The sequence below is a fragment of the Flavobacterium potami genome (genome assembly GCF_020026915.1).
Classification (GTDB): domain Bacteria; phylum Bacteroidota; class Bacteroidia; order Flavobacteriales; family Flavobacteriaceae; genus Flavobacterium; species Flavobacterium potami.
The window spans coordinates 1-115,343 of the sequence record NZ_JAINUY010000003.1 but is presented as its reverse complement, the minus strand read 5'-3'; the positions used below and the strand labels follow the sequence as shown (position 1 = coordinate 115,343).

Sequence of the window (115,343 nt, the reverse complement as noted above, 5' to 3'; positions counted from 1 at the left end):
CCATGACAAAATTCATTATCAACACTAATACAAGTCCATCCAGGAAATCCGTAAGTCAGATACGGGGCAGATTTAGCGCCTAAATCATTCAAAATTTGTCCACCGTAATCATCTAATTCTTTGGTAGAAATTCCCGGTTTGGCAAATTTTCTCATTTCTTTTAAAGTGAATGCTACGGCTTCACTCGCCTTTTTCATTCCGATTAATTCTGCTTCTGTTGTAATTGACATGGTATTTTCTTTAAAATGAAGTGTGCTAAAATACCACTTTTCTTTAAATAAGAACGTTATATAAAAGCTAAAACCCTCGAAAATCATAAGATTTAGGAGGGTTTCTAAGTTTTTAGCGTTTATTTTACCACGGACTTTCTTCGCTTTCGTCTTCAATGTCGTTGCTGTAAAATTTTCCGGTTGGCCCGTCTTCATCTAATAAAGTGTGTTTAATAATAAAACTTGCAGCACTTTCTACGCTTCCTGGTCCGTTGTGGTGATTAAAATCGGTTGCTGTATAACCAGGATCAATTGAATTTACTTTGAACGGTAAATCTTTCAGCTCTTTGGCTAAAGTTACTGTAAAAGCATTTAAAGCTGCTTTTGATGAAATATAAGAAACCGCATTTATTCCATAATATTTCCAACTCGGATCGCTGTGTAATGTCAGCGAACCTAAACCAGATGTAATATTGCCGATTCTCGGACTGTCTGATTTTTTCAATAAATCAAGAAAAGCCTGTGTCACTCTGATTACGCCAAAAAAGTTGGTATCAAAAACATGCTGAATATTTGGTACAGAAGTAGAAGAAGGATCTTGTGGAATATCTCCTAAAATTCCGGCATTATTAATTAAAATATCTAATTTTCCCTGCTCTTTTTCGATACTATTTTTGGCTGCTAAAACACTTTCGTCATTCGTAACATCAATTTGAATCGCTTTGATGTTTTGAAATCCTTTTTCATTTAATTCTTTCACCACTTCTTCGCCTTTTGCAAGATCGCGGCTTCCTAAATAAACAAATAATCCTTTTTCTGAAAGTTGTTTTGTTGTTTCTAAACCAATGCTTCTATTTGCGCCTGTAATTAATACTGTTTTCATTTTTTATCTTTTTAAATTATTGAAGCAAATTTCCGTCGTTAAAAAACAAAAACATTTGTCATATGGCAAAAAGCGATTTTTAACGGATGTTTTTTCTAATTCTGCTCAAAGAAGATTGCGTTATCCCTAAGTAAGAAGCCAAATAAGAAAGTGGCACACGATTAATTACGTTTGGAAACATTTCCATAAAAGACAAATAACGAGTTGTAGCATCTTCTGAAACCAGCGGACTTCTTCTGGCCACTTTCTGAATCAGTGCTTTTGAGATAATTTTGTGTACAATTGTATCCCAACCGATAATAGTATCTAATAATTCCTGCCAATCTTTTTTAGAGAAAACAATCATTTTACAATCGGTAACAGCCTGCACGTAAGCCGACGAGCAGATGTTATTGTCAAAACTGTCCAAATCGACAACGAGATTATTCTCATCTATAAAATATTTGGTAATTTCTTCGCCTTTATTGTTGTAATAACAAACTCGCAGAATCCCTTCTAAAATAAAACCAACTTCTACAGAAACTTTTCCGGCTTCAGAGAAATAATCTTCTTTATTAATTTCTCTTTCCTGAGCTTTCGATAAAATCAAATCAATCTGTTGCTGATTTAAATTGCCAAATTGCAATATGTAATTTACTAATTCTTTCATGCACGAAAGTTAAGTATAAGTTTTTATTGAGAATTTGTCATATGGCAAAAAAGTAAAACTTTGATATCTTAGCTGTCGGAAAAACAAATCCTAACAATGAAACTAACTTTTAAACTTCTCCTTTTGCTTTTCATCAATCTCGGATTTGCTCAGGAATATCGAGAAGCCTCTATAATTTTTAAAGACGGCAGTTCTATTAAAGGGTATGGCGGAATTAAAAACAATACTATTTATTTTAAAGTGCAACCAGAAGACAAAGCTGATAAATGGAGTTATGATTTTGCAAAAGGTTTAACTTTTGGAGGTTACGGATTTTCTGAAAAATACGAATACATTGAATTTGAGCACTCAAAACCTAAGTTACTTGAAGTGGTAGAAGAAGGTAATGTAAATTTGTATCGACACGCAAAAGAGTATTATTTAGGTCGAGATCCAAATTTATCTGTAGCTAAATTACCTTCGGATGAAGATAAAGTTTGGGAAATGACGGAAGCGTTTTATGTAAAACGTAAAAGCGAGCCGTATGCTACAGATATTGAATTTAGCTTTAATTTAAGAGCCAAAAAATACTTTGGAGATTGCAAAAAAGTCGTAGAAAAAATTAATAACAAAAAATTCACCAAAAAGAATATCAAAGACATGGTTTTCTTTTACAATGAATATTGCGGGTCAGAAGACGAATAATTAATTTTTAAACTAAGAAAAATTACATTCCCGGCCAATAAAGGAAGTTGAATTTATGTCCGTCCGGATCAGAAAAACCGAAAGTATAACCCGCTTCAAAATTTTCAGGTTCAGAAAAGATCGTCCCGCCAATTTCTTTTACTTTATTATACCAAAAATCTACTTCTTCTCTACTCTTTGCTGATAAAGAAAAGATAATCTCGCTTTCATTTTTAGCATTTGCCAATTTTCCTTTTACGGCAATTTCTAATCTTTTTGCAATAAAAAAGTTAATGATGAAATTGCTGTCAGAGAATGCAAAACTTACCAATTCTTCTGTTTCTTTTCCATTTTGTTTGAAACCTAGAGCAGAATAAAATGCGATCGTTTTCTGTAAATCATTAGAAACTAAGTTTCCCCATATCATTTGAGTTTTCATACTTTTCATTTTTAATTGATTGAATTCTAAGTTAATGATTATTTAAAGATTAAATTGATTTGTGTACTATTAAAATAGCGTTTTTTCTTATATTAGCTTGTTTCAATGGCAAAAATTTAGTTTTAAATAATATGAAAATCCTCAAACCTTTTACCTTTCTATTTTCCCTATTGCTGGCAAGTTGCGTTGGAAATATGAATCCCACAGGCGGAAATTCTACACCCAATTATCCTTATTTTATTACAACAGAACCTTTAGTGGTTAAGAAAATTTCGGTTCCTGTAGGAACAAAATTAACTTACGAAGAGCATTTTTTTGTAGAAGGAAAACAAAATCATACAATGCGTGAAGCAAAACTGACGACAATAGATTTTCCGCCAGGTAAAGAACTAATTTGGGGCGGCGTACCTGTAAGTTCGATTAATAAATTCTTTAACTCTGAAATGCGTGGTTATTCTGTTTTAGCAGATTTCAGCAAGCTGCGTGAGGATAAAAAAACTAAATTTTCAGAATTATGGCAAAGTTGCAGTAGTGACATAGGAATTACTATCAAAAATGAGGATGACTGGTCATTCAATAAAGAAAATATTGCAGATGTAGAAAGCTGTAGTGTTTTGTACCAGCGTTATTTTAAAGATGATACACAACAGCAGTCATTTCTAAACGAAATGTATGCAGAACTACAAAAAATTAATTCCAAATAAAATATAATACCCAATATGATTTTAGCTTTTGATACTTATTACTTTGATAATAAGGCAAAAACCGTTTGTCTCGAATTTGAAAAATGGAATGAAGACAAAGATTTCAAAATTTACACTGAAATAATTGATAATGTAGCTGAGTATATTCCGGGAGAGTTTTACAAAAGAGAATTACCTTGTATTTTAAGTTTACTGAAACAAATAGATTTGTCTGCTGTAGAAGCAATTTTAGTTGATGGTTTTGTGTATTTAGATGATGAAAAAAAGTATGGTTTAGGCGGTTATTTGTATGAAAAATTGAATAAAGAAATTCCGATTATTGGTGTTGCCAAAACAAACTTTGCTTCTATAGAAAAAAATAAGAAAGCTTTGTTTAGAGGGGATAGCAAGAAACCGTTATACATTACCTCTATCGGAATTGATTTGGACGAAGCTTTTAATAAAGTTGAAAAAATGGCTGGAGAATTTAGATTCCCAACGTTATTAAAAGAATTGGATCGACTGAGTAAAGAAAATTGATATTAAAAAATAGCCTCTAATTTTTTAGAGGCTATTTTTTAATTAACTGTAACATCAAGAAACCGATGATACTCCTTAATTTTCTTTTTTAATCTTTCGGCCAGATATTCGTTACCGTCTTTCAATTCGCTATAAATGACTTCAGCTTCTTCAATATATTTGAGCTTTTTTTCGTCATCCCAATAATACGGAGGTTCATATAGATTACAAATTCTATCGGCCATTTTAACAGCCCATATTTCTATTGGTTGTTGTTTAATTCTTTTTAAGCTGTCAACCATTTTTTCAAAAGAATCTTTAATTTCATCGTTTTTGGTTAAAGACAGAACACCTTTTGCTACTTGATTTCCGAATAAATCACTTGCTTTTTCAAAATCAAATGTAGTATCTTCAATTGTATCGTGAAGCATGGCGCATTTTACAGCCAAATCCGAATCCATGTTTTCAGTTAAGCGTACAGCATTTAAGACTTCAAAAACAACACTTCCGATATGATTGATGTACTCTACCCTTTCACCTTCATTTCCGCCACCATATTTTTGTCCGTCATGAAGTTTTGAAACCAATTGCCAAATATTCTGAATTTCGTCTATTGACCAGTCTTTCTGTTGTCCCATATTAAATTTGATTTGATGTAATTTATGGCTTTTTTGGAAGATTTGCAACAATTAAGAAAACGTCTTTAATAATTTAAAAACTTTTTTTGATTTATTTTTTAGCAGCTTCTTTTTCAGCTTTAATTTTCTTAGTATAATCACTGTACATCTGGCGCCAGTTACGACCATTATTGTTTAAATATTGTTCTGCCTGCGTTTTATAGATTTCAAAAATAGCTGAAATCTCCTTCATACTTTTATAATCTACAGCCTGTTCACGCGCTTTTTCAAGTAATTTTTGAATTGCTGCAGTTTCAGCATCGGTCATTTGAGGAACTATGGCTTGATAACCTTTCATGGTAAAAGCTACCTTTCCGATGGTATATTTATCTAAAACTAAAGCGACTTGTTCTTCAGTTAAATCTTTTCGTAATCCGTTCATTAAATCTTCGTGGACATTTGAAGGCATTGCTGAATCGGCTATAATTTGTCTATGAAGTTCTGAAAGAGGTTTTCCGTCAAGCGGATTTATTCCTGCGGGAACTGTCGACGCTGGGTGACTATTGTGCCATTCTTTTACTGCTGTTAGATGCATCGCTACAATTTGAATCAATCTATTTTCTTTTGGGCCGTCATTTAGAGCTAAAGAACTTATCCACTCTTTTGCTTTTGCGGTTTCGTCTGGTTCTGTTTTAGTGGTTTGAGCAGTTAATGTTACTGTAGTAATGAAAAACACCATTGACAAAAATGCTTTTATATTTTTCTTTTTCATAGATTTAGTATGTTTTTTTTATCTAAAAATACAAAAGAGAATCTAGTTTTTAATACATTAAGTGTAAAAATAACAATTATAAGAAATTAAACCATTAATATAAAAGCTTAATAAGGAATATATGGAAATTAGACTTATTGTTTTGCGAACAAAAGAACAGAAACGTTTAGCTGATTTTTATGCTCTGTTTGGACTTACATTTGACTATCACAAACATGGTAACTCACCGATGCATTATTCCTCAAAAATTGGGAGTTTGATTTTAGAAATTTATCCTTTGTCAAAGGATCAAATTGAAGCAGATAAAAATTTGAGATTAGGTTTTGCAATCGATCATTTTGAAGAAACATTAAACTTACTAAACAACAAAGATATAACGTTTTCAGAACCAACAGAAACAGAATTCGGATTCTTGACTATCGTTTCAGATCCAGACGGAAGAAAAATTGAACTTTATAAAAAAAACTTTTAATAATAGAACGATAATAAATTGTAGTAAAAAGATTTCATATATTCGCTTTGCCTAGAAATAAATTAATGCTTAAATAATCCTGAATATGAAGCCAAACATTGTTTTCTCTATACTTTTTATCACTTTTTCTAATTTCTTATTTGGACAAAACAGTTTCTCGGACAATCCTTTAGATGCGGTTTTTGAAACTAAGGATTCAGAAAATTTCTGGATAGCTTTTGATAAAATGGACAAATCAAAGCAAAACCCATTTATAGAATATATGCAAAATGGTTCGCCAGGTATTAAAGGCTTTACTGAAAATAGAATAATCAATGCAGATTCTCTTTTTTCTGTAGTAAAGAAACGAAAGGAAGACTATAAACCCTCCAGAAATGTGTTGGACAATCTTCCTTCAAAAGAAAAACGGGTAAGAGTTATTTATAGTACATTAAAATATTGGTATCCAAAAGCAAAATTTCCTCCAATTTATTTTGTTTATGGAAGATTTAATTCAGGCGGAACTTCTGCTCCTGAAGGAATAATAATTGGGACTGAAAAGCTTCAAAATTTGGATGGAATTTCTGCTTTAATTGCTCACGAACTGATACATTATCAGCAAAAGATAACTGGAAAAGATATGCTCTTGAAATGGTGTTTGATGGAAGGCAGCGCTGATTTTATTGCCGAACTTATTTCGGGAGAATCAATTAACCAGTTTTCGTACCAATATGGAACAAAAAACCAAGATGAATTATGTGAGGAATTCGTATTAAGGTTAAAAAGTATGGATTATCAAGATTGGTTGTATGGAACTTCAAAAAAAGACGATAGACCCAATGATTTGGGATATTGGATCGGATATAAAATAACTGAATCTTATTTCAATAAACAGAAAGACAAACAAAAAGCAATTGACGAAATATTGAATATAAATGACCCTTTGCAGTTTCTAAAACAAAGCGGGTTTTTAGATGTTTATGTTGAAAAATATCAAAAATCTAGAAAAGAAAGTTTTAATGTATTTTTTAATCCATAAACCTTTAGCGACAAACTCAGATAATAATTTTTTAGAATCTAAATAAAAAAAACTCCTTAAGAAATAAGGAGTTTTTATGGTCTATAAAACTGATTGTTTTTTTCGATTTTTTATTAATTTGTTTACTATCATAAAAATACCTAGAACTACTAAGAAAGGAATTAAATATGATTTTGGTTTGTCATTTCCATTTGTTACAGAAAAAACGCGATTCCATCTAATTTTATTAATTCCAGTGGCATCTTTTTCCCAACTAAACCAGATAAATACAGGTTTTCCGATTACGTGATCAAAAGGAACAAATCCCCAAAATCTAGCGTCTAGAGAATTTTGGCGATTATCTCCCATCATCCAATAATAATCTTGTTTAAAAGTATAGGTATCGGTCGGTTTTCCGTTTATTATAATTTGCTTGCCTTCAATTTTTAAACTATTGTGTTCGTATTCTTCAATAATTCGTTTGTAAAAAGGTAATGTTTCCATATTTAACTTTACGGTTTTTCCTTTCTTTGGAATATAAATCGGTCCATAATTATCGAAATTCCAACCTAATGATTTAATATGAGGAAAAACATTTCCGTCTTCGCCTTTTGGTGTCAGTTGTTTTTTAACACTCTTTACAACAGGGTTTCTTGCTATTAATTTAGCTTCTTCATCTGTTAGAGTTAAAAAATATTCTCCGTTATTGGTTAACGCAAAATAGCCATTGTCGTATTTTAATCCTTCTCTTGCTCCGTAAGTATGCTTGAGTTCATCTTGGCTTATAGCCTGACCTTTTGTGTCTATTAAAAAATTATACTGAGCTTTTGCACTTTTTGGCAAGACTGATAATTTTCCGTTTATAAAAATATCTCCTTGGCGAATTTCTAACGTATCTCCTGCAATTCCAACACAACGTTTAACTAGATTCGTTTTCTTATCAATCGGTTTATAATAGTTTCGATCTGGATTAAAATTATCCATATTTCGCAAAGTATCTGCAGGTTGATTAAAAACCACAATTTCATTACGTTTGATGTCTTCTAACGCAGGGAATCTAAAATAGGGCAATTGAAATTTGTTCCATAATGAAGTTTCTTTTTTAGTAAAATCATCATTAAACAAATAAGATTTTGTACCCAAAAAAGGAATAGAATCGTGTACCATAGGCAATGCAATTGATGTCATAGGGACTCTGGCTCCAAAATTAATTTTACTTACAAACAAAAAATCGCCTGTGTATAATGTTTTTTCCAATGAAGAAGATGGAATTGTAAATGGCTGAATAATATAGGTATGAACCAAGGTAGCAACAATAATTGCAAATACAAGAGATCCAATCGTATCTTCTGTTTTAGATTTTGGTTGTAAATCTCTATTTTCAATATAGGAAATATCTTTTGAAGCGTAATTTAAATATGCAATATACAACCCAAATGTTAGTAAAACCAGTACGGTATCTTTTGTAGAGTTTTTTCCGAAACTTCTAATAAATTCAATCCAAATTACGGGAATCATTAAAAGATTGATTATCGGAATAAAAAGCAATAAAACCCACCAACGAGGGCGTTTTATAATTTTCATTAAAATTACCAAGTTGTAAATTGGTATAAATGCTTCAATTGGTTTTCTACCTGCTTTTAGATAAAGTTTCCAAGTAGATAATCCGTGAATAAGTAACATTATTAAAATAAAAAACAACCATTCTGAGATATTCATAATTATAGTTTTATTAAATTTTAGATAACTATAAGTAGTGGTTTCTTAAAAAAGTTACATAATATAAAATAGAGAAGTTTTGATAATATTTAATATCATCTCACTGGTATATTTCTTCAATCTGATAATGAGATAAATAAAAAAACTCCAAAATCATAAGACTTTGGAGTTTTTAAAATTCTGTGGGCGATGAGGGGTTCGAACCCCCGACCCCCTCGGTGTAAACGAGGTGCTCTGAACCAGCTGAGCTAATCGCCCTATTTAAATAGGTTGCTATCATTTCTGATTGCGAGTGCAAATATACAGCTAGATTTTAGAATTACAAGCGTTTTATTGAAAAAAGTAAAAAATATTTTCAATAAAATATTTAGAAATCTATTTTTCAGCAAATTAAAGAATTAGGTTTTCTTAATTTTAGTTAAAAGTTAAATTCTCAAAAGGTATTTCACTATATTCTTTTTGTAATAATTTGCTATAATCATACCTTTGCGTACCTTAATTGTATACTCAAATGGCAAGATTTCAAGAAAATGATTTACCGAAAGCTAAATTAAACTCTAATTCCCTTCAAAAAGCACTCCGAATTTTTAAATACGCCAAAAATCATAAATGGAAATTCTTCCTAGGTTTGATTTTCTTATTTTTAACAAGCGCCACTGCCCTAGCCTTTCCTAAATTAATGGGAATGCTCGTAGATTGTGTTACCAATAAAGATCTTTCTAGAGCAAATGAAATTGCATTAGGATTAATGGGGATTTTGGTGCTTCAGGCAGTTTTCTCTTTTTTCAGAATTTCATTGTTTGTAAACTTTACAGAAAACTCGCTTTCAAATATTCGTTTTGCATTGTACGAAAACCTGATTAAATTACCAATGTCATTTTATTCTCAAAAACGAGTTGGTGAATTAAATAGTAGAATCAGCGCTGATATTTCACAATTGCAAGATACTTTTAGTACAACAATTGCTGAATTTTTACGTCAGTTCATATTAATTATTGGTGGATTCATCATTTTAGGAAGTATCAGTCCAAAATTGACTTTCATGATGTTGGCAATTGTACCTGTTGTAGCAATTGCTGCTGTAATTTTTGGAAGATTTATTCGTAAATACGGAAAAAAGACACAAGATAAAGTCGCCGAAAGTCAGGTTATCGTTGAAGAAACGTTACAAGGAATAAGCAATGTAAAAGCATTTGCAAATGAATGGTATGAAATTCAGCGTTACAAAAACAAAATAAAAGAGATTGTAAAAATCGCTATCAAAGGCGGTCAATACAGAGGTTATTTTGCATCGTTTATCATCTTATGTCTTTTTGGTTGTGTTGTTGCTGTAGTTTGGTACGGAATCACATTGACGATCAAAGGAGAAGTTGAAGGTGTTGGTGATTTAATTTCATTCGTATTATACACCACTTTCATCGGAGCTTCTTTTGGTGGAATTGCAGAAATGTATGCTCAAATTCAAAAAGCAGTTGGAGCAACTGAACGTGTTTTTGAATTACTGGAAGAAACACCTGAAGAAATAATTGCAAATCCAAAAACGTCTCCGATCGAAAAAATAAAAGGAAATGTGGCATTCAAAAATGTTGCATTTAGTTATCCTTCAAGAAAAGAGGTTCAGGTTTTAAAAGACGTTAATTTCAATGCAGAATTTGGACAAAAAATTGCCATTGTTGGTCCAAGTGGTGCCGGAAAATCTACTATTTCGTCTTTATTATTGCGTTTTTATGATATCACTTCGGGAGAAATTCTGGTTGACGGAAAAAACATTCATGATTATGATTTAGAAGATCTTCGCGGAAACATGAGTATTGTACCACAAGACGTTATTTTGTTTGGAGGAACAATCAGAGAGAATATCGCTTACGGAAAACCAAATGCTTCAGAAGAAGAAATTATTGCAGCAGCCAAACAAGCCAACGCATTTAATTTTGTAGATGGTTTCCCTGAAAAATTTGAAACTTTAGTTGGGGAACGCGGTGTTAAATTGTCTGGTGGACAACGTCAACGTATTGCAATTGCCAGAGCATTGCTTAAAAATCCAAGTATTCTGATTTTAGACGAAGCTACATCATCTTTAGATAGCGAAAGCGAAAAACTAGTTCAAGAAGCATTAGAAGTTTTAATGGAAGGAAGAACAAGCATTATAATTGCTCATAGACTTTCAACGATAAGAAATGCAGATAAAATCTTAGTTTTGGACAACGGTAAAATTTCAGAACAAGGAACACATCAAGAATTAATAAACTTAGAAAACGGAATCTATAAAAACTTAAGCAATTTGCAGTTTAGTAACTCTTAGTTAAATCAATAAAAAAACTCCAATCGAAAGATTGGAGTTTTTTTTAATATTCTGTAAACTGAGACTGAGACTGAGACTGAAAACTACTCTTTCCCTTTTCTACGTTTACGCTCAGCTTTAATCATAGATAATTCGCGACTTGTTTGTCCAGCAACCGAAGTGTTTTCTTCAGCACGACGAATTAAATATGGCATAACATCTTTTACAGGTCCAAAAGGCAAGTATTTAGCGTCATTATAACCGTTTTCAGCCAGGTTGTAACTAATATTGTCACTCATTCCATATAATTGCCCAAACCAAATTCTTGGATCATTTTTAGCAATTCCTTTCTGAGCCATCATTTCCATTAATTTATAAGAACTCAATTCGTTGTGAGTTCCTGCAAAAATGGCCATTTTATCTAAATGCTCTAACATATATTGTACAGCATTATCATAATTGATGTCTGTAGCTTCTTTAGAAACACAGATTGGAGAAACATAACCCTTTTCTTCCGCTCTTTTATTTTCTTTTTCCATGTAAGCGCCACGAACCAATTTCATTCCAATATAGAAACCTTCCGTTTTAGCCACTTCATGAAGTTTTTTCAAATAATCCAGACGATCCCAACGATACATTTGTAAAGTATTAAATACAATAGCTTTTTCTTTGTTGTATTTACGCATCATATCGGTAACCAAATCATCAGCAGCGTCTTGCATCCAGCTTTCTTCACCATCAATCAACAAAGCAACATCTTTTTTATGCGCTTCACCACAAACTTTATCAAAACGAGCTACTACTCTATCCCATTCTGCTTGCTCTTTAGAATTAAGAGTTTGTTTTTCTCCTAATTTCTCATACAATTCAAAACGTCCCAAACCTGTTGGTTTAAAAACTGCAAACGGAATTGCCAAACGTTCTTTAGCAAAATCGATAGTTCTTAACGTCATTTCCAATGCAGCATCAAATTGCTCCTCTTCCTCTTTCCCTTCAACAGAATAATCCAAAACAGACGAAACGCCTTTTGTAAACATTTTGTCCACTACAGTAAGGCAATCATTTTCGTTTACACCACCACAGAAATGGTCAAAAACAGTTGCACGAATTAATCCTTCTACTGGTAAATGAGCTTTAATTGCAAAATTAGTTACAGCAGTTCCAATTCTTACCAATGGTTCACTGTCAATCATTTTGAAAAGAAAATAAGCTCGATCAAGTTCTGTATCACTTTTTAGTGAAAATGCTACTTGAGTGTTATCGAATATTTTTTCCATTAAGTTTAATTTTTATGCAAATATAGAGAGTGTTTTGAATATAATTCACTAAAACACATGGTATTTTTAGATATCTCTATTAGAAATATTGAAAATTTCAAATTAAGAAGTAAATGTTTACCCTTTCGGGCATTTTCAAACACAAACCATCTTTTTAAACAAATTAGAACTAATGTTTGAATATTATTAAGTCAAAAATGCCTTATTTTGTGCTTTCAATTAACTAAAGTATTATGCAATCAATTCAAGCCAATAACTACCTCGTACATTTCAACCAAAATGCTTACGAAGCTTTAAATAAACATTTAAAAGAAAATAAATATTCTAATATTTTTATAATAGTTGATGATCAGACTAATGAGTTTTGTTTGCCTAAATTTATTCCACATTTAGAAACAGATCTAGCCATCGAAATTATCGAGTTTGAAGCTGGAGAAGCAAATAAAAACATCGAAACTTGTATCGAAATCTGGAACATCCTTACAGAACTTGGAGCAGATAGAAAAACATTAGTTATTAATGTTGGTGGTGGCGTTGTTACCGATTTAGGTGGTTTTGTTGCTTCTACTTTTAAAAGAGGAGTAGATTTCATCAATGTTCCTACTACTTTATTATCTATGGTTGACGCTTCTGTTGGTGGAAAAACTGGAGTTGATTTAGGAAATCTTAAAAATCAGATTGGTGTAATCAATGTGCCTCAAATGGTATTAATTGACACAGAATATCTAGAAACTTTACCACAAACAGAAATGCGTTCCGGTTTAGCCGAAATGCTAAAACACGGTTTGATTTACGATGCGCCGTATTGGAGACAATTTTCAGATTTGAAATCGATTGTTTTTGACGAATTAGATCAATTGATTTATCGTTCTGTTGAAATTAAAAATGAAATCGTGATTCAGGATCCGACTGAAAAAAACATTCGTAAAGCCTTAAATTTTGGACATACTTTAGGACATGCCATAGAAGGATATTTCTTAGAAAGTGAAGAAAAAACAACTTTGTTACACGGAGAAGCTATTGCAGTTGGAATGATTTTAGAAAGTTATATTTCATTAAAGAAAAATTTAATTTCTGAAGAAGAATACAGAGAAATCAAAGCCATTATAAAAGGTATTTATGACGACGTTGTTTTTGAAGAAAATGATATCGATCCGATCTTAGAATTACTTATTCATGACAAAAAAAATGAATATGGTTTAATTCAATTTGCATTAATTGAAGGAATCGGGAAGATAAAAATTAACCAATCCGTTGAAAATAAATTAATTCTAGATGCGTTTCAAGATTATAAATCTTAAACTTTTTTTAATCGAAAGCGTTGCATTTGGTATATTTTATTTTTTACATTTGCCCCATGAAAACAAACAAGCAGCAAAGACAATTTAGCTCTTATCGAAACCGTCTCAACAGTTCTTTATTAAGAATGTTGAACCGTTTTTACAATAGTAAAAGTCCACTTTGTTTTGATGTTTTCCAATGTTCAAAAGCTGAGCATGAAAAATTGCCGATTATATTCGCCAATATTAGAGTTTGAATTTAAGATTTAGTACCTTAATATCTAAATTAAAATAAAATTACAATCTCTAAAAAATTGACAAATATAATGAATACAAAATATTCGGATCTAATAAACCAGACATACTACTTTCCACAAGAGGAATTTAAACTAAACAAAGACAACCTATTGTTTCACAACATCGATTTGATGAAATTGGTTGAGCAATATGGTACACCATTGAAGTTTACTTACCTTCCTCAGATTTCTGAAAACATCAATAAAGCAAAAGCTTGGTTCAGAAAATCGATGGAAAAAAACAAATACGACGCAAAGTATTACTATTGTTATTGCACAAAAAGTTCTCATTTTGAATATATTATGAATGAAGCTTTTAAGAATAACATTCACATCGAGACATCATCTGCTTTTGATGTTAATATTGTTGAGAATTTACTTGAAAACGGAAAAATCAACAAAAGTACTTATGTAATTTGTAACGGATTCAAAAGAGATGAATACATTTCTAACATCGCAAGATTAATTAATAACGGACATAAAAATACTATTCCGATTATTGACAACTACGAAGAGTTAGATTTACTTCAGGCAGAAATAAAAGGAAAATTCAAAATCGGAATTCGTATTGCTGCTGAGGAAGAACCTAAATTTGAGTTTTATACTTCAAGGTTAGGTATCGGTTACAAAAACATCGTTTCTTTCTATAAAAAACAAATTCAGGAGAATGATAAATTAGAGCTCAAAATGCTTCACTTTTTCATTAATACCGGAATCAATGATACATCATATTACTGGAATGAGCTTGTAAAATGTATTAAAGTATACATTGCACTTAAAAAAGAATGCCCTACCCTAGATGGTTTGAACATTGGTGGAGGTTTCCCTATTAAGAATTCATTAGCTTTTGAATATGATTACCAATATATGATTGATGAAATTATCAATCAGATTAAAATTGCCTGTGATGAAGCTGAAGTTGATGTTCCAAATATTTTTACGGAATTCGGATCATTTACTGTAGGTGAAAGCGGTGGTGCAATCTATCAGATTTTGTATCAAAAACAACAAAATGACAGAGAAAAATGGAATATGATTGATTCATCTTTCATTACCACATTACCAGATACTTGGGCTATAAACAAACGTTTTATTATGCTTGCGGTTAACCGTTGGAATGATACTTACGAGCGGGTTCTGTTAGGAGGTCTTACTTGTGATAGTGACGATTATTACAATTCAGAGCAAAACATGAACGCCATTTATTTGCCTAAGTATAATAAAGAGAAACCACTTTATATTGGTTTCTTTAATACTGGCGCTTATCAGGAAACAATTGGAGGATACGGAGGTTTACACCACTGTCTAATCCCACAACCAAAACATATTCTAATTGACAGAGACGAAAACGGAATTCTGGCTACTGAGGTATTCTCTGAGCAGCAGACTTCAGACGACGTTTTAAAGATATTAGGATACAAAAAAAAGTTGTAAAAAAAAGGGCAGATTAAGTAATGGATATCTTTAGAAAATTCTTAATTTGCATTAACATCCAAAAAGGTTAAACTTTTTAATTCAAAAAAAAAAAAAAACAAAAACAAAAGAAATGAAAGGACCAATCAGTCAGTTTATTGAAAAACATTATTTGCATTTTAACTCTGCTTCATTAGTAGATGCTGCAAAGGCATACGAGCAGCAATTAGCTGATGGTGCAAAGATGCTAGTGAGTATGGCTGGCGCAATGAGTACAGCTGAAATTGGTAAAATTTTTGCCGAAGTAATCAGACAAGACAAAGTACATATTATTTCATGTACAGGTGCAAATTTAGAAGAGGATATCATGAATTTAGTTGCTCATTCTCACTACGAAAGAGTACCAAATTACCGTGATTTAACTCCAGAAGACGAATGGGCTTTATTAGAAAGAGGATTAAACCGTGTTACAGACACTTGTATTCCTGAACATGAAGCTTTCCGTCGTTTACAAAAACACATTTACAAAATCTGGAAAGATGCAGATGATAAAGGAGAACGTTATTTTCCGCATGAATTCATGTATAAAATGTTATTATCTGGTGTTTTAGAAGAATATTACGAAATTGACTTAAAAGATAGCTGGATGTATGCAGCTGCAGAGAAAAACTTACCGATTATCGTACCAGGATGGGAAGATAGTACAATGGGTAATATCTTTGCTTCATACGTAATTAAAGGTGAACTGAAAGCGTCTACTATGAAATCTGGAATTGAATACATGACTTTCTTAGCAGATTGGTATTCAAAAAACAGTTCTAACGGTATTGGATTCTTCCAAATCGGTGGTGGTATTGCAGGTGACTTCCCTATCTGTGTTGTACCTATGTTGTATCAAGATATGGAAATGCACGATGTTCCATTTTGGAGCTATTTCTGTCAGATTTCAGATTCTACAACTAGTTACGGTTCTTATTCTGGAGCAGTTCCAAATGAAAAGATCACTTGGGGTAAATTAGACATTAAAACCCCTAAATTTATTATTGAGTCGGATGCTACAATTGTTGCTCCGTTAATTTTTGCATATTTATTAGATTTATAAAATAATTTATGAAAAGAGTTATAGTAGACTACGCTAAACTTACCAATGAAATTTTGAACCTTTTGGTTGAAAAATTTCCTGATGGTTACGACGATTCAGATGTAATTCGTTTTAGAAATGCTAAAAACGAATTGGTTGAAGCCGTTGAAGTTCGTACTGAAGATACAATTTACTTGGTAAAAATTAGTACTAAACTTGCTGACAGAATTGAAAACTACGATGAAGATGATGATTTGGATGTTGATGTAGATGCAATTACACCAGTAAAAGGAATGGATCTTGATGATGATATCAGCGACGACGATGACGATGATGACAATCAAGATAAGCCAGATTCTGACGGTGGAGATGGAGATGACGACGATGACGACGACGACGATGACAAAGCAGACACTGATTATGATGAAGACGAAGAAGATGAAGATTAATTCATTTTCTTTAAAATAAATAAAAGGAACTCAACTCGGGTTCCTTTTTTTATTGTTATTAAAATTCTTATTACTATTAAATTTTTATATTTATAAGATTATTCTTATTTTTAAATCCATGATATAAAAATTATAAGCCCATGACTTCAGAAATTTTACACGCTACCTTAAAAGAAAATTTTGGTTTTGAAAAATTCAGACCCAATCAAGAAACCATTATTAATACTATTTTATCTGGACAAGATACATTAGCTATTATGCCCACTGGTGGCGGAAAATCTATATGTTTTCAGCTTCCTGCTTTAATACTCTCAGGAATTACAATTGTAATATCACCATTGATTGCTTTAATGAAAGATCAAGTTGACAGTTTAAAAACAAATGGAATTTCTGCCTGTTTTATAAATAGTTCTCAATCGTCACAAGAACAGCAATACTATATTGATAATTTAAAATCGAATACTTTTAAGTTAGTTTATATTGCACCAGAAAGTCTTTCATATCTGGATATGGCTTTTAATGAGCTAAAAATTAGTCTGATAGCAATTGATGAGGCGCATTGTATTTCTTCATGGGGCCATGATTTTAGACCGGCATATACAAATTTGGGTTATTTAAAAAGCCGCTTCCCTTCTACTCCTGTTTTGGCTTTGACTGCAACTGCAGATAAGGCTACTCGCACAGATATTGTTAAACAATTAAATTTAAATAATCCTAAAACGTTTATCGCCTCTTTTGATCGTAAAAATTTAAGTTTAGAAGTTCGTCCGGCATTAGATCGTGTTACACAAATTATTGATTTTATTGAAGATAAGCCAAATGAATCCGGAATTATTTACTGCTTGAGTCGTAAAACAACTGAAGAGCTAGCCGAAAAATTAAAGAAAAAAGGTATTTCCGCAAAAGCTTACCATGCGGGTTTAGACAATGAAACTCGTGCCAAAACGCAAGATCAATTTATAAATGATGATTGTCAGGTAGTTTGTGCTACTATTGCTTTTGGAATGGGGATTGATAAATCGAATGTTCGCTGGGTAATCCATTATAATTTACCTAAAAATATTGAAGGTTATTATCAAGAAATTGGACGTGCAGGAAGAGATGGTTTGCCAGCCGAAACTTTATTGTTTGAAAGTTACGCAGATGTAATTCAACTTCAGAAATTTGCTTCCGACGGATTGAATGCTGACATTCAATTGGCAAAATTAGATCGAATGAAACAGTATGCAGATGCTGTAAGTTGTCGCAGAAAAATTCTCCTTTCTTATTTTGGAGAGCTCGTTACCGAAAATTGCGGAAATTGCGATATTTGCAAAAATCCTCCAACTTTTTTCGATGGGACGATTCTCGCGCAAAAAGCATTATCTGCTATTACCCGTTTAAAGGAATCTGAACCCTTGGCCGTAATTGTCGATTTTTTGAGAGGCTCGAGAAATTCCTATATTTATGAAAAAAATTACCAAGAACTAAAAACGTACGGAACTGGTCATGATATTTCTTGGTACGATTGGAATCAATATCTTATTCAATTGATTAATTTAGGATATTGCGAAATTGCTTTTCATCAGCACAATAAAATTCTGCTTACTCCTTTTGCTAAAAAAGTTTTGTTTGAAGGAGAAAAAGTAAAACTAACGACGGTCGTTAAGAAAGTAGTTGACAAAAATGAAATCAAACAAGAGAAAGCTAAAGTGGCTAAAAATTCTCTTTTTGAAACACTTCGAAAATTGCGTTACGAAATTGCTCAGGAAGAAGAAGTTCCAGCATATGTAATTTTTAGTGATGCTTCATTAAGACAAATGGAAGTTTTACGACCTATGAATGATGAAGATTTTCTTGCCGTTGAAGGAGTTGGTAAAGCAAAACTCGAAAAATATGGAAATGAATTCATCAATGCTATAATTGAATTTCACAGAAATAAATCAGTAGTTAAAAAAGAGAAAAAAGAAAATACATATAAGAAGACTTTAGAATTATTTGAAAGCGGAATTTCTGTAGAAGAAATTGCAGAAAGACGTAATCTAGGACAAACTACGATTATTTCTCATTTAGCTAAATTATATGTAGATGGACATAATATCGATCTAAGTCAGTTTGTTTCTGAAGAGGAAATTTTAAAAATAGAAAAAGCTCAAATTGAATTAGAAAAACCAGAAGCATTGAGACCTTACTTTGAATATTTTGAAGAGAAAATGTCTTATGATAAGATTCGATTTAGTTTGGCATTTTTGGAGAGGAAAAATCAAAAATCATAAAACGATAGATAATTATAACTAACAAGACTGGGTTTCGACTTCGCTCAGCCAGACAATAACCTCTATTGACTAGTTTGTCAGGCTGAGCGAAGTCGAAGCCTCAGTTTCTAAAAGAAAAAAAGCTGCACTTTTAAAGTACAGCTTTTTTTATATAATTTTTTACAAATATCTTTCTTCAAAAACTTTTTGATGATGCTTTGCATGTCCAATTATTACAAAACCTAAAGCACGAACCGAAATTTCATTATTTGAAGCTGTTCCAATTCTTTTAAGTTGTTCTTCAGATAAACTTTTGTAAAACAATAAATTTGAATGTCTTACAGCTGAAAATTCAGTTAACAAATCTTGAATACTTCTAGCATTTGCATTCGTGTTAGCTGCATAATCACTTTCTTCAAAACTTGGCAAAGGAGTCTTGTCATTTCTAGAAAAACGCAGAGCACGATACGCAAAAATACGTTCTGTATCAATTACATGCTGAATGATTTCTTTGATAGTCCACTTCCCTTCTGCATAACGATAATCAAATTTATCCATTGGAATATTTTGAACAAATCGAATAAATTCGTGAAGTGAAATTTCCAATTCTTCAATCAGAATTCCGTCACCAGCCACTTTAATGTAAGTGCCAAAATGACCAGAATATTCATTATCTAATAATTCTGCTGCTTTCATTTTTGTATTTTTAAGCTGAATTTCTACTTGCGTTAGTATTTCCAAAAAGAGATCTAGTTACAATTTTTTCGTAAACCTTAATCAATTCCTCGTTTGGAGATTCGTCTTTGTTTAATTCATTAATTCTCAATAAAGCATATTGTTGAATTGTCAGCAACGGTAATACAATACGTTCTCTGATCTGAATTGAAGCAATACCATCAGGATAGTTTTCCATCAATGTTTTGTGATCTGCAATTTTCAATAACAAACGTTTTGTTTCTGAAAATTCATCGTAGATAATTTGCCAGAATTCACCAAACTCAGGATCATTCTTCATGTAAGCTGTCAAAGGCAAGAAAGATTTTGCTAATGACATCATACTATTCTCAAGCAATGTCTTAAAAAACAATGAATTATGATACAAGTCACTAACTTTATCCCATTGTCCAGATTCTTCAAAATGTCTCAATGCAGAACCTACTCCAAAGAAACCAGGAACATTCTGTTTTAACTGACTCCATGAACCAACGAACGGAATTGCTCTTAAATCGGCAAAATCTAAAGATTCAGATTTGCTTCTTTTTGAAGGACGACTACCAATGTTAGTTTTTGAGTAATATTTCAACGTACTCATTTTTTCCAAATATGGAATAAACTTTGGATGATTTTTAAAACTTAAATATTTCTCATAACCCAAATTCGCTAAATCTGTTAAGATTTGAGTTTCGTCTGCAGTTAATTCATTTTTTTCTTTACTGAATACTTGATTTGTAACACCAGCACTCAATAAGTTCTCAATATTATAACGACAAGAATCTAAAGTTCCAAAATTAGAACTAATAGTCTGTCCTTGAACGGTAATCTGAATTTCGTTATTTTCAATTTTTGGACCTAACGAAGCATAGAATTTATGTGTTTTTCCACCACCACGAGCTGGAGGTCCACCACGTCCGTCAAAGAAAATAGCTTTAATTCCGTATTTTCTCGAAATTTCAGTTAAAGAAATTTTAGCCTGATAAATACTCCAGTTTGCCATTAAATAACCACCATCTTTAGTTCCGTCAGAGAAACCAAGCATGATCGTTTGTTTATTTCCTCTTTCTTTTAGGTGTTTAGAATATTCTGGATTTGTGTACAATTGCTCCATAATAGAATGAGCATTTTGCAAATCATCAACAGATTCAAAAAGTGGAATAATATCAACAGAAGGATTTTCCCAATTATTCAAACGAATCATTGCAAAAGTTTCCATAACATTTAAAGCACTTTCGTTATTACTAATAATATAACGGTTTGCACCTTCTTCTCCATTATTTGCCTGAATCGTCTTAATAGCCTGAACAGATTCTAAAGTAGATTGTGTAATTTCATTTTCGAAATCAGCCGGATTTAAATCCCCTTTTACTTTAGATAAAACATTAATTTTTTCATCTTCTGTTAACTCATAGTAGTTTTTAGGGAAAATATCTGAACCAGAATTCAGGTAATAATCTACAACATCTTTAAAAACGATATTATGAATCTTGCTATTCTGACGAATATCTAAAGTCGCAAAATGAAATCCAAATAAATTAATTTTTACAAGAAAAGCCTCCAACTCATCTAAGTATAGAGATTGGTGTTTTTCAATAATTATAGTTCGGATTTTATTTAATTGCTCCAATAATTCCTCTAAAGTGATGAAAATTTCGCCTTTAGAATAGAATACAGAACGATAAAGTTTATTTTCAAGATCGGCTACTAAAGTATCTACACCTGAGAAAGTTAACTTGCGTTTAAGATTTCTCATTTCGATGTAATAACACTTCAAGATAGAAGTACGTAAACGATCTGCAACTTTTAGCGTAATTTCTGTAGTAACGAACGGATTTCCGTCACGATCACCTCCTGGCCAAAAACCAAGTTTTATTAACTGGTTCTGAATAGGACTTCCTTCTAAAATATTTTTTTGTAGATAATGTACAATTTCACCAGCAGTAGCGTAAAACACATTTTCCAGATACCAAATTAAACTTACCGCCTCATCGTAAGGATTCGGTTTTTCATTTTGAATAAATGGTGTTTTACCCAACTGAGCCAATAATTGCTTAATCTGCAAAAGATCATTCTGACGAATAGCTTCTGTCAAATCATTTATAATTCCTAATACAGGTCCAGGATAAAATTGAGTTGGATGCGCGGTTAAAACCGTACGAACATTGAAATCTTCAAGAAATTGAATTAATTCGTCGTCTTTTTCTTTAGCGTCCGATTTCTCTTTAATGTCACGCAAAGACCCGCGACCCTCCATATTATTTACTTCTGGAAAAGCTGCATCCTCAATGGCATCAAATAATACAATTTGACGTTCTATATATTGAATAAATCGAAACATTAAATCGATTTTTTCAGTTTCTGAAGCATTATTCAGAAATTTATTTGAAAAGAAATCTACGATCTCTTTTGGTGTTTCTTGTTTTTTAAATCCCGTTTCGCAAGTTTCTGTAAATAAAGGCAGTAGTACTCCCGTATTATCTATAGAATCAAAAGGTAATGTTATAAAAACACTATTATAAATGTGGTATTTTGAGAGAACGTCTTGATTAAAACGTTCAATTTTTGGCAACGTATACATAATCGTGTTATAGTTGGTTGGTTAATTAGTCATAAAAAAACCCCAAGAATAAACTTGAGGTATATTTTAATATAGCATTCAAGAAAAGTTATTACATATTTTTGAAAATAGTATGCATCAAACGTTTCTTATCGTTTATACTTTCTTCTAATGAAATCATTGTTTCTGTTCTGTAAACACCTTCAATATCGTCAATCATAAAGATAACTTCTTTCGCGTGTTTAGTGTCTTTTGCTCTAATTTTGCAAAAGATATTGAATTTCCCTGTAGTTACAGAAGCTACAGTTACGAATGGAATTTGATTAATTCTCTCTAATACAAATTTAGTTTGAGATGTATTATTAAGGAATACCCCAACATAAGCAATAAATGAATAACCTAATTTATCGTAATCTAAGGCTAATGAAGACCCCATGATAATACCGGCATCCTCCATCTTTTTTACTCTAACGTGTACTGTACCAGCAGATATCAATAGTTTTTTTGCAATGTCAGTAAACGGAACTCTCGTATTGTCTATTAACATATCTAAAATCTGGTGATCTACTTCATCTAAACGAAATTTACTCATAATTGTTTAATTAATATTACTAATTGCTATTACAAAGTATAAAATTATATATAAAAAACAACAAATTCACAAAAAAATTAACTTTTTATTAATCCGTTAACAAATTTAACATTTTTATTTAAATAAAAATTTGCTTTTTGACCCACTTTTGGAAAATTTGAGAAATCGTCTGAATATTCCTGCCCTTTTGCATCGTATTCATAATGTCCAAAATATTTTTCCAATTCGCCTACTTCAACTATGTAAGCATTAAAATGAATCTTATTTTCGATTAATTCTTCTTTGTATTGTGCGACAAAATTCGTAATAATTTCGATACCATCATAATTTATTTTGACATTTTTATACATAAAATCATAAAAAACCACATTATTTTGTGAAATATTCAAATATTCACCAAATCTATTATCAACTAAATCGTTTTCGGAAATCAATTTGAAGCTCAAAATTAACGAGAAAAATATGAATTTACGCGTAATTTCCCTCTCGTAGTCGTCTGGAAAGTGCCCTGCCTCAAATAAAATAGTCGGAACGCCTAAAAATTGAAAAGTGTCTCCTATACAATTAATATTGAAGGAATCATCAAAGCGTCCTACCTGTCCTGGAATATATTTTTGAAGTTCTTCAGTAATGCCGGCAATGATATTGATCGCTTTTAGTCTATTATCATTTACTTCTCTTTCTTCATTATATGAAGGAGCTAAGAAAGAAACTGTAGCTGGTTTTCCTGTTGTTCCAGCGCCGAAAATAGTGCGTTGATCATGGAGATTAAAGCAATAATCGGGTTTAAAAGTTTCGAAAACTTCTCTTAGAACGTTACTTTCTGGTTGTGTCAAATCTTGAGAATCACGATTTAAGTCTATTTCATTCGCGTTTGCACGAGTATAAAGTCTTGCTCCGTCAGGATTTAAAATTGGAATACTGTAAAAAGTAAAAGTTTCTAGCAGCTTTTTTGACAATTCAGTCTCGTCATTTAGTAAGTTAATGAAGTCGAAAAGTGCTTTTGTAGTAGTGCTTTCGTTACCGTGCATTTGTGACCAAAGATAGACACGAGTTTTTCCTGTTCCAATTTGGTAACTATATATAGGTTCTCCTAACACCGATTTCCCGATAATCTGAACTTGATTGTTAGTGTTTAATTTATCTAAAAGTGGTTTGATGTGATCTAATGTCAGGTATCTTCCAGATATGGATTGCTCTTTGTATTGGTTAAAAAGTTGTTCTAAATTCATTGTGTTTTGATTAGTTTACAAAAGTAAACATCTTTATTTTTACAATTGTAAATTATTGAAAAAGATAATAATTTAGAAATGTAAACAAGGATGTTGATTTTTTAAACAAAGTTGGAAGATATAGAACTAATTGATTATATTACTTCATATAAAATATTTCAAAATATTTAATTTCAACTATTTATGTTTTATAATTTAATCTAAAACTTTAAGTATGTTGAATTAAAAATCGATGTTTAACTTTCTAAAATTGTTATACTTAACCTTTTTGTTTACATTTGTAAATATATTATTTTAAACAATAATTTACAATGGTAAACATAGATGAATTTGTAAAAAGACTTGAGATAATAATGGATTATTATAGTTTGAGTACCTCCGCATTTGCTGATAAAATTGGTGTACAGCGTTCCAGCATGTCTCATCTTTTGTCAGGAAGAAACAAACCTAGTTTGGATTTTGTAATGAAAATTTTAGAAGTTTTTCCAGATGTAGATCTATACTGGATTTTATTTGGAACAGGAAATTTCCCAAAAAATAATGAGACTATTACTTCTGAAACTATAAAGCCCATCTCTCCTATTTTATCCGATAAAAATTTCGAAGAGGATTTATTTTCAACAATTGAAATTAAAGAAGAAAAAAAAGTAGAACCAAAAATTATAACAGAAGCAAAAAACTCCAATTTTAATTTTGAAAATGAAGAAATTGAGAAAATCGTGATTTTTTATAAAAATGGCACATTTAAGGCCTATTCTTCGTAATTGAAAAATTAGCGCGTATTTGATACTTTGTCCAGAAAATTTTCATCTACGCGATTCTCACGCGTTTGGATAAATTCTCAGAAATTATAGTTTTACCCCATTTTCAGGAATCTTACCAACAACTCCTTTATAATGCTGTTTTATAATTTCAAAGTCCGCTTCGTAATTTCCTGTCGGAAAAAATGGTTTTCCAAAATTAACTTCTTTTTTGCCCCAATCAAAAGTTACGGGAACTATTGGTACTTTCGCTTTAAGCGCAATAAAATAAAATCCAGTTTTTATTTCTTTTACATTTTTTCTTGTTCCTTCTGGAGCAACAGCCAAACGGAAGATTTCTTTTCTATCAAAAATAGCAGCAATAGAATCGACTTTATTCAATCCGCCTGAACGATCTAATGGTTCACCGCCAACATTTCTAAAATAATAACCAAATGGGAATTTAAATAATTCTTTCTTTCCTACCCAATTCATTTCTAACCCAGAAATACCTCTAGTGAAAAGTCCTATATGAAAATCATGATTACTGGTATGAGGCATAACCATAAGAATGCATTTCTTTACTTCAGCATTTTCTATCCCTACTATTTTCCAGCCCATTAGCTTGAAAAATATGAATTTGTACAATAGTTTTTTCATTAATCATTCAAAATTTGGTGCAAAATAAAAGATTTAATGCTAAATTTGAGTAAAAGCATAAAAAATGATCCAAAAACTTTTCAGTTATATTATTCCAATAAAAATATTCAAAAAGAAATCTTCAAGAAGTAAAACCATTGAAGTGACGTGGGCAAATGGCGAATTAGTATTGGATTCTGAAAATACCAATTATTCATACGGAAGTTTGCAACGCATCTTAAGGTACGGACTTCGAAATATTGGGTATGATAAAATTTTAAAAATGAATCATATTCTATTACTAGGAGTTGCTGGAGGAAGTGTGGTAAAAACGTTGGTTGATGAAATTGAATACAAAGAAAAAATTACTGGAGTTGAGATCGATCCAGATATGATTGTGGTTGCCAACCAGTATTTTAATCTAAACAAAATCAAACAATTGGAACTTATAATTGATGATGCATTTGAATTTGTTTTAAAAACTAAAGAAAAATACAATCTTATTATTATAGATGTTTTTGAGGATACCAACATGCCAAATTTTTTATTTGAAAAGTTCTTTTTGGATAGAATTTGTACGCTTTTAAACAAAGGTGGTTTTATTCTTTTCAATACCATGATTTTGGATGAAGCTCATAATGTTCGCAATAGAAAATATATTTCTGAAGTAAATACGGAAATGTTTACTGCAAAAATGCTGCCTCGCATCGAAATACACAATGAATTAATAATTATAAATAAAGTTGCCTAATTTTTTATGAAACCCCTTACCTCCATATTAAATTCTTTACCACCTACTAAAGTTATCGACGCAGAAATTAACCTTTCTGAATATACACGTGTCAATTTATCGGCTTCCAATAAAGAATTAGTTGATGCAAAATTGGAAACTTCAAAAGATTTTGAAGAGTATATTTTTAATTATTTAAAAGAAAAGAATGCTAAAGTCGCTTTTGGCGGATATATCGAAGGACGTTTTCTATATCAAAGAAGTTCTATTTTTCTGAGCGAATTTGCACCGGAACGTAATATTCATATTGGTTTAGATTTATGGACAGACGCTGGTACTCATGTACTTGCAGCACTAGATGGAAAAGTGCATAGCTTTAAAAACAATGAAGGTCTGGGAGATTACGGGCCAACTATCATATTGGAACATGACATAGAAAACGAGAAATTTTATACTTTATATGGACATTTATCGTTAGAAAGTATAGAAAATTTAAATGTTGGAGACAATTTTAAGAAAGGTGAAAAAATTGCCACTTTAGGAGAAGCCTCAGTAAATGGAGATTACGCACCCCATGTCCATTTTCAAATCATCCACAATATTCAAGATTATTGGGGAGACTATCCTGGCGTGTGCAACACAAAAGATTTGAACTTTTATATCGAAAATTGTCCTGACCCAAACTTATTATTAAAAATTACTTAAATAGTTATGAAGAAAGCAGGATTGATTATATGTTTGTTATTATTATTAATTGGATGTAAATCTAAAAACGTTGTTAGTAGAGATACAGAAGATTTAAAAATTAAAAAGATTTCCGAAACGGAAGTGAATACAAATCAGCAGCGAAAGGCTTATGATTTAGGAAAGAGAGTTTTAGAAACTTGCAATACGTCAAAATTTAAACCTTTTAATGAGACTGAAGTAACTAAATCGGTAATGGAAAACACTACAGAAGAGCGTTTAACCAAAACTTGTCAAAGATTTAGACAATATTACGGAAGTTTTATAGATTTAAAATTGGATGGCGTTTACAAAACCAAACAAGTGGTCATTTACCGTTACCACGCATTATACACTAAAAAAGTAGCCAATAAGGAATTGCGTGTTTTTGTAAATGAGGAGAATCTTGTTTCAGCTATTAAATCAATGGATTGGGACGAAAAATTCGATGCCAAATTAGCCGATCAATAAATATATAAACCATGAATTTTAAATTACCACTTTTTCTTTTATTGTTTGTTTCAAATTTTACCATAGCACAGCAAAGCATTAGCGTAAAAGGCTCTGCTCCTTTTCCGGCAACTCAAGAATATACCTTTATATGTGAGAAATATGCTTTTACTGGTGAAATAAAAGTTCAAATAGCTAAAACAGATAAAGGTGGTATTTTAAAATTAACCGTTGCAACTGCAAATGACAAAGCCAGAATCGCAGGCGGAGTTTATGTAGATTTGGCAAATGCAGATGTTATTGCTTGTACAGATAAAAATGTAAAAGAATCTACTGACGGAAAAACCACCTCTTACTATTACTTTACTCCGGCAGAATGGATTAAATTAAAAAAGAATGATATTTATGCCGTACGATTTATTATTGTTGGAGGTCCCGATAATTTTGGAAATCAAACTGGGCATTTTACGGCTCACAATAAAATGAATTATTTTTCTACCGCTTACGATAAAACTAAAAAATCATTTGATACCGCTAAAGAAATTAGTGTTTTGTAATCTTTTTATTCTAATTAATCTTATATTTATCGGAAATATATTTTTATGAATGCAAACGAAGCTTTAATTGCAAAATTCTATACCGCCTTTGCGAATGCTGATGCCAAGACCATGGTTGAATGTTATCATCCTAAAATTCATTTTATTGATCCCGCTTTCGGTTTGCTAAAAGAAGATCAGGTGGCCAAAATGTGGGAAATGCTTCTCTTGAAAAGCAAAGGAAACATAAAAATTGAATTTTCAAATGTAAAAGCTGACGATTCTACTGGTTCTGCTAATTGGGTTGCTACCTATAATTTCAGTAAAACAAACAGAAAAGTGGTGAATCGAATTGCGGCGGAATTTGTTTTTCAAGACGGATTAATAATCAAACATACTGACAATTTTGACATCTGGAAATGGTCAAAACAAGCGTTTGGAATTACAGGCTATTTGTTGGGCTGGACCGGATTTTTTCAAAAGAAAGTGCAAAGTCAAGCTTTATCATCGTTACAGAAATTTCAACAAATCAAATAAAAACCTTAAATTGAAAATTGTTACAGCACTAAAATATAATATGTTTTCAATTTAATATCTGCCTTTTACCTGATTATAATTATTTGTTACTTATTGTTTTTTACTAAAAGTGTTAATTTGAATACTGATGAAAGAAATCGTACACAAAAAATTAAATCAATTACAGGCAACAGCAATCTGCGGAAACGACATTAGCTCTTCCTGCCTCTACGTATCAGCTTTAACTATTTTATACGCCGGACAATACGCCTGGATTTCATTACTGATTGTGGGTGTTGTTTTATTTTTATTTAGAAAAATTTATGGAGAAGTTGTTGGCGCAATTCCTTTAAATGGAGGTGCTTACAATGTTTTATTGAATACTTCCACTAAACGTTTGGCTTCTTTGGCCGCTACTTTGACTGTTTTGTCTTATATGGCAACGGCTGTTATTTCTGCATCTGAAGGAATGCATTATCTACATGGAATTTTTGAAGGTTTAAATGTTACAATTGCTACTGTTGTTGTCCTGGTTTTGTTTACTGGATTAGCAATTCTTGGAATTGGAGAATCTGCATTTGTTGCCGTAGTCATTTTTTTAACTCATATTGGAACGTTGACTTTGTTGGTTCTTGCTTCAATTTGGTTCGTTTTAAATCATGGTTTAGACACTTTCCATGTCAATTGGGATACTCCTATTGCTTCTGGAGATTTTAAAACTGCTCTTTTTCTTGGTTTTTCGGCTGCTATGCTTGGTATTTCGGGTTTTGAAAGTTCTGCCAATTTTGTGGAAGAACAAGAAAGTGGCGTTTTCCCAAAAACTTTACGAAACATGTGGGGAATAGTAAGTTTCTTCAATCCTGTTATTGCCATACTGTTGGTCAGTGTAATTCCGTTAACTCAGGTTGGAGAAAACAAGGAATCACTTTTAGCCCATTTAGGACAAACAACTGGAGGTTCTTGGTTAGCTTGGCTCATTTCGATTGATGCTGTTATGGTACTTTGTGGAGCTGTTTTGACTTCATTTGTTGGTGTCTCTGGACTTTTAAACCGAATGACATTGGATAGAATTTTACCTAATTATTTTTTAAAACAAAATAAAAGAGGTTCACATTACAGAATCATTTTAAGTTTTCTAATCCTTTGTATTTCTGTGCTTTTTGCTACAAAAGGACATTTAGAATCTTTAGCAGGAGTCTACACTTTTTCTTTTCTCGCAGTAATGGCATTATTCGGAATTGGAAATTTATTATTAAAATATAAGAGAAAAAAACTTCCAAGACCGGAACGTGCTCGCGGAATTGCCGTTGTTGCAGCGGTTTCTTTTGTAATTGCTGCTTTTATTGGAAATATGCGATTGAACGTTAATTCATTTTATACCTTTCTGCAATATATGGTTCCAGCTTTAATTTTCATCGGAATCATGCTAAATCGTGTTATTCTAATTCGTTTATTAATTGAAGTATTAGAATATTTCTATCAGCCATTGCGCAAAATAGTAATTTTGAGTAATCGTTATCTCCAGAATTTAAGTTCTGAAATCAATTCACAGGAATTTGTATTTTTTACAAAAGGAGATGATATCACCATATTGAATAAAGTTTTACAATATGTAGAAGATAATGAAACAACCAAAAAACTAAAAATCGTTCACGTTAAAAAAGATACCGTTGACAATGAAGCACTCAAAAAAGATCTTGAGGTTTTAGATCGTGCATACGACGGACTTGATATTGAGTTTATAGAAATAGACGGTGTCTTTGGACCAGAAATCATCGATGAACTCTCCGAAAAATGGAAAATTCCTAAAAACTTTATGTTCATAGGTTCTCCTGGAAACAGATTTTCTTATAGAGTTTCAGATCTTGGCGGCGTACGTTTAATAATGTAAATATTTAGAAGCAGAAAATTCATTTTTTTAAGACGAGTTGTCCCGCTATCCACTCCAATCTTTTGTGTCTCGTTAAAGAAACGAGACACAAAAGGATTTCCGCTCCTATCGGGGCTAGTTTAGAGCTTTAATTTTTCAAAAGAAACATAAAAAATAACCCAACAGCTTAAAAAAACTGTCCGGTTTATTATTTTCAATATCTTCTTTAGCAAGATTCAATTTTTTAAGATTTAAACCAGCTTTCAACCAATTCATCTTCAAAAGAGGTAGCATTTTTATGAATAAACTCATTTCTAGATTTATCATAAGAATAATCCAAAGCCCAAGTTTCGTGATTTGCTGCTAATTCTTTTATACTCTTACAAACAAAAGCTATTTCTTCATCTGTCGTTGTTGGGTGAATCGACATTCTGATCCATCCTGGTTTTTTTATTAAATCACCAATTGTAATTTCATTGACCAACTTATTAGAAGTTTCCTGATCAACGTGCAGTAAATAATGTCCGTACGTTCCTGCACAACTGCATCCTCCTCTAGTCTGGATTCCAAAACGATCATTTAAAATCTTTACTCCTAAATTAAAATGAAGATCGTCAATAAAAAATGAAATTACACCAAGACGATCTTTATGTTGGCCAGCTAGTATTTTAATATTTGAAACAGGTTCCAATTCGCTAAAAACATAATCAACAATTTCATGTTCACGCTGCATAATGTTTTCGATACCCATTTCTTCTTTCAGTTCAATTGCCAAAGCCGTTTTTATAACCTGAAGAAAACCAGGAGTTCCACCATCTTCGCGATCTTCTATATTATCGATATATTTATGTTCACCCCAAGGATTTGTCCAGCTTACCGTTCCTCCACCCGGACAATCAGGAATCATGTTATTGTATAATTTCTTATTGAAAATTAGAACCCCTGAAGTTCCTGGGCCGCCCAGAAATTTATGAGGAGACATAAAAACAGCATCCAGATAAGATTCTGGATCTGCCGGATGCATATCAACTTCGACATATGGTCCAGAGCAAGCAAAATCTACAAAACAAACGCCATTATGCTGATGCATCACTTTTGCAGCTTCATGATAAGGAGTTCTTAATCCTGTAACATTTGAACATGCTGTAATAGAAGCAATTTTGATAGTTCTATCTTTATACTTTTCTAGTAATATCTCAAGATTTTCAACATTGAAAAGCCCTTTTTCGCAAGATGGAATAATTTCAACATCTGCAATAGTTTCTAACCAAGAAGTCTGATTAGAATGATGTTCCATGTGCGAAATGAAAACGATCGGTTTTTTCTCAGCTGGAACATTTGTAAAGGATTTTAAATTTTCAGGCACTTTCAATCCTAAAATACGCTGAAATTTATTGATGACTCCAGTCATTCCAGTTCCATCTGTAATCAGGACATCATCGCTGTTTGCATTGGCATGACGTTTAATAATATGTCTTGCATGATGATACGCCTTTGTCATGGCAGTTCCTGACACGGTCGTTTCAGTATGTGTATTGGCAACGAAAGGTCCGAATTGATTTAAAAGTTTTTCTTCAATCGGACGATATAATCTTCCACTGGCAGTCCAATCTGTATAAATAATTGATTTTCTGCCATAAGGTGACGTAAATTCCTGGTTTATTCCGACAATATTCTGTCTGAATTCCTGAAAGTAAGTTTCAAGAGTGATGGTATTATTTTTGCTATCCATTAGTTGTGCCTTGTGTTTGACTGCAAATATATCGTTTTTTTATAAAATTGCGAATTTATCAATAACAAACTTCAAACACTACATTACTGTTTAATATCTTTAGCTAAAAGATATATTTATTAATAAATTATCACAATATCCTATCGAATTAATAGGCATTAACTAAAAGAAAGTATTATCTATGGGAAATTTATCAGTAGCTACCTTTGGGGGCGGATGTTTTTGGTGTATAGAAGCTGTAATTCAGCGTTTAAAAGGTGTAGAGTCAATAAAATCCGGATATTCAGACGGATTTATAAAAAATCCTGCATATCGTGAAGTTTGTACTGGGAGAACCGGACATGCAGAAGTTATTCAGGTCACTTTTAATCCTGACATAATTTCATATCATGACTTAATTTTCATATTCATGACAAGTCATGATCCAACAACTTTAAACCGTCAGGGCGGTGACAGCGGAACGCAATATCGTTCTATTGTTTTGTATCATGATAATCAACAAAAAGAAATAGCTGAAAAAGTTTTTGAAGAAGTGCAACCAGCTTATGTAGATCCAATTGTAACACAATTAAAACCTTTTGAAGTATTTTACGAAGCTGAAGATTATCATCAAAATTATTACAATGAAAATCAGGAAGCTGGATATTGTCAAGTTGTAATTGATCCTAAAATTCAAAAACTTAAAAAAATGTATGCTGATAGATTAATCGGCTAATATTTTAAGCCACAGATTTTACAGATTTAAATGATTTTTTAATCTTTATTAAAGACGGGAATCTGTGGCAAAACAACACAATAAAATGAAAAACTTAAAAATAAATAATCGATTTACGGCAGAATTACCGACCGATCCTGAATTAACGAATGAAGTTCGTCAGGTAAAAAACACGCTGTTTTCTTTTGTAAATCCAACAAAACCATCCAATCCAAAATTGGTTCATGCTTCTGAAGAAGTCGCTGAATTGGTCGGAATTTCTAAAGACGAAATTCGGTCTGAAGAATTTCTGAATACCTTTTCAGGAAAAGAAATCTATCCTGAAACACAACCTTTTGCTATGTGTTATGCCGGACATCAATTTGGAAACTGGGCTGGACAGTTAGGAGATGGCCGTGCAATCAATTTGACTGAAGTCGAAAATAATAATCAGTTTTATACACTACAATTAAAAGGCGCAGGAAAAACACCTTACTCTAGAACGGCAGACGGTTTAGCTGTTTTGCGTTCTTCAATCAGAGAATATTTATGTGCAGAAGCAATGCATTATTTGGGAGTTCCAACTACAAGGTCACTTTCCTTAATTCTTTCTGGAGACCAAGTTTTGAGAGATGTTTTGTATAATGGAAATCCTGCTTATGAAAAAGGCGCTATTGTTGCTAGAGTCGCTCCTTCCTTTATTCGTTTTGGAAGTTTTGAAATGCTTACAGCCAGAAATGAACTTAAAAATCTGAAGCAATTCGTAGAGTTTACCATCAAACATTATTTTCCTGAAATTACAGGAGAACCAAAAGAACAATATATTCAGTTTTTTCAAAAAGTGGCAGACACGACTCGTGAAATGATAGTACATTGGCAACGTGTAGGATTTGTACACGGTGTAATGAATACTGATAATATGTCAATTCACGGAATCACGATTGATTATGGTCCGTACGGATGGCTGGAAAATTATGATCCTAATTGGACACCTAATACTACAGACAGTCAAAATAGAAGATATCGTTTCGGAAATCAGCCTTCAGTTGCACAATGGAATTTGTTTCAATTAGCCAATGCACTTTATCCATTAGTAAACGAAGCGGCACCGTTGGAAAAGATTCTCGACTCTTTCATGAATAACTTTGAAAAAGATTATAAAGCAATGTTTTTAAGTAAATTAGGTTTATTTACTTCAAGTGAAACTGATGATAAAATAATTAAAGGTTTAGAAGAAATTTTACAATTATCAGAAACGGACATGACGATATTTTTTAGAAATTTAAGTCAAGTCAAAAAAGAGGATTCTGTTGAAGAAGCTTTTAGAAAGATTGAATTCGCTTTTTATCTTCCAGAAGAAATAAAAGAGCAAATTTTGGATGCTTGGCAAAAATGGCTTTCAGTTTACTTGAAGAGATTGAATTCGGAAATACTTTCAGATGAAGAAAGAGTAATTAAAATGAATGCTATTAATCCGAAATATGTATTGAGAAACTATATGGCACAATTGGCAATTGATGCTGCTGATAAAGAAGATTATTTTCTAGTTGATGAATTCTTTCAGCTTCTGAAAAATCCATATGATGAACAGCCAGAATCTGAAAAATGGTTTGCAAAACGTCCAGATTGGGCAAGAACGAATGTCGGATGCTCAATGCTGTCTTGTAGTTCTTAAACTAATTAAAGGTTCTCGACTCCGCTCGAACTGACATCCTTTTGTCACATTGAGCGAAGTCGAAATGCTTTTTAGATTTATTTCGAGCAAATATAATCTACAATCAAATTAGCATGAATTCTTGAGTTTTCTATAAACCATTTGTGTGTCTGCATTCCACCACAAACTACACCAGCAAGAAATAAACCTTCTATGTTCGTTTCCATGGTCTCTGGATTATAAACTGGAATTTTTAATTCATCATCAGAAAGCTGGATTCCCATTTTCTCTAGAAAATTCAAATCAGGTTTATAACCTGTTAAAGCTAGAACAAAATCATTTTCTATTGTAACCTTTCCGTTTGGAGTTTCAATTTCAACTTCATTTTCACGAATTTCAGTTATATTAGATTCAAAATAAGCTTTAATACTTCCTTCAGCAATACGATTTTCTACATCAGGTTTTACCCAATATTTCACACGATTATTGATTTCGTTTTTACGAATAACCATTGTAACGTCAGCGCCTTTTCTCCAACATTCCAAAGCTGCATCTACAGAAGAATTATTGGCTCCAACAACCAAAACTTTTCTAAAAGCATATTCATGTGCTTCTTTATAATAATGCCTTACTTTCGGTAAACTTTCGCCTAAAACATTCATTTGTATCGGAATATCGTAGAAACCAGTTGCAATGACAACATTTGTAGCTTCATAATTGCGTTTATCAGTTCCAATTTTAAAAATTCCGTTATTCTTATCAACATTAAGAACTTTCTCGAATAAATTAATATTGAATTTAAAATAGCGATGAATGTTTCTATAATATTCTAAAGCTTCCTGACGCCCAGGTTTTGGAGCAAGACAATTAAACGGAATTTCGCCAATTTCTAATCTTTCTGCAGTCGAAAAAAAGGTCATGTACAACGGATAGTTAAAAATACTGTTGACAATGGCACCTTTTTCTATAATTAAGTAATTTAATTTTTTCTTTTCAGCTTCTATTGCACAGGCAAGTCCAATTGGTCCGCCCCCTACTATAACAAGGTCGTATATTGATTCTGTCATTTTATTTTTGCCAGTCTTTAAAGGGATTTTTACTCAAATAGGCATTATAATATCTTTCATCATTAGTCACTTCTTCACCAAGCCATTCTGGTTTTTCAAAAGCTTCATCTTCAGCGTTTAATTCAATTTCCGCCATTATTAAGCCTTCATTTTCTCCATAAAATTCATCTACTTCATAAACATGAACTCCTGATTTTATTTCGTAACGTGTTTTTTCGATCTTTCCTTTCTCACAAAGCTTTAAAAGTTCCTGTGCTTCATCCAACGGAATTTCATTTTCCCATTCAAAACGAGACATGCCACCACTATGACTTATCCCTTTTATGGTTATAAAACCTTTATGACCTTTTATCCTAACCCTCACTGTACGCTCAGGAACAGAACTCAAATAACCTTGAGCAATCTTATTTTGAGCAAAAGCCTGATTTTTGAATTCGTCAGATTTGACCAGAAATTTTCTTTCTATTTCAACCATTTTTTAATATGCATTATTTTTTATGCAAGTTACTCAATTTAATCAAGAGGTTAAAAAATAACAAATTCAAAAATATGTTAATTCACTTTTTAAAACACAAACAACAAGCAATAAAATAACTGATTATTAATATGTTACGTATTAATTTTTTAGTTAAATTTGAAAGAATCTAAACTCATCATCTATGTCTAAAAAAGTAAGTTATCTATTAGGCATTGCGATAACCATTATTTTAGGTACTTTTTTATATCTAAAATTTTGCTGCAACTGCTATGAAAAAACAACAACGGATGATGCTCCTAAAATAGTTTCCCCAGCTGTTCAAGAGCCAAATTTTGTTCCGTTTGTATTAAATGGTTCGGGAATTGAATATCAGACTCATGATAATCTCAAGTTCCTTAAAAACAGTGCAATACTAATAATGCCTGTAAGTGATTCTGTAACGACAGGTGTCGAAAAATTAAAAGCTTTCTTAACTACAAATCCCAAACAGAAAGTTACGATTACGGGTTACGCCACATCAGACGAAACGAATTCTACAACCTTTGAAAATCTTGGTTTAGCGAGAGCAAATGATGTCAAGAATTATTTTGTTTCAAAAGGAATGTCTGAAAATCAATTCAATACAATCGGAAAAATTATTGACACATGGAAAATGAGTGGCGACACACTTCTTGGTCCTGCAGATTATACTTTCGAAACAATTGACTCTTCTTCAGCTACAAATGACGAATGGACCGCATTGAAAGAAAAAATTAATGCAGACCCTTTAATTCTTCATTTTAATACCAATAAATCACGTCAAACTTTAAGTGATGCTGAGAAACAAAAAGTATCCAATATTGCTAAATATTTAGAGAACGTCAAAGATGCTGTTGTAGTCGCTGTTGGTCATTCTGACAATGTTGGAAATCGCGATTCTAATATTATTCTAGGCCAAAAAAGAGCTGATTTTTCTAAAGATTACCTTTCAAAAAACGGAATCGACGCAGCTAGAATTGAAACATCATCTAAAGGTCCTGACGAGCCAGTAGGTGATAATGCAACGGAAGAAGGAAAAGCAACAAATCGAAGAACAGTCATTACAATTAAATAATTAAAACATACGATCATGAATATACCTTGTATCTTAATACCTGCTCTAGTAGGCCTTATTTGTGGAATTTTAGGTTATTTACTAGGAAAAATGAACTCTAAAAATGATGATTCACTTGCATTGTCCTTACAAGCTGACTTGGATGCCTGCAAAGCAAACACTAGAAATTTGAATGCTAGAATTTCTACGCTTGAAGCTGATTTGGCAGCAAAAACAAATATAGCTCCACAATCATTTACAGCCAGTGCTCCAACGCTAATTCCTTTTGACAGCGATTTGGCAGCAACTGTTTTAGGAAAAAAAATAAAAGAAAATGATTTGAAAATTGTGGAAGGAATTGGTCCAAAAATCGAAGCTTTATTTAATAATGCTGGCATAAAAACATGGTACGAACTTTCCGAAGCATCTACAGAAAAACTGCAATCGATTTTGGATTCTGGAGGAGAAAATTATGCTATTCATAATCCTAGTACATGGGCAAGACAAGCTTTACTGGCTTATCAGGGAAAATGGCAGGAGTTAAAAGATTGGCAAAATAGTCTTTTAGGAGGAAAAGAGTAACTAAATAAAGGTTCAAAGTAGCAAAGGGACAAAGGAACAGAGGTTTAAATCCTCAAAGAAATCCTTTGTCCCTTTGTAACTCTGTCCCTTTGTAACTTTATTACAAAAAATCTTCTTGCCATTTTTTAGTTTTATCATACCAAAGCTGACCGTTTTCAACTTTTAGTGGACAATCTATATTATTCGTATAAAGCGCTCCTGTTCCTAGTCCTTGAGGCATTCTAGAATTCAAGGTAAATGTCCATTGTGCAATAGCATTTAGTCCAATATTACTTTCTAATGCCGATGTAATCCACCAGCCAATATTGTATTTATCTGCTAAATCAATCCACTCTTTCGTTCCTTTAAAACCTCCGATAAAACTTGGTTTTAAAATAATGTATTGTGGCTTTATTTCTTGTAATAATTTTTCTTTTTCTTGGAATGAAAATACACCGATCAACTCTTCATCTAAAGCAATGGGAAATGGAGTCTCTTTACAAAGTTGAGCCATTTTCAAAATATTACCTTTTTTAATTGGCTGTTCAATGCTATGAAGCTGAAATTGATTCAATTGATGTAATTTACCTAAAGCTTCTTCTAAAGAAAAAGCACCATTTGCATCTACCCTAATTTCAATCTGCTTGGCAGAAAAATGACTCCTAATAAACTGCAATAATTCCAATTCTTTTTGAAAATCAATTGCTCCAATTTTAAGTTTTATGCAATTGAATCCGGTTGCTAATTTTTCTTCAATTTGCTCTTTCATAAAAGAAGCTTCCCCCATCCAAACCAAACCATTTATCGGAATCGAACTTGATTCTTTAGTAAAATCGGATGGAAATAAAACAAATTGATTTTCACTTTTTAAAGATAAAAAAGCCATTTCTACTCCAAATTGAATAGACGGGAACTCTAATAAGGCATTCCAAAGTGCCGTTTCTCCTAAATGGATATTATCGCAAGTCCATTTTAGTTTTTCTTCGTAATCAGGACGATCATCAGCACTTAAACTTCTTAAAATACCACACTCTCCAATTCCTTTCTTACCATTTTCTTCTAAGATTATAAACCAAGTTTCTTTTTCGGTCATTACTCCTCTTGAAGTTCCAGAAGGTCTTTTAAATTCGAGTAAATATTTATGATATGAAGCTTTCAATTGGGTTTAGTTATAAAGTTTTAATATTCTTTCAAAATCTTTAGACGGAAGACCAGCTTTTTCAAAAACTGCAAAATCTAATTTTGTCTTAGCTATCCAACTTAAACTATCTGTCACGTTTTGAGTCTGATATTTTTTGTAAATCGCTTTGGCTGCACTATAATCATCACTGACCAAATAGGTATGTGCCAAATTTAATTTAATCAATAGTTCAGTATCATCCAGTTTTTCTCCTTCCAATAATACTTTTAAGGCTTTTGCATATTGTTTTGTCAAAATATAACAATAGCCAAGTGAGTTGTAATCTAAGGCCGTTGCTTTTCCCTCGTTTACGATTGTATTTAATTTTGGAATGGCCTCGTTATATTTTTGAGTTTTAATTAATGAAGCGGCTTGCGTTCTTAAATCATTGAAGACATTTTTAGAAATATCAGCATCTTTATAACATGCATTTCCAAAATCTTTGTAGATCTTTGTCTTTTCTACGGCAAGTAATTTCTGAAACTCATCGTAGCGATATTGTTTCATAATCTTATTTAAAATACAAACACAAAAATCATCAGAATTAGCCATTTTCTGAGCCATTGTTGATGTTTTACATAAACTTATAATTTCATTTTTATTGTCCTGATTCCAGCCACGACTTAATTTTGTGTCTACCCAAGGCACAACTTCTAAAACTACTTTTTGGCTCAAAATCCAGTTTTTGCTTTCAAAACCAAACCAAATTGTGCTGATATTTTCTTTTAAACATGAAGATCTATTAACAGATAATCGCTTGGCATCTTTACTAACTGGTTCTGCCTGAGAGTAGCAAGCTTTATCAATTTTACCATCAGCAATATATTTTTTGGCATTTTCATTTGATGTAAAAATCGAATAAGTACATTGATCGTCACCTGAAATTTTAGACATTAAAAAAACTGCTCCGGCAGATCCCTGACTTACTCCTGTTGGATCCGGAATTGCTTTTAACAAAGAAACAAGGCTATTTGCCATTTCCTGATTTTTGTCTAGAAGTGTGATTCGGTAAACGATTTCTGTAGTTCCAACGGGTAGATCTTCTGTTGGAATTGCAATTCTATCTCTTGCTGGAACCATAATTTCTTTGGTTGTAGCACGCTCCTTGTCCCAATAACCGTCTTTTTGAGCGAAAGCACTAAAAGAAAAGGTAATTAAAAAAGATAGAAATATTTTTTTGAAAGTTATTTTTTGTGATGATGCTTTAGTTGCCACAGATTTCACAGATTAAAATGATTTTTAATTTTTAAAACTCAGATATTCCAATAACATAGATTGTGCCAATAACTTTCTTGTGAAACTGAGTGCCCTAGCCCCGATAGAAGCGATATCCTTTTGTGGTCTAGTTTCTTTAACTAGAACACAAAAGATATAGCGGATAGCGGGATTAGCTCCTTATTATAATTCGATTGATTCGCCGATTGCTAAAAGCATCAAATCTTTTCCTTTGTCGAAAAATTTACGAATAGCTTCTTCATGATTGATTTCGATATAACCGAAAGTGTCAAAATGATATCCTAAAATTTTATCACATTCTACAAAATCTGAAGCAATAATAGCATCTTCAACGTCCATGGTAAAATTATTTCCAATTGGAAGAATTACTAAATCCAGCTCTGTACGAAGCGGAATTAATTTCATATCATAAGTCAGTGCGGTATCTCCAGCGATGTAAATATTTTTGTGTTCGCCTTCTATCACAAATCCTCCAGGATTTCCTCCGTAAGATCCGTCAGGAAAACTGCTTGAATGAATTGCGTTTACATATTTTACTTTACCAAAATCGAATTTCCAGCTTCCTCCGTGATTCATCGGGTGAGAATTGAATCCTTTTTTTGCATAATAACTTGCGATCTCAGCGTTTGAAACAATAACCGCATTTGTATTTTTTGCAATGGCTTCAACGTCTAAAACATGATCACCATGTGCATGTGTTAGTAAAATATAATCGGCTTTTAATGTAGTAATATCAATTGCCGCAGCTTGTGGATTTCCTGTAATAAACGGATCCACAATTATATGTTTTCCTCCTACTTCAATTCCTAATGAAGCATGTCCGTAAAATGTAATTTTCATTTTGTTACCTTTTTAAGTTTAACGTTGTTTTATCTTCCTCCTAAAAAGAGGTTTACAATAATGTCTGAAATCAAGGAAATCATACAAACTGTAAGTAATATTGAAAGTAAAAAAGTGCTAAGTGCCAATTTTTTCAATTCTGGATCTAATAATTTAGGATCTTGATTTTGATAAACCGTAATTAAATGCTTTGTTAAAGGAATATAAGCCAATAAGAATAAATACTGATCAAAATTGTAATCACTCAAAATAGCAAAAACAACTACCAAAACCATTGCCGTAATGATTAGGAAAAAATGATAATTTTTAGCTTTTTGTGCTCCAATTTGAACCACAATTGTATTTTTTCCAGACTTTTTATCCGATTCCTGATCGCGCATATTATTCAAGTTTAAGACACCAACACTCAATAATCCGATAGATATTGCTGGAAGAATTAAAAGTGGATCTACTTCTTTTGCATACAAAAAGTTTACACCTAATGTGCTCACCAATCCGAAGAAAATGAAAACGAAGAGATCTCCAAAACCTCTATAGCCGTAAGCTGAATTTCCAACTGTGTAGCGAATTGCAGATGCAATAGCTGCAATGCCTAACAAAAGAAAAAAGACGGAATATCCAAAATTTTCTTGTCCGAAAGCAAGATAAATTAAGATAATCGCAGACAACAAAGTTAATAATGATGTAATAATAATGGCTTTTTTCATCGCTTGAGGCGTAATAACACCACTCTGAATAGCACGTTGTGGTCCTACTCTATCAGCATTATCTGTACCTTTTACACCATCTCCATAATCATTGGCAAAGTTTGATAAAACCTGAAGACCTAAAGTTGTCAAAAGTGCAAAGCCAAAAACTTTCCAGCTAAAAACTTCTGTCGGTGTATTAATAGTTTCTGTTGGATTTGATAAAGCATAAATACTTCCAACAATAATTCCAGAAACTGATAAAGGTAATGTGCGCAGTCTAGCGGCTTCAATCCAATGTTTCATTCTTTAAAATTTAGTTTTTTTTGTTTCATGTTTCAAGTTTCAGGTTGTCAACTTGGAACCTGAAACTTGAAACTTTATAACTTTTTAATTTATGGTAACCATTTGTTTTCACCGAAATTTGGCTTTCTTTTTTCCAAGAAAGCATTTCTTCCTTCTTTAGCCTCTTCCGTCATGTAAGCCAAACGAGTTGCTTCTCCTGCAAAAACCTGTTGACCGACCATACCGTCGTCTGTTAAGTTCATAGCAAATTTTAGCATTTTTATAGAAGTTGGTGATTTCTGAAGAATTTCCTGTGCCCATTCGTAAGCAGTTGCTTCCAATTCATCATGAGGAATTACAGCATTGACCATTCCCATTTCGAAGGCTTCTTGAGCAGAATAATTTCTACCTAAAAAGAAAATTTCACGAGCTTTTTTCTGCCCTACCATTTTAGCCAAATATGCAGATCCGTAACCGCCATCAAAACTTGTTACATCTGCATCTGTTTGTTTAAAAATAGCGTGTTCTTTACTGGCAAGTGTCATATCGCAAACCACATGCAAACTATGTCCGCCACCTACAGCCCATCCTGGAACTACTGCAATAACTACTTTAGGCATAAAGCGAATTAAACGCTGTACTTCTAGAATATTTAAACGATGCTGACCATCTTCACCAACGTATCCTTGGTGTCCACGTGCATTTTGGTCTCCGCCGCTGCAGAAAGAATAAACTCCATCTTTTGTTGAAGGTCCTTCTGCAGAAAGTAAAACAACTCCTATCGAAGTATCTTCTTGGGCATCATAAAAAGCTTGGTATAATTCTGAAGTAGTTTTAGGACGGAATGCATTTCTAACATTTGGTCTGTTAAAGGCTATTCTCGCTACTCCGTTGCATTTCTTATAAGTTATATCTTCAAATTCTCTGGCTGTAATCCAATCCATTTTGATTTTTCTGTTTTAATAATTATAGTGTAAAAATAACGCATTTTTACTATTTTACCTACTCAAATCGCTTCAAGTCTTTGCTAAATTAAGCTCGAATGTTAACAATTGGTATTTCCTTACAAAAAATAACATTTTTTAACATTAGTTTAGAAAAATAATAATTAATTTTACACCCTAGAAATCAATGAGATACATTTTATTTTAATGATTTCGGATTGATTTTCTTTCACTGATTTATTAACCTAAAAAATGATTTTTTTGAGAAAATTTAAAAAATTTGTCGCTCAATTTTTTAGGGTTTTAAGTAACAAACCTCAAATTAAAGAGCAAATGATTTATGTGTTTGTCGAAACTTCAAAAAGAAAAAAGTAACACCTACGGTTAAAAGTTAGAATTGTATCTATAATTAGTATATGAATGATAACGAAAAAGAGGAAAAACTACTAATTCACACTTTCTAAAAGTTATTTTATCAACCAATGGATTAAGCCGTGAAATTTTATTTTTGCTTTTAAGATAGGTGCATGATTGTTTAAAAGACATACCCATCAATAGAATAATTTCAAAAATACGTAAAGCTATTGTTCTGAGATGGATTCGAATTATTTTATTTCTGTTTTTTTTTAATTACAATTTTTTTTAAAACTAGAATAAAAAGCGAAAGGCTGCTCGTAATGGGCAGCCTTTTGTGTTATACTAATTTTCAAATCTCAAATTCCAAATTCCAAACTTCTATTGGAATTTGGAATTTAAACATTGCAATATCAGATCTTTATTCTTTTACAAGATAAATTCCATCCTCCTTAATTTCAATGAGTTTTTCTTTGTATAAAGATCCAATCGCTTTTTTGAACGACTTTTTACTCATTTTCAAAACTGTTTTGATGTCTTCGGGATGCGAATTATCATTTAAACGAAGAAAACCTCTACTTGCTCTTAGTTCACTAAGGATTTTTTCTGCATTTGGCTCAATACTTTCAAATCCTTGTGCTTGAATTGCAACATCGATTTTATTATCTGGGCGAATGTTTTTGATAAAACCACGCATTCTGTCACCAGTTCTTATGGAGTCATCATACACTTCGTCTTTGTATAAAAGTCCTTTGTGCTTCTCATTTATAATCACATTGATTCCCATATCGGTAATATGAGAAACTATTAAATCGACTTCTTCTCCTTTTTCTACCGTCAACTGATCGTTACTCAAAAACTGATTGGTTTTGCTAGAAGCTACCAAACGATTGGTTTGCTTATCCATGTACAAATAAACCAAATAGCGTTTTCCTTTTTCCATCGGACGCGCTTGTTCTTTAAACGGAACAAGAATATCTTTTTCCATTCCCCAATCCATAAAAGCACCTACATTATTGATATAATTTACTCTCAGAAGCGCAAATTCATTCAATAAAATATAAGGAACTAAAGTCGTTGCAACAGGTCGTTGTTCGTGATCCAAGTAAACGAAAACGATCAGTTCTTCTCCAATTTCAAACACTTTTGGTACATATTTGTTCGGAAGTAAAACATCATGAATTCCTTCAGGATCATTTTCAGGATTTCCTAAAAACAAACCAACTTTGGTATCACGTAATATAGTTAAGGTATTGTATTTTCCTATTTCTAACATATTCATAAAATTCTAAGATGCAAATGTACGAAGTTTGAAAATGGGAAACCGAAAAATGTTTTGTATAAAAAAAGAAGCTTTAGCAACTAATTGATTTATGCTTTTTATTTAAATTTGAGAATCTATAATTAATTCCAAATCAATGAAGAAAACATTTTTTTATTCCTCTTTTGTCTTTTTATTTTTTACCCAAATCTCTTTTTCCCAAGTTACTGAAGATCCGGAAATTAAAAAAATGATCAGCGAAATTAAAACAGAAAACCTTGAAGCTACAGTTCATAAATTAGTTTCTTTTGGCACACGACATACCTTGAGCGATACCAAAAGTAAAACAAAAGGTATTGGTGCAGCACAACAATGGGTTAAATCAGAATTCGACAAATTTGCGCTAGAATCAAATGGAAGATTAACTGCAAAAATTGATTATTTTACTGCAAAAGCTGATGGAAAAAGAATTCCAGTCGACAGCCAGTTAGGAAACGTTATGGCAACCTTACAAGGCACAGACCCTGCTGATAATCGTGTTATCGTCATAAGCGGACATCTCGACTCCAGAGTTACTGATGTTATGAATGTAAAATCTAATGCTCCAGGTGCAAATGACGACGGTTCTGGTGTTGCGGCTGTGATTGAATTAGCAAGAGTTATGAGTAAAAGATCTTTTTCTGCCACCATAATATTTGTTGCTGTAGTTGGTGAAGAACAAGGTTTAATTGGTGCGAGACATCTTGCAGAGACCGCAAAACAATCGAATTGGAATCTTATAGCGATGCTGAACAATGATATGATTGGAAATAGCTTATCTAGCGATACTAATTTGAGAGATAATACTCAAGTTAGAATTTTTAGCGAGACCATTCCTTTTCTCGAAACAGAAGAAGAGGCAAAAATGAGAAAAGCGACAAGCAGAGAAAATGATAGTCCATCCAGATTATTAGCCAGATATATTAAAACCGTTACAGAACAATACGTCGATCAATTAAAAATAAAATTAGTATATCGAAATGATCGCTTTTTGAGAGGTGGAGATCATACTCCATTTAGTCAGAATGGATTTGCGGCGGTTCGTTATTGCGAGATGAATGAAAATTTTGATCACCAGCATCAGGATTTAAGAACAGAAAATAATATCAAATATGGAGATTTAGCAGAGTTTATGGACTTTGAGTATTTGAGAAAAAACACCTGTTCAAATCTTGCTACATTGGCAAATTTAGCTTCCTCTCCGAAATCTCCCGAAAATGTAGGGATTGAAGTAAAAAAACTATCCAATTCTTCTACATTAATCTGGTCTGCACCAGAAGGAAAAGCTCAATATGGATATCAGGTTTTAATGAGAGAAACATCGTCTTCTCATTGGGAAAAAACATTTTTCGTGAAAGAGACGCAAATTGAAATTCCTTATTCAAAAGATAATTATTTCTTTGCTGTACAAACTGTAGATGCTTTAGGACATGCAAGTTTACCTGTTTTCCCAGTTCCAATTCGATAAAATTAAGAATGCATAAATAACAAAAGCGCCTTTTTTACGAGGCGCTTTTTATTTATTAAATTATTTATAAATACTTTCTTTTTTGAAATGCACTGTCAATAAATAATATACTACTGCTCTATACTTGTGCTTATTCGATTTACCATATTTTTCCATAACTACATCAATTCCGGCAGTTAATTCTGGACCATCTTTTAAACCTAATTTTTTAATTAAATAATTGTTTTTTACTGTATCTAATTCAGATTGTTGTGAAGATGCAACTGTAGATGCGTCATCATTGTAAATTGCAGGCCCGCAAGCAATAGTAATTTTCTTCAGTAAATCGGCGTCTGCAATAATCCCGCATTTTTCCTTCAAATCTTTAGTGTACTTCTCAATTAATTCTTCTCTCTTACTCATAACATAAAATTAAGTGGTTTTTATTGAACCAAAAATAGAGCAAAGGAAGTAGTAAAACAATTATTTTAACACAATTTTTCTTTCAAATCAATAAAGACTTTTAAAGTATTGTTTTAGTATTAAATCATTCTCCAATGTTGGTGTAAAAATCTCTAAAATTGACGGCACGTCATCAGATTGATATAGTGATTTCAATCCGTTCTCCAGAGAAATAGCATCATTTGAAGTGAAATAATTCATCTTATACATCTTAGCTAAATGCTCGGCAGTTAAGTTGTGCGAGGTTTCAAAGTAAGTGTTAAAAACTGGTTTTTCTTCATGTCCTGGAAGAATCCTAAAAATTCCTCCTCCTCCATTATTCACCAAAATAATTTTGAAGTTTTTAGGAATATAAGAATTCCACAAAGCATTACTATCATACAAAAAACCAATATCACCAGTTACGAACACCGTTTGTTTTTCATTTGCGACAGCTGCTCCAATTGCTGTTGAAGTACTTCCGTCTATACCGCTCGTACCACGATTGCAGAAAACTTCGATAGACTCATCTATATCAATTAATTGAGCATAACGAATTGCTGAACTATTACTAATTTGAAAAATGCTATTTTTTGGAAGAGATTCTATTACTTTTTCAAATACTTTGAAATCAGAAAATCCTATTTTATTTAAGTAGTTTTCTTTTTTAATTAACCTTTCTTTGTAAACTGCGTCAATATTTTGGAAGTATTTACTTTTTACAAAAGTAGTTTTTGAAAGCAAATCAGTAAAGAAATCATTTGGCTGCATTTCAAAATGTTTTGTCAATGCACCAAATGTATCATAGGCACGTAAAGTATCGATATGCCAATGATGTTTAGGTTTGTATTTTCTCAAAAATCCTTTAATTCTTTTTGAAACTACCATCCCTCCAAAAGTGACTAAAACTTCAGGGTTAAATTCTTTAAAATCAGAATCATCAAATGGTGTTATTAAAGTATCTATTGAATTAATAAAATTGGGATGATGTAAATTAGAAGTCGTTTCTGTTAAAACTACAACTGAAGGATCTGAAGCTAAATTTTCAATAATTTGTTTATCAATAGCATTTGCTTCATTAACTCCAACTAAAATTAGTTTTCGCTTTGTAGTGTTCCAAATTGAAACAATTTCTTCTATGTTTTCAATTGATTTTACAGCAACTTCTTCTTCCTGATTTGTAATTTTAGACTTTACAGAAAGTTCTTCCGTCGTTTCGTACAATGGTTCCTCAAAAGGAGCATTGATGTGAACCGGACCTTTTAATCGGATCGAAGTTTCAATTGCCAAATTGATTTTTAAATCATTTTCTTCTGAAGCTTCTTCCGTCAGATTAGCATTGAAAACAGAATGATTTGCAAAAACATTTTCCTGACGAATCGTTTGTCCATCGCCAATGTCAATCTTACTCTGCGGACGATCGGCAGAAATAACGATTAAGGGAATCTGGCTGTAAAATGCCTCTGCTAAAGCTGGATAATAGTTCAACAAAGCTGATCCTGAAGTACAAACGACAGCTGTTGGCTGTTTGGTTTGCTGTGCAATTCCTAAAGCAAAAAAAGCGGCACAGCGCTCGTCTGCAATACTGTAACATTTAAAATTTGGATTTTGTGCAAATCCGATAGTTAAAGGTGCATTTCTTGATCCTGGAGAAATAATTATATTGACAATGCCTTTGGCCGATAAAATCTCGATAATGCTTTGAGCAAGCGCTATTTTGGGGTAAATCATTCTGGTCGTGTATTACTTTTTTTAGAGAAAATCGGCAATCTGATTTCTCTTCTTGTTGCTTACAAAGTTACAAACTTCGCAGTTCATTTAAATTATAATTAGGAATATATTAAGGCTGTTTCCCGAAAAAGGAAATATATTTGTAAAATCGAATAATTATTAAAAGCCAATCTTAACATGCGTTTCTTATTTATACTTTTTTTATCTGTTGCTTTTCAAACTGTAATTTCTCAAAATCAATTTGTTCCTGTTGATGTTCCGTACAAGACAGCTTTAGAAATGGCCAAAAAAGAAGGAAAACCTCTTTTTGTAATGTTGTACGCAGATTGGTGTCCGCATTGTAATTTGATGAAGAGTGAAGTTTTGAGTGATCAGACTGTAAAAGATTTTTTAAGTAAAAATTTTGTCTGTACTTATAAAAATATTGAAAAAGAAGAAGGAATCGCTTTAAAAGCTAAATTCAATACAAAATCACTTCCGACTTTTTTATTTTTAGATGTAAACGAAAATTTAATTTATGCTTTGAAAGGAGAAATGAAAAAGGCAGAATTTTTAAGTGAATTGAATTATTCTTTAAATCCAAAGATGCAGTTACCGTTTTTAGAGAAAGAGTTTATGTCAGACCCTAGTAATTCTGATAAATTTTTCACTTATTTGAATACTTTAAAAAAAGGGAAAGATAGAACAGAACTATCTCCAGCAACGCATACTTATCTAAATACACAATCTGACAAACAATTGGTTAGTGAATTAAACTGGAGAGTTATTGCAAATGGTGTAACTGATATTAAATCAAGAGAATTTCAATTTGTTTTAAATCATCAAAAAGAGTTTGCTGCTGTTGCTTCTCAAAATCGAATAGATCGTAAAATTGAAAGTATAGTAAATGAATTACTTCGTCCGTTGGTTGATAATTTGGATACTATCAATTATTATAAACAAAGAGAAGTTGCAAAATCTATACACCTTCAAAAAACGGATTCTTTAGTTTTTAAATATGATTTGACGCTGGCAGAAAGAACAGAAAAATGGGATTTTTATAAAAAGGTAACTTTAGAAGACACTCAAAAGCTAGTTTGGAATGACGCCAGTTTTCTAAAAGAAATCGGAAATACATATTTTAAGCATATTAATGACACCGAAAGCTTGAAAAAAGCCATTTTTTGGGTCAATCATTCTTTAGAACTTAACAATTCTTATGATGGAAATTTGCTTGAAGCCAAGCTATACAACAAAATAAAAGACAAAAAGAAAGCTTTAGAATATGCCAAAAATGCCAAAGCAATAGCAAAAGAAATGGATTGGGATTCTAAAGAAACCGATCTTTTATTAAAAGAACTAAACAAAAAATAATTACAAGAATTACCAATGAGCATTATTTTAAGACTAGCAACAAAAGGCGATTTACAAAAAATATTAGAGATTGTAAATCACTCCATTCTACATACCACTGCTAATTATAGCTATGAAATACAGACTTTAGAAGTACAACAAAAATGGTTTGAGGATAAAACGGCTAAAAATCTCCCAGTTATTGTAGCCGATCTAGATGGTGAGGTAGTTGGTTTTGGAAGTTACGGACAGTTTCGCGAAAAAATAGGTTACCAATATACTATTGAACATTCTGTATATGTAGTTGACAATATTATTGGAAAAGGAATTGGCTCTAAGCTTTTGACTGAATTAATTCGTCTAGCAAAGGAACAAGGATACCATGTTATGATTGGTGCCATAGATGCCGACAATGCTGGAAGTATTGCCTTTCATGAAAAATTCGGGTTTGTAGCTACAGGAACAATACGTGAAGTCGGTTATAAATTTGATCATTGGCTGGATTTGGTTTTCATGCAGCTGATTTTGGTTTAACCGCAAAGAACGCAAGGATTTACGCAAAGTTCGCAAAGTTTTTTTTCAAAGCTTTGCGAACTTTATGTTTTCAATAAGTTTAGCGTATAAAATCGTTGCGTTTTATACTTTAAAAATAAAATCACAAAAAAGTAAGTACTAATTTCAACAAACCTTTGTCCCTTTGTCCCTTTGTCCCTTTGTAAGCACTGAACAAAAAAAATCCACAAACTTGAAATTTTCAGATTTGTGGATTTTTCGGGTTTAGATAGTAAGATTAACTTTTTATCCAGTTGATTACTTCAGGATCAGTTGGTAACGTTTTTGGTTTAATAACCTTTACTAATTCTCCTTTTTCATTAATTAGGTATTTTTGAAAATTCCATTCTACTTCAGAATCTTGTAAACCATTTTTTGATTTTTCGGTAAGGAATTTATAAACTTCACACATATCACTTCCTTTAACAGAAACTTTGTTCATCATCGGGAAAGTTACGCCGTAATTTTGTTGGCAGAATGTTTCGATTTCTTTAGCTGTTCCAGGTTCCTGAGAAGCAAAATTGTTTGCCGGGAAACCAACAATTACGAAACCTTTGTCTTTATACTCTTTGTAGATTGCTTCCAAATCTTTGTATTGAGGTGTTAATCCACATTTTGAAGCGGTATTGACAATCATTATTTTTTTTCCTTTTAAAGATGCAAAGTCAAAAGTATCTCCTGATAAATCTTCTACTTTAAACTGGTAAATGTTTTGTTTTGCCATAATTTCTTTTTTAGGTTTATGGCTCGTTTGAGCCTGAACTTGCGAGGCAATCATAAATAATGCACTGCAAACTAAAATTGCTATATTTTTCATCTGATAATTTTTTATAAAATTAGCTAAAATCCATTTCATTAAAACTATTTTGTTGTCTTAATTTTTGCCAATCAAAAGTTAAATAAAAAATGAAGCCTAACGTTAATCAGACGTTAGGCTTCCCCCCATACAAACAAATCAAACCATGAATTAATTATTATGCAATCTTTATATATTTTTACCTTTAAAAAGTTGATGCCCCGGTTATGATGAAAATCTCTTTAACCCCTATTATGTCAAACTTGCTTCAAAATATTTTCAAATGGCTTGTATCTCTCTAATCTAAACTCTTTGTAATCGTTGTGACATATTAAAAAAATCTTCGGATTGGAAGTCCGAGTGCATCAACTATTAAAAATTACTAATTTACTTTATCAAAATCTTAAGAACAGCTGCTACTATTATTGTTTATACATCGTGATAAACAATAGAACAAAAGCAAGTAAAACGAATATTTTTAAAAAATTCATGTTGCGTTATTTTTATACAATTACTTTATTACGGCAGATTTTAAACTGCTTGACTTGACAACATCTTTTAAAAAATCATTTTTAGTAAAAATGCTCAAAGCTAAAACTGTCGTTAATCCAACTATTAATATTTTGATTATTTTACTATCCATAACTTATCTTTTCTAATTAGAATAAAAAAACACTTTTATTAATCAGCTTTTTTCTAAGATCATTCTCACGCTTATAAAATCATTTACGTAATTGGATTGTTTTTGGTTTTAAAAAAATGTAAAAAAAATCATCTTTTTTTCAAAACTCCTTATTTCTCTAGGGTTTGGACTACAAAAAAAAATAAAAAAAATCCAAAAAAAATAATTTACCTTTATAACAAGTAACCAAAAACGTCTAACTTTTAATGTTTAAACTTAAAAATCCAAATCTATGAGTCAAGAAGAATTGTTAGTTTTAATCTACAAAAAAGACGAAAAAGCTTTTACACATTTATATGATATGTATTCTAAAAGTTTATTTTCCGTCATTCATGTCTTAATCAAAAATCGCGAAGAAGCAGAAGATGTCTTACAAGATGTCTTTGTAAAAATCTGGAAAAACATCGATTCTTATAACGAAAGTAAAGGACGATTTTACACGTGGATCCTTAATATTGCTCGAAATACTTCGATTGATAAACTCCGTTCAAAAAATTTTAATAACAGCCAAAAAAACCTTTCCTCAGATAATTTCGTAAATCTGTTAGATGAGAGCAATAAATTATCCCACAAGCTTGATGCAATTGGAATTCAGGATTTCGTAAAAAAACTAAAACCAAAATGTATTGAGATCATTAATTTATTATTCTTTAAAGGATATACCCAGCAAGAAGCTTCAGAAGAATTGGCAGTGCCACTGGGAACTATCAAAACACAAAACAGAAACTGTATTAACGATTTACGTAATTATTTAAAAATATAATGGAAGCACAAGAATATATAGAATCAGGAATTCTAGAGTTGTACGTTTATGGCTTATTAAGCGAGAAAGAAAACCTAGAGATAGCTGAATTGGCAAAAAAGACACCTGAAGTTGATCAGGAAATTATTTCGATAGAAAAAGCCGTAATTGCTTTATCATCTAGCTTCTCACCTTTCCACTCTGTGGAGAATTTTGAGAAGATTAAAGCTCGTTTGGAACTTAAACACGGCAAGGTAGTCGATATGAAACCTGCTTCAAACTGGTCTCAATATGTGGGTTGGGCCGCGGCAGTTTTATTATTGCTTGGTTTAGGATATCAAACTATGGAACTGACAAAAACAAAAGAAGCGATTTCTACTGTTGGAAATGAAAAAAATAAAATCCAAAGAGATTATGCTTATTTAGGTCAGGAAAATAAAGAAATCAAGAAAAGCTTAAATATCGTTAGAGACATCAAAAATACAGGTGTTACTCTTGGAGGTCAGGCTGTTTCTCCAAAATCTTTCGCAAAAGTATATTGGAATCAGGAAACAAAAACGACTTATATTGATGCTGCAGGTTTACCAACTCCACCAAAAGGAATGGTTTATCAGGTTTGGTCTTTAAAACTAAGTCCAGTACTTACGCCAACAAGTATTGGTTTATTGGATAATTTTGAAGGAAATACTCAAAAAATCTTTGCTGTAAGTCAAACAGATTCAGCAGAAGCTTTCGGAATCACTTTGGAACCAGCCGGTGGAAGTCTAACACCAACAATGGAACAACTTTATACTTTAGGAAAAGTTTAAACTTAACTCTTTCATAAAAACGAAAAACGCATATTAAATTTAATATGCGTTTTTTTATTATTTTTATTTTGAAAGAATTGATACTAAAAACCTTTAAACCAATTGTTTTATGGAAATAATATGCAAAAATTGTCATCAGGTTTTTAAAGGGCATTATTGTAATAATTGCGGGCAATCTGCCGAAACACATAAAATAAATATTCATTTTTTATGGCATGATATTCAGCATGGTTTATTGCATTTTGATAAAGGAATTACGTATTCTCTAAAACAATTATTTACAAGACCAGGAAATTCTGTACGTGAATTTATAGAAGGAAAACGTGTCAGACATTTTAAACCTCTTTCTTTGGTTGTGGTTTTAGCAACACTTTATGGTGTATTATATCATTATTATCATATCGATACATTTGCAAATACAAAAAATACTTCATTCGACTATACCGATTTTAATGAATGGATGGCTACGCATTTCTCTTGGATAATCGTTGCTTCAATTCCTATTTATACCATCGGAACTTATATTGTATTTAGAAAGCAGGGCTATAATTACTTTGAGTTTTTTGTCTTAAACACATTTAAAGCATCGCAGCGTCTTTTTGTACAAATATTGACATTTCCAATACTGCTTTATTTAAATGGAACGCCTCATATTCAAAAATTTTTGAACGCAACGTATTTCATTGGACTGATATTAATTTTCTGGACTAATATTCAATTTTTCAATAAGTTATCCAAAACAAAAGCTTTCTTTTTAAGTATCTTAAGCCATCTTATATTTTTAATCTGTTTTTTACTAATTACAGTCATAGTACTTGCTGTTTTAGGCAAATTACCTGAGTAAGGACAAAGTAAATTACGCAAAAAAGGTTCAACGTTACGCTGAACCTTTTTATATGAATTAATAATTACCCTGAATTATTATTTTTTAACTTTTTTAGTTTTATAGTATTTTCTATACTTCGGATAAGTAATCGCTCCAATTAAGGAAATCGTAATTAGGCAGTAATAAATCCAATTTAAAGAATGTGCTTCTCCACTTGCATACGAGTGTAAACCAACTAAATGGAAGTTTACTCCGTAGTATGTAAATAGAATAGAAACAAAAGCATACATCGTCATCAAGTTAAAGAACCATTTTCCTCTCAAAGCTGGAACAAAACGAGCATGAATTACAAACGCATAAACCATAATAGAAATTAAAGCCCAAGTTTCTTTTGGATCCCATCCCCAATAACGTCCCCAGCTTTCGTTTGCCCACTGTCCTCCAAGGAAGTTACCAATAGTAAGCATGATCAAACCAATTGTAACAGCCATTTCGTTGATATAACTTATTTCCTTGATATGTAAATCCATTTTGACTTTGTTTTTATCATTCGTAAAGAAGATTAAAACTAAAGCGACAAAACCTAAAATCATTCCTAAGGCTGTTGGTCCATAACTTCCTACAATTACTGCAACGTGAATCATTAACCAATAAGAATTAAGAACCGGCTGTAGATTTGCAATTTCCGGATCAATCCAGTTCAAGTATGCAGCCATCAAAATCATTGCGGTAACAAATGCAGATGAAGCAACTGTTAATTTTGATTTTCTATCAAAAGCCAATCCAAAGAACATGGTTGACCAAGCAACATATATAATAGATTCGTAAGCATTACTCCAAGGTGCATGACCAGAAATATACCAGCGAGCTATCAATGCTAGTGTGTGAAGAGCAAACAACAATCCTACAAAAACATGGAATCCATTTATAACATAACGAAGCCATTTTTTCTCAAAAAAGATATTGATTATAGTAAACATCAACATGAAAATTGAAACTGTAATATACCAATAAGGCAATACCTTGAAAACATCGTATTTATTATAGGCAATTTCAGCATCAATTTTCTGTTCGCTTGGCCTTACTTTAGCTCCAAACTTCTTTTGAAAACCATTAATACTTTCGACTAAATTGTCAGCAGTATCGAAGTTTTTCGCAATAGAACCATTATTTAAAGCACTAAAGTATAAAGGAAGGATTTGTTTCACATAAGTAGAGTCCATTCCTTTAAAACCTGCATCTTCACGCTCTAGATACGAAACCCATTTATGATTTGGATCGTTTGGAATTGGAAATATTTTTAAAATACTACCACTTAAAGCAGACTCCATTAAGTTTACTTTTTTATCTGTATCTATAAAATCTTTTTCAAAACTATTAGGATTACCAGCTTTGTAGGCTGCATCTAAATAAGGAGACAATTTATAATTTCCCTGCTCATCAAAGAACTTAACAAATGGAGCATACTTATCTTTAGAATCAATTCCGATAATTTTACGAATACTATCGTTTTTCGTATTAATGTAAATCAATGGAACTTGAATCCAAACCTGAGCATATTGCGTCATAGACAAGAAAACCTGATCAGAATTCATTCCGTTATACGTATCACTGTGACTTACTTTACGAAGTAATTCAGAAGAAAACGTATTAATTGGCTTCATTCTTCCTCCTGCATCTTGAATAATCAAACGACCGAATTTTGCAGCATGAGATTCTGGAGCTTTGTAAATAGTCAACAAAGAATCTAATTGTTTTTTACTTGGTGGAGCAGTAACATGATTGGCATGATCATTTGGATCTGCAGAATGTGCATGGTCGTGTTCGTGATCATGAGAGTGAACGTGAGGTGTCTGCTGAGCAAAACCATTCAAACTAACCAATAAAATTAAAATAGTAATTAGTTTTTCCTTCTTCTTCTGGATCGCTTCCAATTTCTTTTTCAAATCTCCAAAACGAGAATGTTTAGTAAACATAATTGCCATTAAACCGATATATAAAAGGAAATATCCTAAATAAGTAATGTTGGTTCCCCAGAAATCGTGGTTTACAGAAAGTACTGTCCCTTTTTCATCTGGATCGAATGAAGACTGGAAAAAACGATATCCTTTATGATCCAAAACGTGATTCATGTAAATATCTGCATTGAAAGTTTCTGTAGAATCCTGAACGGTAACTTTACTTTCAAAAGCAGAATAACTTTTTTCTGTTCCAGGATATTTCGTTGCAATAAAATCATTTAATTTTATTTTAAACGGCAGAACGTAAGCTTTACTTCCATAGAATAAAGAATATTCAATGTTTCCAATTTTAACCGTTTTTGCTTCGCCAACTTGACCTTTAGAGCCCATAAGCATTACTTCCTTCTCCTGCCCTTCTGCTTTTACTTTAACCACTAAAGCATCTGAATGAGTTTTTGCTTTAAAATCATTATTAGACTCATAATCCACTTTTCCTTTCATTGCAGGATCTGGGAACACGATTCTAATATCTCCAATACTGTATAAAGAACGCATCATTAACGGCTGAACATCATCTTTAGTAACTTTCCCTTTAAGCTGATCAGCCATTCGCATAAATTCACCTTCAAAAGGAGTTTGAATAGTGTACTTTTCGCCTTTTGTGTTAATGTTAATCGCTCCATCGGTTGGTTTATTCAAAGCAAATAAAACATTGTGAATGTTCTGAACTTCACCCTCTTTTAAGTAATGTTCTTCACGACCGCCAGCACCGGCTTCAACTAGTTTTAAATATAAAGTTCCGTTTGGATCTGGTTTAACCACTTCCTTTGCTCCCATAATATAATTGGCGTACGTAACTTCAAAAGGAGTTTCGTCAAATTTACCCGAAACAGTAAAATCATTATTGGTAACAGGAGAAAGCAACAGGCTTTTTTCGAAAACCCTTCTTTTCATTTCCCCTTTATATTCACCATCAACAAAAATGGTCAGAAAAGTTTTATCTGAATATACTTGATTTTCTGCTGCGCCTTCGCGAATTGGCATCATTCCCTCATAACTGATATATCTTGTAATAAAAGCTCCTAAAAGGATAAAAACAAAGGCAAGGTGTAATAAAAGTGTTGCCCATTTTTCTTTTTTATGCAATTGGTATTTTTTGATATTTCCAAAGAAATTGATCATAAAGATGGCCATAATTGCTTCAAACCACCAAGTATTGTAAATTAAAATTCTGGCTGTATCGGTATTGTATTTACTTTCGATAAAAGTTCCAACACCCATTGCAATTGCGAATGTTAAAAAAAGAACGGCCATTAATCGTGTAGAAAACAAAAAAGAGAATATTTTTTTATCCATTTCTTAGGAATTACATTGTATAAAAGTGCGACAAAAGTACTCAAAAATGTTGATTAGCAGTCTCAGCCTTTTGTTAATAAAAACCAAAAATAAGGACTATTTTTCAAACAATTTGATAATTCAGAAAGTTTAAACCTACAAAATAAACTCCTTTTTAATAAACCATAAGTTTTGGTAAAAATGTGTTATATCTGAAACAAAAAGCTTAAACAATAAAAACATCAAAAAACGTTAATCATTAGTTTTGTGTGTTCTTAACATTAAAAAAATAATACTAATTTTGCTTTTATGATTCAGATAAACATAATCGGTTCGGGCAACGTTGCGCAGCATCTAATAAAGGCTTTTTCTGCCAGTAAAATTGTTGAAATTAAACAAGTCTTTTCAAGAAAGAAAGAAACTATACTTCATCTGATTGATTCTGAAAAAATTATCACAGATTTTGAAGCATTAGAACCTGCTGATTTACACATTATTTCAGTTTCAGACAATGCAATTACAGAAGTATCAAACGAGCTTCCTTTCAACAATCAGCTTGTGGTTCATACTTCTGGAACATCTTCAATAGAACTTTTAAATCCTAAAAATCGTCGTGGTGTTTTTTACCCGCTTCAGACCTTTTCTAAGAATAAAGAATTAGACTATTCTGTTATTCCTTTTTGTTTGGAAGCAGAAAACACAGCTGATTTTAAACTATTGGAAACCATTGCGAAAAGTGTTTCAAGCGCTGTTTATTCTATAAGTTCTGAACAAAGAAAAGCACTACATGTGGCTGCTGTTTTTGTTAGCAATTTTACGAATCATTTATACCAAATGGGACACGAAATTTGCGAAGAAAACCAAGTTCCTTTTGCTGTTTTAAAACCATTAATTCAGGAAACCGCAGATAAAATCAACGCACTTGATCCTATTGATGCACAAACAGGTCCAGCAATTCGCCACGATTCCACTACGACCGAGGCACACGAGGCTTTTTTACAAGACGAAAACAAAAAAAATATCTATAAAATTCTAACACAATCTATACAGCATAATGGCAAAAAGTTATAAAGAAATAATGAATGACATCTCAACATTTGTTTTTGATGTAGACGGCGTACTTACAGACAGTTCTGTTTTTGTAACCAATGAAGGCGAAATGTTGAGAACAATGAATATTCGTGATGGTTACGCCATGAAAGCAGCCATTGAAAGCGGATATAATGTATGCATTATTTCTGGCGGAAGCAATGAAGGTGTTCGTATTCGTCTTAATAATTTAGGAGTTAAAGATGTTTTTTTGGGAACTCCTGACAAAGTAAAGACTCTAAATGAATACGTAGAAAAAAACAATATTAAACATGAAAACATATTGTATATGGGAGATGATATTCCGGATTTTCATGTTATGAAATTGGTTGGACTTCCTACCTGTCCGCAAGACGCAAGTCCTGAAATTAAAAATATCTGCCGTTATATTTCGCACGTTAAAGGCGGACGCGGTGCCGTAAGAGATGTAATCGAACAAGTAATGAAAGTGCAAGGAAAATGGATGGAATATTTTAACGGACAACATGATTGAGTTTTCAGTCACAGTCGCAGTTTTCAGCTAGAATAACTTAGTACCTTAGAATCTTAGCCACTCAGAACCTTTTAAAAAATGAAATTCCTCAAACTCATTCGTTATCAAAACCTTTTGATGCTTGCTTGTATGCAGCTTCTTTTTCGCTATGCTTTTTTAAAACAGCAACAAATTCCTCTCGCATTGTCTGATTGGCAATACGGATTATTGGTATTAAGTACCGTCTTACTAGCAGCAGCAGGTTATGTTATTAACAATATTTATGATGTTGGAACCGACAGCATTAATAAACCAAATGATGTTGTTGTTGGAAAAGGAATATCTGAAAATGCAGCATTTAATATTTATATTGGCTTGAATGTATCGGGAGTAGCTATTGGTTTTCTTTTGTCTAATATAATTGAGCGACCAACATTTGCTTCGTTATTTATTCTGATTGCTTCATTATTGTATTTTTATGCTACAAGCTTGAAACAAATTATGATTCTAGGAAATCTTGTGGTTGCATTGCTTCTTGCTGCAAGTGTTTTAATTATTGGAGTTTTTGATTTATTTCCAACTACAAATGCAGAAAATCAGGCTCAAATGGCGAGTTTGTTTTCTATTCTTACCGACTATGCTTTGTTTGCTTTCATGATAAATTTTATTCGTGAAATAGTCAAAGATATCGAAGATGTAAACGGCGATTACAATATGGGAATGAATACACTTCCTGTTGCTATTGGAATTAACAGAGCTGCAAAAATAGCTTTAGGCTTTGCCATAATTGCCTTTATTCTATCTGCACTTTATAGCAATACTTATTTCATGCAAAATAAGCTTTACATTACAATATTTTACGTTTTTGTTACTGTTCTAGCGCCTCTATTATATTTTATTGTGAAAATATTCAGTGCAAAAACTCAAAAAGATTTTCATCATTTGAGCACTATTCTAAAACTAATTTTATTCTTCGGAATTTTTTCGATTTTGGTTATTGCCTTAAATATCAAATACAATGCTTAAAGAAAAATTAAAAAAATATAAAATCATCCTGGCTTCTGGTTCTCCTCGCAGACAACAGTTTTTTAAGGATTTGGATCTTGATTTTGAAATTCGTTTGAAAGATGTTGAGGAAATTTACCCGCCTGAATTAAAAGCAGCTGAAATTACAGATTATTTGGCTGAATTAAAGGCGAAAGCTTTTGAAGGAGAATTAAAAGAAAATGAAATTTTAGTTACCAGCGATACCATTGTATGGCATCAGAACAAAGCTTTAGGAAAACCTAAAAATGCGGAAGATGCTTTTGACATGATCAAATCAATGTCGAATGCGACACATGAAGTTATTACTTCAGTTTGTTTTAAAACCGCTGACTCTTCTACCCTATTGCACGATATTACCAAAGTAACTTTTAATGATTTATCAGACGAAGCTATCTTATATTATATCGAAAACTATAAACCGTACGATAAAGCGGGTGCTTATGGAATTCAGGAATGGTTTGGTTTTATGGCAGTTGCAAAAGTAGAAGGCTCTTACACCAATGTTATGGGACTTCCGACAGCCAAAGTTTATGATTTTTTGACTACATTAGTGTAAAAATTTATTTATGTTTTCTTTTAAAGAGTATAGCCGCGAAATAATAGCAACCATAATTCTTATTATAGTTCTGATTGTTTTGCGTATGATAATCGCGAAATTAGTGAAGCAATTTGCTTCAACAAGTCAATTATTCGAGCACCGAACCAATTTGGTTATAAAGTATATCAATATTCTAATGAATATTCTTGTAACCACAACTTTAATTGTAATTTGGGGTGTTCAGACAGAAGATATTTTTGTTACTGTATCTTCTATTGCAACAGTTATCGGCGTTGCCATGTTTGCGCAATGGTCTATTTTGAGCAATATTACCGCGGGCATGGTTTTATTTTTTTCTTTTCCTTTTAGAATTGGTGATACCATCAAAATTCATGATAAAGATTTTCCTATTGAAGCTGAAATTGAAGACATCAATACTTTTCACGTAAGTTTAAAAACTAAAGAGGGAGAAAAAATAGTTTTCCCTAATAATTTGTTACTTCAAAAAGGAATTTCTATTATTCCGGCGAAATATGAAGAAAGGGAGTTTTTTGATTAAAAATCGAATGGGAATTTTATAACGAGCGTTAAAAAAGCTAGAACAGAAAAAGATAAATAAAGTGTAATATTTGTTTTATAAATCTAGCTAAACCTCATAATAAAATGACTCGTCCCGTAACTTTACCTTTTTACGCAAAACTTTCGTTTATTCTTGTTACTTTAATTTGTTTTGCATTTATTTTTTGTACTGGAAAAGATATTCTGACACCAGTTTTAATGGCATTTTTGTTTGCCGTTTTACTATTACCCATTTTTACCTTTTTAAATACAAGATTAAAGGTACCAAGACATTTGTCTGGAATTATATGTCTTGTAATTTTCCTGTCGTTTATAATCGGAATCCTTATTTTTATTTCCTATCAGGTTACCTATATGGCAAACGATTTTGATACGATAAAGAAAAATGCAAATTCTTTTATTATCGAAATTCATAAGTTTATAAAAGAAAATTTTCAAGTAAGTATTGGTGACCAGAAAAAATATCTGGATTCGATGACAAAAGATTCCGTAAAAACCGGTCAGGCAAAACTAGGCTCTTTTATTGTTTCTATAAGCGATGTGCTTTTAGACAGTATGATTATTATAGTATATACTTTCTTGTTTTTAATCTATAAAGAACATTTTAAACTGTTTTTAGCCAAACTAATCAAAAAAGAAAATCATCCTGTTTTAATGGATATACTTTCACAAGTCAAAGTTTCAATAAACAATTACATTGTGAGTTTAATTATTGAAATGATTGTTGTTTCTGTTCTCACAGGCTTAGGATTGTGGATTATTGGTATAAAATATTTTATACTTTTAGGGTTAATTACCGGAATTTTAAATCTGATTCCTTACATCGGAATTACAATTGCTGGAATTATTACCGTTTTAGCTTCTTTAACTGGATCTGCAGAAATGTCAATCATTTTAGGGATTTTGATTGTAAATATTATTGTTCAATTTATAGATAATAATTTACTCGTACCTTTAATCATCAATTCTAAAGTAGAAATTAATGCATTTGTTTCTATTATGGGAATTATTGTTGGAGGTGCTGCAGCTGGAATTTCCGGAATGTTTTTGGCTATTCCGCTTTTGGCTATTCTAAAAATTATTTTTGACCGAATAGAATCTCTCGCTCCTTGGGGTTATTTGATGGGAAATCATGTTCCTCGAAAATTTAGATGGAGAGCCAAAAAAGTTTCAGCAGAAAATTAAACGTAATTTTCAGAACCTCCTATTTATTCCTTATATTCATAAATAATAAAATTATACGCAGAAAAACTACCGAATGTATCTAGACAAAAAAATATTGTTTTTTATTTTATTGTGCTTTTGTTTGCAAGGCGGATATGCTCAGGTAGATCAAACAAAAAAGGATTCAAAAAAAGAAAAAGATACGACTGAGATCTATAATCGAATTCGTAATTATTCTAAAAAAAACAAGTTTACGCAAACCATGCACAAATTGTTTTTTAAATCTAAAAAACCTAAGAAAAAACAAGAATTGTTGGTTCCTTTAGATTCAACAAATTATGAAGGAAAAATTATCCGTCACATCAATATTATAACATTAGATCCTTTTGGGCATTCTGTAGCAGACACGACTCAGATGCCAAAAAACTGGGGAGAACGAATGGGAAACCGTCTTCATTTAAAAACAAAAAAAATTGCGATTTACAATTTATTGCTTTTTAAAAGAAATACGCCATACAACACCTATAAAGTACTCGAATCGGAACGTTTGATTCGTGCTCAGCGTTATGTAACGGCGGTTCGTATTTCAAATCAAAGTGTTGGAGCTGCTTCTGATTCTGTTGATGTTACTATTCGTGTTTTAGATTCCTGGAGTACAATTCCGAGATTTTCCATTTCAAGTAATCGTGTTTCTGTTGGTTTTAAAGAAAAAGACTTTTTTGGTTCTGGACAACAATTGGAATATCGTTTTACCAATCGCTTTGATGATGGCCGAAATGCAAATGAAGCCACGTATACAATTCCAAATATTAAAAATACATACATTAGTACAATCCTTCATTACAACATGGATTTGGATAATAATTATCTAAAAAGTGTGGATATTGAGAGAGATTTTTATTCTCCCTTAACAAAATGGGCTGGTGGATTTTATTTTGACGAAAGTTATAGAAGAGACACACTACAAGCTCCAGATCTCACATTTGCCTATCAGCCCAAAAAATATACTTCGCAGGATGTTTGGGCTGGATACGCTTTTAAAGTTTTTGAAGATAGACACAAAGCGATCACCAATCTTATTACAACTGTCCGATTTCTAAATGTCAATTACAGCGAATCACCGACAGAACTTTATGATCCAGACAACTTTTATTCTGATGAAAAACTGATATTAAGCGGTATTGGGTTAAATACACGAAAGTTTGTCAAGGACAGTTACATCTTTAGAAACGGACAAACGGAAGATGTGCCCACAGGTAGAATTTACGGAATTACAATGGGTTATCAATACAAAAATACTTATTGGAGACCCTACATTGGCGCCCAATATTCGTTCGGAAATTATTATCGGTTGGGTTTTCTTAGTATGAATTTCGAAGCCGGTACTTTCTTCCAACAATCCAAGACCTATCAAACTTCATTTCTCTTCGAATCCAATTACTTTACGAAGTTATACAGTATTGGAAATTGGAAGCTGAGACAATTCGTAAATCCGAAAGTTGTAATAGGGATAAATAGAGATAATATTATTGGAGATCAGCTAAATATAAATGAACAAAATGGATTGGCAGGTTTTAATAGTTATCTATACGGAACCAGTAAAGCTATTTTATCGCTTCAAACTCAAACTTATTCGCCACATTCTTTACTAGGTTTTCGTCTGAATCCGTTTTTTAATTATTCGATTGCTGTTTTGGGCAGTCCAGAAGTTTCAATGGCAAAAAGCAAACCTTATTCAAAAATTACTTTGGGTTTACTGATTAGTAATGATTATTTGGTGTTCAGTTCATTTCAGCTTTCCATCTCCTATTATCCGAGTATTCCTCAACAAGGCGACAATGTCTTCAAAACAAATACTTTTGAAACTACAGATTATGGCATGCAAAGTTTTGAACTTGCAAAACCAAGATTGGTGAATTATCAATAATTTTTTCTCTTTTTTATAAAAAATATTCACGCAGCAAAAAACACTTATTATCAATAATTTAAGATTATTTCCATCTGAATAATTATCGATAAAATACACTTTTTGTTCGACTAAATGCAATCTCTTTATTTTTTGGCACAGTATATGAATATCACAAAATAAGATTAACATTTAAAAATTAAAAAGAGATGAAAACGATAAAATTAGCAATCGCCGGATTATTTCTAATGGTTGCAAATGCCACGCAAGCCCAAGTATCGATTAACGTTAATATAGGAACTCCACCAGCTTGGGGACCTGCAGGATATTCTGAAATGGAATATTATTACCTTCCAGATATCGAAGCTTATTATGATGTAAGAGCTGCACAGTTTATTTATTATGCAAGAGGAAAATGGGTTAGAACAACTTATTTGCCAAGACAATACAGAAATTATGATTTATATGGAGGTTACAAAGTTGTTTTGACTGATTACCACGGTAGAACACCTTATACTTATTTTGATCGTCACAGAGTAAAATACTATAAAGGATACCACGGAGCTCCACAAAGACCTTATAAACCAAGACCAGTATATGGTTATAGTGAACGTCGTTATGATAAGAGAGATCACAAGCATTATGACAAACATGATAAACACCACGACAGACATGATGACCATGATCACGGACGAGGAAGAAGATAAATGCTAAATTATTAGTATTGAGAACAAGAGAGTATCAAAAAAACGATACTCTCTTTTTTTTATGATTTGTTTAATCGGATCTTTCGTTAAAATGTTGTAGATTTAATATAAATCACTGTATTGCAAGAAGTTTAACAACAGAAATGCCTTACATTAATTTATTTATACTTTATCTTTGCGCCGAATTTTAAAAATCCAAAAAAGAAATTTTTATGAAAAAGAATGTTTATTTATTTTCATTTTTAGCATTATCACTACTAATAGGATGTGATGACAAAAATGATTCAAACGACAACCAATCGTTAAATAACATTACAATTAACTCAGATCAAACTGCCCTAAATCAGAGACTTGACCTAACTAATTCTGGTGTTATTTCGATCGAAAATGTTTCAGCAACAGGAAAAACTACTGAAACCACAAACACAACTTTCCCTTTGGTACAAATTGCAGAAGTAAAACCACCGGTTGATGCAAACGGTAGAACTCTTCAGGCAAGTCACGTTAATGTAAAAGGAAATTACGCTTACGTTTCTTATATTACTAGAGGCGATGTTTATTCTGGAGCGATCGACGTTATCGATGTTTCTGATCCGTACAAGCCAAAATTAGTTACTTCGGCTTTGATTCCAAATACTGATATTACTTCCTTGACTTATGCTGATGGAAATTTAATTATTGGAGCTGCAAAAGATGTCGATAAAGACACTCAACTTGCAGGAAATCCAGCAATTGTGTTTAATATGCCGTTAAGTTCAGGATTACTTACCAGTAATTTAAAAACAAATTATTTAGAAAGCAGAGTAACAACAGATGTTGCTGCAAATGCTTCTAACTATTTTGCGGTTACAGGAGATAATGGAAGTTTATTCAAACTAAGTACTTCTACTAAAGCTGTAACAGGAAAAGTTGCTATTGCCGATTTACGTTCAATAGCCTTAACAAGTGACAAAGTAGTGACTTTAAGTGGAACTAAAGGTGTAAATATTTACAACCAGTCGACATTGGCTTTACAAAAAAACTTCACAACCTCTAATGATGTCAGCGGTGCTAAAAGAACAATGGATATCGACGGAACAAAACTTTTTGTTTCTGAAGGTCCTAATGGTTTAGGTGTTTATGATATTAATAGCGGAAGCAAACTGCAAACTATCGGAATTCCAACAGCTGCTGAAGATAATGTAACAAATGCTGTTTCTTTTAATGATGGTTATGCTTTTGTTGCCAATGGAGCTTTAGGACTGAATGTTTATCAATCTGCAACTCAACTTAATTTATTAGGTTCTGTAGGAATTGCTGGTTCATCAAACTATGTAAAATCTAGTGGAAATTACATTTATGTTGCCAGCGGAACAGGTGGATTGAAAATCATTAAAATGGAAAAACCAAGTACTGCATTTGCAAGCTGTTTAACTTACGGTCTGTACAATCAAGGCAGAGATTTGATTTTAAATTCTAATGACATTAGATCTTATCAAGGTGCTACAGCAATTAATTCGGCTACTGTAAATTCTGGAGCTGTTTTAACACATTGTGGTTCTATTGCTGTTCTTAGCAATTTAACCTTAAATAGTAATGGTACTTTCAATATGAGAGGAAGTTTATCTCAAGGTAAATACCAACAATCTAATCCAACACAATTAACAATCAACTCTGGTGCTAAATTAGTGGTTGAAGGTTCAGTTGTAATTTGGGGTGATTTGACACTAAATAGCGGTGCAACAATCAATTTCGTAGGAAGTACTTCTTCAATTACTATTTATGGAAAAGTAACTAAAGGAAGCAACGTAACGATTACAGGAAATTACGTTGATACCGAAAACAAATTGAAATAATTTTCAGAACATAATTGCGTAAAGATATTTTAAAAAGCTGCCAGCCTCAAAACTGGCAGCTTTTTTGTTGCTTGTATAAAATAATCTTTATCATTAACATTTCATTTAAATAGTGTTCCATAAAATAATTAGTATTTTTGAAGCTATTACAAGAAAACAATTTAACCACACCATGCGAAAAATACAGATTCACATCTTTCTTTTATTTTTTATCGGTTTTCAAATTTCATTTGCCCAGCAGCCACAAAAACCAAATTCAGTTGAAATTTACAATCAAATCAAAAAATTAAACTTTTTAGGTTCGGTTTTATATGTTGCGGCGCATCCTGATGACGAAAATACTAGAATGATTTCGTATTTAGCAAATGATATGAATGCCAGAACTGGTTATTTGTCTTTAACACGTGGAGATGGAGGTCAAAACTTAATTGGTCCTCAATTGCGTGAATTATTAGGTGTTATAAGAACTCAGGAATTAATTGAGGCTAGAAAAATTGATGGCGGTGAACAATTTTTTTCACGAGCAAATGATTTTGGTTTTTCGAAAAATCCGAATGAAACTTTGGACATTTGGGACAAAGACAAAGTACTTGCAGATGTAGTATGGACCATTCGAAAATTTCAACCAGATATTATTATCAATAGATTTGATCATCGTTCGCCTGGAACTACTCATGGACACCACACATCATCTGCAATGTTAAGTGTAGAAAGTTTCAAATTAACAAATGATCCTAAAGTTTATCCGGAGCAATTAAAATATGTAACGCCTTGGCAGGTAAAACGTCAATTTTTTAATCCCTCTTGGTGGTTTTATGGAAGCCAGGAAAAATTTGATGCGGCTAATAAATCCAAATTTACAAAGTTAGAAACAGGAGTTTATTATACTGGAATCGGAAAATCTAATCAAGAAATCGCTGCTTTGAGCAGAAGTCGTCATCAATCTCAAGGTTTTGGAAGTACTGGAGTTCGTGGAGAAGAAACAGAATATTTAGAATTGATTAATGGTGAAAGTCCTAAAGAACGCGATAGTTTATTTGATGGAATTGATACAAGTTGGAACCGCGTTAAAAACGGAAAACCAATTGGTGATTTAATCAGCTCTATCATTTCAAATTACGATTTCAGCCGTCCATCTGCAAGCATTCCAGATCTAGTAAAAGCGTATTCCATGATTGAGGCATTAGAAGATGAACACTGGAAAAATATTAAAGCTACTGCAATAAAAAATATCATAGCATCTTGTTCTGGATTATATCTTGAAGCTGTTGCAAACGAGCAAGAAGCAACTCCTGGAAGCACTATTAAATTATCTCTTGAAGCAATTAATCGTTGTAATATTGATATGCAATTAGTTAGCATAACAACTTTGCCCGATAATAAAACCTCAATCCAAAATAGTGTTTTAAAAAACAACAACGATCAAAAGATCAATCTTCAGTTACAGCTTCCTGAAACTATGGAGTACACGCAACCCTATTGGTTGAAAGAAAAAGCTACTGTGGGAATGTATACTGTTTCTAATCAGAAAAATATCGGAATCCCTGACATCATCAGAGAAACAAAAGTTGTTTTTAATGTCAAAATCAATAACATTGAAATTCCTTTTGAACGTACTATCGTTTACAAATACAATGACGGTGTAAAAGGAGAAATGTATAATTTCCTTGACATTGTTCCTGAAGTTACCACTTCAATTTTAGAAAGGGTTTTGATTTTTAGGGATACAAAAAGCAAAATGATTCCGGTAAAAGTTCGTGCAGGAAAAGATAATGTAAAAGGAAATTTACAATTGGATTTACCGAAAAGCTGGAATGTTTCACCTAGAGAAATTCCGTTTACTTTGGACAAAAAAGGAACTGAGCAGATTTTTTACTTTGAAGTAACTCCGCCTGTTAATCCGGAAGAGGTTATGGCAAAAAGCATTGCTACTGTTGATGGAAAACGATTTGATAAAGATCAGACTATCATCGATTTTAATCATATTACCAAACAAATGGTTTTAAAATCAGCTGAATCAAAATGCATTCGAATTGATTTGAAAACTTCGGGAGATGCCATTGCTTATATCATGGGAGCCGGAGATGAAGTTCCAGAAAGTTTAGCTCAAATGGGATATAAAGTTTCAATTTTAAAACCAGAAGAAATTACGCCTGAAAAACTAGATTCATTTAGTACCGTTATTACAGGAATTCGTGCCTATAATACAGTGAATGCTCTGGCTAACAAACAAAATATTCTTTTCAATTTTGTGAAAGGTGGTAAAAATATGATTGTGCAGTACAATACGAACGGTAAATTAGTAACCGATAAAATTGCACCTTATCCACTAAAACTATCAAATGACCGCGTAACCGAAGAAAATGCAAAAGTGACTTTCTTAGCACCAAATCACCCTGTTTTAAACACGCCAAATAAAATTTCCGAAAAAGATTTTCAAGGCTGGACACAAGAACAAGGCTTGTATTATCCTAACGAATATAATCCTGCCTTCACTCCTATTATTTCTTCTCACGACAAAGGAGAATCTGCTAAAGATGGTGCTTTATTGGTCGCACCATATGGAAAAGGATATTACATTTACACAGGTTTAAGTTTCTTTAGAGAACTGCCGGAAGGAGTTTCTGGTGCTTATCGATTACTATCGAATATCATTTCCTTAAAACAACCTATTGAAGTTCCTAAACAAGACTTAAAACAATAAAAGATGGAAGCTAAAAAAACAAAAAAATGGAAAAAAAGCTACACTTATGTTTTGGTAGCCAATGCAATTTATATTGCTATTTTCTTTTTAATCATGCAATTATATTCTTAACCTATGCAGCTATTTGACTGGATCGTACTTATTGTAACACTTTTATTCATTGTTGGATACGGCTCGTGGAAAACCAGAGGAAGTAAAAACGTTGAAGATTTTATTTTAGGAAATAACGAAACACCTTGGTATACTGTCGGGCTTTCTGTTATGGCAACTCAGGCTAGCGCGATTACTTTTTTGTCTACGCCTGGTCAAGCTTATCATGACGGAATGGGTTTCGTACAATTCTATTTTGGTCTTCCAATTGCCATGATTGTAATTTGTGTAACGTTTATTCCGCTTTATCATAAAAGTAAAGTTTTTACGGCCTATGAATTTCTGGAACGAAGATTTGATGTAAAGACACGTTCTCTTGCCGCAATCTTATTTCTGGTACAAAGAGGATTAGGAACTGGTTTAACAATATATGCGCCAGCTATTATTTTATCTGCACTTTTAGGATGGAACCTAACTGTAATGAATATTCTGATTGGAGTTTTAGTAATTATTTATACTTTTTCGGGAGGAACAAAAGCAGTAAACGTAACGCAAAAGCAACAGATGTTTGTTATCATGTCTGGAATGTTTATTACTTTTTTCCTTATTCTGCACTACCTACCAAACGATATGACATTCAATAGTGCATTGCATATTGCAGGTGCAAATGACAAAATGGATATTGTTAATTTTTCTTTTGATCCTGAAGAAAAGTATACCATTTGGAGCGGAATTACAGGAGGTTTTTTTCTGGCGCTTGCCTATTTTGGTACCGACCAATCTCAGGTTGGACGTTACTTATCTGGAAAATCTGTGCGTGAAAGTCAGATGGGATTAATTATGAACGGACTACTGAAAGTCCCAATGCAGTTCTTTATTCTTTTAACTGGAGTTATGGTTTTTGTATTTTTTCAATTCAATCCTGTTCCATTAAATTTTAATCCCAACAATAAAATTGCGATTGAAAAATCGGCTTATAAAGATGAATATCATGCTTTGGAGAATCAATTAGTTAAGCTTTCCGAAGATAAAAAAGTAATCAATTTGTTGTATATCGATCAATTGAATCAGGATTATGATAATCCTATTTTGCGTAAAGAGTTAGTTGCTTTATCAAATAAAGAAAAAGATCTACGTGATAAGGCAAAAGAAATTATCGTAAAAGCAGACAATAATACCGAAACGAACGATAAGGATTATGTATTCTTTCATTTCATTTTGCATTATTTGCCAAAAGGCTTGATTGGATTATTATTAGCTGTTATACTTTCTGCAGCCATGTCTTCAACAGCTTCTGGTCTAACAGCACTAGCGTCAACTACTGCAATTGACATTTACAAAAGAAACCAAAAGACAGAAAGGTCAGAAAAGCATTATTTGAATGTGACAAAATTCTTTACTCTTTTTTGGGGAATTGTAGCGATACTTTTTGCTTGTGTCGGAACATTATTTGAGAATTTAATTCAGCTTGTAAATATTATTGGTTCCATCTTTTACGGAACAGTTCTAGGAATTTTCCTTGTGGGATTCTATATAAAACGAGTTCAGGCAAAACCAATGTTTATTAGCGCAATTATAAGTCAGTTGACGATTTTTGTTATCTATTATTTCATGATTTATACTCAGGAAAAATTAGGTTATTTATGGTTGAATTTTATTGGAGCAATTTTAACAATTATATTATCGATTATCATTCAGTTTTTATTTTTTAAAGGAAAATCCGATGATAATGAATTGATTTTGGAATAGAAAGTTGAAAACACAAAACATGAAATTCAGGAATATACTTTTTTTCTATTCTTCTTTTAAGGAAAAATCTGGGCGATTAGAATTCGCTCTATATCTTTTCGTCAATATACTTTCATATTATTTTGCTTTGCATTTATGGAGAACAGTAAACTTAGACAATGAAAAAATTTTAAACATGTTTTATACTTGCTTAATTATATTGCTATTATTTGTTCCGATGCAAGCGGTAACAACAAGGAGACTACGAGATTTACACGCAAACCCTTGTTTTGTTGTTTTTAATTTCATTCCTATTCTAAATATAATCTTTAATGTATTTTTATTATTGGCCAAACCAAAGAATAAAATCAAACTCTAAACATCTCAGCCATTATCATTTCCCAAATTATAATTCTCCTTTAAAATTGTAAGTAAAAAACACTATTTTAGTACGTTGAAAACTGACCACTAACTAATTTAAAATAGGGAAATTAAATGAAAATTTCAGGTGATATTGAAAAATTACTTCCATTTGGCTACTTATTCCTGATTTTAATGGGAATGCTTAAAGACAGTATTTACTATTATCAATTAGGTATAAATATCTTGAAATTCTCTACAATTACAGATATTTTAATGAGTCCAATTGCGTATTTAACCACAAATCCCATAGTTTTGTTTGCTGTAATTTCATTATTCATTAGCCATTATTATCTCCCAAAATTTCTTTTAAAGAACAATCAAAAACCATACGTCCAGAAAATGTTTGAATTAAAATCTGTCGAAGGGTTTTCATTAGAAGAAAAAACTAGTTATTACAATAATATTGCTTTACGAACATTGGCTGCTGTGCTTTTGTCTTTCTATTTAGGAACTGGTATTGCTGATGGTTACTTTACTTCAGAACGCATAGAGAAACAATCTTTAGATTATAATTATAAAATTAATTTTAATGATGATGAACCGCAAGAAGTTAGTCTTCTCGGTACAAGTAGTCTGTATTATTTTTACGTTGCAATAGGGCAAAAACATTTAAAAATTGCACCAATAAGCTCGGTTAAAAATATAGAATTGATGTATAAAACTGCAAATCGATAAAACCGAAATAAGTAAGTTACTCCAAAAAAACATCATTATGAAAGATCAAAAAAAATACAGCAATAAAGCCAAGGCTGCTTTTGTTCTCTTGATAGTGATGCTTATTATTTTGTTGGGAAATTTCAATACGCTTCAAAATTCTAAAAATGTAAATGATAATATTAATGCTATTTACAAAGACCGATTAGTTGTCGCGCATTACATTTTTCAGTATTCAAAACAACTCCATTTTATAAAAGCTGAAGCAGAAAAACTGAATCTAAGTGACAATATTAAGAAAAACGAAATTATTCATACTTTAGATATCATCCATAACATTGATGATTTATATGCCAAAACAGTTTTAACCAATAAGGAAAAACAATACTTTGACACGTTTTTGAGTTCGTGCAAGGAAAGCAACAAACAAGTTGAAAACAAAAATTGGGATAAAATTGCAAGTTCGAGTGCGACAGCTTTAGAAACATTAGAAGCACTTTCTCAAATTCAGATTGAAGAAGGAAAAGCAAAACTCGCCGCAGCAAATGCGATGTATAATAGAAACAATGTATTGGGACAACTTCAAATTGCATTGCTTATTATTTTGGGAGGAATAACTTTTTATCTTCTAATAAAGAAAATCAAGAAAACGATTAAAATTCCTGAACCGCCTAGTTTGAACTAGCACCTAGATTGGTTTCGAGTTTCAAGTTTCATGTTTAATGTTTCATGTTTTACTACATTATTATGTCATTCTGAGGAACGATAAAAATGAGTGCAAATACTCTTGTCTATAAATTGAGAACAAAAAAAATTCCAAAACCCGTAAGCTTTGGAATTTGGAATTTTTTAAATATTTAGAATTTAAAACCTTATCTGCTCCATTCAGCGATACTGTCTTTATTCAATTTCACATAATCAGCATTATTTGCTGCTTCTGCAGACGCTAAAGATGCTTTTGCAGTCTCTACAGCTCCTTTTTTATCACCTTGTTTTGCCTGAATTTGAGATTTTAGTCTTGTAACATAATATGGCTTATCTGTGCTCATATCTAACGCTTTATCTACATAAGTTCTCGCAGTTTCAATATTTCCGTTTGATTGGAATAAATATTGAGATGCTGCATAATAATCGTTCCATGTTGGACCAGCTAATGTTTTGTCTATACTAGCAATAGCAGCTTTTGCAGTTGGAACCTCAAATTTTAACGCAACATGAGAGTTTTCCCAAGAAATATCCAAATAACCAAAATTTGGATCTAATCCGTTAATGCCAATTGTAAATGTTTCAACAGGAGTTGGCAAAGCGTCTTCTTTTACAGTAGTTTTTAAAGCTACATAAGCATCGCTCCAATTTTCTGGCAATCCCCAGTTATCAGTAGAAAGGTAGAAAATCACATCCCAGCTTTCGATTCTAGGCACTGTATAAATTGCATATTTACCTTTTTTTAGAGTCTTTCCATCAATAATAACGTCATCACTGAAGTTAATAATTGTATTTTCGTTTGCTCCCGTTCTCCATAATTTACCAAAAGGAACTAAATTTCCGAAAACGGCTCTTCCTCTTGCTCCTGGTCTTGAATAGGTAACTTCAACATCTGTTAAACCTACAGTTTGTTTGATATATCCTTTTGGACTTGCTTGCGGCGTTTTTACTTGTGCTTCTGATGCTAAAGGCGCTAAAATCAGGGCTAATGCAATAAGTAGTTTTCTCATTATTCAGTTTTTTTTATTTTAGTTCAAATTTACAAATTCAAATAGCGAACGAATGTTAAATTTTATATAATTCAGGCTTTGAGTTGTGATATTTTTTGAGCATTTAATTCATTAAAATGATCAATAACCAAATCAGCTTCTGATAAATCCTGTAGGTTTGAATGTTCACTTTTGTAACCTACACAATAAATTCCCGCTCCTTTTGCAGCTTTTATTCCGTTTGTACTGTCTTCGATAATTATACATTCTTCTTTTGGTGCTACAGATAAAGAAGCAGCATGAATAAATATGGCAGGATTTGGTTTTGATTGTGGAAAATCTTCCCCGCTCACAATATGCGTAAAATATTGATGTAAATTAAATCGAGTAAAAACACGTTCGATTGTAACTTTTGAAGCAGAAGATGCTAGAATCAATTGTAATCCATTGTTATACAAATCCTTTATTAAATCTTCTACACCTTCTAAAAGATATAAATCTTCTTTAGTATCAAAAGCATCATTAAAAATATTTCTTTTTCTTTGGATTAAATCTTCAACTTCCTGCTCTACAGATGGAAAATGATTTTTTAAAGCTTGAAATGTATTTCGAGTAGAAAATCCTGTAAATGTGGTATACATTTCTTCAGGAACTTCAATATTTAATTCTGAAAATTGCAAATAATAAGCATAACGATGAACTGGTTCCGTGTCTACGATCACGCCATCCATATCAAAAATTACTGTTTTAATCATTTTTTTAAGGTACTAAGGTTCTTAGTTTTTTGTTTCAGGTTTCAGGTTTCAAGTTTCAAGTTTCAAGTTCTAGGTTTGAAGTTCTAGGTTTGAAGTTCTAGGTTTGAAGTTCACGACACAGCAAACTTGAAACTTGAAACCTGAAACAAAAACTTTACTCACTTTTAGAAATCAAATAGCGAATTACAGTTTCTGCAGCATGAAGTCCGAATAATCCAGGCATATAACTATTTGTTCCGTAGAAAGATTTTTTGAAATTTTTTCCGTCCGTTAATTTCAAACTTTTTTCGTTTTGAATTTCAGAAGAAAAAACCACTTTTAATTTGTTGATTTTTACCGTTTTCAAACGCTTACGAATAGTTTTTGAAAAATAACAATTGATGGTTTTTGAAATATCAGCCACTTTTACTTTCGAAGCCAGCATTTTTCCGCCTGCTCCCATGCTGCTGATAATTTTAACTCTTTTGCGTTTTGCTGCAATAATCAGATTCAATTTTGGAGTAATACTGTCAATACAATCCAAAACATAGTCGAATTCTGGAGAAACGATTTCAAAAGCACGTTCTGGAGAAAGAAATTCTTTTACTCTTGTAAGATTCAATTCAGGATTAATATCCATTAAACGGTCTCCTACAATTGTAATTTTAGGTTCTCCAACTGTCGAATGCAATGCAGGCAATTGGCGATTAATATTAGTGATATCCACCACATCTCCATCAACAATTGTCATATTCCCAACTCCTGCTCTTGCTAAAAACTCAGCTGCAAAAGAACCAACTCCTCCTAATCCTACAACTAAAACATTTGCTTTTTGTAAATTTTCTAATCCTTCTTTGGTAAACAAAAGCTCAGCTCTTTCTGTCCATTCTGCCATATTCTATATTTGTTGTTTTAATTTATTTGTTTCAAGTTTCAGGTTTCAAGTTTACTTAAAAACACTTTTATAGTTACTTGAAATAACATCTTTTAATTCTTTTATATTTAATTCTTTATATTTTGAAGCTATTTCATAAACTTGTTGAATTGTTTCTTCCATTGTGTCCGTTTCTAGAAAAAACTGGTGGTTTGGAACATCTTTAAAAACAGTTTCTAAATCTGGATTCTTCAATAAATATTTTCCGAATGAAAGATAAAATCCGTCTTTAATTAATTGTTCTGCCAGTTGTTTGTTCTTTGCAAAACCATGAATAATCATTGGTACAGAAATCTTCATTCTTTTTTTAATCGCTGTAATTTCCTGAAAAGCGGCTACACAATGTATCACTACAGGTTTTTTGAATTTTTCAGCCAATTCTAATTGCTTTTCAAAAACAGAAACCTGTAAATCTAACGGAACTTCAATTCGTTTATCCAAACCACATTCGCCAATTGCTAGACAATTCTCTGTTTTTAATTTCTCTTCAATAATTTTCAAATCTTCATCCAACCTATTTTGATCAATATACCAAGGATGTATCCCTATAGAATAGAATTTAATCGAAGCATCAAAATCTTTTGGATATTGATTGACCAATTCTAAAACATCGGATTGATTGGTAAATTGATGGGTATGAAAATTGAAATATTCCATTAATGAAAGTCTTTTACACCCGCTTTGATTTCAATTTTCAAATCATTTTCCAAAGGAACAAGCGGGCAAGAATACTCGTAGTTGTAAGCACAATATGGATTGTAAGCCTGATTAAAATCGATCGCAATTGTATTTCCTTTTGGAACTTCCAAATCTATATAACGACCTCCAATATAACTTTGTTTTCCAGTAGTTAAATCTGAAAAAGGCAAAAACAAATGATTTTTATATTTCTCCTGAACTAAAAGTTCTAAATTTTGGTAAACAGCAAGTTGAAAAGCTTTTCCATTAATTTTGAAATTTAAAGTTCCATACTTCGTATATTTTGACTTGTAACTTCCTGAAGATTTCATTTCAAAAGCTTTTCCTCCTTTTGCTTTGACCAAAGTTGCATTCACAAAAAAAGTTTCATTTATAGGATAAAATTCCAACCCTTTAAAAGTTTTTAAATCTTTACCCATTAACGGACTTGTCTTAGAATCAGCAAATTCTGAGTTTAATTTCTTTTGAAATTGTATCACATCATTTTTACTAAACTTTTTTTGAGCAAAGCCAATACTAACAACAAACAATAAAAGCAGGGCGTATATAGTTTTCATCTTAGAAATTTTATGCAAAAATAGTTCAAAAGTAACAAAACGACAACCACTTAACCTGACAAAGTTTACTAACTTTGTTGCGATAATCTATCACACACAATGCTTAAAAACGCTTTTAACAACTACATTAATAATTTTAGAGGTTTTTCAAGAGAAATTTGGATTCTTGCGATTGTAACTTTTATCAATCGCGCCGGAACAATGGTTCTTCCATTTTTGTCAAAATATTTAAAAGAAGATCTACATTTTAGCTACAATCAAGTGGGATGGATTATGGTAGCATTTGGCTTAGGTTCTATGCTGGGTTCTTGGCTTGGCGGTAAACTTTCGGACAAAATAGGTTTTTACAAAATAATGGTTTTCAGTCTGTTTACAAGTGGAGTTTCTCTTTTCTGTGTACAATATATTACCACCTTTTGGTCTCTTTGTATTGCAATGTTTTTGTTAATGACAATTGCCGATATGTTTAGACCGGCCATGTTTGTTTCTCTTGGAGCTTACGCAAAACCTGAAAACAGAACTCGAGCTTTAACCCTTGTTCGTCTGGCGGTAAACTTAGGTTTTGCAGCAGGTCCCGCTTTAGGTGGATTAATTATTATGGGAATAGGTTATTCAGGACTTTTCTGGGTTGATGGTGCATCTTGTATTATTTCGATAACTATTTTTGCTTTATTGGTTAAAGAAAAGAAAAAAGCCACTCATGACGACAAAACAGAAAGTGCAGGAGATGTAAAATCGGTTTTTCATGATAAAATCTACTGGGTTTTCTTATTTGTAAGTTTTATTACAGCTATGATTTTCTTCCAGCTTTTTACCACTTTACCTCTATATCATAATGAAAAGTTTGGTTTAAGTGAATTTCAAACAGGCTTATTGATGACACTCAACGGACTTCTAATTTTTGCTCTCGAGATGCCTACAGTTGGTTTTTTAGAAAGAAAAGCTTTTCCAAAAATCAGAATTATTATTCTAGGTTCATTCGTTATGGCGTTTAGCTTCTTTTTGCTTCTGATCAATTTTTGGGCTGGAATATTGGTTTTCAGTATGATTTGTATTTCTATCGGAGAAATCCTCACCTTCCCATTTTCGAATGCTTTTGCAATGAGTCGCGCTCCACGTGGACAAGAAGGACGTTATATGGCACTTTATACGATGAGTTTTAGTTTAGCTCATATTATTAGTTCTAAAATTGGATTTGAAATCATTACCCGTTTTGGTTATCAGATCAACTGGCTGTTCATGGCTATCATAGGTGTCATCGCTACTGGATGTTGTATCTGGATTAAAAACGCTCTTCTCACAGAAAAAGCAGAATAAAAACTTTAACTTCACAAAACATTGTTATTCAATTTATTACAATTAAATTTGAATGGCTTTTTCATGCTTAAAATCGAAATTCAACTTAATTTTTAGTTAAATAACTATTTTTATAGTTGCGTAACTAAAAAAATAGTTGTAGGTTTGAATTAAAATTAGAGAACATGCAGAAGTTAACAAACAAAGAAGAAGAAATCATGATGATTTTATGGAAGCTAAAAAAAGCTTTTGTAAAAGAAATTCAGGCAGAAATTACCGAAGACCAACCACATTACAATACATTATCAACTATTGTTCGTAATCTTGAAGAAAAAGGATATGTTGGACATAATGCATTTGGAAATACACATCAGTACTTTCCGGTTGTAGCAATCGAAGACTACAGAAAAGGATTTATGAAAACCGCAATCGATAATTACTTTAATAGTTCTTATAAAAGTATGGTTTCCTTTTTTGCCAAAGAAGAAAAAATCTCAGCAGACGAATTGCGAGAAATTTTATCAATGATCGAAAATAATAACGAAGAAAAATAATTCTGATTATGGAAGCAGTTTTCATCTATATCGCTAAATCAACTTTTTTGATGCTTATGTTCTATTGCGCTTATTATTTTTTACTGCGCAAAGAAACATTCTTCAATAGTAACAGATGGTTTTTATTGTCTGGCTTACTAGTCTCTACCATTTTACCTTTATTGACTTACACAAAAGTAGTATGGATTGATGCCGCTCCTACTCTAGAAAATTTTTCATCAAATATTTCTCAGATAACTGAAAAGCAAAATACTCAATTCGATTGGAATCAGGTTGCTTTGGGAATCTACGGTATTGGTTTTCTGATATTCATTATAAAATTAGCCATTGATTTTTACAGTTTAAATGCCATTATTAAAGGAAAAAAAATACAACAACAAGCTGATTTTAAATTCGTTGATATCGCTGAAAACATCGCGCCTTTTTCTTATTTCGAATATATCGTTTACAACTCATCACTGTACACGGCTTCAGAATTAGAAAATATTATCGAGCATGAAAAAGTACACAGCGATCAAAATCATACCATAGATGTATTGATTTCTAGATTCTTCAGTATTATTTTCTGGTTTAATCCAATTGTTTGGTTTTACAAAAAAGCAATTACTCAAAATCTTGAATTTATTGCAGATAGTGAGGCCGCTAAAAAACTTTCAGATAAAAAAGCCTATCAATACACGCTTTTAAAAATAACAACGCACGAAAATTGTGTTGCAATCACCAATCATTTTTATCAATCATTAATCAAAAAACGAATCGTTATGTTAAACGCAAATCAATCAAAAAAGAGAAATTCTTGGAAGTATTATGTAGTAGTTCCAGCACTTGCAGCTTTTGTTTTATTATTTCAAATTGATGTAGTGGCTAAAGAAAAACCGCAAATTTACACTAGCAAAGAATCAAACATTAAATCTGTAGATGTTTATAAAATTGGAAAAAACTCTACAGATTCAGAATTGAATGAAATAAAAAGCAAACTGCACAAATTTCATGATATTACCTTCGAAGTTTCTGATGTTAAAAGAAATGAGTCGAACCTATTAACTTCAATTGTAGTTGATGTTAAAAAAGGAAAACAACGTGCAAAATCTGTACAATCATCTGATGGGCAAGCTATAAATGAATTCGGTGTTCTTGTTATAACTTACAAAAACGGAGATAAAAAAATTGGAATTCAAACCATCAATAATTCGAACAATAAAGAACCAAAAACAGCAATTAGTAATAAACTAAAAGCTAAAACTGAAAAAGATAGCAACACAACTACTAATACAAAAACTACAACTAGTGCCAATACATCCAGCACTATTGTTACTACAAATGAAGACAATACTGTTACTAAAATTACAACAGGTGGAAATTCTACTATTGTAGTTTCTAAAGGCGCAAAGAAGAATGTTGGTTTTCAGTTATTAGTTGTTGACGGAATTGAAATGCCTTCTTCTTTTGACATGAACAGCATTAAACCTGACGACATAGAATCTATGAACGTTTTAAAAGGAAGTAATGCAATTGGTAAATATGGCGATAAAGGCGCCGATGGAGTAATCGAAATCGAAACCAAAAAGTAATCTTTATTAAAATAACAACACACCGAAATGGTGTTGCAATCATCAATCATTTTAATCAATCATTAATCAAAAAACGAATCGTTATGCTAAACACAAATCAATCGAAAAAGAGAAATTCCTGGAAGTTTTATGTTGTAGTTCCAGCACTTGTGGCTTTTGTTTTATTATTTCAAATTGACGTAGTTGCCAAAGAAAAACAGCAAACTACCAAAACGGTTTTGGGAGAAATAGAGTCTGTTAATATTTACCAGATTAAGAAAACTTCTAGCGACAAAGAATTAAAAGACCTTAAAGAATCTTTAAAATCAAAACACAATGTCGATTTGGAAATTTCAAGAATCAAAAGAAATTCAGATAACCTTTTAACTTCTATCAAAGTTTATGTTACTTATGAAAATCAAAAATCAGAATCTATTCAAACAAGCGGAAAAGAAACTATTAAAGACTTTGGGATTGTTATCGTTACAGGAAAAAATGGTTCCAAAAGAACCAGCATTAAAACTTATGACGAAAAAACTGTAAGCCAAAATGGCGCTACAAATGGCAAAATAAATCACTCAGAATTCAAAACCACAACTTCTAATAACGAAACCAATGTTAGCACTAATTCTACTACTAGTACAAAAACTAACAGTGATACTAATGCAAATACTATCACTACTGTAACTACAAATGCAGATGACACAAAAACTAAAACTACTACAACTGCAAATAGTGCAAAAAAGAGTACTGGCCTTCAGCTATTAGTAGTTATTGACGGAATTGAAATGCCTTCTTCTTTTGATATGAACAGCATTAAACCGGACGACATAGAATCGATGAACGTTTTAAAAGGAACTAATGCAACTGATAAGTATGGCGATAAAGGCGCAGATGGAGTAATTGAAATTGAGACTAAGAAATAATTTCGTTTTAATTTAAAATTTAGAAAATGCAAAAACTGACCAATAAAGAAGAAGAAATCATGCATATTTTATGGAAGCTCAAAAAAGCTTTTGTAAAAGAAATTCAGGCAGAAATTTTGGAAGATCAGCCACATTATAACACGCTTTCGACCATTGTACGTAATTTAGAAGAAAAAGGTTATGTTGCTCATAATGCTTTTGGAAACACACACCAATATTATCCAATTGTTAGTATCGAAGATTACCGAAAAGGTTTTATGAGTACTGCCATTGATAATTATTTCAACAGTTCGTATAAAAGTATGGTTTCATTTTTCGCCAAAGAAGAAAAAATTTCTGCAGACGAATTAAGAGAAATCTTAGACATGATCGAAAATCCAAAATAAGGTAAACAATTTATAGCATGGAAGCACTTTTCATTTTTATCCTAAAATCAAGTGGACTATTAGCAACATTTTATTTTGCTTACGTTTTTTTACTTCGCAAAGAAACGTTCTTCAACAGCAGTCGTTGGTTTTTACTAGCCGGATTAATCACATCTTTAGTATTGCCATTTATTGTCTACACGAAAGTTATTTGGGTTGAAGCGCCACCAGCACCAGCTTCACTTCCGATAATTGAAACAACTGCCGTAGATCATATTCCCGTTTCAAATCAGAATGTTGTTAATTACGAACCGCAGTACAATTTAAATACAGATATTGTTGAAGAAAAAAGTCTGGAAATTGACTGGAATATAGTTTTGGTTGCCGTTTACGGAATTGGTTTTCTGGCTTTCATGATCAAATTTGCAGTTGATTTTTACAGTCTTAATTCCGTTTTAAAAGGAAAAAAAATAGAACAGCAGGAAGATTTTAAATTTATTGATATCAATGAAAATATTGCGCCTTTCTCCTACTTCGATTATATTGTGTATAACTCATCATTATACACTGCCGAAGAATTAGAGAATATTTTAGAACATGAAAAAGTGCACAGTGATCAAAACCATACTGTTGATGTTTTAATTTCCCGAATCTTTTGTATCCTTTTCTGGTTTAATCCAATCGTGTGGCTTTACAAAAAGGCAATTTTACAAAATCTTGAGTTTATTGCGGATCGTGAAGCTTCCAAAAAAATTACAAACAAAAAAGCGTATCAGTATACACTTTTAAAAATCACAACACATGAAACTTGTGTTGCAATCACCAATCATTTTTATCAATCATTAATCAAAAAACGAATTGTTATGTTAAACAAAAATCAATCAAACAAAAGAAACTATTGGAAATATTGTGCAGTTGTTCCAGCACTTGGCGCTTTTGTATTTCTATTTCAAATAGAAACAATTGCGCAAGAAAAGAAACAGAAAGATATTGCTGTTATTCAGAAAGACACCATTAAAGATACTGACGAAACTATAAAAATCACTAAAAACACAACTGATCAAGAATTAAAAGATCTTCCAGGAAAATTAAAAACAAATCATAATCTTAATGTTGAGATTTCAGATGTAAAAAGAAATTCAAAGGAAGAATTAACAGCAATTCAAATCAAAGTAAAATCAGATTCTGGAAAAAAACAAACGGTTAAAATTGACGGAAGTGAAGCAATAAAAGATTGTGAACTTGCAATTGGAACTGACGAAAATGGAGCAAAAGCAATTGTAATAAATACAGACAAAAACTTAAAGGCTCCAATAATGGTTAGAAACGAGAGAGTTATCGTTCGTAATTTTGCAGATGGAGATGTTACACCTCCTACTCCTCCAACTCCACCGACTTTTCCTTCTGGACCAATGCCTCCTGCACCTCTAGTTGACATGTCAAAAATGCCAAAACCTCCAGTAGCTCCAAAAAATCCAAAAGACAAAGTAGCGATGGCTAAATTTGAAAAAGAAATGGAGGACTTCGAGAAGAAAATGGAAGCTTTTGAACCAGATATGTCAGCTTACGAAAAGCAAGTTGAAGCTATAATGTCTCAGAGAGAAGCGATTTTCGAAAAAGAAATGGCGAAATACGAAGTTGCAATGGAAAAATTTAACGCCAAAATGGAGAAATTCAATTACAACTTTAAGTATAATTTTGGAGATAATCCTAAACAATACGAACAAGACATGAAGCAATATGAGCAAGACATGAAACAATATGAGCTTGACATGAAACAACATGCTAAAGATATGAAGCAACATGCTAAAGACATGAAACAACATGAAAAAGACATGAAGCAACATGAGAAAGACATGAAGGAAATGGAAAAGCAAAACAAAAAAGCTTAATTATACTTTATTATATATTAAAAACCAGTGTTTATGACGCTGGTTTTTTCGATTTAAAACTTTACTAATTACTTTTTGAAATGAAATACAAACTTTTACTATTCATTTTAGGATCATGTTTTTCTATTCTGGGACAGCAAAATAAACCCGAAAAGAACATTTTTATTTCTATGGATAAAACAGCTTCAATTTTAATGCAAAAATCGAAAGCTAATTCCATTTCAATTGGTGTCGTTAAAAATGGGAAAACCTACACCAGGCATTATGGAGAAATAGATAAAGGCAAAGAAAACATAGCCAATAACAATACTGTTTTTGAAGTTGCTTCCATCACAAAATTATTTACAGGTTTGCTTGCAGCTCAAGCTGTTTTAGAAGGAAAATTAAATCTGGATGACGACATTAGAAAATACATAACAGGAAGCTATCCAAATTTGGAATATAATGGAACTCCAATTACCATTAAGGATCTAGTTTCTTTTAGAACAGGTTTTGACAAGGATCTTCCAGATAATTCGGAATTACGTAAAAATCGTAACGACAGTAGTTATTTAGCTTTCAAAAAAATAGACGAACTATACAATCGAAATCAGTTTTTTGAAGATCTTAAAACAATAAAATTGGATACTTTACCGGGAACCAAGTTTAAATACAGCAACGGAAGCCTCAATCTAACGGCTCATATCTTAGAAAATGTCTATCAAAAAAGTTACGAAACGCTTTTAAAAGAAAACATTCTGTCTAAATTGGGAATGACTTCAACTGGACTGAATTTAGGTTCAGAAACCAACATTGCTAACGGTTATAACTTGAAGGGAGTTTTGATGCCTCGAATTTCCGACAATCTTTGGGGCGCTGCTGGATGCTTAAAATCTACTTTAGGTGATTTGACTAAATTCATTAATTATGAATTAAATGCAAAAAATAAAACAGTTCAAGAATCGCAACGAAATCTATTAAATAGCTCAACGACTTGGAATGGTTATTTTTGGGATTATATTCAGGTAGATGACAACGGAAAAAATTGTTGGAAACATGGCGGAGCCTTTGGAACTCAGAATATGCTTGTTGTATATCCTGAACGCCAATTGGGACTTTCCATTATTGTAAACATAAGCGATGAAAATACAGCAAATGCTATAGGTGAAGCAATTGTAAAACTTTCCAATGATCTTTTGACAGAAAACAAAAAACAATTTGGTATTTACGGATATAAAATCATGAACGATAATGTTGTTTTCACTTATTTGCATGACAAATCTTTAAATCCTGATTTGGTAAAAAGTGTATCCATTGCAGGTTCATTTGACAACTGGAAACCAGACGACAAAAACTTCCAAATGATTCGTAAAAACAAAAATACTTTCGAATTAAGTGTACCAATATCACAATTTGAAAAAGACAAAACACATTTATTTAAATTCGTCATTAATAAAACAGGATGGATGGAAGCTCCTAAAAATGCCATAAATAGAGAAACAGATGGTGACGAAAATTTAATTTTGAAGATTTAAGACCTTATTTTACCAAAAAGACTTTGCTTGAAACACAAAGTCTTTTTTTTATATCTTTGAAAAAACAAATCTACTATGTACAAATTGCTAGCCAAACTTAATAAAATTTTACTTCCAAGTTTTACCAAACAAGGTTTAGATATTTCAAAAGCCAAAAAATGGCAAATGGCAATTATTGGCTATCGTGCTTATGTAACCAAAAGAGCATTAGATAATTAAATTACAGTTTCTGTTTGATAAGCCGAAAACCGTTTCTTTCGGCACATTATTATGAAAAATAAAAATTTCAATCTCCCTCCTGTTCCAGCTGTTTTATTAGCAATTATTAGCGTTCAGTGTGGCGCTGCGATTGCAAAAACATTATTCCCTGCGATTGGAGCTGCAGGTACGGCATCTATAAGAATTGGCGTTTCGGCAATAATTTTACTTTTAGCATATAGACCAAATTTAAAAGCAATCTCAAAAGAACAATGGAAAATTGTAATTCCGTATGGTTTGTCTTTGGGCGCGATGAATTTGATTTTTTATTTTGCCATCGAAAAAATTCCAATCGGATTGGCTGTGACTTTAGAATTTGTCGGACCGTTATTACTTGCAATTGTAGGCTCAAAACGTTTGGTTGATTATTGTTGGGTTTTATTAGCAGCAATCGGAATTTTATTAATTGCTCCTTGGACAAATGATCGTTTAGATCCAATCGGTATTATATGTGCACTTTTGGCTGGAGGCTTTTGGGCAGCTTACATTGTTTTTGGTGGGAAAATTTCAAAAATAATGAATGATGGACACGCCGTTTCTATCGGAATGTTATTCGCAGCCATTTTAGTGCTTCCTTTTGGTTTTCTAGAAAACGGATTGGCGAATCTAACCCCAAAACTTTTCGGAATGGGTATCGCGTTAGCTTTGTTGTCAAGTGCCATTCCCTTTACTTTAGAAATGAAAGCTTTAGGTCAGCTACCTCCGCGTACTTTTAGTATTTTAATGAGTTTAGAACCCGCAGCAGCTTCTATCTGTGCTTTTATTTTTCTACAAGAAAACTTAAGTTTTTACGAAATACTAGCTGTAATCTGCGTTGTAATTGCCTCTGCAGGAAGTACACTTACAGCAAAAAAATAAAAAAAGTCCTGTACTTTTATGCACAGGACTTTAACATTGTAGGCTTATTTTTGGAGATAATTATTTTTTCGGCATCAAAACCGCATCAATTACATGAATAACTCCATTTGATTGATTGACATCTGCAATGGTAACCTTTGCTTTATTCCCGTTCTCATCACTGATATACAAATCTTTACCTTTCATCCAAGCAGTTATAGTGCCACCAGCAACAGTTTTAATACTTGCTTTACCTTTTCCGTCCTTAATTGCTTTAGCAATGTCTGCCGAATTCCATTTACCAGAAACAACATGATAAGTTAAAATTCCTTGAAGCATTTTTTTGTTTTCTGGTTTCAATAAAGTTTCAACTGTTCCTTTCGGTAATTTATCAAAAGCGGCATTTGTTGGTGCAAAAACTGTAAAAGGTCCTTTTCCTTTTAAAGTCTCAACCAAATCTGCTGCTTTTACTGCCGCAACCAAAGTCGTATGATCTTTTGAATTAACGGCATTTTCAATAATATTTTTATTTGGATACATAGCTGCTCCACCAACCATTACTGATTTTTGAGCATTTGATGTAAATGCAAATCCTAAAGCTAAAACTGCAATTGCTAAAAATTTTCTAGTTTTCATAATTTTATTAATTTTTAAGTTATAAGGTCATTTACGCAGATAAATTTGTTTTGGTTTTTCAATAAAATAAAATTTCAATATGAAAAGGCTAATTATCAATCTAAACTCCAATAAAACAAAGACTTAACTTATTCTAATATTTTTTGATTTTTTTTAGAAATATCTAATTTATCATTTGATTTTATTATTAACTTTAGAATCAAAACTCATTCCTATGAAAAATCTGCCTCAAAAAGTAAGAAGTAAGAAACTAAATTCAAGAGTAGATTTAACTGCAATGGTCAGCGTTTCTTTTTTGCTGATTATATTTTTTATGGTAACTACTGAATTAAGAAAAGACAAGATTGTTGATTTAAGTCTTCCAGAAAAAGAAGAAAAAAATGAAGGAATTATTATCTGTCGTTTGGAAAATGATTATCAAAGAAAGATAACTGTATTACTTGATGAGAATGATAAAATAATAACATATTCAGGTTCATTAATTTATTCTTCAGCATTACCAAAAGAATACAATTATGGTAAGAACGGAATTCGTAAAGAACTTTTTGAAAGAAAGAAAACGATATTAGAATATTCAAATGCAATAGGAAAACCAAATTCTGGCCCAATTGTAATTATAAAACCTAGCAAAAAATCAAATTTCAAAAATTTGGTTGATATTTTAGATGAAATGACTATTACTGGAATTGAAACTTATGCCATTGTTGATGAATTTACTCCAGAAGAATCAAAACTACTAGCTTCAAATTAAAAAACTAATCTAAATTTATTGTTATGCAAAATCTACCTAAAAAATTAAGAAGCAAGAAGTTAAATTCAAAAGTAGATTTAACTGCAATGGTCAGTGTTTCATTTCTGTTGATTATATTTTTTATGGTTGTAGGAGAATTATCTAAACCAAAAATAATGGATTTGAGTTTGCCCAGAAGATATTGTGAGGAAGAATTTAAAGGAATTATTAGTTGTGGAGCAGGCACTGACACTCGTTTAATAACAGTTCTATTAGATGAAAATGATAAAATAATAATGTATTCCGGTCTTTTATTTAATCCTATTGTAAAACCAATAGAAATTAATTACGGGAAAAATGGGATTCGTAAAGAACTTTTCAATAAAAAGAAAATGATCCTGGAATTTTCATCATCAATAGGAAAACCAAATAATGGGCCAATTGTAATTATAAAACCTAGCAAAAAAAGTAATTTTAAAAATTTAGTCGATATTTTAAATGAAATGGCTGTTGCGAGAATCGAAACTTATGCAATTGTACCAGAATACACTACCGAAGAATCAAAATTATTAGCTTCAAATTAAACCTATAAAATTTCTATCTATGCAAAATCTTCCAAAAAAAGTAAGAAGCAAGAAGTTAAATTCAAAAGTAGATCTAACTGCAATGGTCAGTGTTTCTTTTCTGTTGATTATATTTTTTATGGTTGTAGGAGAATTATCAAAACCAAAAATTATAGATTTGAATTTGCCAGATTTATATAGAGGATGTGGCGAACCTATAACGGGTTGTTATAAAACGGATCGTTTTTACACTGTATTATTAGGAGAAAATGACAAAATCATAACATATCCAGGAATTTTAAATTATTCTACAGAAAAAATAACACAAACAAATTATAGTAAAAATGGGTTTCGAAAGGAGTTATCTGCTATCAACAAAAAAATCCTTGAATATTCGGCTGCTATCGGAAAGCCAAATCGAGGAGTAATAGTATTTATAAAACCATCCAATAAAAGCAATTATGGAAATTTAGTAGCTATTTTAGAAGAATTAAGATTAGCAAATATTCAAACATACAACATTGATAATGATTTCATTCCAGAAGAAGAAAAACTATTAGCTGCAAATTAAAAACTAATCTAAAATTTATTGTTATGCAAAATCTACCTAAAAAAGTAAGAAGCAAAAAACTAAATTCAAGAGTTGATTTGACTGCAATGGTCAGTGTTTCTTTTCTGTTGATTATATTTTTCATGGTTGTTGGTGAATTATCAAAACCAAAAGTTATAGAACTAAGTGGAGATAACGGCTGTTGTGATTGTCCTATAAATTACCATCAGGAAAACAGAACATTTACTGTCATATTAGGTGAAAACAACAAACTGGTTTATTATGCAGGGATCTTAGACAGTCCGATCATTGAGCCAAAAATAGGTACTTATGGAAAAGAAGGAATTCGCAAAGACCTATCTTCTTATAACAAATCTTCAATAAAATATTTCGAAAGCTTAGAAAAATCAGGAAGAGGAATATCCGTAATCATAAAACCAACAAAAAAATCTAATTATGGAAATCTTATTGATATTCTAGATGAATTAGAAATAAACAACATAGATTCTTACGCAATAGTTCCCGAATTTACTCAAGAAGAATCAAAATTATTAGCTTTAAAGTAATTTCAATATAAAATAAATCTTTGCGTCGTTGTGCCTTCGTGGCAAAACTAAGCTAACAAAAAAAGTCCCACATTGCTGTGGGACTTTCTATTTATAAAAAAGCTAAGAATTATTTTTTCTCAGTTTTTTCCATTTTAGCTTTTAAAGCAGCTAATACATCATTGTTGTCACCTAAAGTCGCAGCTGGTGCGTTTGTAGATGCAGATGCAGTAGTTTCAGCAGCAGCTTTCACGTTTTTCTCTTCTTCTTCTCTGAAGATAGCAGTGTGAGAAGCAACAACTCTTTTGAATTCTTTGTTGAATTCGATTACTTTGAAATCAGCTGTATCACCTTTTTTCAATTTCTTTCCGTCTTCTTTTTCAAGGTGACGAGTAGGAATGAAAGCAACGATATCATCTCCGAATTCTACAGTAGCTCCTTTGTCAACGATTTCAGAAATCTCACCGTTGTGGATAGTTCCTACAGCGAAAGAATCTTCGTATTGATCCCAAGGATTAGCAGTAGTTTGTTTGTGACCTAAAGATAATTTACGTCCTTCAACATCTAATTCTAATACAACAACATCAAGTTTTTCACCAACGTTTACAAACTCAGATGGGTGTTTAATTTTCTTAGTCCAAGATAAGTCAGAGATGTAGATTAATCCATCAATTCCTTCTTCTAATTCTACGAAAATACCAAAGTTTGTAAAGTTTCTAACGATACCTGTATGTTTAGAACCTACTGGGTATTTAGAAGTAATGTCAGTCCATGGATCTTGAGTCAATTGTTTGATACCTAATGACATCTTACGATCGTCTCTGTCAAGAGTTAAGATAACTGCTTCAACAACATCTCCAACTTTCACGAAGTCCTGAGCAGAACGTAAGTGAGTTGACCATGACATTTCAGAAACGTGGATTAAACCTTCAACACCTTCAGCAACTTCGATGAAAGCACCGTAATCAGCGATTACAACTACTTTACCTTTAACTTTATCACCAACAGTTAAGTTAGCATCTAAAGCATCCCATGGGTGAGCGTTTAATTGTTTCAATCCTAATTGAATTCTTGTTTTCTCATCATCGAAATCAAGGATTACAACGTTTAATTTTTGGTCTAATTCAAGAACTTCACTTGGGTGGTTGATTCTACTCCAAGAAAGGTCAGTAATGTGAATTAATCCGTCAACACCACCTAAGTCAATGAACACACCATAAGAAGTAATGTTTTTAACAACACCTTCTAATACTTGTCCTTTTTGTAATTGACCGATGATCTCTTTTTTCTGTACTTCAATATCAGCCTCGATAAGAGCTTTATGAGATACAACAACGTTTTTGAATTCGTGGTTGATTTTTACCACTTTGAATTCCATCATTTTGTTTACATATACATCGTAGTCTCTAATTGGCTTAACGTCAATTTGAGATCCAGGTAAGAACGCTTCGATTCCGAATACGTCAACAATCATACCTCCTTTAGTTCTGCATTTAACAAAACCGTTAACGATTTCTCCAGTTTCATTAGCTGCAATAACTCTATCCCAAGATTTGATAGTACGTGCTTTTCTGTGAGATAATACTAATTGACCTGTTTTATCCTCACGGATGTCGATTAATACTTCAACTTTGTCACCTACTTTTAAATTTGGGTTGTAACGAAATTCGTTTAAAGAAATAACACCTTCAGATTTAGCATTGATATCAACGATAACGTCTCTATCTGTAATTCTAACAACAACTCCTTCAACTACTTCTTCTTGATCTGTAGCGATGAAAGTTTTTGATACTAGTTCTTCAAACTCTTGCAAGTTTTTCTCATCTACTGCATCGATTCCTTCTTGGAAGTTGTGCCAGTTAAAATTTGCTAAAAACTCTTCTTGTGATTTTGTTTGTTCAGACATGCTGATAAAAAAATTTGTATTCTGTTTTTCTCGAGTTTCTCTATGCGATAGAAAATACAGAAGTTGTTTTACATAAATGGTTGATTCCTAATGGAAACTCTTCTCAGCCAAAAGGACTGCAAAATTAATACATTTTTCTGAATTAACAAAACAAAAACGATATGATTATCAGTATATTAATAAGAAGCAGAAGATTTATGGTTTCAGAAGGCGTTCAGTCCCGCTATCACCCATATCTTTTATGCCAAACACTGGCACAAAAGGATATTTGGCTCTATCGGGGCTAGATGAGAAGTTTTTGTTTTCAGAAGGTCATTTACAAACGAAACCCGACAGGTTTTTAAAACCTGTCGGGTTTACTATGCGTAACTATCTTTGTCAAAGTTTGAAACTTTGACAAAGATTATTTTATTCATAATCTTAATGACTCAAATTCTCAATCTCTTTTGGATCATGTTTATGCTTAAACAAAACAGCAAAAGCAATTGCAATAACCAAAGCATAAGCAGCAAACGACAACCATATGGTATGCCAGTCTTTCATTAAAACAGGATTTGCAAAAATACCATCAGCAGCAATTGAATTTCCTTGGCTTTTTACAAATTCCACCATTTTCTCATTTGTTGCATCAGTTTGCAAAAATCCAGCTAATTCAGTAGTATTAGCAAATGATTTTGTAAAGAAACGATCGATTGCCCATCCAGAAGTCAAACTTCCTAAAACCGCTCCTACTCCATTTGTCATCATCATAAACAGACCTTGCGCAGAAGAACGGATTTTAGAATCTGTATTACTTTCAACAAATAAAGAACCTGAAATATTGAAGAAATCGAATGCCATTCCGTAAACGATACAAGATAAAATAATCATCCATAAACCGCCAACAGGATCACCAAAAGCAAATAATCCGAAACGTAAAACCCAAGCCAGCATACTAATCAACATCACTTGTTTGATTCCGAAACGTCTTAAGAAAAACGGAATTGCAAGAATGAATAAAGTTTCAGAAACCTGAGAAATCGACATAATAATAGTCGAATATTGAATTACAAATGAATCTGCATATTTTGGAAAGTGTTTAAACTCATCTAAAAACACATCTCCGTAAGCATTTGTCAACTGAAGCGCTCCTCCTAAAAACATAGAAAAAACAAAAAACAAAGCCATTTTGTAGTTAGCAAACAACTTAAATGATTCTAAACCCAAAGTTTCAATCCAGGTTGCATTTTCTTTAATCAAGCGTTGTGGCTCACATTTTGGCAACGTAAAAGCATAAATTCCTAAAACCAAAGCCCCGATTCCAGCAATATAAAACTGATATTCGGTTGCTTTACTTCCACTCAAATTGGTAATCCACATTGCAACAATAAATCCAATTGTTCCCCAAACACGAATTGGCGGAAAATCTTTTACAATGTTTTTATTATTTAATTTAAGTGAAGTATAAGATATCGAATTACTCAAAGCAATAGTAGGCATGTAACAGCACATTGCTAGAAGCATTACAATAATAAATGTGTCTGGCGTTGTTACTTGTGCAATTCCAAACAAAACAATTGCATAAAGAATATGAAGTGCACCATATAATTTTTCGGCATTAATCCATCTATCTGCAATAATACCTGTAAGTGTAGGCATAAAAAGAGAAGCGATTCCCATGGTTCCAAAAACGAGACCAAACTGAGTTCCTTCCCAATTTTTAGTCCCAAACCAATAATTTCCAATTGTTATAAGCCAGGCTCCCCAAACAAAAAATTGAAGAAAGCTCATTAAAATCAATCTGTTTTTAATCCCCATGCGATGAAATTGTATTTTTAGTAAAAATGAAGTGGTAAAACTAGCATTAAAAATAATATCTACAAAGAATTAATCCAATTTAACAACATCATTTACTAATTCTAAAACAGCGGCAAATTGTTCTTCTTTATTTAAGTAGGAATTATCTATTTCTATTGCATCATCAGCAATAACTAAAGGAGAATCTTCTCGATGGGTATCCATATGGTCACGATCGACTACATTTTTCAAAACCTCTTCATAAGTAACATTGTCGCCTTTTTGTTGTAATTCATCAAAACGTCTTTGTGCACGAGTTTCTGCACTTGCAGTCATGAATATTTTAAGTTCAGCATTAGGAAAAACAACAGTTCCAATATCTCTTCCATCCATTACAATCGCTTTATTTGTTCCCATTTCTTGCTGCTGTTCTACTAGCTTGGCACGAACTTCCGAAACTGCAGCTACTGTACTTACAAAATTTGAAACTTCAATGGTTCTGATTTGTTTTTCGACATTTTCACCATTCAAATACATTTCAGCAAAACCTAAATCACCATTAAATCTAAATTCTAATCTAATATCCGACAATGCTTCAATTAAAGCCTCTTTTTTAAAAAAATCAGCGCTAATTAAATTGTGTTGCATCGCAAAATAGGCTACGGCACGATACATTGCGCCAGTATCTACATATACATACTCCAATTCTTTTGCTAATTGTTTAGCTAAAGTACTTTTTCCAGTAGATGAAAATCCGTCGATTGCAATGGTAATTTTTTTCAATGTTATTCTTTTAAATTTTTATTTTTTTTTATTCAGTTCTGTTTAATAGTAAATACTCATTAGAATATCAGATTCAGAACTATCAATTATCTTGGCTATTCTTTGGAAATATTTTTTGTTTACCATCGGACAACCATAACTATTGCAAATGTAACCATCTTTCTCCTTATATGGAACATCGTAATAGTAATGAAAAACAATATCTCTTTTAAATGCATTGCTGTTCGTTTTATCCAAACCATATAATTTATAAGCCTTTCCAAACTTTCCTTTGTAATGGTTTCCGATATAATATTTTCCCAATGAAGTGCTTAAAGAATTTGGTACATTACTAAATTTCAGTTTTCCCTTAACTCCAGTTTCCGATCCAGAACCATGAGCTACAAGACCTTGGTCTATAATTTTATTTTCTTTTAAATCGTACACAAAAAATCTGTTCTTTCCTGAAGGAATTTTCATGTCGATAAAAAAAGCAATTCTTTTGTTGTAAGAAGTATTAGTAGCCAAAAGTTTCCTCACATCTTTTAACTGATTTTCAATTCTTTTATCAGTTTCAGAAGTAGTATTTGCTATCTCTTTTTTATCAGAAATAAAAAAATAAACAATAAGAATCGCAACAAGTACAAAAACTAAAAAAAGTATTTTCTTCATTATAATTTTGATTCACTACAATAAAAAGCTTTCCAAATATTTAATAGTAGAGTTGGTTTTAGAAGCTCCGGCTAATTATTGTAAATTTAAAATTAAACCAAAAAGACTTGTGTTACCTGCCAATGTATATCTTGAATAAGAATAATTAAATTTCAACTTATTCAATTTCAAACCAAAACCGAGTGAAACTCCAGAAAAATTACGTTGCTCATCAACCCTCAATTCTTCTCCTCTTCTGAAATTATATCCTACTCGAAAATTAAAAGCTTTTTTAGGAAACAATTCCACGCCAAAAGTTACGTGTCTCAAAGCATTATTGAAAAAAGAGACTTTTTCTGGACTTGTTGATCCGTCTATGTTGGTTTCTCCACGAACTGGATTTGAGAAAGAGATATTCCATTGCTGTAGATTTTCCAAAGAAAGATGCCAACGAATAGGAACATGCTCTAATTCCTGAGAAACTCCAGCTACAATTTCAAATGGTAAATTTTCTTTTATTCCCGAATAGGTTGTAAACTGTGTACCTATATTACGAACCACAAGACCTAAGTTCAAGTTTCTTTCTTCAACCAAATACAAAAGTCCTAAATCAATAGCACCTCCTATCGAATTATAATTCTCTAAAGAAGAAGTTATTAATTTAGCATTTGCACCTATAAACAGATCTGTATAAGGAACGTTGTACGCATATCCTACAGTCAATGCACCTTCACTTCCTGTAAAATTTGATGTTGATTGACCATTCTCATCGTACCCCTCAAAAGAACCATAATTTACATAACTTATTCCAGCATAAAAGGTCTGTACGTGCCTGTCGTAAGTATAAGCATAAGAAGCCGTTCCGTAAGATGCTTCGCCATAATAACTCCCGTAGTTCAACGCCAAGTGATTGTCCATATCCGGATTTATAAGTGCCGGATTTGACATTGCCTGATTGACATCTTCATCATATATTGTAACGATATCTCCTCCTAATGAAGCTTGTCTTGGAGAAGTAGTTAAGTTTAAAAACTGATAGGTGTAACGCCCTCCAACTTGTCCGAAAGAAAACGAACAAATCAAAATAGTAAATAGTAAAACAAGTTGTTTTGACATTTGCTTTTGGCGCTCCAATGTGGGAATAACGCAAATACAAAGATAAAATTATATAACTTAAAAAATAATTTTTATAATTATATATAAAACCGAAATTGTGATTAAAAATCTAACACAAATCTATCTTTAAATGAATAAAAAAATCCAAATCCCAACTTGAAATATTGGAATTTGGATTTTATAAATTAAAGAATTAAAAAGCTTATTTCAACTCTTTGGCATTTTTCACATTCTGATCTGTCAAAGCTAAAGTCAGAACTTCGCTCATTTCTTTAACGTAATGAAACGTCAATCCTTCCAGATATTCAGGTTTTATTTCATCAATATCACTTTTATTTTCATGACATAAAATAATCTCTTTAATATTAGCTCTTTTTGCAGCCAGGATTTTTTCTTTAATTCCACCAACAGGCAATACTTTTCCACGAAGCGTTATTTCTCCTGTCATAGCTACGCTTTTCTTCACTTTCTTTTGTGTTAAAAGCGAAACTAAAGAGGTCAACATAGCAATACCTGCGCTAGGTCCATCTTTTGGTGTGGCTCCTTCTGGTACATGTAAGTGAATATTATATTTTTGAAAAATCTCCGTTTTTAAACCTAATTTCTTAGCATTTGCTTTAATATATTCTAATGCAATTGTGGCAGATTCCTTCATTACAGTTCCAAGATTTCCTGTAATAGTCAAAGCCCCTTTTCCTTCAGAAATCAAAGATTCAATAAATAAAATATCACCGCCTACACTTGTCCAAGCTAAACCTGTTACAACACCTGCAACGTCGTTATTTTCATATTTGTCACGCTCTAATCTCGGAACTCCTAAAATTGCAACAATATCTTCGTCTGTAACTTTTTTATTATACTCCTCTTCCATTGCAACAGATTTTGCTGCATTTCTGATTACCTGAGCGATTTTAGTTTCTAAATTACGAACACCAGATTCTCTTGTATAGCCTTCAACGATTTTCTCCAATTGTTTTTTACCAATAGTTAAATCCTTTGAAGTTAATCCGTGAGCTTCTAATTGTTTTGGAAATAAATGCCTTTTCGCAATTTCTACTTTTTCCTCAATTGTATAACCAGACATTTTGATCACTTCCATTCTATCGCGCAATGCAGGCTGAATCGCCGCCATATTGTTTGAAGTCGCGATAAACATTACTTTAGATAAATCATATCCCATTTCAAGGAAATTATCATAGAAAGCGCTGTTTTGTTCAGGATCTAAAACTTCAAGTAAAGCTGAAGACGGATCTCCGCTGTTTCCGCTCGATAATTTATCAATTTCATCTAAAATAAATACTGGATTTGAAGTTCCCGCTTTTTTAAGACTCTGAATAATACGTCCAGGCATTGCCCCAATGTAAGTCTTTCTATGTCCGCGAATTTCTGCTTCATCACGTAATCCACCTAATGAAATACGAACATATTCACGTCCTAGAGCTTCAGCCACAGAACGACCTATAGAAGTTTTTCCTACTCCTGGAGGTCCTGTTAGACATATAATTGGTGATTTCATGTCATTTCGCAATTTTAAAACTGCCAAATGTTCAATCATTCTTTTCTTTACTTCATCAAGACCAAAATGATCTTTATCTAAAACTTTCTGAGCAAATTTTAAATCAAATTTGTCTTTAGAATATTCTCCCCACGGTAATTCTAAAAACAACTCTAAATAGTTACGTTGAATTCCAAAATCTGGTGATTGCGGATTCATGCGACGCATTTTAGACAATTCTTTTTCGAAATGTTTCTGCGTTTTTTCGTCCCATTTTTTGGTTTTCGCTTTCAGCCCCATTTCATCCATTTCCTCTTCTTGCGAAACGCCTCCCAATTCTTCCTGAATGGTTTTCATTTGCTGGTGAAGGAAATATTCTCTTTGCTGCTGATCTAAATCAAAACGAACTTTTGATTGAATATCGTTCTTCAATTCTAATTTCTGCAGCTCAACATTCATATAACGTAATGTCTCTAAAGCGCGTTCTTTTAAACCATTTATCGATAAAAGACCTTGTTTTTCTTTTACTGATAAATTCATATTTGAAGAAACAAAATTGATTAAAAACGATTGACTTTCAATGTTTTTAATTGCAAAAGTAGCTTCGGAAGGAATATTTGGACTTTCTTTAATAATTTGAATCGCTAATTCTTTAACAGAATCTAAAATGGCTGTAAATTCAGAATCATTTTCATCTGGACGTTCTTCAGAAACTTCCTTAATTGTTGCTGTCATGTAAGGTTCTTCGGCAACAACTTCGTCAATTTCGAAACGCTTTTTACCTTGAAGAATCACGGTAACATTTCCGTCAGGCATTTTCAAAACACGCAAAATACGTGCTACAGTTCCTATTTTATGAATATCATCTTTTGACGGATCTTCGTCTTCTTCGTTAATTTGAGAAACAACACCAATGATTTTTCCACCTGCATTGGCATCATTAATCAATTTAATAGATTTATCTCTTCCCGCAGAAATCGGAATAACAACTCCTGGAAACAAAACAGTATTTCGTAAAGGTAAAATTGGAAGCGAAACAGGAAGTTCCTCATTATTCATTTCCTCTTCGTCTTCTGGCGTCAATAATGGAATTAATTCTGCCTCTGAGTCAAATTCCTGAAGTGACAGATTGTCAATAGTAAGTATTTTATGGTTTGACATAATAATATATAAGTCGTTTTGTCATTAAAAAATTGATGCTACCTGTAAAAACGATATGGCTTTCTGTAGTATACCCTGAAAACACCTAATGTTATTTGATTACTAGATAGGCGATAAAAATAGACAATCATTATGCCAAATGCAAAAGAAGTCAGTCCTAATATTAGATTTTGACGGATTCGTTTCATCATTTTCAAAAAAAATAAAATTAATTTTATAAAAACTGTAACAAACTAAAAAAAGCAAAGTCCTTTATAAAAACCAAAAGCCACTACTTGAGTCAAAATAACCAAAATATCGAAGAATTAATTACGCTTTGTAAAAATCAAAATCAAAAGGCGCAATTTGAAATTTACAATCGCTACAGCAAGGCGATGTATAATGTGGCTTACAGAATTGTAAAAGATGAACATTTTGCACAAGACGTCATGCAGGAAGGTTTCTTAAAAGCTTTTACAAAAATCAATGACTATAAACAAGAAGTGGCTTTTGGAGCATGGTTAAAAAAAATAATCACCAATTATAGCATCGATTTTTATAAGAAAAACAATTCTTTTCAGGTAGAAGATTTAAGTAAACAGCTTTATAAAATTGAAGAAAATGATGGAATTATCTCTGAAAATATTGACTTAAACAATCTAAAGGTAAAGCAGGTTTTAGATACCATTCTGCAACTTAAAGACAATTATAGAATGGTGCTTACTTTGTTCTACATTGAAGGTTATGACCAGGAAGAAATCTGCGAAATATTAAACATCAGTTACGCAAATTGCAGAACAACCTTGAGCAGAGCTAAAGATAGTTTACGAAAAAAATTAGAGGAAATATAAAATGAACAGGAATATGAAAAATGAAAAAGACAATTTAGACGAATTATTCAGCAAGTTTGAAAATCAATGGGACATTCAGGAATTAAACACTGATCATCAAGTAGATTTTTTGCAAAAATTAAACAAAAAACAGCCAAAGAAAAAATACTGGTTTGTGACAGCGATTGCAGCTTCTATTGTACTGATGCTTGGAATATCTGTTTTTTATAAGAACGAAAAACCAAAAGAATTCAAATTTGCATCTAAAGAAACTAAACGTACAGATTCTATTTTCAATATTCTAATTGACAATGAACTGGTTAAATTGAAAGAAAAAAGTTCGCCAGAAAATGAACAGATTATTAATGATGCTTTAAATCAGATGAAAACATTTGACGCCGATTATCAGAAAATAATCAATGAGCTTCAAAAAAATGGTGAAAACAAACAGATTATTTACGCTATGATAAGCAATCTGCAAACAAGAATTTCTTTTTTGCAAACCGTTCTAGAAAGAATTGAAGAGAATGAAAAATTTAAAAACACAGCTGATGAAACAACATTATAACATACTAATCTTATTTCTTTTGATTCCTTTTCTAGGATTTTCAAACGATGACACTTTTATTACCAAACAAAAAACAATAAAAAAGACCTACATTGTAAACTCAAATGCTGGTATAGATATCGAAAATAAGTATGGAAATATCACAATCACGACTTGGGATGAAGACAAAATTGATCTTGACATTACTATTAAAGTAAATGGCTCCAATGAAAATTGGGTAAACGAACGACTTAACAGCATTGATGTAGATATTACGGCTCTAAAGGGTATGGTTTCTGCCGTAACCAACTTGGGAAGTTCTAACCTTAAAAGCAAAGGAAGCAATAATAGTTTTGAAATAAACTATGTTGTGAAAATTCCAAAAAATGGACCTATAAAATTGCTAAATAAGTACGGAAATATTTCGGTTCCAAATGCAGAATCTTCAACAGATATTAATTGCAAATATGGAAAAGTAACTTTAGGAAAATTGAACAGCACCAATAACCAAATCGAGATTGCTTATTGTCAAAGTTCAAGTATTGATTACATTAAAACAGGAAATATCAACGCCAGATATTCTGGTCTTAAGATTAACGATTCTGGAAATTTAAATCTTAACGCTAATTATACTGACGTAAACCTGAACGATGGACAAAACATCAAATACAGCTGTAATTATGGAAATTTTAAATTCCAAAAAATTAATTCTCTCAGTGGTTCAGGAAATTATTTAACAGTTGTAATTGGAGAAGTTTCAAGTAATTTCAATTTTGACACCAGTTATAGCAAAATTAATATTGGTACAATGAATGAAAAAGCAGGAAATGTGACCATCAATTCTGGATATACTGACATTTCGTTGGGTTACGCTGTTAATTATGCTTTCGATTTTGATATTTCGGCGAAATATTCTAACATCAAACACGATAACAGTTTAGATGTTTCTGTTTCTGAAGTAAAAAGTAATAGCAAGAGAATTGCTGGTTTTTACAAGAAAAAAGGACAAAACAAAGTCAATATCAATTCGAATTACGGGAATATTTCTTTAATTAAAAACTAATCATCTAAAAATCAAAACAATGAAAAGATCAATTTTACTTTTAGCATGCATAATGCTTTTATCTGTAAGTTCTAATGCGCAATCAAAAATCAACGGAAACGGCAAAGTTATTACTCAAACCAGAACAACTGGAGATTATGACGGTATTAAAGTTGCTGGTTTCTTTGATGTAGATTTAGTTGCCGGAAAAGAAGGAAAAATTACAATAAAAGGAGAAGAAAATTTATTACCCTTAATCAAAGTTGAAGTTGAAGGAAACGAATTGAAAGTTTACGTTGAAAAAGGAACGCAAATTCGTACCAGCATGGGAAAAAAAATTGAAATGACTATTCCTTTTGAAAAAATATCAGCCTTAACTTTATCAGGTTCAGGAGATGTTAGGACTAAAAATAAAATAACTAGCGACAATTTCTCTGCGAAACTATCAGGTTCTGGAAATTTTGATTTAGATGTAGATTCTAAAAGCTTGGATCTAGCATTAAGTGGTTCTGGAGATGTGGCTTTAAAAGGAAAAGCAGATTCATTTACCAGCAAAATATCTGGATCGGGAAATGTTAATGCATCCAATTTAAAATCAAAAACGGCAGATGTAACGGTTTCTGGATCTGGAAATAGTGTAGTAAGCTGCGATACAAGTATAACTGGAAGAGTTTCCGGCTCTGGAAACATCAAATACCTAGGAAATCCTGAAAAACGTGATGTTAAAGTTTCAGGCTCAGGAAAAATTTATAAAGGTTAATTTTTTAAATAAAAATATCACGAATTACAAGCCATCATCAATCAAATAATTACTGCAATTCGTGATATTTGTTATCATTAAAGACGTTTCGATTAATTTGAAACGTCTTTTTTATGTACTCTTCTTAAAAGAAATATTGCTGTTACGAAGAAAATCGCCAAGATAACAATTGCCGCACGCGGACTTCCTGTAATTTGGTCAATAATACCGTAAACACACATTCCTATTACAATTCCTATTTTTTCTGCAACATCATAAAAACTGAAAAATGATGTAGTATCTTCTGTTTCGGGTAATAATTTAGAATAAGTTGAACGTGAAAGCGCTTGAATTCCTCCCATTACTAAACCAATTGCTGCTGCCATCATATAAAATTGAATTGGAAGAGTAATAAAGAATGCCAACCCACAGAAAATTGCCCATAAACTATTTATAAAAATCAATGTCGGTATATTTCCCCATTTAGCCGAAGCACGAGAAGTTAAGAAAGCTCCAAGTATAGCAATAACTTGTATCAATAAAATGCAAATTATTAAACCAACTGTACTTTCTTCTTTTGAAGACCACTGAATTTCCTGAGCACCAAAGTAAGTAGCAACGAGCATAACTGTCTGAACAGCCATACTTGAAACAAAAAAACCTCCTAAATAACGTTTTAATGGTGTAATATTTTGTAATGCTGCCCAAACTTTTTTAAGTTCTTTAAAACCATTAAATACGATATCTTTACTTAGCTTTTGACTAGTTTCTTTACCTCCTTTTGGAAGATAATAGTAAGTATATTGACTGAAAAGAATCCACCAAACTCCTACCATTACAAATGAATATCTCATTGCTTCCATTTTTTGTTCGCCAGTTTCTGCACCTAAAATCATAAACAAATTAATTCCAAGCAAAAGAACACTTCCAAAATATCCTAAAGAATAGCCTTTAGCACTTATTCTATCTTGCTGGTCTTCAAAGGCAATATCTGGAAGGTAAGAATTATAGAAAACCAAACTCCCCCAAAATCCTATTAAACCTAGAAAATAAAAAGCTAATCCAATGTAAATATTCTCTAAATTAAACCAATACAATCCCATACAAGACAAAGCTCCTAAATAACAGAAGAATTTCATGAAAGACTTTTTATTTCCAACATAATCTGCAATTCCAGATAATAATGGTGAAATAAATGAAACCACCAAAAAAGCAAAAGCTGTTATGAAACTTATTAATGCTGAATTCTTAAGATGCATTCCGAAAACATCAATATAATGATCACGTTCGCTAAATAATGCTTCATAAAAGATTGGAAAAACTGCCGAAGCAATTGTAAGTGTATAAACTGAATTTGCCCAATCATAAAATGCCCAGGCATTTAATAATTTCTTGTCTCCTTTTTGTAGGTTTTTCATCGAAATTGGTTTTGTTAATAAGCTACGAATTTATCTAATTTTTATTATAATCAATACTATCTTAGAAAAATCATGCATTAACAAATTGATATCTTTTTAAAATTTTAGTTTGTTTTTTTCTTTGGTTTTACACCTTATTATCTTGTTTTATTGACTTTTAGAGGCTACACTTTTTTTTAAAACACTTTAAACTTGTGTGATTTTAAAAATTTAAATTATGAAAAAAGTATTATTTTTTTTAGGCGCTGCAATGCTCTCATTTAGTTCCTGTACAAATGATTTTAATGAACCCTCTCACGAAGGAACTGCAACTAATGTAAACAAAGATCATGTAATTAACAAGTCTGGTGCTGTAGATGGAGTTACATATAATTTGCGTAACTTATCTGTAAATCCAGATTTAATTAAAATTTCTTCTGAAAATTCAGTTATCATGAGTTCAGAAACTGATCTTAAAGATGGTAAATACAAGCTTAAGATTGATTCTCCCGAACTAACAGAAAAAATTGTTTCTGGAAATCTTATCTATTTAACTACGAATGATTCTAAAGTCTATTTCAGAAAAATTGCAGCAGTAAATCAACAATCAGATGTTTATACAATTGAAACTTCGGATGCTTACATTGGTGATTTATTTACAAGCGGTTCTATTGAACTGGTAATGGACACTCAAGAAACAGAACGTGCACTTAAAGCCAAAAGCACTTCCTTAATTACTGCAAAGGGAAGTTATGATAACACCTTTACGTATGATATTTTTAATTACATAAAAGAATACAAATCAGATTTCTTCACGTTAAATCCAAATACATCTGTAAAATCTACTTTTAATGTAAAAATCTCTTTTGGCAAATCAAAAATACTCCCAGATGAATTGGAGGTATACTACCAAATTGACTCAAAAATAAACCCTTTCTATACCTTTGCTGGTGCAGTTAACAAAAAATACTCCTACAACTTAATCAATAATGCTCCTACTAATCTTTTAGATTTATTGAAAAAAGTTGAAATTGATGTTACTATTCCTGGTGGAGATTTATTAGGAGATATTCCAGCTAAAATTAGTATAGACGAAATTTCATTTCCGATGGATGTTGAAGCCAATGTATCTAAAGCTTCTCACTTTGCAATAAATTCTAATGGAACATTCAAAATTGGTTTTGCAAATTACATAAATGTACCTGGTAAAACCAGCCATTTTATTTACGAAAACTCGATTACAAATGCCAAAGTAACTGAATCTGATTTAGTTGGAGAAGTTATTTCTGATATGAAAATTTCTATCAAACCTAAAGTTAAATTACTAGATAGCAATATTTTAGACGTTAAAGGAAATATTACATACGGAATAAACAGTTTTACAATTGGTAATGGAAGCATGACAAATCCTTCTGCTTTTGCCTCAAAAGGAAATTTTTATTCTCAGGCAACATTTGCATTTGGTGCTTTAGGACTTACTTTCTATACAACTGATTTATTTAAAGAAAATAAAGAATTATGGAATATAGGTAATTTTAATAAAACAATGACTTTTTCTAACTTTAGAACTGGAAAAGCATCTCTCCTACCATGCAGCGGATTATATTCTTATGGATATGATGTAACACTTGATTATAAATATCCGATCTCTGGAAAAGTTGTATCCGGTGATTTAGAAATTACGTACGACGTTTACGCAGATAATGGAACAGTACTTGAATCCAACAAAACGATAAAAATTTCTCCGAAGGATATTACTTCAAACAGTGTAAAATTTAATTTATGTATTCCCTTTAGAAAAATTAATATTCTAAGTGTGGCAAAAACTAGTTATATTAGAAATATTACAATCAAAGATGAAAATGGGTATTTAGCGACAGGAATCATCAATCCTGCAACAAATAGTTTATATACACAGCTTACCTTGACTAGGTAATAATATTGAAAAAAAAAAAAAGATTGGCCAATAGCCAATCTTTTTTTTCAACTTAGTTGTTTTTATTTAATGGTCCCTACTTTAAGAGCAATAGCTTTAGCTTCAGGAATTAAAGCTTTTATATTAGCAATTCTACTTGCATCAGAAGGGTGCGTACTCATAAATTCTGGTGTTCCAGACCCTCCAGATTTTGCAGACATTCTTGTCCAAAATGCAACAGCATCATCAGGATTATAACCTGCAATTGCCATTAATGTCAAACCAATTTTATCTGCTTCGCTTTCATTACTTCTACTAAACGGAAGCATTACACCTACTTCAGTTCCCATTCCATAAGCTTGTGAAAATATTTCTCTTGTTTGAGCAGATTTATTAGTTGTCGCAGCATCTAAAACGGCCCCTCCAATTGACTGCAGTTGCGCTGCACTCATTCTTTGAGCTCCATGATTAGCCAATGCGTGTGAAACTTCATGTCCCATAACAGTTGCAAGACCAGATTCGTTTTGTGTTACAGGTAAAATTCCTGAATAAACAACGATTTTTCCTCCAGGCAGACACCAAGCATTCACTTCTTTATTGTCTACTAGCTTATATTCCCATCGATAATCTTTTAAATATTGTGATTGTCCTAAATAGGTCAAATATTTTTCAGCAGCAGCTTTAATCTTATATCCAACATTTTCGACAAGTTTAGCATCTGTTGTTCCTGTAATAACTTTGTTCTCAGACAAAAAAGTACTGTATTGTTGAAATGAAGTTGGAAACAATTCGCTGTTCGAAACAAAATTCAGGTTTTGTTTTCCTGTAATTGGGTTTGTTGCACAGGATAAAACAAGACTACTGAAAATCCCTAAAAACAAATATTTTTTCATAATTCTAGCTATTTTATAGCAAAAATACAATTAAAAAAAATGAAATATTTTACACAATAAGCCTAAAAAATATCAGAATTAAACTATTCTCCTACTATGTGAAGCTCATTAAACTCTTTATCAACGATTAAGAAATTATTTTGCTCAAAATTAATTTTATCAAATTCAATTTTTTCATTGTCAATTTCTATCTCTGAAACTTTAAATGGTAACCCAATCAAATTTATTTTATACTTACTATATGGTGTTTCGTATTTTCCTTCTTTATGAAGCTGAATAATTAATTCCTTTTCTTTTCCAATTGTTCTTAATGACAAGAAACTAAATCTTCCCTTTTTATAATCATAGCCGTCTTGCGCATCTTCATAAACTGATGATTGTTCTTTTCCATTTTTATAATAAACATCAAGAGTTAATTCATCAAATTCTAATTCACCAACATATTGTTGAACAGGATATTTTGGAATAATGGCACCTGCTTTTACAAAAACCGGAATTTCATCAAATTTAGTATCAATCCAAATTTCTCTACCGCCAATAAACAGCTCATTTGTCCAGTAGTTATACCATTCTCCTCTAGGAATATACATACGTCTACCTACAGCATTAGGTTCAAGAATTGGGCAGACTAAAATTTGGTTTCCAAAGATAAATTCATCATTGCGATAATGCGTTTGTGTATCATCCTGATCAAAATAAACCAATGGTTTTAACATAGGAACTCCTTCTTCAATATATTGCCAGAACATGGTATATAAATAAGGTAGTAATTGATAACGGAGACTCACAAATTTTCGGGTAATATTGATCACTTCTTCGTCAAAAGCCCAAGGTTCTTGATTTCCATGATCTCCTGAAGAATGGGTTCTACAAAACGGATGAAAAACACCTAACTGAATCCAACGAGCGTACAATTCTCCTGTTGGTTGTTCTGCAAAACCACCAATATCAGAACCTGTGAATCCCATTCCAGAAATAGACAATCTCTGAACTTGAATATTAGCAATCCATAAATGTTCCCAAGTTGCTACGTTATCACCCGTCCATGAAGATGTATAACGTTGTGCGCCTGCATAAGCCGATCTCGTAATAACAAATGGTCGTTTCGGATACGCAAAACGTTTTACTCCATGATAGGTTGCTCTCGCCATCTGAGTTCCGTATATATTGTGCGCCTTTCTATGGCTACATGGGTTTCCATCATAAACATGACGAACATCCATCGGAAATGTTTTATTTGGCACCTCCATAACTGCAGGTTCATTCATATCATTCCAAACGCCCTTTACTCCGATATCTGAAATCAATTCTTTAAATAATCCAGCCCACCATTCTCTAACCACGGGATTTGTGTAATCTGGAAAATTACACTCACCTGGCCAGACTTTACCTTTCATATAAGGTCCGTCAGCTCTTTTGCAGAAATAATCTTTTTCTAGTCCTTCTTTGTAAACCCAATAATCCTTATCAATTTTAATTCCTGGATCTATAATCACAATAGTTTTAAAACCATCCTCTGCCAATTCAGAAACCATTCTTTTTGGATCTGGAAAATAGTTTTTATTCCAAGTAAAACATCTAAATCCATCCATATAATCAATATCCAAATAAATTGCATCACAAGGTATTTGAAGTTCCCTAAATTTTGATGTGATTTCTTTGACTTTACTTTCTGGATAATAGCTCCATTTACATTGATGATATCCTAAAACCCAAAGGGGCGGTAATTCTGGTTTTCCAGTCAGATCGGTATATGTGGTAACGACGTCCTGCATTTGAGGCCCGTAAACGAAATAGTAATTCATCTCGCCACCTTCAGCCCAAAAACTGGTTATATTTCTTCTTTCCTGACAAAAATCAAAAAAAGTTCTAAAAGTATTATCGAAGAAAATACCATAGGCTTGTTTGTTGTGAAGACCAATATAGAAAGGAACAACTTTATACAATGGTTCCTGGTCTTTTTGATAAGCATATTGATCTGTAGCAAAATTTTCTACTCTTTTACCTTTAAGATTCATTTGAGTAGCTTTATCGCCAAGACCATAGTAGCATTCTCCATCTTTAGAATACTTACTCATTTTCACGATATTCCCTCCGTATTCGTAGCTTTCTTCCCAATGGAAACCAAGTTCATCTTCGAGAATCAGAAAGTCATTTAAATCGTAAATAGAAAGACGTAAATCTGCCTTTTGGATTTTACATTTTACTTTGCTTGTTCTAATCTGAAAGTAAGTTTCTTCTTCTGTAACCTCCAAAAAATTATATCCATGAAGCTGTGTTTTATCAATAGCATACGAAAAGTCATTGCTGAAATAACCTTTTGTAGTAAAACGAAATCGAATCAAACTATCGCGAAGAATGGTAACTTTTAGGATTACTTTATTATCTGTATTAAAAAAAACGGAATCTCCTTCGTGCTCGTAAGAAACAATCTTAGATGGATATAAATCTCCTTTGTATTCTAAAGATGTATTTGTAATCATATCTTCACTGAATTAATTTATAACTTTTGTCTTTCTATCAAACATACAAAAAAAGTTCATAAAGCCCTATGAATAAAAGGTTTATTCACGAAAACGTTTTTTATGCACGACTTTCAAATTACAAAACAAAAAATCAACAATTTGATAATTTTAAAAGGAAAAAATAACAAATTGTTAGCCTAAAAAATGATTGTAAGATTTTTATGAAGTCAAAGAATAAACCGTAACACTTAAAGGTGGAAGAATTAATGCGGCTGAAAAATCTCTTCCGTCATAAGAAATCGATTCTATTTTTATAGATTTTGAATTTTCTACACCGCTTCCACCATAAATTGATGCATCAGTATTAAAAATCTGTTGCAATTTTACTTTATTTGGAATACCAATTCTATAATTCTCCCTAACAACTTGAGTAAAATTGCAAACCACAATTACATTTTCATTAGGATTATTGCCCTTTCTAATGTATGACAAAACAGCATTCTGATGATCTGAATAATTGATCCATTCGAAACCATCTCCTGAAAATTGTTTTTCATACAAAGCGGGTTGTGATTTATATAATTGATTTAAGTCGGTAATTAATCTTTTTATTCCAGAATGAAAGTCATATTGTAGCAAATGCCAATCTAAACTTTGCTCAAAATTCCATTCGTTTGTTTGTCCGAATTCTGCTCCCATAAACAATAATTTTGTTCCTGGATGCGTAAACATATATCCGTACAGCAATCTCAAGTTTGCAAATCGCTGCCATTCATCCCCAGGCATTTTGTAAATAAGAGATTGTTTGCCATAAACAACTTCGTCATGAGAAAATGGAAGCATAAAGTTTTCGGTAAAGGCATACGTCATTGAAAATGTCAAATCATTTTGATGGTATTTTCTGTAGACTGTTTCCTTTTGAAAATATTTTAAAGTATCGTGCATCCATCCCATCATCCACTTCATTCCAAAACCTAAACCTCCAAAAGAAGTTGGTCTAGAAACCATTGGAAAAGAAGTACTTTCTTCTGCAATAGTTTGAATTCCATCAAAATTAGAATAGATTACTTCATTAAATTCTTTAAGGAAACTAATTGAATCTAGATTTTCATTTCCTCCAAAAATATTAGCTTCCCATTCGCCATCTTTTCTCGAATAATCAAGATACAACATCGACGCTACTGCATCCACTCTTAATCCATCAACATGATAATTTTGAAGCCAAAAAATCGCATTACTAATTAAAAAAGCTCGGACTTCGTTTCTTCCATAATTAAAAACCAAACTTTTCCAATCTGGATGATAGCCTTTTCTGCGATCTGGATGTTCGTATAAATGTGAACCATCAAAGAAACCTAAACCATGTGCATCATCAGGAAAATGTGACGGAACCCAATCTAAAATAACTCCAATTCCTTCCTGATGTAATTTATCAACCAGAAGCATAAAATCCTGTGGTTTTCCAAAACGGGAAGTCGGAGCAAAATAACCCGTCAATTGATACCCCCATGATGGATCATAAGGATATTCCATAATTGGCATAAATTCAACATGTGTAAAACCGGTTTCTTTTACGTATTTTACTAAATCATCAGCCAATTCTAAATAACTCAAAAATCGATTATGATCGGCTCTTTTCCAAGATCCTAAATGCACTTCATAAACAGAATAGGGCTTATCTAAACCATTTTTCTCTTTACGATTTTTCATCCAGTTTTCGTCTTTCCACTTATAATCCAAATCCCAAACTACAGAAGCTGTGTGGGGTGGTTTCTCGCAGTACAAAGCAAAAGGATCTGCTTTTTCGGTAATTACGCCATTTATTCCTGACTGAATTTTATATTTATAAAGAGCACCTTTTGAAATTTCTGGAATAAATCCTTCCCAAATTCCAGATGAATCCCAACGAACATTCAAAACGTGCTCTCCCTGTGTCCAATAATTGAAATCACCAACGACCGAAACAGAATGAGCCGTGGGAGCCCAAACTGCAAAGTAAACGCCTTTTACTCCATTAACTTCTGTTAAATGTGCACCTAATTTCTCAAACAATTTAAAATGTTTTCCGGCTTTAAATAGATCAATATCAAAGTCTGTAAAAAGAGAATGTGGAATTACTTTATTCATATATTATAATTAGGCAATGTTGGAATTTGGATTTTTTTAATTGGAATTTTCAGCTTTTATTCAATTCTAAAATTATCGGATAATGTTACTCCTTTTTTAATAACAACAATTCCGTCTTTGATACTGTATAATTCATTGGTAAAATTATCCAAATGCTTACCTCCCGAAATATGAACATTGTTTCCAATACGAACGTTTTTATCTACCAAAGCATTTTTGATATAACAATTTTCACCAATTCCAACGTGAATTTTACTGATGCTGCTTTCTTGATTTAATTCATCCAGATCTTGATAGAAATCATTCCCCATTACATAGCAATTTTCCAAAATAGTACCTTCGCCAATTCTGGAACGAATACCAATTACAGAACTTTTAATTTCTTTTGCATTAATGATACAGCCTTCAGAAATTAGAGATTGATTGATAATTGAATTTCTGAACTTTGAAGGAGGTAATAATCTCGGACGAGTAAAAATTTTATTCTCGTTATCAAACAAATTAAACTCCGGAATATCAGCAGTTAATCCAATATTTGCTTCAAAAAACGATTCAATATTTCCAATATCTGTCCAATATCCTTCATATTGATAACTCAAGATTTTGTGCTTTCCAACAGCTTGTGGAATAATTTCTTTACCAAAATCCTTGGTTTCCTGGTTAGACATCAATTCTTCCAACAAAGATTTATTGAAAATATAAATTCCCATTGAGGCAAGATATTTTTTTCCTTTCTCCTGCATATGTTCGCTTACTTCAGATTCCCATTCAGGCAACAATGATGCATGAGGTTTTTCAATAAAAGCGTGAATATTATTTTCGTGATCTGTTTTTAGAATTCCAAATTCAGGTGCATCTTTAGCATTTACTGGCAAAGTCGCTATAGAAATTTCGGCATCTGCAGCGATATGAGCTTCTAACATTTCATTAAAATCCATTTGATACAATTGATCTCCAGAAAGGATTAAAGCATGATCAAAATCGTGTTTTAAGAAATGTGACATACATTGTCTCACAGCATCTGCAGTTCCTTGAAACCATGTTGGGTTATCAGGGGTTTGTTCTGCTGCTAAAATATCTACGAAAGACTGACTAAAAATGCTAAAATTAAAAGTGTTTTTAATGTGTGCATTTAAAGAAGCAGAATTAAATTGAGTCAAAACAAATATTTTAAAAATATCGGAATTGATGCAATTCGAAATTGGAATATCAACCAAACGATATTTACCTCCTATCGGAACAGCAGGTTTTGATCTTGTTTCTGTTAATGGGAACAAGCGTGATCCTTGTCCTCCTCCTAAAATAATGGCAACTACATTTTTCTTTTTAAATTTCATTTTGACTGAATTATTAAGTTGTATATTTCGATATATTCTTGGCACACTCTTTCCCAGGAATGATCTGCTGACATTCCTCTTTTTAAAACTTTATTGAAATTTTCCTTATCGCTGTACAGTTGTACGGCACGATTTATAGAATAGGTAACATCTGCAACCGAAGCTTGATCGTGGCATATTCCGTTTCCATTATCCCCAAAATCAACAACTGTGTCTCTTAGCCCTCCAGTCCTTCTAACAATCGGTATCGTTCCGTATCTCATGGCATACATCTGATTTAAACCACAAGGCTCAACTCTAGAAGGCATCAAAATATAATCTGAACCTGCATAAATTAAATGTGCCAAGTCTTCATTATAACCTATAAAGACATTGTAGTTTCCTTTATAATCATTTCTTAATTGAGTCAATTGTGATTCAATTTCCGGATTACCAGAACCTAAAATCAGAATATTTATCTCTTCAAAATGTTCGGACAAAGCCAATGCAGAAGCGTACGGAAGTAAATCTCCTCCTTTTTCATCAAACAAACGCCCAATAAAACTGAAAAGTGGTTTTGAAGGGTCCAGATCAAATTGCTCGCAGAGTTTATCTTTATTTTTTTTCTTTCCTGTTTCGAAATTTTCGATCGAATAGTTTTCAGCAATCATTTGATCTTTGAGCGGATTCCAAACTTCAATGTCAATTCCGTTTAAAATTCCTTTTGATTTATTTCGTACAGAATTGAACAACGATTCCAAACCATTTGCAGAAACATTAATTTCATTTAAATAACTTGGAGAAACTGTAGTAACAGCATTAGCACACTTAACCCCCACTGCAAGAGAATTAATAGAATTATTCCACTCTAAAAATCCTACATGTTTTAAATCAAATTCAGGCAGATAGTACAGTTTATCAAAACCAAACCATCCTTGGTATAACCCATTATGTATAGTGATTGCTGCCTTTACGTTTTTCAAGCTTTCATATTTATAAGCAAACTGCAACAAAAACGGAATCAAACCTGTATGATGATCATGGCAATTGATAATATCCGGAATTTTATTTCTAGCAATAATCCAATCTAGAGTTGCAATCTGAAAAGATAAAAATCTCTCAATATCATCTTCATATCCATAAACATTAGGACGGTTAAACAATTCATTAATTTCAATAAGATACAATTCGTAACCTAGTTTATCAGTAGTTTCTTTTAGAACGCTAAAATCGAAATTAAAATTACCCAGTTTAACAGTTCCCCAATGAACGCATTCAAAATCATTTTCTTTTCTAAATTTAGTATCATAACAAGGAACAACAACTCTAACCTCATGACCAGCATTTGTCTGGTATTTAGGTAAAGCGCCGACAACATCTGCCAATCCGCCAACCTTTGCCATTGGATAACATTCTGCACTAATATGAAATATCTCCATTTGAAATTAATTTATGATACTTTTTTAAGAAGCAATTATTTATGTACTACTTTTATGTTTTTTAAATTTAGCAAAAAAACAGGCAGAGTATTGCTTCAAAGTCAAATTTATTGAAATGGCAAAAAAGACAACCAATCCTACTAAATCATTAAAAATTCCAGCAATAATTAAAGTATCTGCGAAAATATGCGCATTTATATCTACAAAATTGGTCACCAAATTTGCAGCAAGAATCTTTACAACACCAATAAAACATAAAGTTCCAAAGCGTGAATTCGAAATGGATTCTAAAAGCATAAAAAAGATGATTTACGTTCCAAGCGTTGATAAAAGTGTAGTCACTTATTTATATGGACATAGTGATAGAAGAATTTTATTAGTTCATGGATGGTCAGGAAGAGGTACACAATTGTTTAAAATTGCTGACGAACTTTTGCAAAACGGTTATTCAACAATAAGTTTTGATGCCCCTGCACACGGAAAATCAGAAGGAAAAACAACTATAATGTCTGAATTTATTGCTTCTATTTTAGAAATTGAAAAACAGTTTGGACCTTTTGAAATTGCCATTGGACATTCATTAGGCGGAATGTCTGTTTTAAATGCGATCAAAGATGGTTTAAATCTAAAAAAAGCCATAATTATAGGAAGTGGAGATATTGTACAAGATATCCTAGATGAATTTGTTTTTAAATTAGGATTAAAGAACGAATTGAGTCATAATCTTAGAATTTTCTTTGAAAACAAATACCAAGTAAAGATGGATGATTTTTCTGCATATCGTGCAGCGCAAAAAATAGAGATTCCTGTCTTAGTCATTCATGATAATGATGACCCTGAAGTTCCAGTTAAAGCTGGGATACATATTAATGAAAATCTTAAGGATGGAAATTTGTTTTTGACTGATGGTCTTGGACATCGAAAAATTCTAGGGAATCAAAATGTAATTAAAAAAATTATCGATTTTATTAAAAAATCGTAACTTTAAACAAGTAACAAACTAACTTTCAATATTTTAATCATTTTTAAATATGGATTTGTTTGGAGAAACAACTAATTGGGAAGAAAAATTAAACCCAATTTTAAAAAAGTATAAAGGAAAGAAACATCCTTTGGATTATCATAATACATATCAATTACTTGTTATGGTAATTCTTTCTGCTCAAGATTCTGATGCTAATATCAATACAATTTCGCCATTGTTGTTTCAAAAATACCCTACTTTAAACAGCCTTACGAAAACAGATTTTGAAACATTAGTTCCTTATATCAGTAAAGTACGCAATCATGCAACTAAAGCAAAATGGATTTTAGAAATAGCTGATACAATCAAACATGATAAAGATATTCCTTTGACAATGTCTGGACTAGTTGCTTTAAAAGGTATTGGAAGAAAATCTGCAAATGTCATTTTAAGAGAAACGAATAAACCCGCTGAAGGAATTATAGCTGACTTACACGTAATTAGAGTAGCTCCAAGAATTGGAATTATTAAAGAGAGTAAAGATGGTAATAAAGTAGAAAAGGACTTAATGCAGGCATTACCTAAAAATATTTGGTCAGAAATCGGAATGGCGATTTCTTTTCTAGGCAGAGAAACATGCAGACCAAAACCAAAATGTTCAGAATGTCTGTTAACTGATATTTGCTTATATTATGCTACAGAAGTAGCTTGAAAATTTTTATTTTCTTCTCGTATCAATTAAATAGATAATTTTCCAAGAATCTTTTTCTTTAAATAATGTAAATGCATTCACTCCCGTATGACTTAATTTATCATTTAAATAAAATTCATATGGAGTCCAAACATGAGCCATTGAGCCATCGATTTGAATAGTATAACTCAATATTTTTTCTTGAAATTTCAAAGTTGAAGGAATAGATGTTATTGATTTATAGAATTCCTTTGCACTTTCATCAGATAATTTATTTCCCTTGACAGCACTTTCGCTGATAGACTGCAATATCATTTTATCGGCGCAGACTAATTTTATTTTTGTAGAATCTCTCTGATGAAATCCTTCAAAAAAAGATTCAATACATTTTTGAACTTCTTGCTTCTGAGCATTAGAAGATAATCCTAAAAAAAGAAAAAAGACAATTATATAAATTCTCATATTTTTAAATTTATTTTAAACACCAAATTGACACAAATGATGATCCAAATGTTTCGCAAACATATTGTTCCATTCATTTGAAGATAATTTTCCAAAAGAAAGAGATTCTTTTCCTTCAAAATTATCTTTTCCCAATTCGAGAGTCTTATTGATATAAGAGATTAAACGAACTTTTTCAAGTTGAAAATTACGGTCACCATTTATAATGAATTGAGGAGCTGTTCTTATATTTTTAGGATAAAAAGATTCATCTACTACTTTCTTCTTAACAAATGACTTTAAAAGAAATCTCATAAAACCATTTGGTTTTTCATGAATATTATCATATACCATTTCATAAGTAACATTACAATGAGCCAACATCTGATCAACAGACATTTTCCCCCACAAAGGTTGCGTATTTGGAGTAAGTTTATTAATTCTACTTATAAATTCATCACAATCTTCTTTAAGAAAAATATTTTGCATAATTTACAAATATTAATGAGTTACAGTAGTGAAGTAAAAATATAAAAATTACTCTTCCATCTAAATTTTGTGCAAAAAAAAACTTCAATTAACAAAAGCTAATTGAAGTTTTAGTACTCAGAGCGGGACTTGAACCCGCACGAACATTGCTGTTCACTGGATTTTAAGTCCAGCGTGTCTACCAATTTCACCATCCGAGCATTATGTGGTACCTCCAGGGATCGAACCAGGGACACATGGATTTTCAGTCCATTGCTCTACCATCTGAGCTAAGGTACCTTATTTACTTATATTACTATAAGTAAAAATTAGAATAAAAAACCCCGTTTCAAAAACAGGGTTTTTCAAAAGAAAGGCGACGACATACTCTCCCACATAACTGCAGTACCATCTGCGCAGGCGGGCTTAACTTCTCTGTTCGGGATGGGAAGAGGTGAGCCCCGCCGCAATAACCACCTTAAGG

Annotated in this window: 108 protein-coding genes, 3 tRNA genes and 1 rRNA gene (1 of these 112 running past the window's edge); 62 read left to right on the top strand and 50 right to left on the bottom strand. The window is 32.0% G+C overall.

Features of this window, described 5'->3' with window-relative positions; translation table 11 throughout:
- The 3 genes from map to K6T82_RS10030 all read right to left on the bottom strand — a co-directional run.
- Positions 1-230, bottom strand: partial view of a type I methionyl aminopeptidase gene (gene map, locus K6T82_RS10040; RefSeq protein ID WP_223705800.1) — the start only. 535 nt of this gene lie to the left of the window's left edge; 230 of the gene's 765 nt are visible here — the first part of the coding sequence; its start codon is at positions 228-230; its stop codon lies beyond the left edge, outside the window.
- A 124-nt stretch (positions 231-354) separates the two neighbouring features.
- Positions 355-1,092 (bottom strand): SDR family oxidoreductase, encoded by a 738-nt coding sequence (locus tag K6T82_RS10035; RefSeq protein ID WP_223705799.1) that lies wholly within the window; start codon positions 1,090-1,092, stop codon positions 355-357.
- Positions 1,093-1,171: 79 nt separating this feature from the next.
- Positions 1,172-1,741: a Crp/Fnr family transcriptional regulator gene (locus tag K6T82_RS10030; RefSeq protein WP_223705798.1), complete on the bottom strand. Its 570-nt coding sequence runs from the start codon at positions 1,739-1,741 to the stop codon at positions 1,172-1,174.
- A 96-nt stretch (positions 1,742-1,837) separates the two neighbouring features.
- Between K6T82_RS10030 and K6T82_RS10025 the strand changes: the two genes are divergently transcribed.
- On the top strand, positions 1,838-2,425 hold the full coding sequence (locus K6T82_RS10025; RefSeq protein WP_223705797.1) for a hypothetical protein: 588 nt from the start codon (positions 1,838-1,840) through the stop codon (positions 2,423-2,425).
- Positions 2,426-2,447: 22 nt separating this feature from the next.
- Here K6T82_RS10025 and K6T82_RS10020 read toward each other — a convergent pair whose 3' ends face one another.
- Positions 2,448-2,843, bottom strand: coding sequence for a VOC family protein (locus tag K6T82_RS10020; RefSeq protein WP_223705796.1), 396 nt, complete (start codon positions 2,841-2,843; stop codon positions 2,448-2,450).
- A 131-nt stretch (positions 2,844-2,974) separates the two neighbouring features.
- Here K6T82_RS10020 and K6T82_RS10015 point away from each other — a divergent pair, with 131 nt between their 5' ends.
- Together K6T82_RS10015 and K6T82_RS10010 are read left to right on the top strand one after the other, a co-directional pair.
- Positions 2,975-3,547, top strand: a complete 573-nt coding sequence (locus K6T82_RS10015) for a hypothetical protein (protein ID WP_223705795.1) — start codon at positions 2,975-2,977, stop codon at positions 3,545-3,547.
- Positions 3,548-3,562: 15 nt separating this feature from the next.
- Positions 3,563-4,066 carry an endonuclease V gene (locus K6T82_RS10010; protein ID WP_223705794.1) on the top strand — a complete coding sequence of 168 codons (504 nt, stop codon included), beginning with the start codon at positions 3,563-3,565 and terminating at the stop codon, positions 4,064-4,066.
- A gap of 38 nt (positions 4,067-4,104) precedes the next feature.
- Here K6T82_RS10010 and K6T82_RS10005 read toward each other — a convergent pair whose 3' ends face one another.
- A complete protein-coding gene (locus tag K6T82_RS10005) occupies positions 4,105-4,683 on the bottom strand; it encodes an HD domain-containing protein (RefSeq protein WP_223705793.1) in 579 nt (192 codons plus the stop codon).
- Between the two features lie 91 nt (positions 4,684-4,774).
- The gene (locus tag K6T82_RS10000) at positions 4,775-5,434 is read right to left on the bottom strand and encodes a DUF3826 domain-containing protein (protein WP_223705792.1); all 660 of its coding nucleotides are present in this window, start codon (positions 5,432-5,434) and stop codon (positions 4,775-4,777) included.
- A 121-nt stretch (positions 5,435-5,555) separates the two neighbouring features.
- Between K6T82_RS10000 and K6T82_RS09995 the strand changes: the two genes are divergently transcribed.
- Together K6T82_RS09995 and K6T82_RS09990 are read left to right on the top strand one after the other, a co-directional pair.
- On the top strand, positions 5,556-5,906 hold the full coding sequence (locus tag K6T82_RS09995; RefSeq protein ID WP_223705791.1) for a VOC family protein: 351 nt from the start codon (positions 5,556-5,558) through the stop codon (positions 5,904-5,906).
- 85 nt (positions 5,907-5,991) lie between these two features.
- Entirely contained in the window at positions 5,992-6,924 is a 933-nt protein-coding gene (locus K6T82_RS09990; RefSeq protein ID WP_223705790.1) for a DUF2268 domain-containing putative Zn-dependent protease, read from the top strand.
- A gap of 81 nt (positions 6,925-7,005) precedes the next feature.
- Here K6T82_RS09990 and lepB read toward each other — a convergent pair whose 3' ends face one another.
- Both lepB and K6T82_RS09980 read right to left on the bottom strand, forming a co-directional pair.
- The gene (gene lepB / locus K6T82_RS09985) at positions 7,006-8,622 is read right to left on the bottom strand and encodes a signal peptidase I (RefSeq protein ID WP_223705789.1); all 1,617 of its coding nucleotides are present in this window, start codon (positions 8,620-8,622) and stop codon (positions 7,006-7,008) included.
- A 183-nt stretch (positions 8,623-8,805) separates the two neighbouring features.
- Positions 8,806-8,880: transfer RNA gene (locus K6T82_RS09980), tRNA-Val, on the bottom strand.
- 253 nt (positions 8,881-9,133) lie between these two features.
- On the opposite strand from K6T82_RS09980, the gene K6T82_RS09975 reads away from it, so the two are divergent.
- Positions 9,134-10,924 (top strand): ABC transporter ATP-binding protein, encoded by a 1,791-nt coding sequence (locus K6T82_RS09975; protein WP_223705788.1) that lies wholly within the window; start codon positions 9,134-9,136, stop codon positions 10,922-10,924.
- 83 nt (positions 10,925-11,007) lie between these two features.
- Here K6T82_RS09975 and K6T82_RS09970 read toward each other — a convergent pair whose 3' ends face one another.
- Positions 11,008-12,180, bottom strand: a complete 1,173-nt coding sequence (locus tag K6T82_RS09970; protein ID WP_223705787.1) for a proline dehydrogenase family protein — start codon at positions 12,178-12,180, stop codon at positions 11,008-11,010.
- 233 nt (positions 12,181-12,413) lie between these two features.
- Between K6T82_RS09970 and aroB the strand changes: the two genes are divergently transcribed.
- The 5 genes from aroB (at position 12,414) to recQ (ending at position 18,954) form a co-directional block, all read left to right on the top strand.
- Positions 12,414-13,481: a 3-dehydroquinate synthase gene (gene aroB / locus K6T82_RS09965; protein WP_223705786.1), complete on the top strand. Its 1,068-nt coding sequence runs from the start codon at positions 12,414-12,416 to the stop codon at positions 13,479-13,481.
- 305 nt (positions 13,482-13,786) lie between these two features.
- Positions 13,787-15,190, top strand: coding sequence for a type III PLP-dependent enzyme domain-containing protein (locus tag K6T82_RS09960; RefSeq protein ID WP_144212632.1), 1,404 nt, complete (start codon positions 13,787-13,789; stop codon positions 15,188-15,190).
- A gap of 112 nt (positions 15,191-15,302) precedes the next feature.
- The gene (locus tag K6T82_RS09955) at positions 15,303-16,271 is read left to right on the top strand and encodes a deoxyhypusine synthase family protein (RefSeq protein ID WP_095931202.1); all 969 of its coding nucleotides are present in this window, start codon (positions 15,303-15,305) and stop codon (positions 16,269-16,271) included.
- A gap of 8 nt (positions 16,272-16,279) precedes the next feature.
- On the top strand, positions 16,280-16,699 hold the full coding sequence (locus K6T82_RS09950; protein ID WP_223705785.1) for a DNA primase: 420 nt from the start codon (positions 16,280-16,282) through the stop codon (positions 16,697-16,699).
- A 140-nt stretch (positions 16,700-16,839) separates the two neighbouring features.
- Entirely contained in the window at positions 16,840-18,954 is a 2,115-nt protein-coding gene (gene recQ, locus K6T82_RS09945) for a DNA helicase RecQ (protein WP_223705784.1), read from the top strand.
- A 159-nt stretch (positions 18,955-19,113) separates the two neighbouring features.
- On the opposite strand, the gene K6T82_RS09940 is transcribed toward recQ, so the two are convergent.
- From K6T82_RS09940 to K6T82_RS09925, 4 genes are all read right to left on the bottom strand, one after another.
- Positions 19,114-19,629, bottom strand: coding sequence for a DinB family protein (locus K6T82_RS09940; protein WP_223705783.1), 516 nt, complete (start codon positions 19,627-19,629; stop codon positions 19,114-19,116).
- A 10-nt stretch (positions 19,630-19,639) separates the two neighbouring features.
- A complete protein-coding gene (locus tag K6T82_RS09935) occupies positions 19,640-22,225 on the bottom strand; it encodes a phosphoenolpyruvate carboxylase (protein WP_223705782.1) in 2,586 nt (861 codons plus the stop codon).
- Between the two features lie 91 nt (positions 22,226-22,316).
- Complete coding sequence (locus K6T82_RS09930; protein ID WP_007805990.1) at positions 22,317-22,796, bottom strand: Lrp/AsnC family transcriptional regulator; 480 nt, start codon at positions 22,794-22,796, stop codon at positions 22,317-22,319.
- A 77-nt stretch (positions 22,797-22,873) separates the two neighbouring features.
- Positions 22,874-24,028, bottom strand: a complete 1,155-nt coding sequence (locus tag K6T82_RS09925; RefSeq protein ID WP_223705781.1) for a M14 family metallopeptidase — start codon at positions 24,026-24,028, stop codon at positions 22,874-22,876.
- Between the two features lie 311 nt (positions 24,029-24,339).
- Here K6T82_RS09925 and K6T82_RS09920 point away from each other — a divergent pair, with 311 nt between their 5' ends.
- On the top strand, positions 24,340-24,792 hold the full coding sequence (locus tag K6T82_RS09920; RefSeq protein ID WP_223705780.1) for a helix-turn-helix transcriptional regulator: 453 nt from the start codon (positions 24,340-24,342) through the stop codon (positions 24,790-24,792).
- An 84-nt stretch (positions 24,793-24,876) separates the two neighbouring features.
- Here K6T82_RS09920 and K6T82_RS09915 read toward each other — a convergent pair whose 3' ends face one another.
- Positions 24,877-25,428, bottom strand: coding sequence for a 1-acyl-sn-glycerol-3-phosphate acyltransferase (locus tag K6T82_RS09915; protein ID WP_223705779.1), 552 nt, complete (start codon positions 25,426-25,428; stop codon positions 24,877-24,879).
- Positions 25,429-25,492: 64 nt separating this feature from the next.
- Here K6T82_RS09915 and K6T82_RS09910 point away from each other — a divergent pair, with 64 nt between their 5' ends.
- From K6T82_RS09910 to K6T82_RS09885, 6 genes are all read left to right on the top strand, one after another.
- Positions 25,493-26,158, top strand: a complete 666-nt coding sequence (locus K6T82_RS09910; protein WP_223705778.1) for a spermidine synthase — start codon at positions 25,493-25,495, stop codon at positions 26,156-26,158.
- A gap of 6 nt (positions 26,159-26,164) precedes the next feature.
- Positions 26,165-26,842: a peptidoglycan DD-metalloendopeptidase family protein gene (locus K6T82_RS09905; RefSeq protein WP_223705777.1), complete on the top strand. Its 678-nt coding sequence runs from the start codon at positions 26,165-26,167 to the stop codon at positions 26,840-26,842.
- A 6-nt stretch (positions 26,843-26,848) separates the two neighbouring features.
- Positions 26,849-27,331 carry a hypothetical protein gene (locus tag K6T82_RS09900; protein WP_223705776.1) on the top strand — a complete coding sequence of 161 codons (483 nt, stop codon included), beginning with the start codon at positions 26,849-26,851 and terminating at the stop codon, positions 27,329-27,331.
- Between the two features lie 11 nt (positions 27,332-27,342).
- Positions 27,343-27,867, top strand: coding sequence for a hypothetical protein (locus tag K6T82_RS09895; protein ID WP_223705775.1), 525 nt, complete (start codon positions 27,343-27,345; stop codon positions 27,865-27,867).
- Positions 27,868-27,912: 45 nt separating this feature from the next.
- On the top strand, positions 27,913-28,383 hold the full coding sequence (locus tag K6T82_RS09890; protein WP_223705774.1) for a nuclear transport factor 2 family protein: 471 nt from the start codon (positions 27,913-27,915) through the stop codon (positions 28,381-28,383).
- 127 nt (positions 28,384-28,510) lie between these two features.
- Positions 28,511-30,253, top strand: a complete 1,743-nt coding sequence (locus K6T82_RS09885) for an APC family permease (protein WP_223705773.1) — start codon at positions 28,511-28,513, stop codon at positions 30,251-30,253.
- Positions 30,254-30,476: 223 nt separating this feature from the next.
- Here the strand turns inward: K6T82_RS09885 and K6T82_RS09880 are convergent, their stop codons facing one another.
- A complete protein-coding gene (locus K6T82_RS09880; protein WP_223705772.1) occupies positions 30,477-31,964 on the bottom strand; it encodes an aminotransferase class V-fold PLP-dependent enzyme in 1,488 nt (495 codons plus the stop codon).
- 181 nt (positions 31,965-32,145) lie between these two features.
- On the opposite strand from K6T82_RS09880, the gene msrA reads away from it, so the two are divergent.
- Positions 32,146-32,679 carry a peptide-methionine (S)-S-oxide reductase MsrA gene (gene msrA / locus K6T82_RS09875; RefSeq protein WP_223705771.1) on the top strand — a complete coding sequence of 178 codons (534 nt, stop codon included), beginning with the start codon at positions 32,146-32,148 and terminating at the stop codon, positions 32,677-32,679.
- Between the two features lie 85 nt (positions 32,680-32,764).
- The gene (locus K6T82_RS09870; RefSeq protein ID WP_223705770.1) at positions 32,765-34,333 is read left to right on the top strand and encodes a protein adenylyltransferase SelO; all 1,569 of its coding nucleotides are present in this window, start codon (positions 32,765-32,767) and stop codon (positions 34,331-34,333) included.
- A 77-nt stretch (positions 34,334-34,410) separates the two neighbouring features.
- On the opposite strand, the gene K6T82_RS09865 is transcribed toward K6T82_RS09870, so the two are convergent.
- A complete protein-coding gene (locus K6T82_RS09865) occupies positions 34,411-35,379 on the bottom strand; it encodes a YpdA family putative bacillithiol disulfide reductase (protein ID WP_223705769.1) in 969 nt (322 codons plus the stop codon).
- A gap of 1 nt (position 35,380) precedes the next feature.
- Positions 35,381-35,854: a CYTH domain-containing protein gene (locus tag K6T82_RS09860; protein WP_223705768.1), complete on the bottom strand. Its 474-nt coding sequence runs from the start codon at positions 35,852-35,854 to the stop codon at positions 35,381-35,383.
- Positions 35,855-36,038: 184 nt separating this feature from the next.
- Between K6T82_RS09860 and K6T82_RS09855 the strand changes: the two genes are divergently transcribed.
- Together K6T82_RS09855 and K6T82_RS09850 are read left to right on the top strand one after the other, a co-directional pair.
- Entirely contained in the window at positions 36,039-36,950 is a 912-nt protein-coding gene (locus K6T82_RS09855; RefSeq protein WP_223705767.1) for an OmpA family protein, read from the top strand.
- Positions 36,951-36,965: 15 nt separating this feature from the next.
- Complete coding sequence (locus tag K6T82_RS09850) at positions 36,966-37,511, top strand: hypothetical protein (RefSeq protein WP_223705766.1); 546 nt, start codon at positions 36,966-36,968, stop codon at positions 37,509-37,511.
- A 100-nt stretch (positions 37,512-37,611) separates the two neighbouring features.
- On the opposite strand, the gene K6T82_RS09845 is transcribed toward K6T82_RS09850, so the two are convergent.
- From K6T82_RS09845 to K6T82_RS09820, 6 genes are all read right to left on the bottom strand, one after another.
- On the bottom strand, positions 37,612-38,649 hold the full coding sequence (locus K6T82_RS09845; RefSeq protein ID WP_223705765.1) for an o-succinylbenzoate synthase: 1,038 nt from the start codon (positions 38,647-38,649) through the stop codon (positions 37,612-37,614).
- A gap of 6 nt (positions 38,650-38,655) precedes the next feature.
- Positions 38,656-39,858 (bottom strand): tetratricopeptide repeat protein, encoded by a 1,203-nt coding sequence (locus K6T82_RS09840; RefSeq protein WP_223706181.1) that lies wholly within the window; start codon positions 39,856-39,858, stop codon positions 38,656-38,658.
- A 210-nt stretch (positions 39,859-40,068) separates the two neighbouring features.
- Entirely contained in the window at positions 40,069-40,746 is a 678-nt protein-coding gene (locus K6T82_RS09835) for a metal-dependent hydrolase (RefSeq protein ID WP_223705764.1), read from the bottom strand.
- A 29-nt stretch (positions 40,747-40,775) separates the two neighbouring features.
- Entirely contained in the window at positions 40,776-41,738 is a 963-nt protein-coding gene (gene menA / locus K6T82_RS09830; RefSeq protein ID WP_223705763.1) for a 1,4-dihydroxy-2-naphthoate octaprenyltransferase, read from the bottom strand.
- 89 nt (positions 41,739-41,827) lie between these two features.
- Positions 41,828-42,661 (bottom strand): 1,4-dihydroxy-2-naphthoyl-CoA synthase, encoded by an 834-nt coding sequence (locus K6T82_RS09825; protein WP_053473251.1) that lies wholly within the window; start codon positions 42,659-42,661, stop codon positions 41,828-41,830.
- Positions 42,662-43,436: 775 nt separating this feature from the next.
- Positions 43,437-44,291, bottom strand: a complete 855-nt coding sequence (locus K6T82_RS09820) for a CvfB family protein (RefSeq protein WP_223705762.1) — start codon at positions 44,289-44,291, stop codon at positions 43,437-43,439.
- 142 nt (positions 44,292-44,433) lie between these two features.
- Here K6T82_RS09820 and K6T82_RS09815 point away from each other — a divergent pair, with 142 nt between their 5' ends.
- The gene (locus K6T82_RS09815; RefSeq protein WP_420828328.1) at positions 44,434-45,783 is read left to right on the top strand and encodes a M28 family metallopeptidase; all 1,350 of its coding nucleotides are present in this window, start codon (positions 44,434-44,436) and stop codon (positions 45,781-45,783) included.
- Between the two features lie 60 nt (positions 45,784-45,843).
- Here the strand turns inward: K6T82_RS09815 and K6T82_RS09810 are convergent, their stop codons facing one another.
- Complete coding sequence (locus K6T82_RS09810) at positions 45,844-46,185, bottom strand: DUF2853 family protein (protein ID WP_223705760.1); 342 nt, start codon at positions 46,183-46,185, stop codon at positions 45,844-45,846.
- Between the two features lie 87 nt (positions 46,186-46,272).
- Positions 46,273-47,934, bottom strand: a complete 1,662-nt coding sequence (gene menD / locus K6T82_RS09805; protein WP_223705759.1) for a 2-succinyl-5-enolpyruvyl-6-hydroxy-3-cyclohexene-1-carboxylic-acid synthase — start codon at positions 47,932-47,934, stop codon at positions 46,273-46,275.
- 177 nt (positions 47,935-48,111) lie between these two features.
- On the opposite strand from menD, the gene K6T82_RS09800 reads away from it, so the two are divergent.
- Both K6T82_RS09800 and K6T82_RS09795 read left to right on the top strand, forming a co-directional pair.
- Positions 48,112-49,287 carry a thioredoxin family protein gene (locus K6T82_RS09800; protein WP_223705758.1) on the top strand — a complete coding sequence of 392 codons (1,176 nt, stop codon included), beginning with the start codon at positions 48,112-48,114 and terminating at the stop codon, positions 49,285-49,287.
- Positions 49,288-49,302: 15 nt separating this feature from the next.
- Complete coding sequence (locus tag K6T82_RS09795; RefSeq protein ID WP_223705757.1) at positions 49,303-49,800, top strand: GNAT family N-acetyltransferase; 498 nt, start codon at positions 49,303-49,305, stop codon at positions 49,798-49,800.
- A 256-nt stretch (positions 49,801-50,056) separates the two neighbouring features.
- Here K6T82_RS09795 and K6T82_RS09790 read toward each other — a convergent pair whose 3' ends face one another.
- Complete coding sequence (locus K6T82_RS09790; RefSeq protein WP_223705756.1) at positions 50,057-50,635, bottom strand: glutathione peroxidase; 579 nt, start codon at positions 50,633-50,635, stop codon at positions 50,057-50,059.
- An 893-nt stretch (positions 50,636-51,528) separates the two neighbouring features.
- Here K6T82_RS09790 and K6T82_RS09785 point away from each other — a divergent pair.
- The 3 genes from K6T82_RS09785 to K6T82_RS09775 all read left to right on the top strand — a co-directional run bounded on the left by K6T82_RS09785 (position 51,529) and on the right by K6T82_RS09775 (position 53,691).
- On the top strand, positions 51,529-52,059 hold the full coding sequence (locus K6T82_RS09785) for an RNA polymerase sigma factor (RefSeq protein WP_223705755.1): 531 nt from the start codon (positions 51,529-51,531) through the stop codon (positions 52,057-52,059).
- Positions 52,059-52,847 carry an anti-sigma factor gene (locus tag K6T82_RS09780; protein ID WP_223705754.1) on the top strand — a complete coding sequence of 263 codons (789 nt, stop codon included), beginning with the start codon at positions 52,059-52,061 and terminating at the stop codon, positions 52,845-52,847. The genes K6T82_RS09785 and K6T82_RS09780 overlap by 1 nt, the downstream gene beginning before the upstream one ends.
- A 109-nt stretch (positions 52,848-52,956) precedes the next feature.
- A complete protein-coding gene (locus K6T82_RS09775; protein WP_223705753.1) occupies positions 52,957-53,691 on the top strand; it encodes a DUF3667 domain-containing protein in 735 nt (244 codons plus the stop codon).
- A 77-nt stretch (positions 53,692-53,768) separates the two neighbouring features.
- Here K6T82_RS09775 and K6T82_RS09770 read toward each other — a convergent pair whose 3' ends face one another.
- Complete coding sequence (locus tag K6T82_RS09770) at positions 53,769-56,990, bottom strand: cytochrome c biogenesis protein CcsA (RefSeq protein ID WP_223705752.1); 3,222 nt, start codon at positions 56,988-56,990, stop codon at positions 53,769-53,771.
- Positions 56,991-57,278: 288 nt separating this feature from the next.
- On the opposite strand from K6T82_RS09770, the gene K6T82_RS09765 reads away from it, so the two are divergent.
- From K6T82_RS09765 to K6T82_RS09700, 14 genes are all read left to right on the top strand, one after another.
- The gene (locus tag K6T82_RS09765) at positions 57,279-58,040 is read left to right on the top strand and encodes a Rossmann-like and DUF2520 domain-containing protein (RefSeq protein ID WP_223705751.1); all 762 of its coding nucleotides are present in this window, start codon (positions 57,279-57,281) and stop codon (positions 58,038-58,040) included.
- On the top strand, positions 58,024-58,551 hold the full coding sequence (locus K6T82_RS09760; protein WP_223705750.1) for a KdsC family phosphatase: 528 nt from the start codon (positions 58,024-58,026) through the stop codon (positions 58,549-58,551). Before K6T82_RS09765 ends, K6T82_RS09760 begins: the two co-directional genes overlap by 17 nt.
- Positions 58,552-58,629: 78 nt before the next feature.
- A complete protein-coding gene (locus K6T82_RS09755) occupies positions 58,630-59,556 on the top strand; it encodes a geranylgeranylglycerol-phosphate geranylgeranyltransferase (RefSeq protein ID WP_223705749.1) in 927 nt (308 codons plus the stop codon).
- A complete protein-coding gene (locus K6T82_RS09750; protein WP_223705748.1) occupies positions 59,549-60,133 on the top strand; it encodes a Maf-like protein in 585 nt (194 codons plus the stop codon). The genes K6T82_RS09755 and K6T82_RS09750 overlap by 8 nt, the downstream gene beginning before the upstream one ends.
- Positions 60,134-60,143: 10 nt before the next feature.
- Complete coding sequence (locus tag K6T82_RS09745; protein WP_223705747.1) at positions 60,144-60,674, top strand: mechanosensitive ion channel domain-containing protein; 531 nt, start codon at positions 60,144-60,146, stop codon at positions 60,672-60,674.
- A gap of 104 nt (positions 60,675-60,778) precedes the next feature.
- Positions 60,779-61,879 carry an AI-2E family transporter gene (locus tag K6T82_RS09740; protein WP_223705746.1) on the top strand — a complete coding sequence of 367 codons (1,101 nt, stop codon included), beginning with the start codon at positions 60,779-60,781 and terminating at the stop codon, positions 61,877-61,879.
- 73 nt (positions 61,880-61,952) lie between these two features.
- Entirely contained in the window at positions 61,953-63,785 is a 1,833-nt protein-coding gene (locus K6T82_RS09735; protein WP_223705745.1) for a BamA/TamA family outer membrane protein, read from the top strand.
- Between the two features lie 188 nt (positions 63,786-63,973).
- Positions 63,974-64,471, top strand: coding sequence for a hypothetical protein (locus tag K6T82_RS09730; protein ID WP_223705744.1), 498 nt, complete (start codon positions 63,974-63,976; stop codon positions 64,469-64,471).
- Between the two features lie 212 nt (positions 64,472-64,683).
- Positions 64,684-66,306 (top strand): LVIVD repeat-containing protein, encoded by a 1,623-nt coding sequence (locus K6T82_RS09725; protein WP_223705743.1) that lies wholly within the window; start codon positions 64,684-64,686, stop codon positions 66,304-66,306.
- 172 nt (positions 66,307-66,478) lie between these two features.
- Positions 66,479-69,010: a PIG-L family deacetylase gene (locus tag K6T82_RS09720; protein WP_223705742.1), complete on the top strand. Its 2,532-nt coding sequence runs from the start codon at positions 66,479-66,481 to the stop codon at positions 69,008-69,010.
- Positions 69,011-69,124: 114 nt separating this feature from the next.
- On the top strand, positions 69,125-70,849 hold the full coding sequence (locus tag K6T82_RS09715) for a sodium:solute symporter family protein (protein WP_223705741.1): 1,725 nt from the start codon (positions 69,125-69,127) through the stop codon (positions 70,847-70,849).
- A 19-nt stretch (positions 70,850-70,868) separates the two neighbouring features.
- On the top strand, positions 70,869-71,207 hold the full coding sequence (locus tag K6T82_RS24665; protein ID WP_223705740.1) for a DUF805 domain-containing protein: 339 nt from the start codon (positions 70,869-70,871) through the stop codon (positions 71,205-71,207).
- Between the two features lie 116 nt (positions 71,208-71,323).
- Positions 71,324-71,926: a hypothetical protein gene (locus tag K6T82_RS09705; RefSeq protein WP_223705739.1), complete on the top strand. Its 603-nt coding sequence runs from the start codon at positions 71,324-71,326 to the stop codon at positions 71,924-71,926.
- A gap of 37 nt (positions 71,927-71,963) precedes the next feature.
- Positions 71,964-72,590, top strand: a complete 627-nt coding sequence (locus K6T82_RS09700; protein ID WP_223705738.1) for an MCP four helix bundle domain-containing protein — start codon at positions 71,964-71,966, stop codon at positions 72,588-72,590.
- Between the two features lie 187 nt (positions 72,591-72,777).
- Here K6T82_RS09700 and K6T82_RS09695 read toward each other — a convergent pair whose 3' ends face one another.
- The 5 genes from K6T82_RS09695 to K6T82_RS09675 form a co-directional block, all read right to left on the bottom strand.
- Entirely contained in the window at positions 72,778-73,620 is an 843-nt protein-coding gene (locus K6T82_RS09695; RefSeq protein WP_223705737.1) for a DUF2911 domain-containing protein, read from the bottom strand.
- Between the two features lie 71 nt (positions 73,621-73,691).
- Positions 73,692-74,354, bottom strand: coding sequence for an HAD family hydrolase (locus tag K6T82_RS09690; protein ID WP_223705736.1), 663 nt, complete (start codon positions 74,352-74,354; stop codon positions 73,692-73,694).
- Positions 74,355-74,508: 154 nt separating this feature from the next.
- Complete coding sequence (locus tag K6T82_RS09685; RefSeq protein WP_223705735.1) at positions 74,509-75,228, bottom strand: tRNA threonylcarbamoyladenosine dehydratase; 720 nt, start codon at positions 75,226-75,228, stop codon at positions 74,509-74,511.
- Between the two features lie 51 nt (positions 75,229-75,279).
- Positions 75,280-75,924, bottom strand: coding sequence for a TatD family hydrolase (locus tag K6T82_RS09680; RefSeq protein ID WP_223705734.1), 645 nt, complete (start codon positions 75,922-75,924; stop codon positions 75,280-75,282).
- Positions 75,924-76,523: a DUF1684 domain-containing protein gene (locus tag K6T82_RS09675; protein WP_223705733.1), complete on the bottom strand. Its 600-nt coding sequence runs from the start codon at positions 76,521-76,523 to the stop codon at positions 75,924-75,926. Before K6T82_RS09675 ends, K6T82_RS09680 begins: the two co-directional genes overlap by 1 nt.
- Before the next feature lie 99 nt (positions 76,524-76,622).
- Here K6T82_RS09675 and K6T82_RS09670 point away from each other — a divergent pair, with 99 nt between their 5' ends.
- The 9 genes from K6T82_RS09670 to K6T82_RS09630 all read left to right on the top strand — a co-directional run bounded on the left by K6T82_RS09670 (position 76,623) and on the right by K6T82_RS09630 (position 85,736).
- Complete coding sequence (locus tag K6T82_RS09670) at positions 76,623-77,840, top strand: MDR family MFS transporter (protein ID WP_223705732.1); 1,218 nt, start codon at positions 76,623-76,625, stop codon at positions 77,838-77,840.
- Between the two features lie 164 nt (positions 77,841-78,004).
- Entirely contained in the window at positions 78,005-78,373 is a 369-nt protein-coding gene (locus tag K6T82_RS09665; RefSeq protein ID WP_223705731.1) for a BlaI/MecI/CopY family transcriptional regulator, read from the top strand.
- A gap of 8 nt (positions 78,374-78,381) precedes the next feature.
- Positions 78,382-79,944 (top strand): M56 family metallopeptidase, encoded by a 1,563-nt coding sequence (locus K6T82_RS09660; protein WP_223705730.1) that lies wholly within the window; start codon positions 78,382-78,384, stop codon positions 79,942-79,944.
- 83 nt (positions 79,945-80,027) lie between these two features.
- Positions 80,028-80,849 carry a TonB-dependent receptor plug domain-containing protein gene (locus tag K6T82_RS09655; RefSeq protein ID WP_223705729.1) on the top strand — a complete coding sequence of 274 codons (822 nt, stop codon included), beginning with the start codon at positions 80,028-80,030 and terminating at the stop codon, positions 80,847-80,849.
- Positions 80,850-80,875: 26 nt separating this feature from the next.
- Positions 80,876-81,235 (top strand): BlaI/MecI/CopY family transcriptional regulator, encoded by a 360-nt coding sequence (locus K6T82_RS09650; RefSeq protein WP_223705728.1) that lies wholly within the window; start codon positions 80,876-80,878, stop codon positions 81,233-81,235.
- 17 nt (positions 81,236-81,252) lie between these two features.
- Complete coding sequence (locus tag K6T82_RS09645; protein WP_223705727.1) at positions 81,253-83,106, top strand: M56 family metallopeptidase; 1,854 nt, start codon at positions 81,253-81,255, stop codon at positions 83,104-83,106.
- A gap of 80 nt (positions 83,107-83,186) precedes the next feature.
- Entirely contained in the window at positions 83,187-84,620 is a 1,434-nt protein-coding gene (locus K6T82_RS09640) for a serine hydrolase (RefSeq protein ID WP_223705726.1), read from the top strand.
- Between the two features lie 75 nt (positions 84,621-84,695).
- Positions 84,696-84,839: an SsrA-binding protein gene (locus K6T82_RS09635; RefSeq protein WP_223705725.1), complete on the top strand. Its 144-nt coding sequence runs from the start codon at positions 84,696-84,698 to the stop codon at positions 84,837-84,839.
- Positions 84,840-84,890: 51 nt separating this feature from the next.
- Entirely contained in the window at positions 84,891-85,736 is an 846-nt protein-coding gene (locus K6T82_RS09630) for an EamA family transporter (protein WP_223705724.1), read from the top strand.
- 60 nt (positions 85,737-85,796) lie between these two features.
- Here K6T82_RS09630 and K6T82_RS09625 read toward each other — a convergent pair whose 3' ends face one another.
- The gene (locus K6T82_RS09625) at positions 85,797-86,351 is read right to left on the bottom strand and encodes a fasciclin domain-containing protein (protein WP_223705723.1); all 555 of its coding nucleotides are present in this window, start codon (positions 86,349-86,351) and stop codon (positions 85,797-85,799) included.
- Positions 86,352-86,565: 214 nt separating this feature from the next.
- On the opposite strand from K6T82_RS09625, the gene K6T82_RS09620 reads away from it, so the two are divergent.
- From K6T82_RS09620 to K6T82_RS09605, 4 genes are read left to right on the top strand one after another with little or no spacing between them, the layout of a single operon-like run.
- Complete coding sequence (locus K6T82_RS09620) at positions 86,566-87,102, top strand: ExbD/TolR family protein (protein ID WP_223705722.1); 537 nt, start codon at positions 86,566-86,568, stop codon at positions 87,100-87,102.
- A gap of 23 nt (positions 87,103-87,125) precedes the next feature.
- Positions 87,126-87,665 carry an ExbD/TolR family protein gene (locus K6T82_RS09615; protein WP_223705721.1) on the top strand — a complete coding sequence of 180 codons (540 nt, stop codon included), beginning with the start codon at positions 87,126-87,128 and terminating at the stop codon, positions 87,663-87,665.
- A gap of 19 nt (positions 87,666-87,684) precedes the next feature.
- Positions 87,685-88,215, top strand: a complete 531-nt coding sequence (locus K6T82_RS09610) for an ExbD/TolR family protein (protein WP_223705720.1) — start codon at positions 87,685-87,687, stop codon at positions 88,213-88,215.
- Between the two features lie 23 nt (positions 88,216-88,238).
- Entirely contained in the window at positions 88,239-88,760 is a 522-nt protein-coding gene (locus K6T82_RS09605) for an ExbD/TolR family protein (RefSeq protein ID WP_223705719.1), read from the top strand.
- 109 nt (positions 88,761-88,869) lie between these two features.
- Here the strand turns inward: K6T82_RS09605 and rpsA are convergent, their stop codons facing one another.
- The 6 genes from rpsA to lon all read right to left on the bottom strand — a co-directional run bounded on the left by rpsA (position 88,870) and on the right by lon (position 97,606).
- Positions 88,870-90,645 (bottom strand): 30S ribosomal protein S1, encoded by a 1,776-nt coding sequence (rpsA, locus tag K6T82_RS09600; protein WP_026728756.1) that lies wholly within the window; start codon positions 90,643-90,645, stop codon positions 88,870-88,872.
- A 420-nt stretch (positions 90,646-91,065) separates the two neighbouring features.
- Positions 91,066-92,442: a nucleoside permease gene (locus K6T82_RS09595; protein WP_223705718.1), complete on the bottom strand. Its 1,377-nt coding sequence runs from the start codon at positions 92,440-92,442 to the stop codon at positions 91,066-91,068.
- Between the two features lie 69 nt (positions 92,443-92,511).
- Entirely contained in the window at positions 92,512-93,204 is a 693-nt protein-coding gene (gene cmk, locus K6T82_RS09590; RefSeq protein WP_223705717.1) for a (d)CMP kinase, read from the bottom strand.
- Between the two features lie 42 nt (positions 93,205-93,246).
- Positions 93,247-93,855 (bottom strand): murein L,D-transpeptidase catalytic domain-containing protein, encoded by a 609-nt coding sequence (locus tag K6T82_RS09585; RefSeq protein WP_223705716.1) that lies wholly within the window; start codon positions 93,853-93,855, stop codon positions 93,247-93,249.
- 75 nt (positions 93,856-93,930) lie between these two features.
- Positions 93,931-94,950 (bottom strand): type IX secretion system protein PorQ, encoded by a 1,020-nt coding sequence (gene porQ, locus K6T82_RS09580; protein ID WP_223705715.1) that lies wholly within the window; start codon positions 94,948-94,950, stop codon positions 93,931-93,933.
- A 202-nt stretch (positions 94,951-95,152) separates the two neighbouring features.
- The gene (gene lon / locus K6T82_RS09575; RefSeq protein WP_223705714.1) at positions 95,153-97,606 is read right to left on the bottom strand and encodes an endopeptidase La; all 2,454 of its coding nucleotides are present in this window, start codon (positions 97,604-97,606) and stop codon (positions 95,153-95,155) included.
- A gap of 275 nt (positions 97,607-97,881) precedes the next feature.
- Between lon and K6T82_RS09570 the strand changes: the two genes are divergently transcribed.
- From K6T82_RS09570 to K6T82_RS09555, 4 genes are read left to right on the top strand one after another with little or no spacing between them, the layout of a single operon-like run.
- Complete coding sequence (locus tag K6T82_RS09570) at positions 97,882-98,436, top strand: RNA polymerase sigma factor (RefSeq protein WP_223705713.1); 555 nt, start codon at positions 97,882-97,884, stop codon at positions 98,434-98,436.
- A gap of 13 nt (positions 98,437-98,449) precedes the next feature.
- Positions 98,450-98,983 (top strand): anti-sigma factor, encoded by a 534-nt coding sequence (locus tag K6T82_RS09565; RefSeq protein ID WP_223705712.1) that lies wholly within the window; start codon positions 98,450-98,452, stop codon positions 98,981-98,983.
- A complete protein-coding gene (locus K6T82_RS09560; protein WP_223705711.1) occupies positions 98,967-100,025 on the top strand; it encodes a DUF4097 domain-containing protein in 1,059 nt (352 codons plus the stop codon). The genes K6T82_RS09565 and K6T82_RS09560 overlap by 17 nt, the downstream gene beginning before the upstream one ends.
- Before the next feature lie 19 nt (positions 100,026-100,044).
- Complete coding sequence (locus K6T82_RS09555; RefSeq protein WP_223705710.1) at positions 100,045-100,764, top strand: head GIN domain-containing protein; 720 nt, start codon at positions 100,045-100,047, stop codon at positions 100,762-100,764.
- 92 nt (positions 100,765-100,856) lie between these two features.
- On the opposite strand, the gene K6T82_RS09550 is transcribed toward K6T82_RS09555, so the two are convergent.
- Complete coding sequence (locus tag K6T82_RS09550) at positions 100,857-102,161, bottom strand: MFS transporter (protein WP_223705709.1); 1,305 nt, start codon at positions 102,159-102,161, stop codon at positions 100,857-100,859.
- A gap of 217 nt (positions 102,162-102,378) precedes the next feature.
- On the opposite strand from K6T82_RS09550, the gene K6T82_RS09545 reads away from it, so the two are divergent.
- The gene (locus tag K6T82_RS09545; RefSeq protein ID WP_223705708.1) at positions 102,379-104,076 is read left to right on the top strand and encodes a hypothetical protein; all 1,698 of its coding nucleotides are present in this window, start codon (positions 102,379-102,381) and stop codon (positions 104,074-104,076) included.
- Positions 104,077-104,138: 62 nt separating this feature from the next.
- Here the strand turns inward: K6T82_RS09545 and K6T82_RS09540 are convergent, their stop codons facing one another.
- The 5 genes from K6T82_RS09540 to K6T82_RS09520 all read right to left on the bottom strand — a co-directional run bounded on the left by K6T82_RS09540 (position 104,139) and on the right by K6T82_RS09520 (position 112,295).
- The gene (locus K6T82_RS09540) at positions 104,139-104,948 is read right to left on the bottom strand and encodes a M48 family metallopeptidase (RefSeq protein WP_223705707.1); all 810 of its coding nucleotides are present in this window, start codon (positions 104,946-104,948) and stop codon (positions 104,139-104,141) included.
- Between the two features lie 83 nt (positions 104,949-105,031).
- Complete coding sequence (locus K6T82_RS09535; protein WP_223705706.1) at positions 105,032-107,431, bottom strand: glycoside hydrolase family 31 protein; 2,400 nt, start codon at positions 107,429-107,431, stop codon at positions 105,032-105,034.
- Positions 107,432-107,632: 201 nt separating this feature from the next.
- Positions 107,633-109,540: a 1,4-alpha-glucan branching protein GlgB gene (gene glgB / locus K6T82_RS09530; RefSeq protein WP_223705705.1), complete on the bottom strand. Its 1,908-nt coding sequence runs from the start codon at positions 109,538-109,540 to the stop codon at positions 107,633-107,635.
- Between the two features lie 56 nt (positions 109,541-109,596).
- Positions 109,597-110,877 carry a glucose-1-phosphate adenylyltransferase gene (locus K6T82_RS09525; RefSeq protein WP_223705704.1) on the bottom strand — a complete coding sequence of 427 codons (1,281 nt, stop codon included), beginning with the start codon at positions 110,875-110,877 and terminating at the stop codon, positions 109,597-109,599.
- Positions 110,874-112,295: a glycogen synthase gene (locus K6T82_RS09520; RefSeq protein ID WP_223705703.1), complete on the bottom strand. Its 1,422-nt coding sequence runs from the start codon at positions 112,293-112,295 to the stop codon at positions 110,874-110,876. Before K6T82_RS09520 ends, K6T82_RS09525 begins: the two co-directional genes overlap by 4 nt.
- Positions 112,296-112,410: 115 nt before the next feature.
- Here K6T82_RS09520 and K6T82_RS09515 point away from each other — a divergent pair, with 115 nt between their 5' ends.
- A complete protein-coding gene (locus K6T82_RS09515; RefSeq protein WP_223705702.1) occupies positions 112,411-113,277 on the top strand; it encodes an alpha/beta hydrolase in 867 nt (288 codons plus the stop codon).
- A 49-nt stretch (positions 113,278-113,326) separates the two neighbouring features.
- Positions 113,327-113,971, top strand: coding sequence for an endonuclease III domain-containing protein (locus tag K6T82_RS09510; RefSeq protein WP_223705701.1), 645 nt, complete (start codon positions 113,327-113,329; stop codon positions 113,969-113,971).
- 6 nt (positions 113,972-113,977) lie between these two features.
- Here the strand turns inward: K6T82_RS09510 and K6T82_RS09505 are convergent, their stop codons facing one another.
- The 5 genes from K6T82_RS09505 to rrf form a co-directional block, all read right to left on the bottom strand.
- Positions 113,978-114,412, bottom strand: a complete 435-nt coding sequence (locus tag K6T82_RS09505) for a nuclear transport factor 2 family protein (protein WP_223705700.1) — start codon at positions 114,410-114,412, stop codon at positions 113,978-113,980.
- 15 nt (positions 114,413-114,427) lie between these two features.
- A complete protein-coding gene (locus tag K6T82_RS09500; protein WP_223705699.1) occupies positions 114,428-114,880 on the bottom strand; it encodes a DUF1569 domain-containing protein in 453 nt (150 codons plus the stop codon).
- 114 nt (positions 114,881-114,994) lie between these two features.
- A tRNA-Leu gene (locus tag K6T82_RS09495) sits at positions 114,995-115,080 on the bottom strand.
- Between the two features lie 6 nt (positions 115,081-115,086).
- A tRNA-Phe gene (locus K6T82_RS09490) sits at positions 115,087-115,159 on the bottom strand.
- A 71-nt stretch (positions 115,160-115,230) separates the two neighbouring features.
- Positions 115,231-115,340, bottom strand: a 5S ribosomal RNA gene (gene rrf / locus K6T82_RS09485).
- Between the last annotated feature and the right edge of the window lie 3 nt (positions 115,341-115,343).

Bases quoted from the DNA above. Each gene is read 5' to 3' on its own strand.
- K6T82_RS09760 (WP_223705750.1), top strand. From the start codon at position 58,024: ATGGCAAAAAGTTATAAAGAAATAATGAATGACATCTCAACATTTGTT.
- K6T82_RS09925 (WP_223705781.1), bottom strand. From the start codon at position 24,028: ATGAATTTAGAACAACTTTTTAACCAATACAAAGAGCAATCCATATCT.
- K6T82_RS09705 (WP_223705739.1), top strand. From the start codon at position 71,324: ATGAAAATTTCAGGTGATATTGAAAAATTACTTCCATTTGGCTACTTA.
- K6T82_RS09955 (WP_095931202.1), top strand. From the start codon at position 15,303: ATGAAAGGACCAATCAGTCAGTTTATTGAAAAACATTATTTGCATTTT.
- lepB (WP_223705789.1), bottom strand. From the start codon at position 8,622: ATGAATATCTCAGAATGGTTGTTTTTTATTTTAATAATGTTACTTATT.
- porQ (WP_223705715.1), bottom strand. From the start codon at position 94,950: ATGTCAAAACAACTTGTTTTACTATTTACTATTTTGATTTGTTCGTTT.
- K6T82_RS09745 (WP_223705747.1), top strand. From the start codon at position 60,144: ATGTTTTCTTTTAAAGAGTATAGCCGCGAAATAATAGCAACCATAATT.
- K6T82_RS09880 (WP_223705772.1), bottom strand. From the start codon at position 31,964: ATGGATAGCAAAAATAATACCATCACTCTTGAAACTTACTTTCAGGAA.
- K6T82_RS09595 (WP_223705718.1), bottom strand. From the start codon at position 92,442: ATGGGGATTAAAAACAGATTGATTTTAATGAGCTTTCTTCAATTTTTT.
- K6T82_RS09950 (WP_223705785.1), top strand. From the start codon at position 16,280: ATGAAAAGAGTTATAGTAGACTACGCTAAACTTACCAATGAAATTTTG.
- glgB (WP_223705705.1), bottom strand. From the start codon at position 109,540: ATGAATAAAGTAATTCCACATTCTCTTTTTACAGACTTTGATATTGAT.
- K6T82_RS09560 (WP_223705711.1), top strand. From the start codon at position 98,967: ATGAAACAACATTATAACATACTAATCTTATTTCTTTTGATTCCTTTT.
- K6T82_RS09640 (WP_223705726.1), top strand. From the start codon at position 83,187: ATGAAATACAAACTTTTACTATTCATTTTAGGATCATGTTTTTCTATT.
- K6T82_RS09535 (WP_223705706.1), bottom strand. From the start codon at position 107,431: ATGATTACAAATACATCTTTAGAATACAAAGGAGATTTATATCCATCT.
- K6T82_RS09860 (WP_223705768.1), bottom strand. From the start codon at position 35,854: ATGGTTGAAATAGAAAGAAAATTTCTGGTCAAATCTGACGAATTCAAA.
- K6T82_RS09895 (WP_223705775.1), top strand. From the start codon at position 27,343: ATGAATTTTAAATTACCACTTTTTCTTTTATTGTTTGTTTCAAATTTT.
- K6T82_RS09910 (WP_223705778.1), top strand. From the start codon at position 25,493: ATGATCCAAAAACTTTTCAGTTATATTATTCCAATAAAAATATTCAAA.
- K6T82_RS10030 (WP_223705798.1), bottom strand. From the start codon at position 1,741: ATGAAAGAATTAGTAAATTACATATTGCAATTTGGCAATTTAAATCAG.
- K6T82_RS09755 (WP_223705749.1), top strand. From the start codon at position 58,630: ATGAAATTCCTCAAACTCATTCGTTATCAAAACCTTTTGATGCTTGCT.
- K6T82_RS09915 (WP_223705779.1), bottom strand. From the start codon at position 25,428: ATGAAAAAACTATTGTACAAATTCATATTTTTCAAGCTAATGGGCTGG.
- K6T82_RS09960 (WP_144212632.1), top strand. From the start codon at position 13,787: ATGAATACAAAATATTCGGATCTAATAAACCAGACATACTACTTTCCA.
- K6T82_RS09765 (WP_223705751.1), top strand. From the start codon at position 57,279: ATGATTCAGATAAACATAATCGGTTCGGGCAACGTTGCGCAGCATCTA.
- K6T82_RS09625 (WP_223705723.1), bottom strand. From the start codon at position 86,351: ATGAAAACTAGAAAATTTTTAGCAATTGCAGTTTTAGCTTTAGGATTT.
- K6T82_RS09795 (WP_223705757.1), top strand. From the start codon at position 49,303: ATGAGCATTATTTTAAGACTAGCAACAAAAGGCGATTTACAAAAAATA.
- aroB (WP_223705786.1), top strand. From the start codon at position 12,414: ATGCAATCAATTCAAGCCAATAACTACCTCGTACATTTCAACCAAAAT.
- K6T82_RS09665 (WP_223705731.1), top strand. From the start codon at position 78,005: ATGCAGAAGTTAACAAACAAAGAAGAAGAAATCATGATGATTTTATGG.
- K6T82_RS09620 (WP_223705722.1), top strand. From the start codon at position 86,566: ATGAAAAATCTGCCTCAAAAAGTAAGAAGTAAGAAACTAAATTCAAGA.
- K6T82_RS09690 (WP_223705736.1), bottom strand. From the start codon at position 74,354: ATGATTAAAACAGTAATTTTTGATATGGATGGCGTGATCGTAGACACG.
- K6T82_RS09700 (WP_223705738.1), top strand. From the start codon at position 71,964: ATGAAAGATCAAAAAAAATACAGCAATAAAGCCAAGGCTGCTTTTGTT.
- menA (WP_223705763.1), bottom strand. From the start codon at position 41,738: ATGAAACATTGGATTGAAGCCGCTAGACTGCGCACATTACCTTTATCA.
- K6T82_RS09785 (WP_223705755.1), top strand. From the start codon at position 51,529: ATGAGTCAAGAAGAATTGTTAGTTTTAATCTACAAAAAAGACGAAAAA.
- K6T82_RS09850 (WP_223705766.1), top strand. From the start codon at position 36,966: ATGAATATACCTTGTATCTTAATACCTGCTCTAGTAGGCCTTATTTGT.
- K6T82_RS09920 (WP_223705780.1), top strand. From the start codon at position 24,340: ATGGTAAACATAGATGAATTTGTAAAAAGACTTGAGATAATAATGGAT.
- K6T82_RS09610 (WP_223705720.1), top strand. From the start codon at position 87,685: ATGCAAAATCTTCCAAAAAAAGTAAGAAGCAAGAAGTTAAATTCAAAA.
- K6T82_RS09825 (WP_053473251.1), bottom strand. From the start codon at position 42,661: ATGGATTGGATTACAGCCAGAGAATTTGAAGATATAACTTATAAGAAA.
- recQ (WP_223705784.1), top strand. From the start codon at position 16,840: ATGACTTCAGAAATTTTACACGCTACCTTAAAAGAAAATTTTGGTTTT.
- K6T82_RS09890 (WP_223705774.1), top strand. From the start codon at position 27,913: ATGAATGCAAACGAAGCTTTAATTGCAAAATTCTATACCGCCTTTGCG.
- K6T82_RS09550 (WP_223705709.1), bottom strand. From the start codon at position 102,161: ATGAAAAACCTACAAAAAGGAGACAAGAAATTATTAAATGCCTGGGCA.
- K6T82_RS09505 (WP_223705700.1), bottom strand. From the start codon at position 114,412: ATGAGAATTTATATAATTGTCTTTTTTCTTTTTTTAGGATTATCTTCT.
- K6T82_RS09750 (WP_223705748.1), top strand. From the start codon at position 59,549: ATGCTTAAAGAAAAATTAAAAAAATATAAAATCATCCTGGCTTCTGGT.
- K6T82_RS09715 (WP_223705741.1), top strand. From the start codon at position 69,125: ATGCAGCTATTTGACTGGATCGTACTTATTGTAACACTTTTATTCATT.
- K6T82_RS09930 (WP_007805990.1), bottom strand. From the start codon at position 22,796: ATGAGTAAATTTCGTTTAGATGAAGTAGATCACCAGATTTTAGATATG.
- K6T82_RS09645 (WP_223705727.1), top strand. From the start codon at position 81,253: ATGGAAGCACTTTTCATTTTTATCCTAAAATCAAGTGGACTATTAGCA.
- K6T82_RS09770 (WP_223705752.1), bottom strand. From the start codon at position 56,990: ATGGATAAAAAAATATTCTCTTTTTTGTTTTCTACACGATTAATGGCC.
- K6T82_RS09835 (WP_223705764.1), bottom strand. From the start codon at position 40,746: ATGAAAATTACATTTTACGGACATGCTTCATTAGGAATTGAAGTAGGA.
- K6T82_RS09545 (WP_223705708.1), top strand. From the start codon at position 102,379: ATGAAAAAAGTATTATTTTTTTTAGGCGCTGCAATGCTCTCATTTAGT.
- K6T82_RS09775 (WP_223705753.1), top strand. From the start codon at position 52,957: ATGGAAATAATATGCAAAAATTGTCATCAGGTTTTTAAAGGGCATTAT.
- K6T82_RS10000 (WP_223705792.1), bottom strand. From the start codon at position 5,434: ATGAAAAAGAAAAATATAAAAGCATTTTTGTCAATGGTGTTTTTCATT.
- K6T82_RS09500 (WP_223705699.1), bottom strand. From the start codon at position 114,880: ATGCAAAATATTTTTCTTAAAGAAGATTGTGATGAATTTATAAGTAGA.
- K6T82_RS09660 (WP_223705730.1), top strand. From the start codon at position 78,382: ATGGAAGCAGTTTTCATCTATATCGCTAAATCAACTTTTTTGATGCTT.
- K6T82_RS09540 (WP_223705707.1), bottom strand. From the start codon at position 104,948: ATGAAAAAATATTTGTTTTTAGGGATTTTCAGTAGTCTTGTTTTATCC.
- K6T82_RS09730 (WP_223705744.1), top strand. From the start codon at position 63,974: ATGAAAACGATAAAATTAGCAATCGCCGGATTATTTCTAATGGTTGCA.
- K6T82_RS10010 (WP_223705794.1), top strand. From the start codon at position 3,563: ATGATTTTAGCTTTTGATACTTATTACTTTGATAATAAGGCAAAAACC.
- K6T82_RS09820 (WP_223705762.1), bottom strand. From the start codon at position 44,291: ATGTTAGAAATAGGAAAATACAATACCTTAACTATATTACGTGATACC.
- K6T82_RS09995 (WP_223705791.1), top strand. From the start codon at position 5,556: ATGGAAATTAGACTTATTGTTTTGCGAACAAAAGAACAGAAACGTTTA.
- K6T82_RS09585 (WP_223705716.1), bottom strand. From the start codon at position 93,855: ATGAAGAAAATACTTTTTTTAGTTTTTGTACTTGTTGCGATTCTTATT.
- K6T82_RS09855 (WP_223705767.1), top strand. From the start codon at position 36,039: ATGTCTAAAAAAGTAAGTTATCTATTAGGCATTGCGATAACCATTATT.
- rpsA (WP_026728756.1), bottom strand. From the start codon at position 90,645: ATGTCTGAACAAACAAAATCACAAGAAGAGTTTTTAGCAAATTTTAAC.
- K6T82_RS09650 (WP_223705728.1), top strand. From the start codon at position 80,876: ATGCAAAAACTGACCAATAAAGAAGAAGAAATCATGCATATTTTATGG.
- K6T82_RS09975 (WP_223705788.1), top strand. From the start codon at position 9,134: ATGGCAAGATTTCAAGAAAATGATTTACCGAAAGCTAAATTAAACTCT.
- K6T82_RS24665 (WP_223705740.1), top strand. From the start codon at position 70,869: ATGAAATTCAGGAATATACTTTTTTTCTATTCTTCTTTTAAGGAAAAA.
- K6T82_RS09615 (WP_223705721.1), top strand. From the start codon at position 87,126: ATGCAAAATCTACCTAAAAAATTAAGAAGCAAGAAGTTAAATTCAAAA.
- K6T82_RS10035 (WP_223705799.1), bottom strand. From the start codon at position 1,092: ATGAAAACAGTATTAATTACAGGCGCAAATAGAAGCATTGGTTTAGAA.
- K6T82_RS09935 (WP_223705782.1), bottom strand. From the start codon at position 22,225: ATGTATACGTTGCCAAAAATTGAACGTTTTAATCAAGACGTTCTCTCA.
- K6T82_RS09900 (WP_223705776.1), top strand. From the start codon at position 26,849: ATGAAGAAAGCAGGATTGATTATATGTTTGTTATTATTATTAATTGGA.
- K6T82_RS10015 (WP_223705795.1), top strand. From the start codon at position 2,975: ATGAAAATCCTCAAACCTTTTACCTTTCTATTTTCCCTATTGCTGGCA.
- K6T82_RS09735 (WP_223705745.1), top strand. From the start codon at position 61,953: ATGTATCTAGACAAAAAAATATTGTTTTTTATTTTATTGTGCTTTTGT.
- K6T82_RS09780 (WP_223705754.1), top strand. From the start codon at position 52,059: ATGGAAGCACAAGAATATATAGAATCAGGAATTCTAGAGTTGTACGTT.
- K6T82_RS09685 (WP_223705735.1), bottom strand. From the start codon at position 75,228: ATGGCAGAATGGACAGAAAGAGCTGAGCTTTTGTTTACCAAAGAAGGA.
- K6T82_RS09670 (WP_223705732.1), top strand. From the start codon at position 76,623: ATGCTTAAAAACGCTTTTAACAACTACATTAATAATTTTAGAGGTTTT.
- msrA (WP_223705771.1), top strand. From the start codon at position 32,146: ATGGGAAATTTATCAGTAGCTACCTTTGGGGGCGGATGTTTTTGGTGT.
- K6T82_RS09970 (WP_223705787.1), bottom strand. From the start codon at position 12,180: ATGGAAAAAATATTCGATAACACTCAAGTAGCATTTTCACTAAAAAGT.
- K6T82_RS09510 (WP_223705701.1), top strand. From the start codon at position 113,327: ATGGATTTGTTTGGAGAAACAACTAATTGGGAAGAAAAATTAAACCCA.
- K6T82_RS09515 (WP_223705702.1), top strand. From the start codon at position 112,411: ATGGCAAAAAAGACAACCAATCCTACTAAATCATTAAAAATTCCAGCA.
- K6T82_RS09800 (WP_223705758.1), top strand. From the start codon at position 48,112: ATGCGTTTCTTATTTATACTTTTTTTATCTGTTGCTTTTCAAACTGTA.
- K6T82_RS09565 (WP_223705712.1), top strand. From the start codon at position 98,450: ATGAAAAATGAAAAAGACAATTTAGACGAATTATTCAGCAAGTTTGAA.
- K6T82_RS09885 (WP_223705773.1), top strand. From the start codon at position 28,511: ATGAAAGAAATCGTACACAAAAAATTAAATCAATTACAGGCAACAGCA.
- K6T82_RS09905 (WP_223705777.1), top strand. From the start codon at position 26,165: ATGAAACCCCTTACCTCCATATTAAATTCTTTACCACCTACTAAAGTT.
- K6T82_RS10005 (WP_223705793.1), bottom strand. From the start codon at position 4,683: ATGGGACAACAGAAAGACTGGTCAATAGACGAAATTCAGAATATTTGG.
- K6T82_RS09635 (WP_223705725.1), top strand. From the start codon at position 84,696: ATGTACAAATTGCTAGCCAAACTTAATAAAATTTTACTTCCAAGTTTT.
- K6T82_RS09680 (WP_223705734.1), bottom strand. From the start codon at position 75,924: ATGGAATATTTCAATTTTCATACCCATCAATTTACCAATCAATCCGAT.
- K6T82_RS10025 (WP_223705797.1), top strand. From the start codon at position 1,838: ATGAAACTAACTTTTAAACTTCTCCTTTTGCTTTTCATCAATCTCGGA.
- K6T82_RS09990 (WP_223705790.1), top strand. From the start codon at position 5,992: ATGAAGCCAAACATTGTTTTCTCTATACTTTTTATCACTTTTTCTAAT.
- K6T82_RS10020 (WP_223705796.1), bottom strand. From the start codon at position 2,843: ATGAAAACTCAAATGATATGGGGAAACTTAGTTTCTAATGATTTACAG.
- K6T82_RS09555 (WP_223705710.1), top strand. From the start codon at position 100,045: ATGAAAAGATCAATTTTACTTTTAGCATGCATAATGCTTTTATCTGTA.
- K6T82_RS09630 (WP_223705724.1), top strand. From the start codon at position 84,891: ATGAAAAATAAAAATTTCAATCTCCCTCCTGTTCCAGCTGTTTTATTA.
- K6T82_RS09740 (WP_223705746.1), top strand. From the start codon at position 60,779: ATGACTCGTCCCGTAACTTTACCTTTTTACGCAAAACTTTCGTTTATT.
- K6T82_RS09815 (WP_420828328.1), top strand. From the start codon at position 44,434: ATGAAGAAAACATTTTTTTATTCCTCTTTTGTCTTTTTATTTTTTACC.
- K6T82_RS09790 (WP_223705756.1), bottom strand. From the start codon at position 50,635: ATGAAAAATATAGCAATTTTAGTTTGCAGTGCATTATTTATGATTGCC.
- K6T82_RS09605 (WP_223705719.1), top strand. From the start codon at position 88,239: ATGCAAAATCTACCTAAAAAAGTAAGAAGCAAAAAACTAAATTCAAGA.
- K6T82_RS09725 (WP_223705743.1), top strand. From the start codon at position 64,684: ATGAAAAAGAATGTTTATTTATTTTCATTTTTAGCATTATCACTACTA.
- K6T82_RS09940 (WP_223705783.1), bottom strand. From the start codon at position 19,629: ATGAAAGCAGCAGAATTATTAGATAATGAATATTCTGGTCATTTTGGC.
- K6T82_RS09695 (WP_223705737.1), bottom strand. From the start codon at position 73,620: ATGAGAAAACTACTTATTGCATTAGCCCTGATTTTAGCGCCTTTAGCA.
- K6T82_RS09720 (WP_223705742.1), top strand. From the start codon at position 66,479: ATGCGAAAAATACAGATTCACATCTTTCTTTTATTTTTTATCGGTTTT.
- K6T82_RS09810 (WP_223705760.1), bottom strand. From the start codon at position 46,185: ATGAGTAAGAGAGAAGAATTAATTGAGAAGTACACTAAAGATTTGAAG.
- lon (WP_223705714.1), bottom strand. From the start codon at position 97,606: ATGTCAAACCATAAAATACTTACTATTGACAATCTGTCACTTCAGGAA.
- K6T82_RS09655 (WP_223705729.1), top strand. From the start codon at position 80,028: ATGCTAAACACAAATCAATCGAAAAAGAGAAATTCCTGGAAGTTTTAT.
- menD (WP_223705759.1), bottom strand. From the start codon at position 47,934: ATGATTTACCCCAAAATAGCGCTTGCTCAAAGCATTATCGAGATTTTA.
- K6T82_RS09870 (WP_223705770.1), top strand. From the start codon at position 32,765: ATGAAAAACTTAAAAATAAATAATCGATTTACGGCAGAATTACCGACC.
- K6T82_RS09675 (WP_223705733.1), bottom strand. From the start codon at position 76,523: ATGAAAACTATATACGCCCTGCTTTTATTGTTTGTTGTTAGTATTGGC.
- K6T82_RS09520 (WP_223705703.1), bottom strand. From the start codon at position 112,295: ATGGAGATATTTCATATTAGTGCAGAATGTTATCCAATGGCAAAGGTT.
- K6T82_RS09865 (WP_223705769.1), bottom strand. From the start codon at position 35,379: ATGACAGAATCAATATACGACCTTGTTATAGTAGGGGGCGGACCAATT.
- K6T82_RS09525 (WP_223705704.1), bottom strand. From the start codon at position 110,877: ATGAAATTTAAAAAGAAAAATGTAGTTGCCATTATTTTAGGAGGAGGA.